Genomic DNA, 115,343 nt, shown 5'->3' with positions numbered 1-115,343 from the left:
TTAATCCTCATGTCAAACACCGGATCGTCAATGGTTTTCCCTTCGCCTTCTTTGGTATCTCCTAAGGTTTTAAAGTCGTCTGAATCTCCATAGGCAAAGGTGGTCGGTATTGGTCCACCATCAGGAACTTGTTGTGAATACAAGTGCCAACCTGGCTCTATAGTCGCAATAGAAATAAGCTTATATTCGGTCTTGGAGATTTTTTCAACTTTGGTTTCCCAGGTTACAGGATCTACAACTTGAGCGGATAGATTTAGAGATAATGCCAGCAGGCAATAAAGAAATATATTTTTAAAATTCATAGAGGACGAGTTCATTTTTGCAAAGGTAACAGTTGTGTTTCTGTTTCGCGTTAACAGTCGTCTAAATTATAAAAATCTTAAGACATAAAAGAAGAGAATTTGGGGTATAAAAAAACCGAACATTACGTTCGGCTTTGTGTTTATGATTTTACTTGGATTTGAATATCGTCGGAATGTTCCCATTTGGAGATCCCTCCTTTTAAATCGTATATTTTTTTGAAGCCAGCGGCCTTCATTTTTTGAGCACACTTTGCGCTACGTCCACCAGACTTACAATATAATATTACCGGCTTATTTTTATCTAACTTGGTAATATCATCATCAAAAGTAGGCGACATAAAATCAATATTCTGGGCATTAGCAATGTAACCGCCATCATATTCTTTTGGTGTTCGCACATCTATTAATTGTACTTCTTCAAGCTCTAAAATAGATTTCATTTCTTTAGCGGTAATCAACTTTACTTCACCGTCTTCTAAAGTGCTGTTAAAACAACTCGTAAAAAAAGAAAAGCTCAGTAAAAAACAACCTAATGCAATAACTCTATTCATACCCATGCCATTTAAAAATTAATCGTTGTGAACAACATCACCCTGCCATTCATTAAAACCACCTTCAAGGTTATAGGCGTTTTCAAAATCTAATTGGTTCATAATATTACAGGCTTGACCACTACGATTACCCGATCTGCAATAGACGTAATAATTCTTTGTTTTATCAAGTTCCTCAATTTCATCTACAAAACCTTGTCCTTTGTAAATGTCAATATGTATCGCGTTAGGAATCATGCCTTCATCAACTTCTGCCTGTGTTCTAACATCTAAAACTACAGCATTATCATCAGCTTTTAATTGTTCCGTCCATTCTTGTTGTGATAAATCAGCCATCTTATAAGTTTAATTTTTTAGTAAAATTAATATTTCATTATGAAATAAATGCAAAAATTCTCAAAGTGTTACAAAAGGACTCGTTTTTTTAACATATATCACCTCAAACTTAAGCGAAAACATCTTTATTCGCTTAGCTAAAGAAGAATTCACCACAAGCTAAAGATAGCCTTTACCAAAATGATTCACAACCACTTACCCTTCAAATCAACCCTATGCCCTACCCGATTATAAATTTGACACCTTTATTTTTAACAAAATATTAAAGCTACATCTCAAAATTAGCACTACATTTGTACATACAACAATTGTATATGAAAGAGTTGAATAAAATTTTAAAAACAGACGCAAAAATGCCTTTATCTAGAGCTTCTGTGATAAATATTTTTCAGACCGCATCTTGGATGAAGGACGACCTGTCCTTAACCCTTAAACCCTTTGACATCTCTATAGAACAATTTAACGTCTTGAGAATATTACGTGGGCAGAACGGTAAGGCTATTAATTTGCAAGACATACAAGAACGTATGGTGAGTAAAATGAGTAACACCACCCGTTTGGTTGATAAACTCATCAAGAAAAATTTTGTAGAGCGTAAAATATGCCCAACAAATCGCCGTAAAGTTGAAATAAGCATCACCGATTTAGGCTTGTCTACACTAAAAACCTTAGACCCTATTATAGATGACACCGAACACGTTATGATAAAAAATTTAACTCAAGAAGAGTTAATACGATTAAATAGCCTTTTATTAAAATTAAAAAACAAAACCCTATGAAAAACAGAAATTTACAACTTGGAATGCTAATTATTTTAGCCCTATCATTTATGTCTTACAACACTTTAAAAGACAAAACCGTCAACCTTAAAGAAAGTACCGTGATATGGAAAGGGTATAAAGTTGGTGGAGAGCATACAGGAACGGTCAATTTAAAAAGTGGCGTTCTAAGTTTTGACGGATCGACCTTAACCGGTGGAAATTTCACTATTGACATGACCAGCATCAACGCTACAGACTTAACAGGCGACTATAAAGAAAAATTAGATAACCACTTAAAATCTGATGATTTCTTTGGCGTAGAAGAATTTCCAACCGCAATGTTAGTCATCACCACTGTAAACGGAACAAATGGTAATTATACTGTTGAAGCCGATATTAACATTAAAGGACAAACAGAATCAATTTCTTTTCCTTTAACTTTAAGAGATAATACGGCAACAGCGACTTTAAAAATCGATAGAACAAAGCACAATATCACCTACAAATCCCCTACGCTTCTTGAAACTTTAAAAGACAAAGCCATTTATGACGACTTTGATTTAACTGTTACATTAAAGTTTTAAATTTAGAGACCCATGTTTTCAAGAACGGCACACGGTTTTGAAAATATTTCAGAAACAAAAACATTTTTTTCTTAAAGTGTTTGAAATCTGAATTTTGATTTCTATCTTTGATGCATAAATGAAAACAAATACAACTCATACTTGGTGGTGGAATTTCTCAAACTTACGTTCGTGAAGCACCCTTGTTATGTATAATTTATATAGAAAAAAAGGCTTGTCAATCACGACAAGCCTTTTTTTATTTTAACCCAACACTGAAATACATTCAGCAACAATGAAAACATTTAGTTTACACACCCATTATAAAAAGATCCTAGCAGACACCATTACACCTGTTAGTATTTATCTTAAAATTCGCGATAAGTTTCCCAACAGTATTTTACTAGAGAGTAGTGACTATCACGCCAATGACAACAATTTTTCATACATCTGTTGTAATCCAATAGCGTCTATTAAAGTGGAAGGTACAACCATTACCCAAACGTTTCCTGACGGAAGCGGTAAGAGTAATTCTATTGAAAGTGTAGGCGTCATTGAAGAAATCCATAAATTCACACAACGCTTTAAAGTTGACGGAAAGAAAGATTTCAAATTTATTAATAACGGTATTTTTGGTTACACGGCTTATGATGCTGTAAAGTACTTTGAAGATGTCCACATCTCTAAAAAGGACAATTCTGTTAGCATCCCTGAAATTTATTATGCGGTTTACCAGAACATTATTGCCATAGACCATCAAAAAAATGAGGCCTATATTTTTGCACATTGTTTTCATAGTGATAATAATATCGATGAGCTCTTACAGCTTATTCAAACTCGACAATATGCGTCTTACGATTTTAAAACAAAAGGTGAGATTACTTCAAATTTAACCGACGAAGACTACAAAGCGCATGTAGAATTAGCTAAAAAACATTGTGCTCGAGGTGATGTCTTTCAACTGGTATTATCGAAACAGTTTTCACAAGAATTCAGTGGAGATGAATTTAATGTCTATAGAGCCTTACGAAGTATAAACCCTTCCCCTTACTTGTTCTATTTTGACTATGGTAATTTTAAAATTTTTGGAAGTTCGCCAGAAGCCCAACTTGTGGTGAGTGACGGAAAAGCCGAAATACACCCAATCGCCGGAACTTTTAAGCGTACCGGAAATGATTTAAAAGATGCACAATTAGCTGAAGAACTCATCAAAGATGACAAAGAAAACAGTGAACATGTGATGTTAGTTGATTTGGCGCGTAACGACTTAAGTAGAAACGGAAGTGCTGTTACGGTTGAAAACTATAGAGAAGTGCAATTTTTCTCTCACGTTATCCATTTGGTAAGTAAGGTTACAGGCACCATTCATAATGCTACAGACACCATGCAAGTTGTTGCCGATACATTCCCTGCCGGGACCTTAAGCGGCGCTCCAAAACATAAGGCCATGCAGCTAATTGAAAAATATGAAAAAACAAGTAGAGGCTATTACGGTGGAGCTATAGGATTTATGGATTTTAACGGCAACTTTAATCACGCCATTATGATTAGAACCTTCTTGAGTCAAAACCATAAATTATTTTGGCAAGCTGGAGCCGGATTGGTCGCCAAATCTAATCCCGAAAGTGAACTACAAGAAGTCTACAATAAACTTGGCGCATTAACCAAAGCTATTGAACAAGCTGTTGAAATCTAAGTAGAGAATAAAAGTTGAATTAAATAAGATACCTGCTGAGCCAGGCCTTGCGATGAAAAAAATATTAGTTATAGATAATTACGATAGTTTCACTTATAATCTTGTGCATTACCTAGAAGATTTAAACTGTGAGGTGACTGTAAAACGAAATGATAAACTGACCCTTGAAGAAGTCGATGCCTTTGATAAAATTGTCTTATCTCCTGGCCCAGGAATTCCCGATGAAGCCGGATTATTAAAAGAGATTATAAAGACCTATGCTCCTACAAAAAGCATTTTAGGGGTTTGTCTGGGACAACAAGCCATCGGTGAAGTTTTTGGTGGTACGCTAGAAAATTTAAATAACGTCTACCACGGTGTAGCCACAACAATTACACTTAGTGTTACGGATGAGGCGCTTTTTAAGGGATTAAACACTTCCTTCGAGGTTGGCCGCTATCATTCTTGGGTGGTCAACCCCAATTTACCAGACTGTTTAGAAGCCACTTCTTTTGATAGTAATGGGCAAATTATGTCCTTACGCCATAAAGTATACGATGTAAAAGGCGTACAATACCATCCGGAATCGGTTTTAACACCAGATGGAAAACAAATATTAGAAAATTGGGTAAATCAATAATATATCTCTAAATACAAATTAAACGCCACCCTGATTGAGGGCCTATTATAATGAAACAACTATTAAACAGACTTATTAATCAAGAAAGCATCACGAGCAAAGAAGCCAAGCATGTTTTAGTTAATATTTCCGAAGGAAAATACAACCAAAGCCAGATTGCTTCCTTTTTAACCGTGTATATGATGCGAAGCATTACAACGGAAGAACTTCGCGGTTTTAGAGATGCCCTTTTAGCCTTATGCATTCCGGTGAAATTAGACCAAGAGAATACCATCGATTTGTGTGGTACAGGTGGTGATGGCAAGGATACCTTTAATATTTCTACCTTATCATCCTTTGTTACTGCAGGTGCTGGCGTTCATGTTACTAAACACGGTAATTACGGTGTGTCTTCAGCTTGCGGATCGTCTAACGTTATGGAATATCTTGGGATAAAATTCACCAATGATACCGATTTTTTACAGCGTTGTATTGATAAAGCTGGAATTTGTGTGCTTCACGCTCCCTTATTTCACCCTGCTATGAAAAATGTAGCGCCTATAAGACAAGAACTCGGTGTAAAAACCTTCTTTAACATGTTGGGACCTATGGTTAATCCGGCTTTTCCAAAAAGTCAAATGGTTGGGGTTTTTAATCTTGAATTGTTACGATTATACAGCTATTTGTATCAAGATTCGGATAAAAATTATGCCATTGTCCATGCCTTAGATGGTTATGACGAAATTTCTTTAACCGGAAAGACAAAAGTGGTTTCAAATACTTCGGAAGTCTTATTTGATCCTTGCTACTTGGGATTACCACAAATTCAACCTTCTGAAATTTTCGGTGGAAACAGCGTAAAAATGGCGGCTGAAATCTTTAAAAGCGTCATCAGAAACGAAGGTACGGAAGCCCAAACTAATGTGGTCTGTGCAAACGCCGGATTGGCCATTGCCACAGCAAAACAAATTTCGCATCAAGAAGGGTATGAACTCGCCAAAGCATCTTTAGCCAGTGGTAAAGCACAACAAAGTTTAGAGACCTTAATTGCCTTAAGTAAATGAATATCTTAGATAAAATTATACACGACAAGCGTAAGGAAGTAGAATTGCGTAAATCCTTAATTCCTACCAATCAGTTAGAACACTCTATTTTGTTTGAGCGCGCTACCATTTCCTTAGCGACACAGTTACGACAAAGTACGTCTGGTATTATTGCAGAACATAAGAGACGCTCGCCTTCTAAAGCCACCATTAATCAGAACTTAAATGTTCAGGATGTTGCTATAGGATATGAAAATGCCGGGGTTTGCGGCATGTCAGTTTTAACAGATGCTAAATATTTTGGCGGGTCTTTAGATGATCTACTACTTACCAGAGCAAGTTCTAACTTACCTTTACTTAGAAAAGAGTTTATTATTGATGAATATCAAATCTTAGAAGCTAAAGCTTATGGTGCCGATGTTATTTTACTCATCGCCGCTGTGCTCTCAAGCGAGGAGATTAAACGTTTTTCTGAATTTGCCAAAAGCTTAAATTTAGATGTTTTATTAGAAGTCCATAATGAAGAAGAATTGCAAAAATCATTAAGACCTTCTATAGATATGCTCGGCGTAAACAATAGAAACCTAAAAACTTTTGAGGTGAGTTTAGACACTTCAAAAACCTTAAGTTCATACATTCCTGATGATTTTGTAAAAGTTTCTGAGTCTGGAATCAGTTCCATTGAAGCCATTAAAGAATTGCAGCCCTTTGGTTATAAAGGCTTTTTAATTGGTGAAAACTTTATGAAAACAAATGCCCCTGGTGAAAATGCCGCTAAATTTATTAAAGACCTTACCGCTTTATAAATCCTAGCGGGTTGAAAATAATTAAAGAAACAAATAGATTCCTGCCATAGCAAGAAAAATAAAACTTATGAAATTAAAAGTCTGCGGAATGAAATATAAAGACAACCTAGAGGCTGTTGCACAACTGCAACCCGATTATCTAGGCTTTATATTTTATGAACCTTCTAAACGTTATTTTGAAGGTACAATTCCTCATGTGCCCGCTACGATAAAAAAAGTTGGGGTTTTTGTAAATGAAAGCATCGAGACGGTTTCTGAAACGGTAAAAAGGCATAATCTGCAAGCCGTTCAATTGCATGGTAATGAATCTCCAGAATTTTGTACCGCTCTAAAAACCGAACTGCAACAAAGCCTTGACAATACTTCTATTGAAATCATTAAAGTTTTTAGTATTAAGGACAATTTTAATTTTGAAGTTTTAGCACCGTTTGAAACCGTTTGTGATTATTTTTTATTTGACACCAAAGGACAACTTCCTGGAGGAAATGGCTATACCTTTAATTGGGATGTTTTAAACGATTACAACTCGAGCAAACCTTATTTCTTAAGTGGTGGAATAGGTGTCAATGAAGTTGAAAAAATAAAAGAATTTAAAAACAGTTCAGCTTCAAAATACTGTTATGCATTAGATGTAAACAGTAAATTTGAAATAGAACCAGGATTGAAGAATATTGATGAATTGGAAATGTTTAAAAACAAGACCATTGGCGCTTAGTTAAATATTAAACATGGGCAAAATCAGGACGTTCTAAAAACACATATCCTTTTAGCGATTTCCTTATTTTGATTGTGAGTTTTGAATCCTTTATTTACGGATACAAATTTTACGGAGCTTATAATATGCTTTGCTGTTTGCAGCATAACGAATGAAAAATTAAAAAAGAAACAGATTGCTACATCACGAAAGAAGGTGGAATTAGCAATGACGAATAACATAAAAACAATGAGTTACAATATCAACGAAAAAGGCTATTACGGTGAATTTGGTGGCGCATACATTCCAGAAATGCTCTATCCCAATGTAGAAGAATTACGTCAAAATTATCTCAAAATAATGGCAGAACCTTCATTCCAAGAGGAGTTCAATCAACTTTTAAAAGATTATGTTGGTCGTCCTTCTCCCCTTTATTTTGCCAAGCGCCTTTCAGAAAAATACAACACTAAAGTTTATTTAAAACGTGAGGACCTCAACCATACGGGAGCTCATAAAATAAATAATACCATTGGACAAATTCTAATGGCAAAACGCTTAGGTAAAAAACGAATTATTGCTGAAACTGGCGCAGGACAACACGGTGTTGCCACAGCAACGGTATGTGCTTTAACGGGGATTGAATGTGTGGTGTATATGGGAGAAATTGACATCGCCCGTCAAGCTCCAAACGTGGCACGAATGAAAATGCTTGGCGCTAAAGTGGTCCCAGCTGTTTCGGGGAGCCGTACGCTAAAGGATGCCACCAATGAAGCGATTAGAGATTGGATTAATAACCCTGTGGATACCCATTATATTATTGGTTCTGCTATTGGTCCTCACCCCTACCCGGATATGGTGACGCAATTTCAATCTATAATTTCTAAAGAAATAAAATGGCAACTGAAGGAAAAAGAAGGAAGAGAAAACCCTGATTATGTGGTGGCTTGTATTGGTGGAGGAAGTAACGCCGCTGGAACTTATCATCATTTTCTAGATCAAGAAGAGGTGGGTATTATTGCTGTAGAAGCTGCCGGAAAAGGCATTGATTCTGGAGAAAGTGCTGCAACTTCGGTTTTAGGAAAAGAAGGGATTATTCATGGTTGTAAAACCTTATTAATGCAAACAAAAGATGGTCAAATTACAGAACCTTATTCTATCTCTGCAGGCTTAGATTATCCTGGTGTAGGCCCCTTACATTCGCATTTGTACAAATCTGGTCGTGGTGAATTTTATTCGGCAACAGATGATGAAGCTATGGTTTCTGGTTTAGAACTCACAAAATTAGAAGGTATCATTCCGGCTATTGAAAGCTCTCATGCTTTAGCCATTTTTAAGCATAAAACCTTTAAACCCGACGATATTGTGGTGATAAGTTTATCGGGTCGTGGTGATAAAGACTTACAGAATTATATCGATTACTTCAACCTATAACAATCTGAAATGTCTTGCCTTTATCCTTTGTTCTAAGGGAAGAAGGCAAGACTTTATTTTTTTCGGAACAGTTTTATGCATTGGTATCACACCACATTAAGTGTCCCGAAACGTTTTTCAGCGTATTTCCAAAAACGCAGAGCAACAACAATCCTTTTAAAGGAATTAAGAATTTTAGTTTTGCTTTTGAAATTTTAAGCAATACATTTACACTTAGCAATATTTATATCTCTATTATATGTCTGATACGGTTTTAGAACTAAAAGATGCCACCATTTATCAAGGTGACAGCATGGTGCTTTCTAAGGTGAACTTTGAAATGAAAAAAGGTGACTTTGTTTATCTTATAGGTAAAACAGGAAGTGGTAAAAGTAGTTTTATGAAAACCCTTTATGGCGATTTACAACTTACCGAAGGCGAAGGATCTATTGTAGATTTCAACTTAAAAACTATGAAAGAGAAAGATATTCCCTTTCTAAGACGTAAGCTAGGTATTGTATTTCAGGATTTTAAATTGTTGCCCGACCGTACTATTCTAGGGAATTTAGAATTTGTCCTTAAAGCGACAGGTTGGAAAGATAAAGACCGTATAAAAGAACGTATTGAAAAGGTTTTAGATAAGGTCGCCATGAAAACGAAAGGTTTTAAGTACCCACACGAATTATCTGGTGGAGAACAACAACGTATTGCCATTGCCCGTGCCCTACTCAACGATCCGGAATTAATTTTGGCCGATGAGCCTACAGGGAACTTAGATCCACAAACTAGTGTTGAAGTTATGGAGGTGCTTCAAGATATTAACAGAAATGGAAACACCATCTTAATGGCCACTCATGATTACGCTTTGCTACTAAAATATCCTAGCAAAACCTTAAAGTGTGATGAAAATAAAGTTTTTGAAGTCGTACAACGTAAAAGCTAGACCTAGTTTTTATCAATAAGAATCTTCCTTTGGACGACCACGATATTTGGTGATCTATAAAGGATGGAATGGCTCTAATTAACTTCAAAATACATTCATGCTAAAAAACATCAATCTACCTTCCACATAAAAGGTAATGCTTGTTCATCCGTATAACGACATCAGTGTATTCCTTAATACATTTAAACATTGTATTTCAGAGTCATTTATAATTTAATTACTTTGTATATCATTAAAATACCCTATTAACTTTGAGCGTTCATGAAAGTCATTAGCTTCAGTACATTTGACAAACATTCTAGATTCTATTTAGATATTGAAAAGCAGCTTAAAGCTAATCGTCCTTCAGAAACGGTAAATTTTAAAATGTACAGCATCTATTTAAGTGGATTTTTGTATGCACTATTACGCTTAAAACATAGCAATTGGATTCCGGTTACATCTTGGTTTAATGCCTTAAAACATAGACAAAAATATCTAAACCTCCTGTCGACAACCAAGACCTACAAGGGTTTAAAATTTAAAGACTTTTGTAAATTTCACGTGGCTCTAAATAAAAGCACGTCACAACAAGACTTACAGCTTCAGGCCTTAGCCTATATCGATCTTATTGATCATATTTTTAATACTGAACAACCCGATTATCTCATATGCCTCGGGGATTCTAGAATGTCTATTGAAATCGCTATTGCCTTAGCGCAATTAAAGCAGATTAAAGTCTATTATATTGAACAAGGCCCCTTTAATACCACGTTTTTTGATCATAAGGGCGTTAACGCAAATATTAGTTTCCGTGAACAAGCCTTAAATTTAGAAAACACAAAAACTCCTAAAAAGACGGAAGTACAACAAGCACCTAAAAAATACCGCCGTTCTCCAATATATCGTGCTTTAGATATGGCGCTTATGTACAGCTTACAAAAGACCAAAATTTATCCGCCCGATGTAAAGTATACCGACTTAAACAGCTATAGAGCAAAACGAAAAAATCCAGATACAACACTGCATACAGAAAAACCGATGGTCTTGTTAATTCTACAGGTTCCGCTAGATGTTAACATGATTTATCACAGTCCACATTTTAAATCTCATACAGATATTGTTTCTAGTGTCTATGCTGCCTTACCCAAGAATACGGATTTGGTTATTAGAGAGCACCCGCTTTTTGTGGGTAAATATGAAGCGTCACTCTATCAATTGGTCAAGGATCATCACATTCGTATCGATAATATAAGCTCGTTAAAAGGCAGTATTGAAAGTTCTAAATTTGTAGTGGTTAATAATTCTACCGTAGGTCTTGAAGCCATTTTTTATGGTAAAACCGTTGTGGTCTTAGGCAATGCGTTCTATGATAATTCTGAAGTCTGCCTAAAACTAAAGGAAAAAACAGCTTTAGTAGAACTTTTAGAAAAGGCGATGAATCACAAGCCTGATCCCCTAAAAATTGATACTTTTAAAACGGCGTTGTATAATAGTGTATTATTGCAAGGCGGAATTACAGACCAACACCTAAAGTCTACAAAAACGATAGCACAACACCTTTTAAACGATAAGTAATATGCCCTTTTTTTCTGTTATTATTCCGCTATATAACAAAGCAAAATATATAGTAGCATGTTTAGAAAGTGTCTTAAATCAAAATTATAAAGACTTTGAAATTATCATTGTAAATGATGGCTCAACCGATGCTAGTGCAGCAGTGGTTGAAGGTTATTCTTCAGATAAAATAAAGCTCTACCATCAGCAAAATTCTGGAGTGAGCAGTGCTCGAAATCATGCTGTGGATAAGGCTGAAGGGGACTACCTCGCTTTTTTAGATGCTGATGATTTATGGAAACCTGAGCATTTACAATGTCTTAGGGAAAGCATAGAGGCCTTTCCTAATGCTGGACTTTATGGTAATAATTACGAAATTAATTACAATAATAGTGTGGTACAGCCCGCACAATTTAACTTTAATTACGCCACACAGCCTTGTATTGTTACCGATTTTTTTAAGGCAAGCATGAAGGACACAATCATTTGGACTTCAGCAGCGGCACTCTCTAAAAAAACATTTTTAGATTTTGGAGGATTTAACACCGCTTACACTACAGGGCAAGATTTAGATTTATGGATTCGCATAGCCTTAAAGCAGGCCATTGTTTTTCATCCGCAAATAACCATGTGCTATAATAGGTCTATAAGTGATAGTTTATCTAAAGGTGAATTAAATGGGGTACGTTTTCAATTTTTAAATGCGTACCAAACGGTTGAAGCCACCAACAAAAGTCTAAAACGCTATTTAGATTTAAAGCGTTATGGTTTGGCCTTAAGAACAAAAATAAACGGAGAAAGCACCTTGTCTAAGCAAACTCAAAATACCATAGATTTCAGTAATTTAACCAAGAAACAAAAGCTGTTATTACAAATGCCCACAGGCCTATTAAGGCTCCTCAATACGGTTAGACCTTACGTGGTAAATAATTCGATTTACTTAAGACTTTTTAAAGCTTAAAAAAGCATTGAATTCTCTAATATAATCTAACTCATCGTATTCTTTAGAAGCTAAGACTAAGCAGACGCATCCTGAAGAAAAATTATCAATCTCTCTCCAAATTCCTGGAACGAGCAACAAGCCTTTATGTGGCTTATTAAGGTTGATCGTTTTACTGCGCTCCCCATCCTTAATTAAAACATCAAAGCTTCCGGAAAGTGGAATAATTAATTGGTACAATTCCTTATGCGCATGGCCACCCCTAAACGCATCCGATGGCACATCGTACAAGTAATAGACGCGTTCAATTTTAAAAGGAATTGTGTCTTTTTCTATAACCGCTAATAAACCGCGTTCATCATGAACTCTTGGAACTTCAAGAATAGCTACATCGTTAATTGTGGTACCCATTAATTATCAATTAAATTTTGCCATTGTTTAGAGATGCTCTCTACCGAAAAAGAGCCGACACTCTTTTTAGTATTGGCCTTGCAGCGAAGATATAATTTTTCGTCATCAATAAAACGATTAAATGCATTTCCTAAAGCCTTAGCATTATAGTTTTCTACCAACAAGCCGTTAAATTCATGTTTAATAACGCCATCTTCATAATTTTTATACTTAACACTGACCACCGGAATTTCACAGGCTAGAGATTCTAAAACTGTCATAGGAAAACCCTCATAATGACTGGTTAATACGGTGAATTTAGATTGATAAATATAGGCGAAAGGATTCTTTGAAAACGGTAAAACCTCAATATGATCCTGAAGCCCTAAAGTGTGAATAAGCGTTTCTATTTTTTGCTTATCCTTCCCTTGTCCCATCAGTAAAAGTTTAATTCCTTTTTTTGAAAGTTGAGATTTACTGTAAGCTTCAACTAAAAGACTCACATTTTTTTGCTTCTCTTCAAAACGACCGTACCAAAAAATAAACGAATCTGAAGCGGTAATAGCTTGGGTTTTTAACTGATTTAAATATTCAAAATCCACGGGATTATAAATGGTTTGTACCTGCTTAAAATTATAGTACGCTTCAACCTTATTTTTAATATGATCAGAGACCGCAACTATTTTTTTACTTCTGCCATAACTCAGTTTCGTTAACCATTTAAACGGTGGAAAATAGCGGTTAATGGTATAATTATGCACCATATAAATTGTGGCTTTCGGGTATATCAATCCAGAAATAATATATTCTGAAAAAGCTTTGCATCTCACACGATGGTCAATAACAAGGTCTATCGCATTGTGATTTAAAAACTTTTTTAAAATGAGCAAGCGCTTAAAACGGCCCAAACGCGTATCATCTTGTTCCTTTATAGCACCTAAATTCAGGAGTTTTCCGCGGTACGGATATTTTATACTATTAAGTATGCTTACCACGAAAACCTCATACCCTAAATCAGTCAAAAAAACAGATTGCATTGCTGCCACTCTATCGGCACCACCTTCACTAAGTGAGCGCGAGACAATACAAATTCTTTTTTTATGATTACTTTGCATATCCATTATTTAAGTGGTAAAGATATTAAATGAAACCTCAATAAATGAAAGTTTTACTATTTGGTGAATTCAATAGAGCGCAATGGAATATAAAGCAAGGGCTTGAAGCTCTTGGGCACGAAGCCATACTTGTAAGCACTAGAGATGGCTTTAAAAAAGTCGATGTTGATGTTGAAATTGTTAATCCTTACACCTCTTTTTACAGAAAGAAATTTAGAAACTTAATTAATCGATTGTTCCATATAGATCTTACTGCGGTTTCTATTAAGCGCCAAATTAAATCGAAGAAACACCTTTTGTCTGATTACGACCTTGTTCAGTTTATCAACGAAGCACCGTTTGACTTTAAGCGAAGCGACCAATTAGACATTTTTAATTGGCTAAAAGCTTGGAATAAAAATGTGTTTTTACTTTCTGCAGGTTTAGACTACCCGAGTGTTCGTTATGCTTATGACAAAAAATTTAGATACTCTATTTTGACTCCTTATTTTGAAAATAAAGGTTCTAAAAAAGACTTCTCACCTGCTTTAAGTTACTTAACAGAAGGCCATATCAGTTTGCATCATGAGATTTTTAAGTCGATTAAAGGCGTTATTTCTAACGATTTGGATTATCATATTCCCTTAATCGGTCACACAAAATATTTAGGGATGATTCCGCATGCTATTAATTTGAGTCTTCTGCAGTACCAACCCCCTAAAATTGAAGATAAGATTGTCATCTTTCATGGGATCAATACTTTTAACTATTATAAAAAAGGCAATGATATTTTTGATGCGGCTTTAAAAATTATCACTGAAAAATATCCTGATAAAGTTGAAGTCATAGTGGCTAAAAACCTTCCTTATAAAGATTATATACGAAGCTTTGATAAAGCCCATATTTTACTCGATCAAGTATATGCATACGACCAAGGCTTTAATGCCTTAGAAGCCATGGCTAAAGGTAAAGTTGTGTTTACCGGGGCCGAGCAAGAGTGGTTAGATTATTTTAATATTGAAGAAGATACTGTGGCTATAAACGCCCTACCAGATGCCGAAGACATCGCCCAAAAATTAGAATGGCTTATTCAACATCCAGAAAAAATTACTGAGATCTCTAAACAATCTCGAGCGTTTGTTGCTCGACATCATGACCATATTTCTTGCGCAAAAGCTTACCTTAAAACTTGGCAGGAACAGATTAAGTAATCTATTAGGCCTTATTTTTAGTACTATAATAGTTTCGGACGACAAATACCACTAATAGTAAGTAAATGATATAGCGCACAAAATGAGCTAACACCACACCTTCCGTTCCATAAAAAGGAATAAATAGCTTAGACAGGCCAAAAAACAAGCCTAAGGAAATCACTTCAGTCAGCACAAAACTTTTAACCATACGCTTTGCTAAAAATTGATGCGATAAGATCAGTGAGGCCAATCTAAAGAAATCCCCTAACAATTGCCATTTAAACAAGGGCTCCATGCCGGTAAATTCAGGATAGATTAATTGGATAATCAGTCCTCTAAAGAGATACACCAAAACCATCCCTAAACCAAAAATAGGCAGAATGGTTTTATAGATATTAAGCACCTCATCTATAAAGTCCTGCTTGGTATGGATACTCGCAAATTTTGGCAATACATATAAGGTAAAAAGACCGGTGGCGAATACCATATAGTTCTTAGAAATAAACGTAACGGCCGTCCAATACCCGGCTTCATTAACATTGATTTCATCAGCGACTAAGGTTCTTATATTGAGTTCTACATAATTCAGAAAAAACGTAGAAATAAAAGACATCAGTGTAAAGGCCAATAATTTATTTTTATATACAAGGCTTAATGAAATGGACCTAAATTTCAGATAAGTGGTAAGGGTTTTTCCGAAAACAAAAATCAAGACCACTAATTGTATAATTGGAGCAATAGCAATAGCAATTAACACCCCATTTAAGTCTGACTTATATAATCCTATCACTAAGGCAAGCGTCCCTAAAAGGTAGCTTAACAATTCTATTTTTGCATACCTTTTATAATCCGATAAACCACTTACCACAGCATGAACCAAACGCCCCATAGCTATAAACGGCACAATCACTCCGAGTAAATAAAACAGATATACCTGATCTAAAGTCCCAAATAGATAGTCTGACAAATACGATGCGCAAAAAAATAATATTGCTGAAGACCCCAAAGTTCCTATCAGCCCAAAAACGATAACGGTAGAAAATATTTTATGAAGTTCTGACGGCCTGTCTCTAAATTCTGAAACATACTTTACCACGCCATTAAATGCCCCCAAAGTCGAGGTGCTCGTTAACATGGCAATTAGATTTCTTAACTGCCCTATGCTGGCAATACCGGCTTCTCCAACCATAACGGCCAGTAAGCGTTGTATAAATGCGGAGACCACTAATCTAATCCCGATTACCACAGCATTTAGCGAGGTAATTTTAAGAACGGTATTACTGCTAATGAATTTTGGAAGTTTCACGGAGCTTAATTTAAAAATCGTCTACACCTTCTTCACCAATAACTCCAAATAACGAGCTACTAAAGAGCAGTAAAATGATACCGAAATACATAATATAACTAAGACAATGCCCCATTACAGCTCCCTTGACACCAAAGGAATCGATAAGATAAATACTAGAAACATACTTGATAACAAATAGGAAAATCTCTAGAATTAAAAAATGGGTAAACATGCGTTTGGCTAAAAATTGATAGGCAATTACTAAAGAGAGTACGCGTGCAATATCTCCTAATATTTGGTATCCAAAAAGCTCTTCAACAGGTCTAAAATCTTCCGTAAACAAAATGGTAATTAATAACGATCGGCTTAAATAAATGATTAAGAGGAGCACCAAAAAGGCCGGCATTATGCTTTTATAAAAACTAAAAATCTCTCTTCTAAATTCCTTTTTAGTGTTGATTTCTGAGAATCGAGGAAGAATATAAAGTGCCATTAAGGAGTTAAAAAACATGAGATAGTAGTCCGATACCCGTGTCATCGCCGTCCAATAGCCTGCTGATTTAACGCCTACCTCAGTAATTAAATAATTTCTAATGGTAATCATTACAATTGGTAAAGCAATAGAGCCCACTAAAGCCATAAACATATAAGGGCTTAATTTTTTTATTACTGAAATGCTAATCTGGGTAATTTTAATACAGGCCATAAGACTGCGCCTAAACGCAATCCCTACAATAGTAATAAGGAGGTTTAGAGCCGGAGTAATAACAATGGCTAATAACGCACCATCAATATTTTCTTGACGTATTAAAAGTAAGGTTACTAATAACCCCAGTACCTGCCCTAGAATATTAATAAGCAACAGGTATTTGTGCTTAGAGAACCCATTCATAATAGAAAAGGTGAACATGTTTAGCGCATAAAAAGGCAAAACTATGGCTAAAGTCTTTATGATATAGGTATAATTATATTGCTCTGAAAAAATGAGATTATTAATGGACTCTGCGTTATAATAACAAAGAAGTGCTAAAATTGAAGATGAAAAGAATCCAATATAAAAAACAGTAGAAAGTACTTTGGTGAGCTCTACAGCATCATTTTTAACTTGACTTACATATTTAACCACCCCTTTATAAAGTCCGGAAATGGATAAAGATTGTAAAGCACTAAAGAAATTACGTAAGTTTCCAATTAACGCCATCCCGGGTGCACCGATATAGATGGCAATAAATTTAGAAATTAAAATTCCAGCAACAATTTTAAGGCTAATATTAGCCATATTTAAATTTGCTGCTTTAATTAAAACCTCAGTATTTATATAATTAAAAAACTTTTTCAATTAGTAGGTATTTAAAACGTCTATAACCTTTTTAATCTCTTTATCACTCATCACGGGGCTGATAGGCAAACTTATAACTCTTTTATGAATCTTTTCAGTTAATGGTAAAATATAATCTGAAAAAGTCGCTAATGCCTCCTGTTTATGAGGTGGAATTGGGTAATGAATTAGCCATTCAATATGATGAGTACTTAAATAGTTTGAAAAATCAGCTCTATCTTCAACTTCCACAACAAAGGCATAAAACACATGATTTTCCGAACCATCATAAAATGGCAGTTTAATTTTAGGGTTCTTTATCTGCTTTAAATAGGTTTTCGCTAGGGCTCTTCGTCTAGTGTTATCGGCATCTAATGCCTTTAACTTAATCCTTAAAAAAGCGGCTTGCATATCATCTAAGCGACTATTACAACCTATAATTTGATGCGTATATTTAACAAGGCTTCCATAATTACGCAATAACCTAAGGGCTTTTACCAATTCGGCATCGCTAGTGGTTATCGCTCCACCATCTCCTAAAGCTCCTAAATTTTTACTTGGATAAAAACTAAAAGCTGCTGCATCTGAAAGATTACCAGCTTTACGCCCATTACTTGTCGCTATGGCGCCATGAGCTTGAGCTGCATCTTCAATTAATAACAAATTATAAGTTTTTGCTATTGCTTGTAGCTTTTCAACATCGGCTAGCTGTCCGTATAAATGCACCATCACAATGGCCTTGACCTCTTTGTAAACCGATTGGTCTTTGGCAACAAGAATCGTGTAGGTTTCAGCATCAGGTTCTACGAGAACAGGCACTAATTCTGCATGCAACACCGATAAAATAGTTGCTATAAAAGTATTAGCTGGCACCATCACTTTATCGCCTTTTTTCAGCTTCCCTATTTCAATATAACCTTTTAAAATAAGGGTTAGGGCATCTAAACCATTCCCGGTACCTACACAGTATGTGGTACCACAGTAGGCGGCAAATTCATTTTCAAAATTACTAACGTTAGTGCCAAGCACAAAGTGGGCTTGCTCTAAAGATTTGCTAAATGACGCCTGAAATTCAGCCTTAAAGCGGTTATTAATTTTATGAATGTCTAAAAATTTTATCATATAAAAACGGCCTCCAAGTGCTTATAATTTTTAGTTGCTATTTTATAAAATCCTTGTGGTATGGATTGTGCTGAAAAGCCTTCTTTCCAATATAATAATCCTTCATTAATATGAGCTCCTGCATCGATATTAGAAGTTCCGAAATCAAAGTACTTTTTATCGGAATACACCTGCTCTAAAAGATATTGGTGTAAAACATCTAAACTTCCTAATTCATTCTTATCGGCATTCCCAGAAATATATTGGCTATGCGCTACATTCTCAGTTTCAAAAATAGTTGTTCCGGCTACAAGCTTATCATCTAAATAAACGTTAAACTGCCTAATATTATTAGGGAATCTAGATTTTAATAATGTAATTTCGTCTAAAGAGTGCACCGGTTTCACGCCATGTTTATGCCCTAAATTAGGGATTAAAATTTCATTCCAAAAGGCCTCAAAAGTCGGAGATTCTTCCACCCTTAAATTCGCTTTTTGTCCTCTCTTTATACCTTTCTTTCTACTCTTTGAATAGGCTTTATGACGCATATCTATAACCGAATGTAAATCGACACGACACAAACTCGCTTCAGACTTAAACAACACATACTGCAAAGGATTATTACTACTATTATGTAGATAAATACTAAGAAGTTCCTTTAACGTTAAACTCCCAATATTTTGATTATGTAAAAATTCTAAGAGGACTTTAAAGATAGCAATATATTCAGAGGTTTTTAGAGTTTTAGCATGAATAAGTCCACCATAAGTCAGTCCAAAATGCGTATAAACAGCATCGCCTTCCCGATGTGCAGGTAAGAGTGCCACCAAGGTCTCATTTTTATAAACCATCAATGAGAAGTCCTGAAAACGATCTTTATGGTAATCCATAAAATCGCGCTGAAATAAAAAGCTATCTTGATTGCTATGAAGCGCAAAATGATTCCAAAGCTCCTTCTTAGAAGTATGATACAAGAAAACGTTGTAGTAAGACATTAATCAAAAATAATTTTAATTTTCTATTAAGCTATTAATCAATTGGGAAAATTTCTTAGCTCCAGAAGCATTTAAGTGATCGGCATCATAAAAATCCGCTGCGCCAAACGTTTTGTCAGCCATAAAATTATAATACCTGCAATTTTTATACGTTTCTTCCATTTTAGTTCCTGCCTTAATAATAGTTTCTAATTGGGTCGTATTTAAATGATTTCTATAGCTTTTATGGGCTGGTAAGGTAACCAAAAGCACTTCAACACCCTTATTTTCACATAACTCCACTAACTGTTTTAAAAAAAGCGTATTCGCTTTTACTAAAGCCGAAGACCTTAGGGTATGTTTTTTTGCCGCATATACGCCTAAATCTTCTAGGGCTCCATTGGCGTGTTCGTTTTCAAAATAGCCCCAACCCGATTTAGTCACGCTGATCATGTCTTCATCATTCACATAATAGGCTTTAAGTCGTGATAGATTATTTTTTAGCTTCACACTTAAAACTTCACTCTTATATTTTAATTTATTAGATACCTTTAGATGATGGTAAAGCTGGTAATCTTTTAATCGCCATGCTTCTGCACCTTCACCCAATTGCTCGTGTAAGGTGGTGTAAGAAAGCCTCACCACCACCGTTTTTAATTCGGGGAGTCTATCGATATATGCTTTAAGCATTAAATAATCGAGATCTATAGTTTCTGAAATATGACCTAAATTAAAGGTTTTTTTAGTGAAGTATTCCGGATTCATCCCATACATACTGTGCGAACTTCCTAAGATTAACGTTTTAATAGCGTCTTTTTGCAAGGTGATTTCAGAATGTTTAAACCTATAATCATTAGGAATATGCCTCAAAGCAATTTCTAACATTGCAATAAGAATTAAGACAGGAACGACAAAGGCTAAAACTTGTTTTATAAATTTTTTCATCTCTAGAATTGAAAGTAGATAAACTGTTGCTCTTCTCCATTAAAGTAAAATATTAAGAAGACAATTGCATAATAAAACATGACTCTATAGGTCCGTTTTGAGGTCTTAAATATATTTTCAAGGGCATGGGCTTTATCGCGACCGAACCATTCTACCCCAAACGAAAACAAAATTAGAATAAACAGGGTTAACGCTTGCTTATTACTTGAAAACTGAGGCCATTGAAACAAGGATTGCGAAAACAAATGCTTTAAATAGCCAATAGCATGGGGTAACGAGTCTGCTCTAAAAAAGATACGCGCAAAAATTAAAAACAAGAATGTATGGAACATTCCGAAAAGTTCTTTTCTATTTGGAAAGAGCCGATTCTCAGCTACAACAGCGGCATATTTTGTGTTTTTGCCTCTAATAATGTAGGGTACAAAATGTAAGGCATTTATTAATCCATAAACTACAAATTTCCAATGGGCGCCATGCCATAAGCCAATAACCATAAAAATGGCAAAGGTGTTTCTTAATTGCATCCATTTACTACCACGACTTCCGCCAATAGGAATGTAAAAATAATCTTTAAACCATGTGGTTAAGGAGATATGCCAGCGTCTCCAAAATTCGGCGATGTTCCGTGCAAAATAAGGATAAGCAAAATTCTTTTTCAAATTAAAACCAAACAATCTAGAGACCCCAATGGCAATATCTGAATACCCTGAAAAATCGCAATAAATCTGTATAGAAAACAAGAAAGCGCCAAAAAATAAGGTGCTTCCGGAGTAATTGCTGTAATCTTCAAAAATAGCATTGACAAAAAATGCGCAATTATCAGCAATGACCATTTTTTTAAACAGTCCCCAAAGAATTTGTTTTAGACCATCGGTTGCTTTAGCATAATCAAAAATTCTTCGTTTTTGTATTTGTGGTAAAAAGTTTGAGGCCCGCTCAATAGGACCTGCAACTAATTGTGGAAAAAAGCATATAAACGACGCAAAAGCAACAATATCCTTGGTTGGTTTTATCTTCTCCCTATAGATATCTATGGAATAGCTCATGGTTTGGAAGGTGTAAAAACTAATTCCTATAGGTAAGATAATATGAAGATAATTGAGGTCTATAGCTTTACCAAAAAGCATGAAGGCATCATTAAAATTTTCAATAAAGAAATTGTAATATTTAAAGAAGCCCAAGATGCCTAAATTGAGTAGAACACTCAAGAGCATCAGGTATTTTTTATGTTGTTTCAATGAGGCTTTTTCAATCGCTAAGCCCATACAAAAATCAATACATGTGCTTAAGATTATTAATCCTAAAAAACGCCAATCCCACCATGCATAAAAGACATAACTCGCAATGAGCAATAATACATTCTGACTTTTTAAGGATTTAAAAACAAACCAGTATAATATAAATACAATTGGAAGAAAAATTGCAAAATCTATGGAGTTGAATAGCATTAATTTGTTTTAATAGAATAAATCGGTGTAAGATAAAATAGATTGCGTTATTATACTAATAAAAAAAGAGAGACACTTTTCAGTATCTCTCTTTTCAATATTATAAAACTTATAGATCTAAAACTTGTTACGCTTACGATCTGTTTCTTTTAAGTAGATTTTACGTAATCTTAAGTGATTAGGTGTAACTTCTACGTACTCATCTTTTTGGATGTATTCTAAAGCTTCTTCTAAAGAGAATTTAATTGCTGGTACAATCTTAGCTTTATCATCTGCTCCAGAACTACGTACATTACTCTGCTTTTTAGCTTTTGTAATGTTTACAGCCATATCATCTTGACGAGAGTTTTCACCAATTACTTGTCCTTCATAGATATTTTCACCTGGCTCTACAAAGAACTTACCTCTATCTTGTAATTTATCAATAGAATAAGGAATTGCAGTACCATTCTCCATAGAGATTAATGATCCTGAAATACGTCCAGGAATATCACCTTTCAATGGTTGGTATTCTTTAAAACGGTGTGCCATAATAGCCTCACCTGCAGTAGCCGTTAATAACTGGTTACGTAAACCAATGATACCACGAGAAGGAATCATAAACTCACAAACCATACGGTCTCCTTTTGTCGTCATACTTAATAACTCTCCTTTACGCATGGTTACAAACTCTACAGCTTTACCAGATACGTTTTCAGGAAGGTCAATGGTTAACTCTTCAATTGGTTCACATTTAACACCATCAATTTCTTTGATGATTACTTGTGGTTGTCCAATTTGTAATTCGTAACCTTCACGACGCATTGTTTCGATTAATACCGATAAGTGTAATACACCACGACCAAAAACCATAAACTTATCTGCCGTTTCAGTTTCGCTTAAACGTAAGGCTAAGTTTTTCTCTAATTCCTTTTCTAAACGATCTTTAATATGACGTGATGTTACATACTTTCCGTCTTTTCCGAAGAAAGGCGAATCGTTAATTGTAAATAACATACTCATTGTAGGCTCATCTATAGCAATAGATTTTAAACCTTCAGGGTTTTCAATATCAGCGATAGTATCTCCAATTTCAAATCCTTCCACACCTACAAGCGCACAGATATCACCTGTTTCAACACGTTCTACTTTTTTACGACCTAAACCTTCAAAAACAAAGACTTCTTTTACTTTCGTTTTGGTTATAGTTCCATCTCTTTTTACTAAAGAAATTTGTTGTCCCTCTACAATGTTTCCTCTTTGTACTCTACCAATAGCAATACGCCCAGTAAAGTTAGAGAAATCTAAAGAGGTGATTAACATTTGCGTTGATCCTTCTGGAAATACAGGTTGAGGAACATGCTCTATAACCATATCTAATAACGGCTCAATGTTCTCTGTTTCATTTTTCCAATCATCACTCATCCAGTTGTTCTTTGCAGAACCATAAACGGTTGGGAAATCTAATTGCCATTCTTCAGCACCTAGCTCAAACATTAGATCGAAAACTTTTTCGTGTACCTCATCTGGTGTACAGTTTTCTTTATCCACTTTGTTTACAACGACACAAGGTTTCAAACCTAAGTCAATCGCCTTTTGTAAAACGAAACGCGTTTGTGGCATAGGACCCTCAAAAGCATCGACTAATAACACAACACCATCGGCCATGTTTAAAACACGCTCTACTTCACCACCGAAATCGGCGTGACCAGGAGTATCAATAATATTAATCTTAGTGTCTTTATAAATAACGGAAACGTTTTTAGAAGTAATAGTAATCCCTCTTTCACGTTCTAAATCATTATTATCTAGAATTAAGTCGCCAGTATTTTCGTTTTCACGAAACAGTTGACAATGGTACATAATCTTATCAACCAATGTTGTTTTTCCGTGGTCGACGTGGGCAATAATTGCGATATTTTTAATCTTAGTCATAACTAGTGCTGATTTTAAGCGTGCAAATGTACATCATAATTTGCTCTTATCGTTAATAATATGTTATATTTTCGTTTTCAAGCGCTTTGAAGTCGTATCTTTCGTTAAATAACTGATTAACAGTCAAGGGCCTCTATCTTTCATCACCCCTTTTAAAGGCTCACATTGCGTCCTATTTTAAACTGTTGTTAACCCCTAAAACAAAACCAGATGCACACTTTAAATAAATACACCAAATACATCCCATACCTTTATTTTTTATCTGTTATAATCTATTGGTTTACAAAAACAAATCAAAATAACGGACTTTCTGCTTATCCTATTTTATTATTTGGCATTCCTTTTTTATGGCAATTACTAAAACCTAGCCGACAACTAAATTTTTCTTTAGGGATTACCTTTGTTTGCCTATCCTCTTATTTAATCGTGGCCTACTTAGTCGATGCGCTTCATATTATAAATTGGGCAGAATCCTCCCAAAAACTACTGCTCTATGGTGGACTTTTTGTGTTAATTAATTTTGTGATGTCTCTATGGATGATTCGTAATAGTCTCAGAAAAAAGTTTTAACCCTTTTTATGGTATTACTCCTAGTTAAACTTGTTAGGGCTTAAAGCTTATAAGCCCTGAAAAACAAAACATTAAAACCTAAAGATTCATATAGACGTATGGCGCTACAATATCCTTAATAGATTGTTTCAACTAAACATTCAAAAACGTATCTTTGTGCCCTAATAATTTTAAGTCTATAGCTTTGATCACTATTCCAAAATTAAAACATACCGATTCTAATAACTTCTTTTTACTTTGTGGACCTTGTGCCATTGAAGGCGAAGATATGGCCCTACGTATTGCTGAAAAAGTTGTTAGTATTACAAATAAACTTGACATTCCTTACGTTTTTAAAGGAAGCTTTAAAAAAGCGAACCGAAGTAGAATTGACAGTTTTACAGGAATTGGGGATGAAAAAGCCTTAAAAATTCTTAGAAAAGTTTCTGAAACTTTTGATGTTCCTACCGTTACCGACATCCATGAAGTTAGTGATGCGGCTAAAGCTGCAGAATATGTAGATGTCCTTCAGATTCCTGCATTTTTAGTGCGTCAAACGGATTTAGTCGTTGCCGCTGCAGAAACAGGTAAAGTGGTCAACTTAAAAAAAGGACAGTTTATGAGTCCTGAAGCAATGAAGCATGCCGTGCAAAAAGTAAAAGATGCAGGAAACGAGCAGGCTTGGATTACAGACCGCGGGACGATGTTTGGTTACCAGGATATGATAGTAGACTTTAGAGGTATCCCAACCATGCGCGAATTTGCCCCTACGGTTTTAGATGTTACACACTCTTTACAACAACCTAATCAAAGTATTGGAGTTACCGGTGGACGCCCAGATATGATAGAAACTATTGCTCGTGCGGGTGTGGTTAATAATGTAGATGGCTTATTTATTGAAACACATTTTGACCCTGCTAACGCGAAAAGTGATGGTGCAAACATGTTACATTTAGATAATTTAGAAAGCTTACTATCTAATTTAGTCGCCATTAGAAAAACAATTACTCAGCTTTAATATTCAGATTTCATCTTGAAAACTACTATAGACATAAGACCGGCAACCGCCAATGATGTTCCTGAAATCACCACGATTTTTAGAGACACCATTACCCATATTAATGCTGCAGATTATTCTGAAAAACAGATTATAGCATGGGCATCGGGTGCCGATAAAATTTCGGAATGGGAAAAACGTATTAAGAAATTTTATTTTATCGTGGCTGAACTTGAAGGCCATATCGTTGGATTTGCCTACTTAAAAAATGGCAACTACTTAGATGGCTTGTTTGTTCATAAAGATTACCAACGTCAAGGTATAGGTTCTAAATTATTACGAATTATGGAATCTCATGTTATTATGAACGATTTTGAAGTTTTAAAATCGGACATTAGTAAAACCGCACTTCCTTTCTTTGACAATAAATATTTTGACGTTATTAAAAAGCAAAAGAAGAGTTTAAAAGGAGTTGTCTTAGAAAACTACCTTGTAGAAAAACAACTGTAACTTGACTATTTATAGTCTTTGACAAAGGCTTTTACTCCCGCTTCCACATCTAAATCTAGGTAATTCACCATAGGAACAATTGGGCACGAATATTTTTCATCATACGCACAATAGGGATTATAAGCGGAATTAAAATCGATTTCCATCGTATCACCTTCCGGTATATTTAAATCTATATAACGTCCGCCTGGATACGTAGACTCGCCATTAGTATTATCTACAAACGGTAGAAACAAATACTGTTCAAATCCTTCGGTTTGCATTAACTCTTCTCCTTGATACACGTTAAGTTGAAATGACTTGCCTTGCAATTCAAAATTTATAACCCCAAAAACGCGTTCTTTAGATAAACGGTCTGTAGTGGTTTTCATTTGAAACCATTCTGTATTTGGGGTACGCTTTAAAGTGGCTTGCACCAAAAACGTAGAGTCGTAAGGAAAGAAATCTAAGCCTTCAAAGTTTTTCAGGTCCTTAGCTTTTAAGGGCGATTTAGACGCGTCTTTAAATTCAGCATTTTTTTTTCTCTGAAAAGGTGTTAAATCTGTTGCTATTATTTTTTTCTCATTACAGCTTACAAAACATACTATTGTAAGTAAAACAATTAAAAATCGCATATCTTTCAAGTTTAAAATTCAAAAATACAATATAAAAATGGCCTAATTATTTTAAGAGATATTTAATAACATACACTTTACATATCCCTCTAAAAAAAGTAATTTTAGACTCTATGAAAAATTCAGAATTAGATGTACTCATCATTGGTGCCGGCCCCATAGGAATTGCCTGTGCCTTAGAATGTAAAAAACAAAAGCTTAACTACGCGGTTTTAGAAAAAGGAGCTTTAACCAACTCTTTATTCCACTACCCTTTGAATATGACGTTTTTTTCGACCTCAGAAAAATTAGAAATAGATGCCATTCCATTTATAAGTAATAATCCTAAACCCACGCGTAACGAAGCTTTAGAATATTATAGACGCGTGGCCACCTCTAACGCTTTAGAAATTTATCTCTATGAAAAAGTTGAAGCCATAAAACAAACAGAATTGGGCTTTAACGTTCAGTCTACAAAATCTCTATATACCGCAAAAAAAGTTATAATTGCTACCGGATTTTACGATCTTCCAAACCTCTTAAATGTCCCTGGCGAAGACTTACCTAAAGTTGTTCATTATTATAAGGAAGCACATCCGTTTACGCTACAAGATGTGGCGGTGGTTGGCGCTAGTAACTCTTCAGTAGATGCAGCCTTAGAAATTTACAGAAAAGGAGGCCATGTTACTATGGTTATTAGAGGAGAAGCCATTGGAGAACGAGTAAAATATTGGGTAAAACCAGATATTGTAAATCGTATTGAAGAAGGAAGTATTAAAGCTTATTTTAATTCTGAGATTAAAGAAATAACACCCTCGCATCTTGTCATACAAACTCCTGAAGGTGACAAAACCATAGCCAATGATTATGTGGTGGCCTTAACCGGTTATCATCCTGATTTTACCTTTTTAAAAACTGTAGGCATCGAACTCTCTAAGGACGGTAAAAGCATCCCTAAATACCACCCTGAGACTATGGAAACAAACGTGAAGGGGCTGTATTTAGCAGGCGTGATCTGTGGTGGTAAAGAAACCCACAAATGGTTTATTGAAAATTCTAGAATACATGCCAAGATTATTGTAGAGCATCTTAAAAAACAGATTTAAAAGTGTTTATTTTAGTGGTGGTTTCACCTCACTGTATTTTATAACATGAGACAAAACTATTTGGGTTTTGGTTTCGCCATAAGTGATTAGTTGATCAATAAATGTCTCGAGGTGTTTTTGATTTTTTAAAACCACCTCCATCACAATATTTTCATTACCGGTAATGCGATAACAATTCACCACCTCATCATAGGTTTTCACCTTTTCTAAAAATGGTTTAAGCATTCCCATAAAAGCTCTTAAAGTAATTAGAGCTTTGAGTTGATACCCGACTTCAAAAGGAGATACAAATGTGGTATACCCTTGTATGACACCCGAATCTTCCATTTTTTTAATCCGTTCTGAGACCGCCGGAGAAGTAATCCCAACACGCCTCCCGATTTCAGCATTAGACATGCGCGCATTCTGCTGCAGACATTTTAAAATCTTCCAATTCAAGGTATCGATGCTCATTTTAATAAACTTTAACGATTTCTACATCATTATTAAAGCAAAAATACAATTTCACCTTAATATCTAAAGCACTGTTTCAGTATTAGTTCTTAAATTCGTAGTAATTGCTATTGAAGTTATGAGTTACAATTTACCTTCACCACTATCTCATTTGCCTATTTACGAAAAGGCCATGGATATTCTTGCGCTTTCTAGACGGATTTCTAATTATCTCAATCATGATTTAGCAGCTTTAAATTCCGATGGTAAGGAAGATGACCATATTTATTTTTCTGGCGATATTGTACAACAATCTACCCATCTTGCTCCGGAAATTATAAATGTAGAACGCGAAGCATGTTCTTATAAGAAAAACAAACATTTAGAGCGTTTAGATCGGCTCACCGCACGCTTGTACCGCAACTGCAGAAGATTAGAAAATGCCAATAGTAACGGCAAGGACTACTTACCGATTCTTCGTGGTGAATTAAAAAAATTTAAAACTATGCAGCGGCATTGGATGATGACCTTTTAAGGTCTTAACGCCCTTTTATAAGCTGTGCATTACTCATAAAGGCGTTCTGATAATTCTTAATTTTTGAATTCATCTCTTCAGCCATAATCACAAACTGACATTTAGCTAAGCTTTCTGATAAACGCAAAATGTGATTATAAGCATTATGACGCCCTAAATAATCTGCATCTTCAATCGCAAACATCTGAATTTCACCTAAATGAATACCATTTAAAAAATAAAGCTTACTTAAACGTCCAGGGGTCGCTATAATAATATCTTGACCGTAGTAAACCTCCTCTTTTTGTTTCTCTATGTCGTACTCATCATAAAGCGCATAAACTCTTAAATCTGTCGTTTGCGTAAAGCCTTCAAAAACCGCTTTTAAGGCTAAGGCTTCTTTCTTGTCTTTTACAATAACTAAAGCTCTCGGAGAATCTTCAAAAGCTGCTGCTTTTAATTTATGAATTATTGCAATTATTAATGCTGTTGTTTTTCCGCTGTCTTTCGGTGCGATAACATAAGCGTCTGCCCCACCTTTTAATACGGGTAATGCTTTTTTCTGAAAGGCATTAGAGGTTTCAAATCCTAAATTCTCTAAGGATTCTTTTAATAAAGGGTGTAGTTTTTTGAAAGACATCTGCGTATGTAATAATAAGGCTCTATTTTAGTATAGAACTGTAGGCGCCAAAGGTACAATTATTGACAAACTTTACAGTCTGCTTTGTCTTGTATTTCTCCTACAAGATGCCCATCGGCATTCATTTTAAATCCACAACAGTCCATAAAACCTTGAGCGATTTGTTTTCTAGCACGTTGAATCTGAGATTTAACCGTAGGCAAAGCCAAATGCAATTGTTGGGCCACCTCTTGCTGTTTAAGCCCTTTAATATCCGATAAAAATAGAGGGTCTCTATATTTCTTAGGTAAGTTGAGCAAAATACCTCGTAAGCAATCGTGCTCGGTATGCCCTTTTGGCCCGGGCTCTGATGCTATTTCTATATCGTCCGTGGGCAAAGTTAATTTGTGGACTTTGTAATAATCTAAAATGGTAAAGCGTGCAATTGAAAACAACCAAGCCTTCAACTTATCATCATCCTTTAGCGTGTGTAGTTTGGTGTGGACTTTAATAAAAGTATCTTGTAAAATATCATCCGCAGCTACGACGTCTTTTACTTTGCTTAAAATAAAACGTCGGATATCTTCTGAATAGTTTTCCCAAACACTTTTTGTCGTCATATTCTAAATGTAACAAAAATCAGTCCGAATACAAAACGTAAGCATTCGGACCAATTTATATTTAACAATTGCAATTTGTACATGTACAGTTTTCACATGTACAGTTTGAACAATTTCCTTTTGAGCAACCTTCACAGTTGCAGTTACAATCTATAGTTTTCATCATTTTACGTTTTAAGGTTCACTTAATAGACGATACAGAAGCAAAAAAGATGCAAAAGCAACAGATTATTTTTTCAAAAGATCTTAGGCAACCACTATAGTGGCGTTATGAACAATTTCGAAATTGCAAGAATTCGCTATAAAACAAAGGGCGTTAGCTTTTTCATGAAGTTGAAGTGCGATTTCTTTTTGGTCTGAATTTTTAATGGTCACCACGGGTTGTAATCGTACTGTTCTAAAGCTTCCACTTCCATTTGAAGCTACTTCTAAATCGCCTTCAGCCCTATCTGAGTAGTGTAACACTTCTATATGATGCTGAGCACAAACGTACAAGTAAGACATCATATGGCACGAGGTTAAAGCGGACAACAGCAAGTCTTCAGGATTATACAAAGCCTCATCTCCTCTAAAGGGTTTTGCTGCAGACACTTGTAATGGCTGTGTTTTATGAGCGATTGTCACCTCATGGTTTCGGCTAAATGTTCTAGGATTCTTGGTACTTTCTTCGGCCCCTAGTGTCCATTGCACTGCGGCTTTAAACGTATGCTTCATAGCTGTTCTTCATTTTGAATTAAAAAAAGCGTTCCATAAAGAAACGCTTTTACAATTATTTATGACTTTTATAATCGCTGATTTATAAGGTTGTTATAAAAACCGTCTTCCATTTCATGACTACATATTTCTTCGGTATTGCCCACCTACCTCAAATAAAGCTGAAGTAATTTGACCTAATGAACACACTTTACAAACTTCCATTAAGGCTTCAAAAATATTTTCATTATTAATGGCCTTACGTTGTAATTCGCTTAACAACGCGTCGGTTTGATGTGCGCTATGCAAGTTCTCTAAGGTTTTAATTTGAAACTGTTTTTCTTCCTCAGTCGCTCTAATCACCTCAGCGGGTTGCACCGTAGGAGAGCCTTTACTGCTTAAAAACGTATTAACACCAATAATTGGAAACTGTCCGTTGTGTTTTAAGGTTTCATAATAAAGACTTTCCTCTTGAATCTTACTGCGCTGGTACATGGTTTCCATGGCACCTAACACACCACCACGTTCTGTAATACGATCAAATTCTAGAAGTACAGCTTCTTCAACAAGATCCGTAAGCTCTTCGATAATAAAAGAGCCTTGAATTGGATTTTCATTTTTAGCTAAACCTAATTCTTTATTGATGATTAACTGAATAGCCATAGCTCTACGCACAGACTCTTCCGTTGGGGTTGTAATAGCTTCATCATAAGCATTGGTATGCAATGAGTTACAATTATCATAAATAGCATACAACGCTTGAAGCGACGTACGAATGTCATTAAAATCAATTTCTTGAGCATGCAAACTACGGCCTGAAGTCTGAATATGATATTTTAGCATTTGCGCTCTGGCATTAGCCCCATATTTATGCTTCATGGCTTTAGCCCAAATTTTACGAGCTACACGACCAATAACCGCATATTCCGGATCAATCCCGTTAGAAAAGAAAAAGGATAAGTTAGGTCCGAATTTATTAATATCCATCCCTCTACTTAAATAATACTCTACATAGGTAAATCCATTAGACAAGGTTAAGGCCAATTGCGTTATAGGATTTGCCCCTGCTTCTGCAATATGATACCCTGAAATCGATACCGAATAGAAATTACGAACATTATTTTCAATAAAGTACTCCTGAACATCCCCCATTAAACGCAATGCAAATTCCGTAGAAAAGATACAGGTATTTTGCGCCTGATCTTCTTTTAAAATATCGGCTTGCACAGTACCTCTAACTTGAGCAATGGTGGTCTTTTTAATTTCGGCATACACCTCAGCTGGGAGCACTTGATCTCCAGTAACCCCTAAAAGCATTAAGCCTAAGCCATTATTACCTTCTGGTAAAGCACCATTATATTTAGGACGTTCTTTATCCTTATAAATTTCTGCAATTTTAGCTTCTATTTCACGTTCTAAACCTTGTTCTTTTATGTATTTTTCACATTGCTGATCAATAGCTGCATTCATAAAAAAGCCTAATAGCATAGGGGCAGGACCATTGATGGTCATACTTACCGAGGTCATTACGTGAGCCAAATCAAAACCAGAGTATAATTTTTTAGCATCATCCAAACAACAAATAGACACCCCAGCATTTCCTATTTTACCATAAATATCAGGTCGTAAATCGGGATCATTACCGTAAAGCGTTACACTATCAAAAGCAGTAGACAAACGTTTAGCGGGTAAGCCCATACTTACATAGTGGAAACGTTTATTGGTACGTTCTGGTCCACCTTCTCCAGCAAACATCCTAGCCGGATCTTCTCCGGTTCTTTTAAATGGATATAAACCTGAGGTATATGGAAATTCTCCTGGTACATTTTCTTGTAAACACCATCTTAAAATATCACCCCAAGCCTGGTATTTTGGCAAGGCTACTTTTGGTATTTGACTGTGCGATAAAGAGGTGGTATGCGTTTCAATCTCAATCGTTTTTTCGCGAACTTTAAAACTATAAATTGGCGCTTTATAACGATTTACTTTTTCCTCCCAACCGGTAATAACTTCCCAGTTATAAGGATCAAGGTTAAGCTTTATGCGATCAAATTCAGCAATAAGCATTTTTACAAAATCCGCATTACCTGCCGCGCTAGAATTTAATGATTCTGCGGCGATACCCGATTTATCCAATTCTGGTGTTAACTCGCAAACCGAGGCAATCGTTTTATAAATACCGTATAATTTCTGAGCCACTTCTACTTGGGCTACCGCTGTTTTGTCGTAAGTACGGTTGCTTTCTGCAATTTCAGATAAATAACGTGTACGAGAAGGAGGAATTACAAAAATCTTCTCGCTCATTTCTTGTGAAATTTCAAACGTAGATTTTAATTCTGAATTGGCCTTTTCTACTAAGGTATCCATGATTGCTTTATAAAGCGTGTTCATCCCTGGATCGTTAAACTGAGAGGCAATAGTACCGTAAACGGGTAGATCTTCTTGCGGGATATCCCAAAGATTATTATTACGCATGTATTGTTTTTTAACATCGCGTAAGGCATCTAAAGATCCACGTTTATCAAATTTATTGATGGCTACCAAATCGGCAAAATCGAGCATATCAATTTTTTCAAGTTGTGTTGCAGCCCCAAATTCTGGTGTCATAACATATAAAGCCACATCTGAATGCTCAATAATCTCGGTGTCTGACTGTCCGATCCCTGAGGTTTCTAAAATAATTAAATCGTACTCCGCAGCTTTAAGTACCTCTACAGCTTCATTCACATATTTAGACAAGGCTAAGTTAGATTGACGTGTTGCTAAACTACGCATGTATACGCGCGGTGAATTAATAGCATTCATTCGGATTCGGTCCCCTAAAAGCGCGCCTCCTGTTTTTCGTTTTGATGGATCTACAGAAACTAAACCAACGGTTTTATCCGGAAAATCGATTAAGAAACGACGAACAAGTTCATCCACTAAAGACGATTTACCCGCACCACCAGTTCCTGTGATTCCTAATACCGGCGTTTTTGAATTTTTATTTTTCTCATGAATGGTTTCAAGGGCTGTTTTAGCCACGTCAGGAAAGTTCTCAGCGGAAGAAATTAATCTTGCAATAGCTTTAGAATCTTTTTGAGTTAAGGTATTCACTTCATCATGAAGCTCCTCCCCAATGGCGTAATCCGATAACTGAACCAAATCGTTAATCATTCCTTGTAAGCCCAAACTGCGCCCGTCATCTGGAGAATAGATTCTTGTGATTCCATAATCCATAAGTTCTTTAATTTCTTCTGGAAGGATAACACCACCGCCACCACCGAAGATTTTAATATGTCCAGCTCCTTTTTCCTTAAGCAAGTCGTACATATACTTAAAATATTCAGTATGCCCGCCTTGATAAGAGGTTAAGGCAATAGCATTGGCATCTTCTTGTATGGCCGTATTTACCACTTCTTCAACACTGCGATCATGACCTAAATGAATCACTTCTACGCCTGTAGATTGAATTATACGACGCATAATATTTATAGCAGCATCATGCCCATCAAAGAGGGATGCAGCGGTGACTATGCGGACTTTATATTTTGGTTTGTAAGGTGCAACTTGTTCCATTCGTAAAATTATAGCTTATATGAGGAACAAATTTAAGGAATATTCAAAAAAATTTAGCATCAATTAATAAATATCTAAAACTTATCAAAAAACGCTAAAGCATTCAATTTTAATTACTTTTATCTCTTCAACCAATATTAATTTTATGCAAAAAATTACCTTACTCATAAATTGTGAAGATCAGCCCAATATAATTGCAGGCATCACCACCTTTATGGCTTCTAATGGTGGAAACATTGTTTATATTGACCAATATGTTGATAGAGAGCAAAATATATTTTTTATGCGTCTAGAAAGTGAATTTACCTCTAATGATTTTTCCATAGAGGCATTTAAAACGGTATTTAAGGATGCCCTTGTTGATAAGTTTAGTTTGAAATGGCGGATGTATGCGGCTGAAAAAAAGCCCAAAATGGCGCTCTTTGTATCTAAATACGACCACTGTCTTTACGATATTTTAGGACGCTATAATTCCGGAGAGCTCTTCTTAGAAATTCCTTTTATTTTAAGTAATCATCTGGATTTAAAGCCAATTGCAGATAGTTTTAATATTCCTTTTTATCATGTTCCTGTTACCAAAAGCACCAAACAAGAATCAGAGGAGAAGCAATTAGAACTTTTAAAACAACACAAAATTGACTTTATTGTTTTAGCGCGATATATGCAAATTGTATCTAAGACGCTTATTGATAAGTACCCGAATAAAATTATAAACATTCACCATTCATTCTTACCTGCCTTTGTTGGTGCCAAGCCTTATCATTCTGCTTATAAGCGTGGGGTAAAAATTATTGGTTCAACAAGTCATTACATTACAGAAGAGCTTGATGCGGGTCCTATTATAGAACAAAATGTAGCCCAGATAAGCCACAATAATTCTATAAAAGATTTAATTGCCAAGGGACGTGATTTAGAAAAAATTGTACTTTCGAACGCCATAAAACTACATACCATGAGAAAAGTGATGGTATATAACAATAAAACGATTATTTTCTCTTAAAAAAAGTGACCCTTACCCCAAATTAGGGTCTATACTATTATGTTAAACTCCTATTAAGGTTTATTTTTCCTTTAGGAATGTTAAAACCTTATAAATTATATTTGACTACTTAAAAACAAACATTATGATCAAAAAGATTTTAGCCTTATTAATTGTTTTCAATTTCATGGCTTGCGCAGAATTACAACAAGTTGTAGATTCATTACCACAAGGAACAAGTGATGTTCTTGGAAATGCAGATATCGCTGCGGGATTAAGAGAAGCCTTAGATTTAGGTATTGAAAAACAAGTTTCTAAACTAACTGCTGAAGATGGTTTCTTTAAAAATGAATTAGTAAAAATTGTATTGCCAGAAGAATTACAAAAAGTAGACAGTGCGTTAAGAAAAGTAGGCTTAAGTAGCTTAGCTGACGAAGGTTTAAAGGTCTTAAACAGAGCTGCCGAAGATGCGGTATCTGAAGCGACTCCTATTTTCGTTAATGCTGTTAAGGATATTACTTTTGATGATGCTAAAGATATTTTATTAGGCGATGATAATGCGGCAACCACCTATTTAACCACTAAAACGAAAACAGAGCTTTACGCTAAATTTAAGCCTGTAATCAACAACTCGTTTAGTAAAGTTGGTGCGGATCAAATTTGGTCTAACCTTATTTCAAAATACAACAATCTTCCGCTTACAAATAATGTAAATCCTGATTTAACCGATTACGTAACTACAGAAGCTCTTGAAGGTGTCTATACTATGATTGCCGTTGAGGAATTAGAAATTAGAAATTCAGTAGCATCTCGTTCTACAGATTTATTAAAGAAGGTATTTGCCTTACAAGACTAATTACTGATTAGTCAAAAATTTTATATTTTTTAGATATAAAATTCAAAAGTTCTAGCTAAATTTTAGTAATTTAATATCCTAATTATTAAAATTTAGCCGTGAACTATTCAAACCGACTTCTAAAAAAAAGATCCAAGCTTAAAAAAAAGTACCGGCAACTTATTGAGGACGCATACAATTTTAGGCAAAGCGATCATGCTTTGAGTGACTTTTCAGAATACAAAGCCACAAAAGTACTTCACAAAATTAATAAGTTAGAATTTGTGGTTAGAGACCGCAGATCCCTTTTGTCATGACGACTTAGGTATTAAGCTACATTTAATCATTAGCTAACATTGTCGTAACCTCTACAAGGTATAAAGTTAGCATCTTTGCAAAGCAAAAGTTTGAGATTAGTTAAGTCTTGATTCAGTTAGTTTAGAGTAAAGTCGGTATTATAGTTAGGTATCGACTTTTTTTATGCCTTTTAATGAAGACTTTTAAAATAAGTATAGGCTTTTAAAAGGCGACTTCCATACCAAGAAAACATTTCGCCATCAACAATTTTTACGGATTTCTCCGGAAATTTTAATTGAAACGCTTCTACATCGCTCGCTTTAAAAGGAAAGGGCTCACTAGAGAGGAATATCACATCTGCTGCCTGTAAAGCCGGGTGCTCCAAGTCAATCTCCGGATAACGCCCTTCATGCTTAAACGCGTTACTAAAACCAGCCTCATTGAGCATAACATCAATAAAATTATCTGAAGCTGCCACCATCCAAGGTTTTTTCCAAATAAAATAAGTGGCTTTTGGTTGATCTTTAAATTGATATTGCAGTTGAAAGGCCTTACGTTCCACTTGAATATCTGCTATTAAATCTTCAGCAGAAGCTGCTACCGAAAAAAGCTCGCCATACATGGTAATTAGCGAAAAGGTATCTTCTAAATTATATATCTCACTAATATGAACCGGCGCAATAGCCTCGAGCTCTACAATCATCTCCTTGGTATTTTCTTCCTTATTACAAAGAATAATATCAGGATTGAGCGCTTTTATTTTATCGAAATGCACCCGTTTAGTGCCGCCAACCACAGGTTTTGAGATACAAAGGTGCTTAGGATGCACACAAAATTTAGTCACCCCTACAAGGCGCGCTTCTAAACCTAAGTCTACTAATAATTCCGTTTGAGACGGCACCAAAGAAACAATCCGTCTAGGTGTAGACTCTAGTTGAATTGTTCTTTGCAGCTGATCTTTATAGGTCATAAACTTAGGTTTAACACAACACTAAAGGCTGAATTAACGTGTCAATTCGGCTTGCATTTGCTTTTGAAGTTCCTCTGCCTTTTGAGCGGCAGCACTTGCAAAATTAACATCTTGAGACGCATAAATAATACCTCTTGAAGAATTAATAAGTAAACCTACCGTATCTGTAATTCCGTATTTACACACCTCTTGAAGGTTACCACCTTGAGCTCCTACTCCAGGCACTAATAAAAAGGCTTTAGGAATAATTTTTCTGATATCGGCTAAATACTCGGCTTTAGTAGCTCCAACAACGTACATTAAATTTTCAGAATTCTCCCATGATTTAGAGGTCTCTAGAACTTGCTTATACAATTCTACTCCATCAACATGCTTGGTCTGAAAATCAAAAGCCCCTCGGTTAGAGGTTAAGGCTAATAAAATGGTATGCTTATCTTTAAAAGCTAAAAAGGGCTCTACAGAATCTTTCCCCATATAAGGCGCAATGGTGACACTATCAAAGCCTAAATCTTCAAAAAAAGCTTTAGCATACATGGTACTAGTGTTTCCTATATCGCCACGTTTAGCATCTGCAATGGTATAGATCTCCGGATGCTCTTCGTTTAGGTAATTAATCGTTTTCTCTAAAGCTTCCCATCCCTTTATTCCATAAGCCTCATAAAAAGCCGTGTTAGGTTTATAGGCCACACATAAATGGTGTGTAGCATCAATGATAGCTTTATTAAAGGCGAAAATAGGATCTTCTTCCTCTAATAAATGTTTTGGGATTTTATTTAAATCGACATCGAGTCCAATACAAAGAAAAGACTGTTTTTTATGGATTTGCTCTACTAGTTGTTGTGTTGTCATAGTATAAAAAAAGCCTCTAAAAAAGAGGCTTCAATTTAAATGGTATCATCGTTAGCCTTTAATAACTCTGTATTTTCAGCTAACATTAATTCGTCTATTATTTTTTGGATATCACCGTTTATGATATTAGATAAATCGTAAAGGGTTAAACCAATTCTATGGTCTGTAACTCGGCCTTGCGGATAATTATAGGTTCTAATTTTTGCAGATCTATCACCAGAACTCACCATACTCTTACGTTTCTCTGAATCGGCAGCTTGTTGTTTTGCTAATTCTAAATCGTATAAACGCGAACGTAATACTTTGATGGCTTTTTCTAAGTTTTTATGTGATGATTTCTGATCCTGACAACTTACAATCATTCCCGTAGGTTCGTGGTGTAGTTTAATGGCAGAATACGTGGTATTTACGGATTGTCCTCCAGGACCTGTAGATGTAGTACGTTCTATACGCACTTCTGTCATGTCTAATTCATAGTCAAACTCCTCGGCTTCTGGCAATACCATTACGGTTGCTGCACTAGTATGCACACGCCCTTGAGTTTCTGTTTGTGGCACACGTTGTACACGGTGCACACCGGCTTCAAACTTTAAGGTTCCGTAAACATCTTCTCCTGAGACTTCAAAAATAATTTCTTTAAATCCACCAGAAGTTCCGTCACTCTGACTTACAACATCAACTTTCCAGCCTTTGTCGCTACAGTATTTGGTATACATACGGTATAAATCACCCGCAAAAATACTAGCTTCGTCTCCCCCGGTACCGGCTCTCACCTCTACTACAACATTCTTAGCATCGTCTGGATCTTTAGGAATCAGCATAAAACGAATCTCTTCTTCTAGCTTTTCAATAGTTTCCTTAGACTCTTCAAGTTGCATTTTTGCCATTTCAACCATTTCGGCATCAGAACCATCTGCAATAATTTCTTCTGCTTCAGATACATTTTCTAAGGCTTCACTGTAAATGGCACCTTTGTCTACGATAAGCTTAAGGTCTTTGTATTCTTTCATCAGCTTGGTATAACGCTGCTGATCTGATATAATATCGGGTTGAATAATAAGGTCATTCACCTCATCAAACCGTTGTTTTATAATCTGGATTTTCTCTAACATCTCTCTTCAAAAATTATCGTTCAAAAATACGATAAATTATGGATTTTGAAACCTTGGTTTTCAGTACATTTTAACTTTGAAAGAATAAATCACTAAAAAATTACGTTTAAGAAATGTTATGTATAAATTTTTAGCCATCCTCAGCTTTTATAAATCTTTTGCCACGTGGTCTTTTATTGTGACTATTTTCATTGCCCTTTTTACACCACAACTTATACCGGCTACCTGCATAAAATTCTTCTTAATCCTGTTTGCTTGGTATTACACTAGTGAAACTTCAGAAAAACGAAAATTAACATTGTATAAAAATCTAGGAATCTCCTCGCTAACACTCTTCTCCACCCTTTTTATTGTAGACCTGATTCTAACATTTTTATTCTTAACTTTATTCACCGAATTTGTTTAAACCCCACCGCTATTTTGATATTTGAATTGGATAACGTAGAACTTTATTTTAAAAGCCATCGTGTCTTAAATGGGATTTACTTAAAAGGTGAAACAGGGAAAGTTAGTGGTTTATTAGGGAGAAACGGAAGTGGAAAAAGTAGTCTTATGGATATTGCTTTTGGTATCTTAAAACCTAAATACATGCTTATCCGTTTAAATAACAAACCGCTACAACAACCGCTCTATAAGTTGAAAATTGCCAAGTATATGCCTCAGTATAACTTTATTCCAAGTTCTATGAAGGTGGCATTTGCATTTCAACTTTATCGGGTAGATTGGCAAGCATTCGTTACCTTATTTAATAATTTTGAACCCTACAAAGATTTAAGAGATTATCAGGTGGAGAAAGACGACTTATTGAAGTCTACTTAAGCTTAAAAACAGAAAGTAAAATTACACTACTCGACGAGCCCTTTTCACATTTGGCCCCACTTTATGTTGAAATGATTAAAGCTTTAATTTTAGAAGAGAAAAAGCATAAAATAATTATAATTTCAGATCACTTATACTCACATATTTTGGATATTTCTGATACCCTATATCTTCTAAAAAATGGAACCACAAAACTAATCAACCAGCTCACAGAACTTGAAGACTACGGATATTTATGATGAAGCTTCGCTTTTAATAAGGTTATCTAAATCTACAACAACCCCAACACCTAATATTTGTTTCCACTGTAATTTTGGCCCCACAATAACCTGCTCTTCGTTTGTTATTTCATTAGTTTCTACCTCAACCTTAATATCATCATCATATCTTAGATGTGAGCCCAATGTCGCTTTTACATACCTATTCACCTTCATATCAAAGTTAACTTCCCATTCAATATCAACGTTACCAAAACTATTGATATAATCGGTATAAAGCTTTAAAAGACTTGTGACATTGATGTTTTCAAAAAGATCTTGCTCATATTGGCTGGTCAGTAAAATCCCTAATTCTTGACGGAACTGTTTGCCTTCTCTTAAAATATTTCCTTCTAAATCGTAAATAGCCGGATCTACCCCAAAGGCTCCTTTATTAGCTAAATCGTCATCAAGAACAAAGGTTGTTTTTAATGTAAAAGGTGAAGCGTAGAATGACAAGCGATCAATAAAGCGACCATACTCCATACCTACACCAAAAAACATATAGCCTGGTGCTAAAAATTTGGAAATAGCCTCATCTCTATCTGGGTAATTAAACCCTTTTGCTAACTGGGTATTAAAACTAAACTTAGACGAATAAAACCAGTTGCTTTGTGGATCTTTCTCTAATCCAATATTAGAAATCACCTCAATAACATCTTCAGTTTTTCTTACATTATAGTCTTCTTGTTTATTTAATCCGTAGCGGATATTAAAATTAGAATTCCAATACCATTTTTCTTGTTTGTACTTCGCTTCTGCCTTTGCCGTTACAATTCCGGAAATAGAATTGGATCCCCCGGCATTCCAATTGGTAAAGGATACTTGGTTTAAACTTAGACCTATTTCTTTCTTTGTTTTCCACCCTAACGCAATAGGCTCTTCCTTTTTCTTTTGAAAGAATAAGGAATTAGGTTGTGCTGAAAGCAACGTAGAACATAATACAAATACACTAAATAAGAACCACGAATAATTTTTCATGTAAACAACATTAATAAGTAAAGGTCCCGTAAGTACTCTCTATTGTTAACTTCTTTTCGCTAGAAGCTTCAACTCTACCTATAATTTTTGCATCAACATTAAAAGATTTAGAAATCTCAATAATCGCATCTGCAACATCAGGCTTAACGTACAGTTCCATACGATGACCACAGTTAAAGACTTGGTACATTTCTTTCCAATCGGTTTTCGATTGTTCTTGAATGAGTTTAAATAACGGCGGAACTTCGAACATATTATCTTTTATAATATGAAGTTCATCAATAAAATGAAGAATCTTGGTCTGGGCACCACCACTACAGTGTACCATACCATGAACAGACGTGCTATCATAGGTATTTAAAATGGCTTTTATAATAGGCGCGTAAGTTCGTGTTGGTGATAATACTAATTTTCCGGCGTCAATAGGCGCATCTTCAACAGCATCGGTAAGTTGAGTGCCTCCAGAATACACTAAATCTTCTGGTACAGCGGCATCAAAACTTTCTGGATATTTTTCAGCTAAATATTTAGAGAAGACATCATGTCTTGCAGAGGTCAATCCATTACTCCCCATTCCACCATTATATTCGGTTTCGTAAGAAGCTTGTCCAAACGACTCTAAACCAACAATAACATCACCTGCAGCGATATTAGCATTATCAATAACATCCGATCGTTTAAGACGTGCCGTTACTGTAGAATCTACAATAATAGTTCTTACTAAATCTCCGACATCTGCCGTTTCACCACCTGTAGAATGAATGGTCACTCCAAAAGATTTTAAATCTTCTATTAACTCTTCTGTACCATTAATAATTGCAGAAATTACTTCTCCTGGAATAAGGTTTTTATTTCTACCAATTGTTGAAGACAACATAATATGATCTGTTGCTCCGACACAAAGTAAATCGTCAATATTCATAATTAAGGCATCTTGAGCAATACCTTTCCATACCGAAAGATCACCTGTTTCTTTCCAATACATGTAGGCTAAAGACGATTTTGTCCCCGCGCCATCAGCATGCATGATAAGGCAGTAATCTGAATCATTAGTTAAATAATCTGGAACTATTTTACAAAACGCTTTAGGAAACAAGCCTTTATCAATATTCTTTATCGCATTATGAACGTCCTCTTTAGATGCAGAGACTCCTCTTTGCGCATATCTTTTACTCACCGAATTACTCATTGTTGGTTTATTTGTGTTGGTGTTGCAAAAATAAGGATTGCGTTTAATTATAAGGAAAGATTCGGTTGGAATTATCTCAAACTGCTTTTTTCGTCTTAAACGTTGTTTTAGAATCCTAAAAGCAAGCCTATAAATCGCTTAGAAGAAAAGCATTTAAAACGGGCACAAAAAAAAAGATAAAATTCAATATTGAATTTTATCTTTTTTTATCTGCGGTAAAAGTTTACCGCAACACTTTAACGTCGCTTAGTGTCTAAGATCTAATGGTAAGTTCATTTGAACGCTTACCACCTCATCTGCACCAATGTTGTCTAAGTCATTTGAATCATCCTGTGATAGCACTAGGGTCGCGCCAGCAAGAATCACCAAACTTAGTAATAACTTTTTCATTGTACGGGGTATTGATTAATAGCCCTACAAATATACAAAACAAAATCATCGACAAAGTGCAGAAACACAACAATTTAGCATCATTCAAGCGTTTTTTCGACAACTCGATTAAACTTATCGACAAACGGTAAAATCAACTGAATTGCAATTACCATACATATGGATAAACACGTATTTCATCGTTCCATTTTTTCTAAATACGGTTGTCTGTTTTTTTTAAAGGCGTTTATTTAGTAAACAAAAGCTCTCTATACTTGGTTAGCGGCCAAACTTCATCATCAACTAAAATCTCTAACTTATCGCAATGGTATCTAATAACATCAAAATGCGGTTTTACAGTTTCGCAATAATCTTCCGCTTTTTGCTCTAGATCGTCATGTTTATTAGCCGTTTTACGGGCTTCAGTCATATCTGTTACCGCCGTATTTATGGCTTCAATATGTTCTGAGATCAACTCTATAAGTCCTAACTGAGCTTTAGCATAGGTTTTAAATTGATCGCCGTAAATACCTTTTAAACCTTGTACATTTTCAATTAAAGTATTTTGATACCTAATAGCCGTTGGAATAATATGATTTCTTGCCAGATCTCCAACCACACGACTTTCAATTTGAATATGATAGATATAATCTTCTAACTCAATTTCATAACGCGCCATAGACTCTACATCATTCATCACCCCTAAACTATCAAAAAGGGCGATGGTTGATTTTGCCTTCTTAATTTTAAGGGCTTGCGGCGTGGTCTTATTATTACTTAACCCACGTTTTTTAGCTTCCTTCTCCCAATCTTCACTATACCCATTACCTTCAAAAAGAATTGCTTTCGATGTTTTAATATATTCCCGAAGCACATTAAAAATGGCATCGTCTTTCTTCATACCCTTGTCCTCAATTAGCGCATCGACCTCCTCCTTAAAATCCATAAGTTGTTTCGCTACGACGGTGTTTAAAACCGTCATTGGCTTAGCACAATTGGCCGTAGACCCCACAGCTCTAAATTCAAATTTATTTCCTGTAAAGGCAAAAGAAGAGGTTCGGTTACGGTCTGTATTATCTAATAAAATTTCAGGTATCTTACCAACAACATTCAATTTTAAATCGGTTTTCTCCTTAGGCGATAATTTACCTTTGGTAACGGTTTCTAACTCGTTTAAAACCTTAGTTAACTGCGCCCCAATGAATACAGAAATAATGGCTGGCGGGGCCTCATTTGCTCCTAAGCGATGGTCGTTACTTGCCGAGGCAATAGCGGCTCTAATTAATTCTTCGTGCGTCTGAACTGCTTTTATGGTATTCACAAAAAAGGTTAAGAACTGAAGATTACTCATTGGTGTTTTGCCTGGCGACAATAAGTTAACACCTGTATTGGTACTAAGACTCCAGTTGTTGTGTTTCCCGGATCCGTTAACCCCAGCGAATGGTTTTTCGTGCATAAGCACGGTAAAATTATGACGCTTGGCTATTTTTTGCATAATATCCATTAAAAGGGAATTATGATCTACCGCCAAATTAGCTTCTTCAAAAATAGGCGCGAGCTCAAATTGATTAGGCGCAACCTCATTATGACGTGTTTTTACAGGAATTCCTAACAACATACTCTCATGCTCTAAATCGCGCATATAAGCCATCGCTCGTGCCGGAATCGACCCAAAATAATGATCATCTAACTGCTGCCCTTTTGCTGGTGAGTGTCCAAAAACCGTACGACCTGTAAGCTGAATATCGGGACGCGAAAGCGCCAAAGCAGAATCGATTAAAAAATACTCTTGCTCCCAGCCCAAAGAAGCATTTACTTTTTTTACATTTTTATCAAAATATTTACAAACTGCAACTGCGGCATTATCTACAGCTTGCAAGGCTCGTAATAACGGCGTTTTAAAATCTAAAGCTTCACCGGTATAAGAAACAAAGACTGTTGGTATACACAAGGTTTTATCATAAATAAAGGCCGGCGACGTTGGGTCCCAAGCTGTATATCCTCTGGCTTCAAACGTATTTCTTATCCCTCCGTTAGGAAAACTAGACGCATCAGGCTCTTGCTGTACCAATTGGTTACCTCCAAACTTTTCAATTGCTAAACCATCACCAATGGTTTCAAAAAAAGCGTCGTGTTTTTCGGCCGTTGCCCCTGTTAAAGGCTGAAACCAGTGCGTATAGTGTGTAGCCCCTTTAGATATAGCCCATTCCTTCATTCCTGTTGAAATATGATCTGCTACAATACGATCTATTTTAGTCCCTTTTTCAATGGCTTCAAGCACACTATTAAGGGCTGTTTTTGTTAAATATTGGCGCATAGACGCCTCATTAAACACATTCTCTCCAAAAATTTCTGAACGTCGTTTTTCCTCATTTATCTTTATTGGCTCTCTCTTTAGAGAGGCTTTTACTGCATGAAATCTAAGTGTTGACATATTATTATTATTTTGAGTTAAAAATACAAATTATTTAAAAATACCCAGCAAAAAATAGGGGTATTGACATTAATTAACACCCTTAAATCTTTAAGCCCCTATTTTTTTTGATGCTAATAAAAAAATAGTCATATTTGTAACATTACATAAACAATAACACAACACATATTAATTATGAGTAAATCCAAATTAGAGTATATATGGCTTGATGGTTATAAGCCAACTCAAAACATGAGAAGTAAAACCAAAGTTGAAGATGACTTCAGTGGTAAATTAGAAGATTGTCCAGTTTGGTCTTTTGATGGTTCATCAACACGCCAAGCTTCTGGTGGTGCTTCAGATTGTTTATTAAAACCTGTTGCTATATATCCAGATCCAGCCCGTAAAAATGGGTATTTGGTTATGACAGAAGTTTTAAATGCCGATGGTACGCCTCACGAATCTAATGGTAGAGCGACTATTGAAGATGAAGACAATGATTTCTGGTTTGGTTTTGAGCAAGAATACTTTATAATGGATACCCAAACACAATTACCTTTAGGTTTCCCTATTGGTGGTTATCCTGCTCCACAAGGAATGTATTACTGTTCTGTAGGTGGAAAACATACTCACGGTAGAGATTTAGTTGAAGAGCATGCTGATCTTTGTATTGCTGCTGGTTTAAACTTTGAAGGCATTAACCAAGAAGTTGCTTCTGGTCAATGGGAATTCCAATTATTTGCTAAAGGTGCTAAAAAAGCTGGTGACGAAATTTGGGTTGCCCGTTATTTATTAGACCGTTTAACTGAGCAATATGGTTACTATATTGAATACCACCCAAAACCATTAGGTAAGGACATGGACTGGAATGGTTCTGGTATGCACGCTAACTTCTCCAACTCTGTTTTAAGAACTTGTGGAAGCCAAGAGACTTACGAAAAAATATGTGAAGCATTTAGACCTGTTGTAAAAGAACACATCGCCGTTTACGGTGAGTTTAACGACCAACGTTTAACTGGTGAGCACGAAACGGCATCTATTGACGATTTCAGCTATGGTGTTTCTGATAGAGGTGCATCAATCCGTATCCCTATTATTACTGTTGAAAAAGGATGGAAAGGTTGGTTAGAAGACAGAAGACCTGCTTCTAATGGTGATCCATATAAAATTGCTGGTAGAATTATTAAAACCGTAAAAAGTGCTAATATTTCTTAAGCCAAGCGCATAACAATTTTAAAAGGTCGTTTAGATAATTTTCTAAACGACTTTTTTTGTATTTATACACCTCCTGTATATTAAAGAAGAATACGCCCCTAATAGTAGTCCTCCACCTTCAACTTAAGCCTACTGTAAAATGTTGTAAAAATCGAGCATACCGTTCATCGAACAGCCTCAAACCAAAAACAACACGCGCCATACTATTTCCTCTCTAAAACGAGCTAACTACCAAATCAGGAACATGAACTCCAATCCATTCAACAAATTAAACAATATACTGATTGTCAATTAACTAAAAACGTATCCACAGCAAAACATAGGCGACAAAAACAAGATTAATTTAACAACCGCAAAAAAGTTGCCTTTACAAAACAATTAAGTATTAAAAATTGCGCCTTAAGAAGTATACACCTCTACCTCAAAGTATTACCTTACGTCGATGAAATTTGTTTTTGGAGGGGAATTCTGTCATTTTATCGAGTATAAAGGACTGTCTTCGCTTTTTTTAGGGGATGATTAAGGACCTCACTAATATTGTAGTGTTATTAATCAAATCTTAATACTTATGAAAAATTTTACGAAGCACCTGCTTCCTATTCTATGTGGAGCAGCTACCTTTATGTCAACCCAAGTACATGCTTTTCAAGAGAGCTGTAATGCGGTTGAAGTTATTGAAACCACACAAGGGTTAAGCTCAGATGGTTCTGCAGTAGCAGCTAGCCGTTCTGATGTTAATGCGGCTTTAGGGATGCCAGACATGTCTAACGCAGCAGGTGGATTTTATTCTTTAGGAATTAACGGAAGCATCACGCTTGCTTTAGGAGGCGCTGTTTACGATAATGCCGGTACTGATATTATTATTTACGAAACTTCATTTTCTGGAGACACATGTGGACGTTCTGATGACGAGCATGCTTTTATTGAATTATCTGAATACGGAGATACTTGGGTATCTTACGGAAACGTTTGTCGTGATGGCCATATTGACATCCATGGTTTAGGCTTAGACTTTGTAACTCAAATAAGAATTACAGACATGAGCACAATCTCAGGAGACGGTTATGATTTAGATGGTATTAACCCTGTAAATGGATGTAAAGAAATACCAGCACGTTATTGCTACGGTGCTACCGTTTCTGACTATACACCAGGACCTAACAGTTCAGGAACAGCATTAGATGTTACAGAGCGTATGGATCCAAACCAAGCTTTAGGAACACCAGAAGATGATGATACTTTAAATTTCGTATCTTTAGGTTACGGTGGTGAAATTACCATTGGTTTTGATGGCGTGATCTACAATGAAGCTGGTCCAGATATCGAAGTTATTGAAACTTCATTTAACAATGCGTCTTTCTCAAGTTACCCAGAGTCAGCAGATATTTATGTCACTCAAAACGGAATTGATTTTTACTTAATCGGTTCAGTACTTACTGACGATGGTGGAAACTTAGATATTAGCAACGCACCTGTTGCCTTATCTTACATTACACAAGTAAAAGTTGTAGATACAACACCAAGCGATTCTATCTCTGAAGATGGTTTTGACTTAGACGGAATCATTGCTTTAACAGGATGTAACGAAGCTATCTCTCCAATTCCTGCAGGATGTTACCCAGTAGATTACATGAACTATGTAGAAGGTACAAGACGTAATGGTGGTGTTATTGATGCTATTAGAACTGAAACTCCAGAAAACGTATTAGGCGCTCCTGAAGGAACAGACGAATATGTATTTACAACACTTGGTTACGGTGGTGAAATCACTTTAACATTTGGTGGTGCAGTTTACAACCAACCAGGTCCTGATTTAGTTGTTGTTGAAACAACATTTCAAAACACATGGGGTTGTGAAACTTACGGAGAGTATGCTGACGTATATGTTTCTGCAGACGATATCAACTACCACTTTGCTGGTACAGTATGTAAATCTGACAACGCTATTGACATTTCAGATGCTGGTAATTTTGATTTCATCTACTATGTTAAAATTGTAAACAACAACGAATTATCAACAACTGATGACGCTTACGATCTTGATGGTGTTATTGCAATAGGAACTTGTGTACAGTTTAGCTACCAAGAATACGCAGAGCAATTATACGCTACATTAAGTACAGAAACTTTTACAGCTGATGAATTAGGAATTAGAACTTACCCTAACCCAACAAACACAGTTTCTTACCTTGAGTTTACACCAAAAACTACAGGAAACGTATTAGTAGAAGTATTTGATATTAACGGACGTCGTATGGACGAAGTTTTCAACGGTGAAGCTTACCCTGGACAAGTATACAAAGCTGAATTTAACGCTAAGAACTTAGCTTCTGGTCTTTACATCTATAAAGTAACAACTGGAAACACAAGCGTTACTAAGAAGTTTGTAGTCAACAAATAATTAGACTGATTTACAACCTAGCTTAAGCTAAAAAAAAGCCTCCTGAACAATGTTCAGGAGGCTTTTTACTTTATAAGCGATAGCTACCTTCTACATACTCAAAATTAACAACTAAATCACATCCATTAAAGGATTATAAAGCCCTAATAGATTTAACGTAGTGCAACATATATAAATACCAAATACGCACCAAATAACAGCATCCCTTTAAGGCGTCCCATTTCAAAACGCTTAGGGATTAACATTAGCGGAATTAAAATAGCCGCAAAGCCAATCATCCAAAAGATATTAGTTGATAAAATCTCTGGCGTATTAGGATTTACCTCTATAGGTTTTATCATAGCCGTTAGTCCTAAAACAGAAGCAATATTAAAAATATTAGATCCTATTAAATTTCCTAAAGAAATGGCTTTCTCCTTTTTAAGTGCTGAAATTACCGAGGCCGCTAACTCAGGCACACTCGTTCCTATAGCAATTACAGTCACTGAAATTGCATAATCACTAATCCCAATGGAAAGCGCCAATTGCTCTGCACCTTCTACTAACCACAACGATCCATAATACAAGCCTAATGCCCCGATAAGCAACCAGATTATAATTTTAAAATTAGAAACCACAGAAAGGGTTTCATCCACTTCCTCTAAGTTTGCTTTAGAAGATTTTCTTGAAGCTCTAATTAAAACCACTAAGAAAATAATTAATACAAGCATTAAACTAAAGCCTTCCCATCCAGAAAGCACCTGGTCATTCTTTAAAAAATAATATAGCGCGAATGATAGCAACATCATCATTGGCCAATTCAGCTTATAGAAATCCTTATCCACCGTTAAAGGCGAAATTATTGCGGTTATCCCCAATACCAAACCAATGTTAGCAATATTAGAACCAATAACATTACCTAAGGCAATGTCTGAAACGCCTTCTAAAGCCGCCTGTAAACTCACTAATAACTCTGGAGCCGAAGTCGCAAAAGACACCACCGTCATCCCTATAACAAGCTTTGAAATTTTCAATTTAAATGATAAGCCTACAGACGCTCTCACTAAAAATTCCCCACCAATTACTAATAACGCTAAACCGGCCAACACCAAAACTATACTCATCCTATATTATTTTATATCTTTATCAATACACGAAGATAATACTTCATTTTCACACTATGCAAAAACTAACCCTTCCTTAAATTAGTCTACTATTAATTTTTACAGCATCCAAATAGCGCCGTACAACAGCCCCCTTAAAACCAAACCATGACACAGAAAAGCCAAACTGAGCGGAATCAGTTTGGCTTTTATTCAATTAAAATTTTAAGCGTCCTTAATCAATAATTATCTTTTGAATAAAAGAACGATTTTCACTTGTCAACTTTAAAACGTAAACCCCTGCTGCAACTTTCAAATCCACATTATCAGACTGAAGCTCTAACGTTTTTAGAAGTCTACCATCTAAAGCATAAACCTTAATTTGAGCGGCTGTATCTAAACCTGAAACATAAATTTTCCCTGAACTTGGATTAGGATACACGCTCACTCCTAATAATTCATTATCTTCAACACTCAGAGCTTGTTCCCATGGCTCACCGACATTTGTTCCCCAGATATATTCAATTAAACCGGGTTGATCTATAAATGGATTTCTATTGAATTGCCAATTGTAAACAACATTGTTTCTGTTCATTTCAAAATCATCTGGCGGATCATTTCTATGCCAATCTAACAAGGTTGCTAAATCACCAAAATCCCCAACACTTCCTTCAGGAAATCCATTTACAATTTCTAAACCATTATAACGGACGGCCATATAAAACACACTTCTTGCAACATCACCTTTAAATTTACCTGCTGTTCCCGTTGGACCATTATACTCCCCATAAAACTTATTGTTTCTTGTACTATTTTCAGGACCATCTACAGCTCTTAAAGCATGCGCATCCGAGTTACCATGACGTAAAGAATCTGCCGTTGTTGTCCAATAGATATCAATTCCGTCTGCAATTTCATCATCCTCTATACTATCAAACCCACCACGAGATCTGGGAAAGGTATGCTCTCTATTCCATTTACCGGTGCTTAAAGAACTTGTTTGATAATCTAATTTTGCACGCCCTTGTTCTAAATACACCAACCAAACTTCATTACTGTTTAAAGGATTCTGATCGGCTTCTTTTAAGATATCAATCACATCCGTATAAGTTTGTGCCCTTACCACAGATGGATCTGCAATGATATCTTGTAAGGCCTGTCTTAACTCTGAAGCCGCCAGACCATCTAAACTATCATAATACCCTTCTGGCTGTGTACTTTCTACTACGCCATAAGTCGGCTCTAAAGGTGTTCCCCAAGGCGCTACGGTAAAATCATTATCAACGACTCTAATTTCTATATCACCATTATTAGCGATAATAGGTTCAACTAAATCTAGAAATCTAATTTTTAAAACCTCATCACCTTCATCCTCTGCATCATCCACAATGCTAATGCTTGTCGTCGCCGCATTTTCACCACTTAAAATAGTGATCGATGTATTTCCGGTATAATCAGCAGTATTAAAACCGATATTACTTAAGCTTATATTAAAATTCAAATCCGAACTCACATTGGTATCTGCGGTAAACGTAATTTCAAAAACAGCACCTTCATCAAGCTGTGTTTCTTCAACAGAAATTGCAATAGCATTTACATCAATTCCAGAACCATCATTCTCTCTTCTTGGCGTTGGGGTTACAGATTGAAAAGTGACATTCCCTAAATCATCTACAAAACGTTGAATTGATTTAGGATTCGCATTGGTACCACTATCATTATGCTGCGTGGTCTCCCCTAATTTATTTAACAAACCTGTAGCATCAGAATCGTTAGTACCGTATACCATAGCGTCGATTAAATTCACCTGTGTCGCAATGGTCTCTTCAGGAAAATCCGAAAGTGGAGCTTGATAAATTCCAACGGCATCGGCGCCATTCTGAATTACATTTTCAGACATCAAGGCTTGTGGGAAAGGCGTAATATTTGAACTTCCTATCACCAAAAGTCCATTTATATCCGTAGTAAGCCCATTTAAATCATAGGTAAAATAACTACGATCTCCACCGCTACTAGACCCGTTAAAAAAGACTAAAATATAACCATCTGTTGAAAAGTTTGGAGTTTCAGATTTTAACTCAATAAACTCATGCGTATCTATACTTGGAGAATCCGGATCGAGTTCATTAATTAATAAAATCTGAGACCAACTGAAACCCGATATGAGCATCAGCGCTAAAAACGTAATTTTTTTCATTTCTTAATTTTTGCACAAAGATAAGGTTATTATCATGCCGGAAGTTAACTCAGAATTAATTACAAAAAATCCCTAAAATAAAACATGAATTTTATCATGCCCATCGGAAAAGAAAAGATGAAAACCGCCAATTTCCGCCTTTTTAAGACAAAATTCCTCTTGAATTTTCATTTTACTAACAAAAAAGCTCTACAAATGTAACATATTAAAACCTTATTAATACTTTTTAGTATTAATATAAAACTAATTCATAGAGCAGTCACAAAATATTAAAACAAGATACATCCTTATAACTATAAATACAAAGTTAATTTCGCCGATTTTTATAAAATCACTTGGAACATAGTATGTTGAAAATATATATTGAGAATTCAATCGAAAAAAATAATACTAACCCTCTAAAACCAAACCATTATGATCACATTAATCTCATTCGTTATTGAAGTTATAATTTCAACCTTTTAAAATTGAAACGTCTTAATTTCTCAATTAAAACAACAGTAAAACTTAGTTCTAGAATAAGTTTTACTATTTTTACAATTAAAGCCTGAACCTTAAAACCTAATCGTCTTTGTTACCCTCATAACTTATGAAAACAGCATTCTTTAAATTCATAGCAAAAGTTAACAAAGCCCTTTTACCGAGCTACTCTAAACAGCAGTTAGACCTTAGCAAAGCCAACAAACTACAGATGGCTATTATTGCTTGGCGCGTTTACGTGACCAAAAATGCTATTGAATAGCAGCCTTGCATAAAGTTATGCAACATACCTTTTTTTTCTTAAGACCCTAGATTCCAAATCTCATAACAGATCCTTATTTACCATAGCTCTAAGGACATTTTACTAAAATCGCACAACTTTCTATTACAAGCTCACCGTTCTAAACCCACCTTTAAGATTTAAAATTAAAGGAAAGCTCTATTTATTACGTATAAGCGCCATACACTGTAACAATATTGCGCAACTCCTTTTTATAATTTGTAATGCTTTAACACCTAGGACCAGTATTAATCTAAAGCTTTTAGAAGTGTTTTACCTTATAAGGATCTCTAAATTTTTAGCACAAAAAAAGCTTCCAATATCTTGAAAGCTTTTTTAATATAGTGACCTCGACAGGATTCAAACCTGTAACCTCTTGAGCCGTAATCAAGTGCGCTATTCAGTTGCGCCACGAGGCCATTTTTTGTGGGTGCAAATATAACACTTTTATTTAATTACAACCAAATTTTTTTATTTATTTTTGAAATATGATTTCTAAAGATTTATTACAGCCCTTTCAATACCTCTTCGATACTGAATTAATTGAGAGTATTGCTCACGTTGCACTTTTAAAAAATTATCAAAAACTAGATATCATTATAGACATTGGTCAAGAATTAAATTTCATTCCTTTATTAATAAAAGGAAATATCAAAGTCTTAAGAGAAGATAATAATGGCGATGAATTGCTTTTATACGTCTTAGAATCTGGAGACACCTGCGCCATGTCTTTAACCTGTTGTATGGTTAAATCTGTAAGCAAAATAAGAGCTATCGCAGATGACGAGGTTACCGTTATTATGATTCCTATAGCCCAAATGAAATTATGGTTTAATACCAATGAGAGCTGGCGTCAGTTTATTCTTCAGAGTTACCAAATTCGTTTTGACGAGATGCTAGAGACTATAGATACCATTGCATTTATGAAAATGGATGAGCGTCTATTTAAATACCTCAAAGATCACGTAAAACTAACGGCCTCTACCACTCTAGAAATGACGCATCAAGAAATATCGGAAGATCTTAATACCTCTAGAGTTGTCATTTCGCGTTTATTAAAACAACTAGAGCGCGAAGAAAAAATAGAACTCGGACGCAATAAAATACGTGTTTTAGAATTTTAGTAACATTTATTGCACGGTCTAAAAAACAGTCCTTTATTTTTGCATCAAATTAAATTTATGGAATATATTTCTCAACCTTGGCCATGGTATATCTCTGGCCCTAGTATTGCAATTATCATGTTTTTGCTTCTTTATTTTGGAAGAACCTTTGGGATGTCTTCAAACCTTAGAACAATGTGTGCCATTGGTGGCGCAGGGAAACGTGTTGAGTTTTTTAAGTTCGATTGGAGAAATCAACTTTGGAATCTTGTTGTTGTTCTAGGCGCAGTTGTCGGTGGTTTTATAGCACAATACGGCTTAACAAGTCCTGAACCGATAGATCTTAGCGCAAGTACCATTAGCGATTTAGAGGCTTTAGGCTTTAATAACGCCGGAGCTAATCTTTTACCGCCTGAACTTTTTAGTTGGGATGCGGTTTTAAGCTTTAAAGGTTTAGCAATTCTTCTTATCGGTGGATTTCTTGTAGGCTTTGGAACACGCTATGCTGGTGGATGTACCTCAGGCCACGCTATTACAGGCTTAAGTAGCTTACAGCTGCCCTCTTTAATTGCTGTTATTGGCTTTTTTGTTGGCGGTTTAATTATGATTCACTTAATTTTTCCAATCTTATTTTAGTTATGACCAAGTATATAAAATTCTTTATTGTCGGTATTTTTTTCGGTATTGTTTTAGTGAAATCAGAAGCTGTATCTTGGTACCGTATTTATGAAATGTTTAAATTTCAATCTTTTCACATGTACGGAATTATTGGAACTGCCGTAGCTACCGGGATACTATTATTAGCCTTCTCTAAACGTAAAAATATACAAACCCTAGAAGGAAGCACCTTAAAAGTTCCTTTGAAAAATCGAGGCTTAAAGCGCTATATCTTTGGCGGTACTATTTTTGGATTGGGATGGGCCTTAAGTGGCGCTTGCCCTGGTCCTATGTATATCTTGGTTGGTACAGGCGCTTTTTCTATTTTAATTGTGATTTTTGGGGCTTTATTAGGTACCTACGTTTACGGGTTACTCATGAAAAAATTACCTCACTAAATGGAACTTATTGAAATTTTAGGATATACAGGTGCACTTATTGTAGGTTTAGTATTAGGGCTCATTGGAGGTGGAGGATCAATTTTAACGGTTCCTATCTTAGTGTATTTCTTAAATTTCAGCCCTATTGCAGCGACTGGCTATTCATTATTTGTGGTAGGAAGCACCTCTTTAGTGGGAACGTTACGAAATCTTAGAAAGCGAAATATTGATTTTAAAACGGCTCTTATCTTTGCTGTACCCTCTATAATTACGGTATTTATGGTAAGAAGCTTGGTAATCCCTAATTTGCCAGAAGTCTTATTTTCTATAGGTGGATTTTCACTAACTAATTCACTTTTTATCATGTTGCTGTTTGCTTTTATTATGCTATTAGCCGGTTGGTCTATGATAAAATCGAAGCAAGTTAATGACGATTTTGTTATTAAAACTTTTGATAACACCCATTATTTTGCCATTGGTACCCAGGCCATTGGCATTGGAGCCTTGGTAGGACTTGTGGGTGCTGGTGGTGGATTTTTAATTGTACCGGCCTTAGTATTACTGGTGAAATTACCGATTAAAAAAGCGATTAGCACCTCGTTATTTATTATTTCAATTCAATCGCTAGTTGGGTTTTTAGGCGATTTAAAGACCTTAAGTATCGACTGGAAGTTTCTTATTACTTTTACGACTATTTCTATAGTAGGAATTTTTATAGGACTTGCCCTATCGAAAAAAATAAGTGCTAAAAAATTAAAAAGAGGCTTTGGCTATTTTACCATATTTATGGCCACTTATATTGTATACAAAGAGCTCTTTTAAGGCCAATTGTATCATTTATTACGGTTCAAAAATTTGAACTTTATTACCTTTACATTAAATATCTTATTATTTATGAAAATAGAACAATTATATACCGGCTGTTTAGCACAAGGGGCTTACTATATAGAATCTGAAGGCGAAGTTGCCATTATAGATCCTCTTAGAGAAATACAGCAATACATTGATAAAGCGGATAGCAACAAGGCTAAAATTAAATATATTTTAGAAACGCATTTCCATGCTGATTTTGTGTCAGGACACGTAGATTTAGCACAAAAAACAGGCGCTACTATCGTTTTTGGGCCTGGTGCCACTACGGAATACGATATTCACTCCGCTAAGGATGGCGAGGTATTAAAATTAGGAAAAGTAAGCATAAAAGTATTGCATACTCCTGGACATACTTTAGAGTCTGCCACCTATTTATTAATTGATGAAAACGGAAAAGATCATGCTATTTTCTCTGGAGACACCTTATTTTTAGGCGATGTAGGACGCCCTGATCTGGCTATTAAATCGGACTTAACGAAGGAAGATTTAGCAGGCATGCTTTTCGATTCGTTACGTGAAAAAATTATGCCATTAGCCGATGATGTTATTGTATACCCGGCACATGGTGCTGGTTCGGCTTGTGGAAAAAACTTAAGCAAAGAAACTGTTGGTGTTTTAGGCGATCAAAAGAAAACCAACTACGCTTTACGTGCAGACATGACTAAAGCTGAATTTATAAAAGAAGTTCTTGATGGTATTGCCCCGCCTCCACAGTATTTTGCACAAAATGCGATGATGAACAAAATGGGTTATGATGCTTTTGAGTCTGTGTTAAAAACAGGAAACGTACCGCTTCAACCTGAAGAATTTGAACGTATCGCCAATACTGAATCGGCCTTAGTCTTAGATGTAAGAACACAAGCTGATTTTATAACCGGACATATTCCCAATTCAATATTCATAGGACTCAACGGACAATTTGCTCCGTGGGTTGGTGCTTTAATAAAAGACCTTAAACAACCTATTGTTTTAATTGTCCCTGAAGGAAAGTCTGAAGAAGCCGTGACGCGCTTATCTCGTGTAGGCTATGATAATACCTTAGGTTATTTAGAAGGCGGATTAAACGCTTGGAAAGGTGCCGGTAAGGACGTGTCTAGTTTAGAATCTATTTCTGCCGAAGACTTTGCCCAACGTGCTAAAGCTGATTCTCTTCATATCTTAGATGTGCGTAAAGATGGCGAATACCAATCAACGCATTTAGAGGACGCCACTCATTTTCCATTAGATCTTATTAACGATAATATGGATGCAATTAACAAGGACGATACCTACTACGTACATTGTGCTGGAGGTTACCGTTCTGTTATAGCCGCTTCAATTTTAAAAGCGCGAGGTTATAATAATTTGATTGATATTGCCGGTGGTTTTGGAGCCATTAAAAAGACCGACCTTAAAACAACTGATTTTGTTTGTCCGTCTACCTTATAAAATGATCCATTTTAAGCTATAAAAAAATCCCACTTTAAGTGGGATTTTTATTTATACTATTTCTGCACTGAGTCCGGCTTGTAATAGCTTAGAACATCGTGGTTTTAAATCTTCGTAAGATCCTGTCTTTACCGTACATTTTCCTTTATAATGCACTAAAAGCGCACATTGCTCGGCTTGTTCAGGGACATGGTCGCAAGCGTAAATAAGTGTATCTATAACATGATCAAAAGTATTGACCTCATCATTAAATAATACAATTTCATTCTGCTTTAATTCTACCTCTTCTAACAAGAGCTCCTCTGCGTATTTTTCTTTTGTCATAGCGTAAATGGATTTTAGCATTTACTCGGGTAACTACATCACAATCAACCCAATAAACTCAATTATTAACTTCTACTAATTTACAAATTTTAGGGAAACCCAAGGACCTTTTTGAAGAGTTTCGCTTAATTTTAACATGTTTTTATTGCATTCTGCCTCAATTAAAGGAATATCTTCTTCATAAAAACCACTTAGAAATAAAGTCCCATTAGGGTTTAAAGCTTTAGCATAGGCCGCGATATCCGCTAGTAATATGTTTCTGTTGATATTCGCAATAATGCTATCATAGTGCTTACCGTCTAAAAGTTTTACATCCCCCTCGTATACCGAAATATTTTCACATTGGTTACGTTCAACATTTTCAATACTATTTAAATAACACCAGTTATCAATATCGATAGCGTCTAATTTGGCAGCTCCTACTTTTTCAGCTAAAATGGCTAAAACACCCGTACCACAACCCATATCTAAAACTGATTTTCCTTTAAAATCATTTTTTAAAATATGCTGAATCATCATATGTGTAGTTTCATGATGTCCGGTTCCAAAACTCATTTTAGGTTCAATAACCAAATCGAATTTCGTGTCTGGCTTTTCATGAAACGGTGCACGTACTGATACCAAATCATCAACAACAATAGGATTAAAGTTCTTCTCCCATTCTTCATTCCAGTTGGTTTGGGCAATTTCTTCAAACGTATAGCTTATTTCAAACTCATCGGAATTAAGGATATAAATATTATCCATAATATTTGCCTCCCATTCTTCCTTTTGAATATAAGCAATAACGCCTTCTTCATTCTCTACAAAACTTTCAAAACCAGCATAACCTAATTCTGCAATTAAAATTTCTACCGCAGGTTGTAAAGGACTTACCTTAAATGTATAACCTATATATATTTCAGACATTATTCTTTTTTTTGCAAATTTACTAATCCTTGGCGGAGTTACGTCTATTTTTAGGCTAAATTAAAATGTAACCCCTAAGGCTGAACACAGCACTATGAACAACCCTATGCATCATATTCCAATTTTATAAGACTAAATAACGGATAATATAAAAACCCAAACCGCAAGCCAAAGTGGCGTCATTAGGATGAAATCAAGAGCTCTGAAGGACGTAAACTATAAAACGCTAAAAAGTCCTTAACACTCAGCAACAAACCAAAGCATTAAGGACTTTTTAATAAGAATTATTGTGATTCTGCTATTTAAAACGCATTAACAATTGCAAAGAAATCTTCAGCATTTAACGCTGCTCCTCCAATAAGACCACCATCTACATCTGGCTTACCAAAAATCTCTTTAGCATTAGCTGGTTTTACACTTCCTCCGTATAAAATAGAAACAGAATCTGCAACAGCACTTCCGTACTTATCTGCTAAGGTTTTTCTTATAAAAGCATGCATATCTTGTGCTTGCTCTGGGCTTGCCGTTTCACCTGTACCAATGGCCCAAACAGGCTCATAGGCTAAAACGATATCTTTAAAAGCATCAGCTTCTAAATGAAACAAAGCATTTTTAATTTGTCCTTCTACAACCGCTTCGTGGTTATCAGACTTTCGGTCTTGAAGCTCTTCACCAAAACAAAAGATTATTCTCATGTCGTTTGCTAAAGCCGCATCAACTTTTTTAGCTAATGTAGCATCTGTTTCATTGAAATAAGCACGACGCTCACTATGTCCTAAAATAACGGTTTTAACACCAACACTTTTCAACATTGCTGCACTAATCTCTCCTGTATATGCTCCATTTTCAGCAAAGTGCATGTTCTGAGCAATAACTTCAATAGTATTATCTTTTAAAGACTCAAAAGCTTGTTTTAAATTTGTAAAGGTCGGCGCAATCATAACTTCAGCATCTGAGGTTTTATTTTGCCTTAATAAATTAGTTATTAAGAGTTCCGATTGTGCTAAATCGTTATTCATTTTCCAGTTTCCGGCTACGATATGCTTTCTCATAATATATGTATATTGATTTTAAAAAAATTCTCTAACAAAAGTAATACTTTAAAGGGGAAGTTTTATTGACATTTCTCAGTAATTCGTTAGGATAATTTAACCCGCGGATCTAACCAAGCATAAATAATATCTACAAAAATATTAATGGTTATAAATAGGATTGCTATCACTAAGACGGCTCCCATAATTACCGGTAAATCTAGGGTATTTAAAGCGTTTACAATTTCTTTACCTAAGCCATTCCACCCAAAAATATATTCCACAAAAACGGCCCCAGCGAGCATTGAGGCAAACCAACTAGAAATGGCCGTTACTACAGGATTTAAAGCATTTTTAACGGCGTGATTTTTTATCACCTGAAATGCTGTTAACCCTTTAGCTCTCGCGGTTCTGATATAATCTTGATTTAAAACATCGAGTAAAGAATTCCGCATCAACTGTATCACTACAGCCAAAGGTCGTATACCCAATACCACAGCAGGAAGTATAAGATTTTTCCACTGTATTGTCATTTCTTCTCCAAAATCATCGAGCTCATACAAACTTCCTGTCATCTCTAAGCCTGTATATTTATGCCATACAAATCCAAACAGCCAAGCAAATAAAATGGCACTAAAAAAGGAAGGCACACTCATCCCCAAAGTACTTAAGACCTGTATGCTTTTATCTATCCAAGTGTTTTTATACAAGGCTGAAATAATTCCGAAGATAATCCCTAAACATATCGCTATGATAATTGCTGAAACCGCTAAAACAAAAGTATTAGGAAGCGTTTCTCCTATAACTTGAGTGACTTTTTTTCCTTGTTTTGTAAAGGACTCACGTAAATAAGGTGCTTTTAATACCGTGATGGTTTGTCTCATTTGAAACAATTCCGTTGCTGTATATTTATTGGGCGCCAAATAGGTATAATCCATTGGGTTTATTGCGTGAAACGACAGCGGAGATAAATCGTTTAAATAATATAAAAATTGGGTTCCTATTGGTTGGTCAAATCCGTATTTCTGTTTCACCGCTTGCACTTGAGCTTCAGTTTGATTTTGCCCGAGCATCATCTTAGCGGGATCACCCGGCAAAATGGTAAACAAAAAGAATATTACAGTAACCACCCCCAACAAAGTGATGCATGCGTAGCCAATTTTATGGAGGAGATAATTAATCAATAGAAAGCAATTATTTAGATATCATTTTGAAGTATTCATTTTAAAACCCACGTAAACCGTTATAGTTCTATATCGTCAAGATCATTCCAATGCGCTTTATTAACCACGGTTCCTTGGTGTAATACAATAACACCTGGATTAGCGCGTACAATGGTTTTTACGACTTTTTCATCACAGAGGTAAGTTTCAAAATCATAACCGTATTCTGCTTTTGCTTGCGCTTTATCTACAGCTCCAGACGAAGAGAGTCCGATAACCGTATAACCTTTCTTACTGGCTTTTTCTGTAAAGGCTTTCAACTTCATCATCCCTTCAGCTTCTCCTTTCTTCACGTTATACATAGTCACCATGATGAGTTTGTCTTTTCCTAAAAAATAATCGGTTAGATCTTCATCATCAGATTCAATAGAAAAATCTTGAATAGCAGGAACGTAACCTTCATCAATAGTTTCGGTTTCTACCCCAACAAATTCACCATCAACACTAGGATAACTCCCATTGGTAACAAACTCTTCCTCGTCCCCATTCACCTTAAAAGTCCAGGTGTATTCTAACACCGGTTTAGGCGCATTTTCTGGGGTTGCCATTTCTTCAGGTAAATTGTTTCCTATAGCATAAGCTCTAAAATCTATAGCCGGTAAGTGCATGAGCACGTGGTAACCAAACCATAATGAGGTTATAAAACTCAATAGAGCGATCACCGTTGTTGGAAGCTTAGAAAATAGAGGTTGAATGTATTTAACTCCAAAAAATAAGATAAGCACCAATACTAATAACACAAGGTCTTTAGTAAAGCTTTCCCATGGCGTTAATTTTAATGCATCTCCAAAACAGCCACAATCTTTTACTTTATCGAAATAGGCCGAATAAAAAGTTAGGAAGGTGAAAAACACAATCATTAACAGTAAACTCCACACGGTAAATTTAGACTTGTAGCCAATGAGCAAAAACACCCCCAACACCACTTCGAAAACCACAACAATTACGGATATTCCTAAAGCATAAGGGATTAAAAATTCTAAATTTAAGACATCAGCACCAAAGTACTCTACCAACTTATACGAAAACCCCAACGGATCATTGAGTTTAATGAATCCGGAAATGATAAATAATATTCCCGTGAATAGGCGACTAAGGTGGACTAAGTATTTCATAGTGTGATGTGTTATTCTTGACAATTCAAGAATTTCTTTTTAATAATATTAGTGTTGTACAGGACTCTATTTCAGAAAAATTAAGCTATTAATTGGCTTCATTCAAATGAATTAAAGCAAAAATAGAGTAGTTAATCATGTCTTGATAATTTGCATCAATACCTTCACTTACTAGGGTTTTCCCGGCATTATCCTCTATTTGCTTAACCCGTAAAAGTTTTTGCAAAATTAAATCGGTTAAAGAGCTAATACGCATATCTCTCCATGCCTCACCATAATCGTGATTTTTATCGAGCATTAATTGCTTTGTTAGTGCTATTTTCTCATCGTAAAGCTCAGTAGCTTCTTCGGTATTTAAATCGGGCTGTTCTACAACACCTTTTTCCAATTGAATAAGGGCCATAAGGCAGTAATTAATAATCCCAATAAATTCACTCACCTCACCTTCATCTACTTTTCTTACGTCATTTTCTTGTAAGCCTCGTATACGTTGCGCTTTAATAAAAATTTGATCGGTTAACGACGGTAACCTTAGAATGCGCCATGCACTTCCGTAATCGGACATTTTATTGACAAAAAGGGCGCGGCACTTAGCGATAACGGCATCGTATTGTTTTGAAGTATCTTGCATTTATTACATTAAAATTTCCGTAAATTTCGGACAAATAAATTAGAAGTTCAAGGTTTGCTCTTATTTTGTTTCTCGTAAAGGAATTCCGCCTTCAGACGGGATTTCTCATTGTCATCAGATTACAAAACAACGCCAGCAAAAACACCTTTAATCTCTAGATTTTAAACTTAGCATTTTTTAACCATATGACAATAAATTGTAAAGGTCAACTCATAGATTTAACAACACCAAAAGTGATGGGGATTCTTAACGTCACCCCGGATTCTTTTTTTGATGGTGGAAAATACAAAGCTCCCGATCAGCTATTAGCGCAGGTTGAACAGATGCTAAATGCTGGTGCCACTTTTATTGATCTCGGTGGTTATAGCTCGAGGCCTAATGCAGATTCTGTTTCTGAAGCCGAAGAATTAGCTCGTGTAATCCCAGTCATTCAATTGATTTTGGACCATTTCCCTGAAACCTTAATCTCTATTGACACGTTTAGAAGTACGGTTGCTAAAGAGAGTATTAGTGTTGGCGCGGCTTTAGTCAATGATATTTCAGCTGGAAAACTAGATAACACCATGCTGGCTACTGTAGGCGCCTTAGGCGTGCCTTATGTAATGATGCATATGAAAGGAGATCCTAAAACCATGCAACAACAAACGGAATATAGGGATTTAGTCAAGGATCTATTGAGCTATTTTGCCGAACGCATCGCTGCCGCACGCCAGGAAAACATCGTAGATCTTATTATTGATCCAGGCTTTGGTTTCGCAAAAACAAGAGCACAAAATTTTGAATTGCTCAATACATTAGAATTGCTTCAACTCACCGATTTACCCCTTTTAGCAGGCCTTTCTAGAAAATCAATGATTTACAAAACGTTAAACAACACTCCTCATACAGCCTTAAACGGCACTACGGCTTTACATATGGTCGCTTTGCAAAAAGGCGCTAAAATTTTACGCGCACACGATGTCAAAGAAGCGATGGAATGTATTACTTTATATCATAATCTTATATCTCAATAACGCTATGCGCCCTCTTATAATTCTTGTTTTATTATGCTGCTTTAGCTGTAATAACGAACGTACTTTACTATTACCTGAAATTGAAAACGCCGAGGTCACCGAAGTTCTAGACGTTTCCCCTGCTTATATTTTTTATGACAAAACCCTACCCGATTCCACGCTTTTAAATCGTAAGAATCTAATTAGCACAACCAATTGGTTAATTAATGTTGATAAGCGCTTAACACTAAACCAAGCCATCCCCAAGATTGTATTAATGCAAAATAAAAAGCGTAATGCTAAAATGCATAAAAACGAAGCTGCTAAAAACTATTTTACCTGTAACGATACAAGTATTGGGAATTTAAGTTTTTTGGAGTTTACGGATGTGTATTATGAATTTACAGAAGCCACTGATCCATCTACAACTATAGCCCTTATACCACAAGAAACAAATCAGGACAGCATCGTATCTAATTACCATCTGCAACTTCCCATACAAATTAATAACTCTAATAAATTTAAAATTGTAGACGAAGTAACTGAAATGATCAATGGAACACATTCTTATTCTGAAGAGAAAAGAGTCACTGAATTTTCAATACAGCTCTATTTTGATAAAAATCTAAGTTTTCAGGATTATATTTCCGTTAAATCTCAATTTCGAGGCATTGAATTAAATCAATTTAATATAAGTTCTACCGAATACGTGTATTAAATAAAACCGTTCACCCTATTTGTTAGGTTAGCCTTAAAATCCACACAAAGAACAATACAAGAAAATTCAGTTTAACAAGTATCATCCTCAAAAGATTTTGAAGATATCTGTTTTTTATAATCACTCTGAATGCCTATAACAATCCAAGATTTTTCTTCGTGACTAAACATAAATTGTTAAATTAGCAAAAAGACGACACTTTTGGAAAACTTACAACTTTGGGATTTTAGATTTATTGACTTTGTAGATGTCTTCCTTGTGGCCATATTACTTTACTACATCTACAAACTAGTAAAAGGCACGGTTGCTATTAATATTTTTATAGGAATTCTTGTTATTTATTTAGCTTGGCGTTTAACCGACTATCTAAATATGTACATGCTTTACAGCATATTTGATGGTTTTATGAAAGTGGGGATTATTGCCCTTATCGTGGTGTTTCAACCAGAAATAAGAAAATTTCTTTTAATGGTAGGCTCTACAAATTTAGGTGGAAAACGCAATTTATTTAAAAACTTTAAATTTCTTAAAAACGACGATTCTACATCAACCGACATTGATGCCATTATTAACGCCTGTACCAAAATGGGCGCTTCTAACACCGGTGCATTAATTGTTTTAGAACGCAATAATAATTTAGATTTTTTAACCAATACCGGAGACGAAATGAACATTTTAGTCTCGCAACCTATTATTGAAAGTATCTTTTTTAAAAATAGTCCCTTGCATGATGGGGCTATTATTATTGATAACAATGTAGTGAAAGCCACCCGTGTTATTCTTCCTGTTAATAACGAAAAAAATATTCCGGAACGTTTTGGATTACGTCATAGAGCAGCGATTGGTATCACCGAAAAAACAGATGCGGTTGCTCTTTGTGTTAGTGAAGAAACCGGACAAATTTCTTATATAAAAAATGGAGAGTTTGAGATGTTTAAAAACACCGATGAGCTTAGAGAAAAAATTAAAAATGATTTAGGCTAGTGAAGTGTAAAAACTGCCAATCCGAACTCCGAGTTGCCCAAAAATATTGTGGGGAATGTGGCGCAAAAGTTATTTATAACCGCTTACAACCGAAGGCGCTTGTTCAACAAGTTAATGCCCAATATCTTTCTATTGATAATAGGCTACTACTCACCTTTGTAAACTTATTCAGACAGCCTGAAGATGTTATTTTAGGCTATATTAATGGTACCCGAAAGAAATATATTGATGTTCTTCAATATTTTACCGTAGCCTTAACCCTTGCTGGAATTCAAGTTTTTTTAATGAATACTTTCTTTAAAGACTCCTTAGGATTTAGTACAGATTTAGCCAATGAATGGTCGCTAACGGCAGCTGATTTTAAGAATAACCAAAACCTGTTTACACCAGATTACTACACAAAATACCAAGGTCTGTTTTATATTATTACAGTTCCTTTTTATGCTTTAGGGACTTGGCTCACTTACTATATTATTAATGAGCGCCATTATAATTTTACAGAGCATATGGTGATCAGCTTATACTACTCGGCCCAAACCATCATTATCACAGCCCTTACCGGAATAATTTTAATGCTCTTTGGAGTTGATTACATTATCGTTACAAGCTGCTTATCCATTCCTTTTTACGTTTATCTATTTTACATTTTAAAACGACTTTTCAAATCTACTTTTTGGGAAACTTTTGCACGGTTTATGCTTGTTATGACCCTCTTTACAATTAGCCTATTGGCACTTGTAATGGTTGTAGCCCTTGCTGTAGCTGTAATTAAGTTAATGGCTTAAACGGATTACGCAAGTACACCGAAAATATTCCGTTATGACGAGACTCATACTCTAAGTGTCGTTATGTTGAAGTGCTATAAATTTTTCTTGAAATAAAATTTAAACGGCTTCAGCTTTTAAAAACTGTACTTCATATAGATTTTTATAGTAGCCTTGCTCTTTCTCTAATAAGGATTTGTGCGTCCCAATCTCCACAATTTCACCAGCATCCATAACAATAATTTTATCAGCTTGCTGTATTGTAGCCAAACGATGCGCAATAACAATAGAGGTTCTACCTTCGGTAATTTTATCCGTCGCGTCTTGTATTAACTGTTCAGAATAAGAATCTACAGAAGAGGTGGCTTCATCTAAAATTAAAATACTTGGATTGGTCACGTAGGCTCTTAAAAATGAAATTAATTGGCGTTGCCCAGAAGATAACATAACCCCACGTTCTTTTACATTATAATGATATCCCTTGGGTAAACTGGCAATAAAATCATGAATTCCTATGGCTTTAGCCGCATTCACTACATCTTCCTCGGTAATACTTTCGTTATTTAAGGTGATATTATTTAGTATCGTATCGGCAAATAAGAACACATCTTGCAAGACCACGGCAATCTGACTTCGTAATGACGTTAAGGTCATCGCTTTAATATCGGTATCATCAATTTTAATGGTCCCAGAATTGATATCATAAAAACGATTCAGCAAATTGATAATGGTAGATTTTCCGGCCCCTGTAGCACCAACAATAGCGACAGTTTCTCCGGCATTAACTTCAAAAGAAATCCCTTTAAGTACTTCTTCATCTTTTACATAAGCAAAACGCACATCATTAAAAGAAATCGTTCCGTTAAAATGTGTAGCTTCAATAGTTCCTGAATCATCAATATTAGAAGTTGTATCTAATACTTTAAAAACACGATCTGCAGCCACCATCCCCATTTGAAGGGTATTAAATTTATTTGCAATTTGGTTTAAAGGTCTAAACAACATAGGAATAAACATCGTAAACGAGATTAAATCTCCTAAGCTGGTTTCTGGCAGCGCTGAAATGGCATCAAAACCACCAACCAAAATGACCATGGCCATTGTTAAAGACGCTAAAAATTCTGCTATTGGAAAAAAGATAGAGTTATACCATACTGTTTTTAACCAGCCTTTTTTATGACGCTCGTTAATAGCTTTAAAGCGTTTATACTCGGTATCTTCACGCGTAAATAATTGCAGGATTTTCATGCCTGTTACACGTTCTTGCACAAAGGAATTTAAGTTAGAAACCTCAGTACGCACATCTTCAAAAGCAATTTTCATATACTTCTGAAAAATTTTAGTCGCAACCAATACGATAGGCATAGTGACAAAAACGATAAGACTCAACTTTAAATTTATAAAAGCCATGAAGCCTGCCACCACAAGCATCTTTAAAATATCGCTAAAAATCATAAAAAGCCCTTCCCCAAAGATATCGGCAATACGCTCCATATCTGTAACAGCTCTTGTTATTAACACCCCCACGGAAGACTTATCAAAATAGGTCATTTTAAATTTAAGCATATGCCTAAATAATTTCACGCGAATATCTTTTACCACAGACTGGCCTAACCAACTGGCATAATAGATAAATAAGAGTTGCGAGACCACTTCTAAAATGAGCAAGCCTAACATAATGCCCATATAAACCATAAAACCGTCATAGGCTTTATTCGCAATCTTAACATCAATGGCTTCTTTAAGAATATATGGACGTAAAGCTCCAAATAAAGCCAAGCCCACAACGCAAAATAAAGAAATTACAAATACAGAACGGTAAGGCTTAATGTACTGTAGTAATCTTGCAAACAATGAGGTATCAAAAATTTTTTTTTCTTTTTCTGCCATTTTTATGCGGAACTTAATGCTATGTATTCCCCTTGCTATTTTCGGAAAATATAATGTCTTTATTTATCTATTTTAATCGTTTCGGGATACACAATTTTCACCAAATATAGGCCCTGTGCCGGTACCGAAAATCCAGCTTCACTTCTATTTTTAGAGGCAATAATACGATGTAAATCTTCAAGGTTTAATTTTCCTAAGCCAATATTTACCATCGTCCCTACAATAGCTCTAACCATATTTCTTAAAAAGCGATCTGCCGTTATGGTGAACAGCAATTGCCCGTTGTGCTGCGTCCAAAACGCCTCTTTAATATCACAATGATACGTTTTTACATCTGTTTTTGTTTTAGAAAAACATTGAAAATCCTTATACTCAAATAATATTTTACAAGCGGCATTCATCGCTTCAACATCTAAAGGTTGGTGAACCAAATACGAATAATCGTAATCGAACACATTCTTTGTTGTTGAAATTTTATAGTGATACGTTCGGCTAGTCGCATAGAACCTAGCGTGCATTTCGGGCTTAACTTCAAAAATGGAAGCTACAGCAATATCCCTAGGTAAGAAAGAATTTAACTTATAGACCAAATCCTTAGATTCAAAATGCGCCTCGTAATCAAAATGGGCAAACATTTGTGAAGCATGTACTCCGGCATCGGTTCTCCCCGCCCCCATGATTGCTATTTTAGTTTTCAAAATAGTGGATAAAGCCTTTTCTAAAACCTCTTGTACAGAAATAGCATTAGGCTGATTCTGCCACCCATGATAAGCCCTACCATTATATGAAAGTTCAATGAAAAATCGCAATAGAAATCTTACTTTTGTTGAAGTGCAAAGTTACTGTTTTAGTTGCTAATGAAAACTTAAAATACAAAGTTATCCCTTTTGGCAATTTTCAGGACATTATACGCACAAAACCGCACTACTTAATTAATTCTCAGCTTAGATTTTCAACATGAAAAAAATACTCTTATTATCCGATACCCACAGTTATATTGACGATGCCATACTAAAACATGTTAAAGCTGCAGATGAAGTTTGGCACGCCGGTGATATTGGGGATTTAGAGGTTACGGATAAAATTAAAGCTTTAAAACCCTTACGTGCCGTTTATGGTAATATTGATGGTACGGAAGCACGCGCGGAATTCCCCCTTCATAATAGGTTTATGTGTGAAGGCATGGATATATGGATCACTCATATTGGGGGTTACCCTCCTAAATATAACGCCACCGTTAAAAAAGCCTTAGCTCAAAATCCGCCCGATATTTTTATTGTGGGCCATTCTCACATCTTAAAGGTTATGCCTGATAAAAAGTTAAATCTTCTTCATATGAACCCTGGTGCTGCTGGCAAACATGGGTTTCATAAAGTAAGAACAATGTTAAGGTTTAAAATTGAAGGTAAGACTATAAAAGACTTAGAAGTGATTGAATTTGACGCATAATGTTTAGGCAAGAGACCGTTATTTTTTAAACCTTTTTATGGCATATAAACCACTTAAAAAGGCAGTACCGAAGCCAACACTCATGGCATTCTCAATGGGAAAAGAAGCCAATTTATAAAGTAAAATACTTAATAACACCGCTCCTCCAAGGTGTATTAAAACTTGTTTTTTCATTCTGAAGTATTAAAATAGTTACTATTTATAGTCCCTAATCTTGAAAGAAATAAGAACAAAAAAAAACCCAAACGGCAGCGTTTGGGTTTTTCACACTAATACTACTAAGATTTTAGGTTCATCGTAATCTATCTACAGATTTTACAAGATCTTCATCCTTTTTAATAGCCTTGTTAGCCAAGACTAAACACACAATAGAAAAAATAGGAAGAAGCACCCCAATACCTTTCTCAGAAACGTTAATTTCTCCAGATAAGCTTAGAGACTGATATACAAAGACTCCTAGTAAAATAAAGTTTAATATGATATTCAGTCGTCCCAAAACAAATTGAGACTTCCTGTGTTTAAATCTAAATATTGAAATCAAAGATAATAAAGCTGAGGCTAAAAACAAGCCTAAGGTCCAATAATTATCTAAAGCATATACTTTTTCACCCTCGCTATTGGTCCACAAATGAAACACGAATATTAAGGCTGAAGAAATTACAGCGGCTAAAAATAAATATAAGGTTTGAATGCGTTGAATCATATCTTTTACTCTAAAACGAATGCAAAATTAGGAGTTTATTTTTTAAAAAGATAGAAATTGTTTTAAAATAAAATTGTATTATTGCAATAGAAAGAACTAACACACTGACGTGCATCTTTCTAATCTTCCAAATTAATCTCACTTTTTTTCTTTTTATTTCATTTAGAAAATATTGAATTAATAATATCATAATTATAATACATTATACAACATACGAATGTTTGAAATTTCACAGTTAAAAGCTAAAAAACTTCCTGAATTACAGGAGATAGCGAAAAAACTTAACGTACCAAAATACCGTACACAAAAAAAATTAGACTTGGTATATCAAATTTTAGATTTCCAAGCGGCCAACCCTAATGATGTAAAAGCAAAGGTGGCCACAGAAGCTCCAGAAAAAAAAGAAGAGCCTCTAACAAAACCTCCTCAAAAACGTACACGAATTTCTCAGAAGTCTAAAGCCGCACCAGCCACAAAAGACACTAACGAACAGAAATCTTTAGATTTAGAGGATAAAAAAGAAGAGCCTAAAGCAGAACCACAAGAACGCAAGCCTAGAACTCGAAAGCCTGTAGAGCGTAAGCCTCAAGCTCAAAAAACGCAAAGCGATAAAGCCGTTACTACAGAAGCTTCTACAAAAGACAGCAAGCCTGCACCAAAGTCTCAAGACCAAAAGAAACCAAATCCACGTAAAGACGATAAACGCCGTTCTCAGAACAATGATAACCGATCGTCTCGTGGTAAAGATGGTAATACACACAATAGCAATTCTAAAAATAATGGCAACAAAGATAGCAGAAACCGCTACCGTGAGCCAGATTATGAATTTGACGCGATCATTGAAAGTGAAGGTGTTTTAGACATCATGCAAGATGGTTATGGATTTTTAAGATCTTCGGATTACAACTACCTTTCTTCTCCTGATGATATTTATGTTTCACAATCTCAAATTAGATTGTTTGGATTAAAAACTGGAGATACGGTTCTTGGACACGTAAGACCACCTAAAGAAGGTGAAAAATATTTCCCATTAATAAAAGTGAGCAAAATTAACGGCCAAAACCCTAATGTGGTAAGAGATCGTGTAGCTTTTGAACACTTAACTCCATTATTCCCAGAAGAAAAATTTAATCTTGCCGACAAGCAAGCTACAATTTCTACGAGAATTATGGATTTGTTCTCTCCTATAGGAAAAGGACAACGTGGTATGATTGTATCACAACCAAAAACAGGAAAAACCATGCTTCTGAAAGATGTGGCCAATGCTATTGCAGCCAACCATCCTGAAGTTTACCAAATGATTTTATTAATTGATGAGCGTCCTGAAGAGGTAACGGATATGCAACGTAATGTACGTGGTGAAGTTATCGCCTCTACCTTTGATAAAGAGGCTCATGAGCATGTAAAAATTGCAAATATTGTTTTAGAAAAAGCAAAACGTTTGGTAGAATGTGGCCATGATGTGGTGATTCTTTTAGATTCTATTACACGTTTAGCAAGAGCTTATAACACCGTACAACCCGCTTCTGGAAAGATTCTTTCGGGTGGTGTAGATGCCAATGCTTTACACAAACCAAAACGTTTCTTTGGTGCGGCCCGTAATATTGAAAACGGAGGCTCATTAACCATTATTGCGACCGCATTAACGGAGACAGGATCTAAAATGGATGAAGTTATCTTTGAAGAATTTAAAGGTACAGGTAATATGGAATTACAGTTAGACCGTAAGATTTCTAACCGTCGTATTTTCCCAGCTATTGATTTAACGTCATCAAGTACACGACGTGATGATATCTTATTAGACGATAGCACCATTCAAAGAATGTGGGTAATGCGTAAGTACTTAGCCGACATGAACCCTGTTGAAGCTATGGAGTTTATTAACGATCGTTTTAAACAAACTAGAAATAACGAGGAATTTTTAATTTCTATGAACGGCTAAACCCGGCCAAACCGTATTGTATAATGTAAAAAAACCTTGAATAGTTTTATTCAAGGTTTTTTTATAGGCTTATTTTAAGGAATCCTTTGATACATTTTGTAGGCTTAACCTTATACACGCGGTTTAGGAAGCCCTCTATCGTATAAAACAATGCTTCCGGCTACAGCGACATTTAGACTAAATTCTGAAGTGAATTTCACTAAAAAATGGCTTTTTTCAATGGCTTGTCTCGGTAAACCATGATCTTCTGCCCCTAACAAATAAACGCAGCGTCTAGGATGCTGAAAGGTTTCTAAAGGAATCGCCTCATCCGTTAATTCTACTCCGACCAGCCGTGCGCCCTTAGGAAGGTTATTAAAAAAATCTTCAAATGTATCGTAATGAAAATACGGCATTGACTTTACGGCGTTATGCGTATCACAGGCTTGCTTAGCATACCGATTACCAATGGTAAAAATAAAACTAGCCCCAAGATTTTGAGCCGATCGCCAAAGCACCCCTAAGTTTTCGGGTGTTTTTCCATTTTGAATTCCAATACCAAAGAATTCATTTGTAAAATTATCATTCATAAATCAAAAGTATAAATTTCATTTTATCTTTTGTTTATAATCAGAAAGAGGTTGTGTAAATGACCACTTATAGTGATGCAATACACAACCTCCGAACTTAGAATTTAGTATATATTATGCTGTTGCAGCTAACTTAATGTTTTGTTTGTATTCTATTGGCGAACAGTTATACTGTGCTTTAAAAATCTTAGAGAAATAACTTCTACTAGAAAATCCTAAAGAATACACAATTTCCGAAATGTTTAAATCTGTATTTTTAATTAATTCTTCAGATTTCTTAACTCTTACATATCTAATGTAGTTGTTTAAGGTTTTACCGTGCATTAACTTAAAGCCTTCTTGAACTTTAGCAGGACTAATAGAAATTTTAGCCGCAAGCTCTGTAACACTTAAGTTGGTTTCTGGGAAATTGTTAATGTAATCTGATAATTCTTTGACCTGCTTTAACTCAAAGCTAGTTAAAGATCCGGTTGGGTTTTCAGCACTTTTTAAATCGATAGAATGCTGCTCTATTTCCATAGCTAAAATGACATTCACTAAGCCTTGTATTAATAAGGTTCTTACAACACCACTTTGCTTAATAGCTTTTAATTGATTAATGCTATCTGCAATTTTTAAATTATAAGATCCGGTATAACTGTAATCTTCTGTTCTGTTTTTAATGAAAATTTCTGACACCATTTGGTTAATAGGGTGTTCTCTAGAGCTTGTTTTAGACGTATTTACAGATATGATGGCAGAATTGACGTAAACGTCTTTATAGAAGCTTATATGGTTTTCATTGGTGGTTATATTCGCCGAAATCCCAGTCTGAAATGTTTCAACCGTTTTTGTTTTGTTTGAATTTATAAAAGAGTGTGATAACTTTCCTTCTTTACAATACAAGAAATTGGCGACAGCTCTTTGTGGACTTTTTATCGCAAATTTTACATCTTCTTTAAATTTAATATCAAATTCTACAAAGATGGTATCTCTTTCTAACTCTATACCTCTAATGAATCCTTTGCCTAATCCATTATCAATATATAATTCTCCTTCATTACGCTGAGATTTAAATGTTCCTCCTATGGCACCTTTTAAAGTTTGGAACATGGCTTGCAAATTGGTGGCTTTAATATCTATAGTTTTCATGAGTATTGGTTTTTGGTTAGACTGTTAATTAAATGATGTAAAGTAATTTTTAGTATAAGTAAGGGAGCTTATACCAATTGCTTCTTTAATTTTGGGTTCTTAGGACTTGCCTCTAAATTAGAAACCCCTTGCAATGTTGGCTTCGGAAATATTTTTCCGACTCTAGCAAATTGCTTTTGGATTAGTTGTGATGAAAATTTCATAAGTAATTCGTTTTAAGTTCGATTTTGTTTTGACAAAGTAACGAACAGAAGCAGCTTAACCTGTTATACAATTCCTCAGTTTTGTTACATGATTACGATTTATTGTTAAACAAAACTTAATTCTGAAAGATTTACGGCGCTTCTAAAAATAAAAAAACCTCATATAAACACATCGTTTACAAAAGGTTAACCCTAACTACGACATTTAAAAATGTCTAAAACCTAAATTTGGAGCGTATTAAAAATTTGGAATTTTTTTACTGATGGCAATTAAAATTACAACGGCAAAAACAAGGAGCAAATGGATTTTAGAATTTAGAGAAAACACAAAATATCCGAATGCCCATGTAATGACAAGCAATACCAGAAATATGTAAAGTAGGGTTTTCATTGCGGATAAAACATTTTTTATTAAAGTTATTAGCTTTAACAAAATATATAAATCTAAAAAAAGGAGGGTGCGATAAACTTAATATGATGAGAGAGCAAAATAACTACTCACAAAGTTCTTACAAGACGTGATAAAAGGTGTTATACAATTTTCATTTTTTCTTACATGATTTCAAGAAAACCAGCAATTTTACTTTATAAAGGGCAGATAAATAGTAAAAGTAGCTCCTACATTTGGTTCACCACTAGCCACAATGACACCGTGATGATTTTCAACAATCTTTTTACAGATGGCTAGGCCAATCCCTGTACCAGAATATTCAGATTTACCGTGTAATCTATTAAACAATTCAAAGATCTTAGAAGCATAAGCTTGCTCAAAGCCAATGCCGTTATCTTTAAACACTATTTTATGATGGTATTTAAATAAGGACTTCTTAAGTAGCTTAACATCGTTAGTGAGCACTTCTGAGTGTTGGATTTCAATCACTGGAGTTACTCCTTCCCTAGAATATTTAAGCGAATTACTAATTAAGTTAATAAACAGTTGTTGTATTTGAAAGGCTACCACATCTAACATGGGTAGGGTATCACTAATAATTTTAGCGTTTTTATCTTCTATACTATCCGAAAGTTCTTGTTGGGCGTGGTCTAAGAGCTCATTCATATCGGCAGTCTTAAAATCACTTTCAGAATTATTGGTACGCGAGTATTGCAGTAAATCTTCAATAAGCATTCGCATTCTTGATGAAGACGACTTTATTTTATCTATATAAAACTGTCCTTTTTCGGATAAATTCTCTCGTTCTTTAGCTTCTATACGCGAAATAAAGGTTTGAATTTTCCGAAGAGGTTCTTGTAAATCATGACTGGCCACATAGTTAAAAGCCGATAATTCCTTATTGTTACGTTCCAGTTCTAAATTACGCTCTTCAATAAGTTTGAAGTTATTAAATTCATCTGTAACATCTAAGGTTACCCCTAGTAATTGTTTGCCTTCAAATCCATTTTCTATCAGCTTCGCATGGGCTTTTAAGTGTCTAATTTCTCCATTAGGTTGCACCACTCTATAACTTACAAAGGGTAAGGCTTCATACTTAATCATACGGTTAACCTGTTGCCCTAAAATGTTACGATCTTCTTCATGGACGTATTCAAATAGATTTTCTAGATTAGGTTCAAAACTATTAGGCTCCGCCCCCAAAAGTTTATACAAGTTATCTGAAAAATGATAGGTGTTTTCGTCAATATTCCAAATCCAAGTACCACTTTTACTTACCACCTCAGCTTGTTCTGTAAGCTTCTTAAAGACGTTTAGGTCTTCATTGGTTTCTCTTAACACCGTTAAATCTCTATTAATTTTGGCATAAGCCACAAGGAGAAGCACTAGGGTTAAAATTAAAATACCGTATAAAAATAAGGGTGTAAGTCCTAAGGCCTGTTCACTCTTCTTTTGGTTTTTGAGAAGCAATTTATTCTCATAGACCAGCATCACAGAAATATCATTTCTAATGCGATCCATTTTTATTTTACCATCATGCAATAAAACTAGTAAGCCTTTACTTAAGATGAGCTTATCTTCTGCAATATCAAAAGACTTATCAAAAATTACAAAGCGTTTAGCAATGTCCTTCTTAAGTTGCTCAAAGTTTTTACGCTGAATTTTATTCTTAACAATTAAAGAATCTAATGTTAATAGACTGTGCTCAACTTTCTTTTCACTTTGAAAGTAAGGTTCTAAAAAGATAGAATCGTGAGTTAGTAAATAGCCTCTATGCCCCAGCTCAGCGTCCTTTAGGTTAGAGATTATTTTCTCTAACTCCACTCTTAATTTGTACGTTTTTTTAACGATTTCTGTAGACTCTGACAAAGCATCAATGTGTTGGTAGGTAAAACCACCAATACATAAAATAACAAAGAGTCCTACACCAAATACAATTTTTAAAAGACTACTAGGAGTTATGAACATAGATTATAAACGTAATAAAAAGTTTTCTTTATTTAAACCACTGGTATGATACTGCCAATTGGTGGTCACCACCTCTGAGAGCACTTTCTTTAATTTCTCAAAGTCATTAGGCTTTTTAATATAAATATTGGCACCTAGAACGAAGGTTTTTTCTACATCTTCTTCTGAAGAGGAGGTGGAATAAATAGCAATGACAATATCGTTAAATTTAGCATTGGCTTTAATGTCTTTTAAGCATTCTATCCCAGATTTCTTAGGCATATTTAGATCTAAAAAGAGCAAATCTGGAAGTAAATCTGTGGCTTCTAAATGCGTCATTAATTCTATCCCATCCTTATAGGTCGATACTCTATTTTTTATTTTTAATTCTTCAAAAGCTTCCGTAAAAAAGAATCTATCATCTTCATCATCGTCGGCTAAGGCTATATTGATGTATTCCTTATTCATAGTTTCAAACGTATTTCTTCTTAATTAGTCTATTCTGCTTTCTTTCCGCTTGGCTATAATACGTTGAAAGGCTGAAGGGGTGATTCCCGTAGTGTTTTTAAATTGCTTACTTAAGTGTGCGACACTTGAATAATTTAATTTATAAGCAATTTCTGTTAGTGACAGTTCCTCATTGATTAATAAGGTTTTGGTATATTCTATTTTTTGTAAAATGACATAATTCTCAATGGACGTATAGGTCACCTCTGAAAACAGATTAGACAGATAACTGTAACTTTGATCTAGTTTCTCGGCGAGAAACACAGAAGTTTTCACATTTATATCGTTCTCTTCATTAAACACCATATCAGTAATAGCGTCTTTAATTTTCTGAACCATAATTTTCTTGGCATCCTCAATGACATAAATACCATAATCTTGAATACTTTTATTAAAAACTTCTAGCTGTTGATCAGTGATTTGTTCTAAGATCTCCACTTCTCCAAAAGCGGTTTGTTGGTATTTAAAATTGCAAGCGTTTAACTTTTCTTCTAAAAGCACGTTGCAAATTTTAGTAAAATCAAATTTTAAAAATAATTTCATTCTTTAATTTATAACATTGCGTCACTAAATGCTTGAACGCTCCTAATTCAAATTTAATATTAAATTTCGCATTAATCACTATGTTATTTTAATCAATTAATAAAATGAACTTAAATTTTTAGCAATATGTTCTACTACATCGTTGTAATATTCCTAGATCCTCTAAATTTAAATTAACTTTTGTAAGCTTTTTTACCACTTATAAAAAGCAAAAAAAGCCTTTAGCTTAAGGCTAAAAACTTTAAAAAGCTTGTGTTATGGCGTGCAAAAAGCCGATTGAAACAATCGGCTTTTATCATAATTATTGGTAAACGGTTATATCTTAAAACTCTGAATAACTAAATTTTTGTCCACCTACAGAGGCATCTGCCATAGCGCCTGCTTTAGATTTCGCAAAGATTACAACACCATCATCATAGTTTGCTTTTTTACTTGCACCTTTATCTACAATAACTGCCTTAGCTTCGGCTGAAAATTCGAAATTTTCATTTTTAAATTCATCTAAAGCCGCTTCATTTTCAAAAAAGATAACTTGAGTATACGCTTCTCCTCCAGCTTGCATCCCTACATCTAATTTTTTCATTGATGCCATTCCGGTAGCCACTCCATTTTCATATAATACTCCGTTACCCGATGCTGCCCCGACGATTAAGGCACCTTCACCTACATTAGGAAAAATGACATATCCCGAAGATTCTTTGAAGAATTTTTCTAATCCTTTATCGGCACTCTTTAAAATCATCTTTGCTTTTTTTGCGTCTTTCATTACGCGCATATCATCTTTGTTCTGAGCGAATGTAAATACCGTGGCACACATTATCATCATCGTCACTATTGTTTTTCTAATTCTCATAATTTTCATTTTATAGATTATACATTGATTAAGTGAACTATTAGAGTTCAACCGTTGTGCAGTTACTCCGTTTTCACAATGTAAAATTATGATTACAAACACATTAGATTTGACGCATTTCATTCAATCTTTGATGCGAATACTGATAAGAAAATGTTAATACCATAGCGTTAAGCCATATAAATATCTGAAAATCAAAATCTAAAAAACGTTTTATTTAAACCCTATTGCTGCTTTAAAACACGAGCGGATTCGCCTCAAACTTTTTTAATACGGCAAGTAGATCTGTTAATGAAAGCGCTATAGAATAGGTGCCGGTATAGGAAGGACAGATAACACAATCGTCAAAATAAAACTCCACATAGGTGTCATTGAGCACAAAATTATCTTTACTGAGTAAAAAATCATCCAATGAAATCTCCCAACAATCGTAGTACATATTACTGGCTAGAATTTCCTTTCTAATGGTTTTATTAATAAGACGTACCAGCTCGACTTCAGAATCTTGTAAAAAGAAATCTTTAAAGCTCATGAAGACCCCGCGTTCAAAATCAAAATTAAAAGCTTCAAAAGCATAGGTAGGATACACACTTCCGGAATAAAAATTCTCCTTGTAAAACAATACACTTACTAGCTGATTATTAACTTCATAAATTTTATAATCTATAAAGCGTTCTTCTCTAAATTTTGAAGCTTCAATACTATCGCACAATGCTCTATGTTGTAAAATATCAGTTTCTGTTTGTGCGATATTAGCATAATAGGTTTGAATAAATTGATTAAAATTTTGACTCCTCGGATACAATTGTTCACTTAAAACAGGGTAAGTAAAATTAATGGTATAATCCTTTTGCTTTATGTATTCCATTTTACTAATAATAAAAGCCTCAAGATCATGACTTTCATCCTCTTTTTCAATAAGTTCTTTTTGCTTAAGTTCAATAGTGAACGTTTTATCTAAAACTTTCATATCCTTATCCTCAAATGCTGTGGTATCCACTTTTAAAGAGTCCGATATTTCCTGAAGCGCTTCGTGAATAGCCGGTTTAGAAGTAGGGTCATTTTTACAGGAAAATAACATTATGGCGACACTAAGAATATAAAAGTATTTCATAATTTTACGGTATTAACTCTAAGAACACAACAGTTAGGCTATTTCAACTACTGTTCACACACCACCTAACAAATTCATATTAAAATAAATACAACAGACAGTATACTCTAAATTTAGAGTTTTTCTAGGGTTTTAATTATGAGGAATATCAGTAATCTTAGACTGTAGAAAAGTGGCATTACACTAATCGTTCTTAAACCCTAACAAGCGCAAAGCATTTAGCACCACCACTATGGTAGAACCCTCGTGTAAAGCCACAGCAACACCAATACTAGTCCACCCAAAAATCGTTACCGGCACCAACAGAATAACCACACCAAGACTTATAAAAATATTCTGATTGATAATTTTCTTAGAAGCCCGACTTAACCCAATTACAAAGGGTAAATTTTCAATTTTATCAGACATTAGAGCGACATCTGCCGTTTCTAAAGCCACATCACTTCCTGCAGCTCCCATAGCAATACTTACAGTACTTAACGCCATAGCCGGTGCATCATTAACACCATCGCCTACCATGGCAATTTTTTTATCACGTTCTATCAATTTTTTAATTGATGCCACTTTATCTTCTGGCAATAAATTGCCTTTGACTTCAGTAAGTCCAATTTGTTTAGCAATGGTATTGCCCACATTTTGATGGTCTCCTGTAAGCATTATCATGTGTTTAATACCTATCGCTTTTAAACGTTTTAAGGTTGAAGCCGCCGTTTTCCGTGGCACATCCATAACACTAATTAAACCAATTATTTGATTTTGAAGTGCCACCAACATAACGGTGTGCCCACCATGAAGCAACCCCTCCATTTCAGCTTTTACAGCATCACTCACGTCGATTCCTGAGGTTTCCATCAGTTTTAAATTACCAATATAAACGTCTTGACTTTCAAAAATTGCCGAAACTCCTTTTCCTTGGATCGCTTTCATTTGCGATGCTTTATCGGTAATTTCTAAATTAAACTTCACCTTTAAATCTACAGCAATGGCCTTCGCCAAGGGATGGTTACTAAGACTTTCTACCTCTAATACCACTTGCGCTAAAGTTTCTATACTATAATTTTGAAAAGGAATGAGGTGAGTTAACTTGGGTTTCCCTTCTGTTAAGGTTCCGGTTTTATCAAAAGCAATAGTTGAAATCACCCCTAAATCTTCAAGCGCCTTTCCGCCTTTAACCAATACGCCTTTTTGCGCCGCTCTCGCAATACCGCTTAAAACCGCACTAGGTGTAGAGATGGCAAGAGCACAGGGACTAGCTGCTACTAAAACGGCAATTGCTCTATAGAGACTCTCATTAAAACTTTCAGGCAGAACTAAAAACGCAAAACACAATATAAATACGACGGAAATAACTATGGGGACATACCATTTTTCAAATTTCTTAGTCCGGCGTTGGGTTGGCGATTTCTGAGTTTCCACCTCACTAACCATTTTCACCAAACGCGATACGGTAGAATCTGCACTTAACTTAAGGACTAAAATCTCAAGACTTTCATCACCATTAATGGTTCCGGCAAACACCACATGTTTACGATCTAAATCTTCAAAAGCGGGTAAAGCCTCAACATTTGTGAAACTCGTCTTATCTATAGGCATACTTTCTCCCGTAATCGGAGCCTGATTAACACTACTCGCCCCCTTTATCACCACACCATCTGCCGCAATTTTGGTATGGGGCTTTACCACAATAACATCTTTTAAATTTAAAGTCTCAATAGGCCGTTCTTTTAAATGACCGTTCTCTTTAACAATCGCTGTTTTTGGGGTCAGATTCCCTAAAGCTTGAATGGATTTCTTGGCCTTATTCATGGCATAATGCTCTAAAGCATGTCCTAAACTAAATAGAAAAAGCAATAAAGCGCCTTCTGCCCAACTCCCAATATAAGCCGCTCCAACAGCCGCTGCAATCATTAAAAAATCAATATCAAATTCGCCTTTAGGAAGTTTTTTTATAGCCTCTACACTAATAAAGAAACCACCAAAAATATAGGCTAGAATATAAGCCACCCCAAATACCACAAAATCTAACGTCGTCCATTTTTCTAAAATAAAACCGATGATTAAAAACACGCCGCCTAGAATTGCAAAATACAATTCTGTTTTTTTTCCGAAAATTTGAAGCGCTGCAGGTGTTTTATGTGTTTTGGTGCTCATGGATAATAAAGCGTTTAGGTTTCAGCGTCATAACGCCCCGATTTTTAAGCTATCTATTGATCTTATTAGCTCTTATAAAAATAAACTTTTATACGTAGAATCTGTTGTTTTTTATGAGCTAATCTTCTGAGAATACAGTGCTTTAAAAGTTGTGTAGCCGTATAGCCTTGGGCTTGTAAATCCTAGCTATAACTTTTACACCGCATTGCTATATTCAAAAGAAAAAAGGATCACTTCTCAATTTTAATACAACCATGAAAGTGTCTTAGTTGTTTTGATGGGCGTCTAGTTTGTTTTTTAAAGTTCTAACCTCATCTTGTAATTGCTCAACTTGTTTTAGGAGATTGTGTATGGCATCTATGCCTTCTAAATTAATATCTAAATCGTAATGCAAGCGCATCATTTTTTCGATGGTATGGAGTTGGTTGGTATGTAAGTAATGCTCTTCTTCGGTAATGGTAAATTCTATTAAGCCATACTCATTTAAGGCCGTTATAAACTTTAAAGGCACATCGTAATAGATACAAAATTGGCGAATTGAAATTAACTTGGTGCTGTTCATAATTATCGCATTTTTGAAAGTTCTGTAAATAATTCTTTTTCTTTAGCGCTCAGGTTCTCGGGGAGTTTCAGCTTATAGGTCACAAATAAATCACCAAATTGGTCTTCCTTTTTATATTTAGGAAAGCCTTTTCCTTTTAGTTTTACTTTAGTACCACTTTGGGTTTCGGGCTTCACCTTCAACTTCACTTTTCCATCAAAAGTAGGCACCGTAATTTCACCGCCAAGCAAGGCTGTATACAAATCTAGATCAACGGTAAGATATAAATGTGCCCCATCTCTTCGGAATTGCGAATTATTAAGCACAGAAAATTCTATATACAAATCGCCATTAGGCCCGCCATTAACACCCGGCCCGCCGTGACCTTTAATTTTAATAACCTGACCGTTCTCTACCCCAGCGGGAATGGTAATTCTTATATTTTTATTATTTACCGTTAATGTTCGCTTATGGGGTTTATACACATCTTGAAGGTTCAGTTGAAGCTGGGCATTAAAATCTTGTCCTCTAAAACGCACCTGCTGACTTCCACCTTGAGACGAGGCCCCACCAAACATATTCCCAAAGAAATCTGAAAAATCTTCTTCAGTATAACTTCCATAAGCCTGCGAGTCTTGGGTACTTCGGTGTTGCTTTTGCTGTTGTTTAGCCGCTTCGTAAGCTTCAGCATTTTGCCAATGTTCTCCATATTCATCATATTTTTTACGATTAGCAGGATCACTCAACACTTCATTAGCTTCATTAATCGCTTTAAATTTTTGCTCAGCCTCCTTATCATTAGGATTTAAATCAGGATGAAATTTTCGCGCAAGTTTACGGTAGGCTTTTTTAATAGCACTCTCTGAAGCATTTTTTGATACGCCTAAGACCTTATAATAATCTATATATGCCATTATTTTAGGTTATGATTTTTTAGATACTGTTTTAAAATTTGCTTAAGTCCATTGAGATAGTCTTGCATAATAGCTCTCGTAATATTTGGATACGAGTAAGAAACAAAGGGGCTTGGAGATTCCTCTAAGGATCTGTAAAGCTCCGGATAATTAACTTCAATATTGGTGGTTAACTGAACAATTTGGGTCTGTATATCTTGTAAGGTTTTCATAACTGCGGTTTAATTATACTTCCATATAAACTTTGGTTTATCTTTATCTAAAACACTTTTAGTGAGCTTAAATACAGTAAAACATAATTGGTTTACTACATCTATAAAATCTGTGCTGTGGTCTTCTAATACCGCAAGTTCCGTTCTAAAAGCCTCCTCATCTAGAGCTATAGAACTATCTAAAAGATCTATAATATGTGTCATGTGTGTTTGCGTGCGCAGCAATAAGCGCTTCGCTTGGATACGAACATTACGTAAATCACCCTGAAGCACAATTAAATCGTCTAAATTTTCTTGCAGTAATAATTTTATAAAATAAGTTTCAATAAGACGCTCTAGAAATTCGATTTCCTGTTCTTTAAACTCAATGGTATGCTTCCATTTCTCTATTAAAATATATAAATCTTGCCATGAGGCTTGCTCTATATATCTTCCTTTAGGTCGTGTTCTAAAACTAATCAAAACGTTATAATTTAAAATTCACAATCTAAAGATAACACTTAACTCTAATATTATCAATGATATATATCACAACATTTAGTTTTAAGAACGTATAATACCATCCTCCATTTCAATAATACGATCAGTTTTCTTAGCAAAATCCTCATCATGGGTTACAATCAACAACGATAAGCCTTGCTCTGTACATAGCGTTTTAAAAATATTGAATACATTTTGAGCATTATGGCTATCTAAATTTCCTGTCGGTTCATCTCCTAAAATAAGAGTCGGGTTATTGATTAAGGCTCGGGCAATAGCGACACGCTGTTTTTCGCCACCTGAAACTTGAGAAGCCTTTTTATTAGCCAAATGTTCAATATTGAGCATTTTTAATTTTTCTAAAGCATTTAATTCTATCTGTGGAAGGGTGAATTCGCCGAGTTTTTTAGCCGGAAGCATCACATTTTCTAAAACTGTAAATTCTGAGAGCAAATAATGAAACTGAAAAACAAACCCAATATGTTTATTTCTTAAATAAGCCAAATGCTCCTGATTTTGTTTGGGGACTAATTGGCCGTTGAGATACAATTGACCTTCATAATCGGTATCCATGGTAGAAAGAATATAGAGTAAGGTCGATTTTCCACACCCCGATTTCCCCATTATAGATACAAATTCGCCTTTTTTAATTTGAAAACTAATAGCCTTTAACACATGAAAGTCCACGGGTTTTCTAAAATATTTGTCTATATGTTTAGCTTCTAAAACAATGTCCATACTACTGCCCTCTTATAATTTTTATCGGATCTATATGTTTAGCTTTTAATGCTGGGAAATATCCCGCAAGAAAGGTTGAGAACATAGCAAACAAAAAGCCAATTATAAAGTACAACGGATCCTGATTTATAGGATAAGTGCTTATAGTTGGTAAGGCTTCGGTATTAAAAGGTACATGATCTATAAGGGTTGTAAGTCCCCAACCAATTAACAAACCTAAAACTCCGCCCACTAAGCCTATAATCATAGCTTGACTTATAAAAATGAGCTGTACATCTCTACCCGAAAATCCGGTTGCTTTTAAGATGGCGATATCATTCATTTTCTCATAAATAAGCATATTTAGAATATTATAAATCCCAAAACCCGCAACGATCAATAGGGTAATGGAAACAGCATAAGTAATTAGATTCCGGATGGTGGTCCCCGTTTCAAACTGTGCATTTGCCGTTTTAATATCAATCGCTTTAAGTTGAAACTCTTTTTCAATATGTTGCGCTAAAGGGATGGCCTTTTCAATATCATATAATTTCACATTAATATCTGTAATATAATTATTAGGTTCGCCTAAAACACGTTGCACCGTTTTTAAGGTTGTAAAACTTTGTACCGCATCTAAATCGGCAATACCACTTTGGTACAGTCCAACAATTTTTAGAGAAAACACACTGCCATTTACAGGACTTACCTGCACGCGGTCTCCCACCTTTAAAGCCATTTTTTCAGCAATCCCGATACCGAGTAAAACGCCATTTTCTGTTTGGTTTAAGGCGTCGGCAGATCCCGCAACGATATAGTCAGCCATATTAAAAAATTCAGCTTCTTCAAGCGGGTTGACTCCAATAAGGGTACCTCCAATATCTATAGATCCGGCCATATAAAATATTTGCGATTTCACCTGAGGAAGCGCCCTTCTCACCTGCTCATGATGGTTTAAATATTTTATAATAGGAAAAGCGTTGTGGATTTTTTTCTGAGTTAATTTGGGTCTAATGGACCGCACCACATTAAGACTTTGGCTAAACTCTTCATATAGTGCAATAGGCTGTACTTTTGAAGGCTCTATTTCATTATAAATATGAATATGCGGGGTTTGATTCAGCATTAAATTATCGAGCATGGTATTTAATCCCGTCATAAAACAGACTAAAGTAATATAGGAGCCAATACCAAAAGTAACGCCTAAAGCCGCAATAAAGGTTTGCTTCGCTTTGGTTAACAAATGGGTTTTAGCGATGCTTAATATGATACTCCAATTGTTCATGGCTCGGGTTTATAGACCGTAGTCCTTTTTGTGAGTCCAGATAAAATTTCAACCGCTTCTAAATTTTGCATTCCCGTTTTCACCTCCACAATCCCTGCATCGGTTTCTACCGTGTTGTCTGCTCGTAAATACGCTTTAGGTATGGTAAGGACGTTCTTTTTCTGGGTTATGATAATATTAGCCTCTCCTGAAAGACCTGGATATAAAATTTTTGGAGGTTGGTCAAAAACAGCTTCTACAATAAAAGTTTGATTACGTTCATCTTTTTTGGGGTAAATTTTAGACACCTTCCCCTTAAAAACTCTGTCCACATAGGCTTCTAAGGTAATCAGCACATCTTGTTGTGGGGCAATCTGAACAATATCAACCTCATCCACTAATAATTGAATTATGAATTGATTCACACTCCCAATAGCGGCAATCGGCGCTGCGGTGGTCACAATTTCTCCAGGTTCTTTAAATAGGGCATACACTTTGCCATTCATCTTACTCTTTACCAAAAAATCATTCGTCGTAACCACTGTTGCATTGTAATGGATCTGCGCTTGCTTTAGGGCCACCTGCAAGGCATTCTTTTTACTATTATAATTATTTCCCATGCGTTTCAAACTGCTTAAAGCAAGCCCATAGCGCAACTTTTTATTATCATAATCTTGTTGGGAGCCGATGTGTTTTTCCCAAAGATTTTTTTGTCTAAAAAAACTTACAGAGTCATTTTTGTATTGCAATTGTGCCATGGCAATATCTTCTTCAAGACTGGATAACACGGCTGCATTTCCGCTGTAATTATCCTTAGCCAGTTCAAGCGCATATTGCGCGTTGTCGTTATTTAATTTTGAAGTTTTATTGGTGATCTGAATTAAGGGCTGGTTTTTAATCACCACATCCCCTTCTTCCACTAAAACCTGATCTAAAATTCCAGAGACCACCGCATAAACTTGATACATGCTATCGGGCTGAACCATTGCCGAGGCATAAACGGACGCTGTTAATGTTTGTAACTTGGGTTGAATATTATCGCGCTGATTTGTACAGGCTACGATAAAAAAAAGACTACAACTGTAGAGTAATACCTTCATAGTTTATACGTTAATTTAGTTTGCAGGGCAATGTATTCGTTCAGGTTTATAGTATCTATAGCACCAATCAATCGCCCTTGATGCACTACAGGAAATAAGGTTTGTTTATGCGCATAAATCAGTGGGTAAACCACGCTAAGATCATCTAAAGCATTGACGGTTTTAAATTCAGGATCCATCACCGCTTCAACCAATACATTTTTTGCGGAATGCTCTATAATTTTTCCGTGGTTTAATAGCCCTTTAATGTGCCCAGATTCAACAACAATAAAATTAATTTCAGTGCCCGAAATAATCGTATTGACCACTAGATCTATAGAATCCTTGGGCTTGAACGTGGTTATATTAAGGAGCATAGCTTCCTCTACGGTATGCCCTTTAAGTAAGGTGGTATGTTGAACATTTAGGTTTTCGGTATAAGCGCTAAAAAATATAAATAGCGCTATAAAAATCAATACCGGATGATACAATAAGCCTAATAATAAAAACGCAATTGCAATGACCTGACCAAGACTCGTGGCAATCTGTGTTGCCTTAGCGGGTTTTAATCTTAAGTCTAGTAAGGCTCTTAACAACCGCCCTCCATCTAATGGAAACGCAGGCAACATATTAACAAGCACTAAACCTGCATTAATGAGGAATATAAAAAATAGAAAATTTTGAAATGAAAAACTTGCAAACACCTCGTAAGCATCTGTAAAACTCTGACGGTATAAGCTGTGTATTGGAATGGTAAAATACAAAAGGAGCGCCAAAACCAAATTAACGAACGGGCCTGCTAGTACAATTAAAATTTCATGTTTTGGGGGGATTTCGCGTGGGTTCCAATGGGCAATACCACCAATAGGAAGCAAGGTGATTTTTGTTGTTCTCACTCCAAAGCGTTTAGCCATAAACGCGTGCCCCAATTCATGTAAAATAACACCGATAAAAATAGCCAGAACAAGGGCGATATTAAAAAGCACACTTGATGCATAACCTCCGCGTTGAAGCTCATGGACTACAATCCAGATAATGAGGAGAAAAAAAGTCCAATGCACCTTGAGTTGCGCTCCTAAAACACGACCGATATTTAAGTTTACATTCATGCTTAGCAGATTTATATTTTTTTCAGCTCCATATCTAATTTAGCCAGAAGACTTAATTCCGATTTATTAACCCCAGAAAAGGCATAGGCAATAGCCGTTGCTGTTTCCATAATGAGTTTTCTTACGGGTTCTGTAAACAAATGGCCTTGCGCTCTTTTATAGCTTACAAAGTCTTCAAAACAGGTTTGGGCCTCAAAATTTTCAACTTCATTAAGCCAATCAAATACAATTTCTATTTGATAAGCGGCATCCGTACCAAAGGTATCTTCAATAGCATCGACTTCCAACCAGTGGGATTTAACAGCCGTTTTTAATTTTGTAAATTCTATTGGGTTCACCTCTCCATCAACAGCAGCAATGGCATAAAAGAGCTTTCCTAAATTGCGATAAAACGATATAGTCATTTTCTTTGTCATAGCTTCTCTAGTTTAATAACACTAAATGTAACAGAACCAACTGATATAAAGAATGATATAAGTCAGTTCCCTTAAGATTTAAATATCATCCCCAAAACCTCCTTAAAACCTCAGCTTTCGATTTCACCTTATAGTATTAAGGACACTAAACACCTATTAATCATTACTTAACCGTGAAGATCAATTGATTTAAAATTTCCTTCTATTTGTGTGAACACTGATATTTATCATACTTTATTTACCGCCTTTGCGCTACCTTCATAAGGTTATTTAAGTATAACGTTGATTGTTGGATTGTTATCATCCAATTGCTATTAATCAGGAAAACATCCAACATATCTTGTTGGGTGTTTTTTTTACGCGCCTTTGTAGCTTGTATTTCGTTACGGACAATTTAATGCTTTGACGTTTTGCTGAAGATTTTGAAAATATCCCGACTGACATATATCATATATTTATGATAATCAATTCATTATATTTATACAGCTACTAATTTAAAACCTTGTATGATGTTATCAATCTTATTTCCTACCGATTTTTCAGACAATGCAATGAATGCTATTTCATATGCTTTAGAATATTTTAAATATCAAAAAGCGGTGTTCTATTTTATGCATGCCTATCAGAATGAATTTTATGATCATGATGATCTAACATCTCGTGAGTTTTTTGATGACGTTCTACAACGCGTCAAAACGCAGTCTGAAGCCGATTTAGCGCAACTCCTAAAAAAAGTGAATGCAATGTCGCCAAATCCTCATTTTACTTACCATACCATTTCTGCTAATAATACGCTTGTAGAAGAAGCTAATCGTATTGCCGATTCTAAAAATATCGATCTCATTGTTATGGGCACTAAAGGTAAATCGGATGCACGCAATATCTTATTTGGAAGTCAGACATTTCAGGTTTTAAAATATGTACAATGTCCGGTATTAGCCATCCCATCCAATTACAACAATACGCAGCCCAAACGAATTTTATTCCCTACAAACTATATGATGCCTTATAAGCGACGAGAGCTTAAATTGCTATCTGTATTTGCCAAATCTTACCGCAGCAGTATAGACGTTTTATATGTCTCTAAACATCAAAAACTATCCTTACGCCAAGAAGACAATAAGGCCTTTATCGCAGATACATTGGCCGACAATGCTGTTAATTTTATTATCGAAGACGGTAAAAGCATTGCTGAGACCATTACCACCTATATAAAAACCCATAACATTGATATTATCACTATGGTTAATACCCAGCATTCATTTTTAGAAGACATGTTATTTCCTTCTCAAATAGACAAGGTGAGTTTAGGCTTAGATATTCCGCTTTTAGCCATGCAAAATACAGCACGTTGTTAACCCATAAAACATAAGATCATGAGACAGATTCTTTTACCCACCGATTTTTCAAAAAATGCTTGGAACGCGATCACTTACGCTATACAATTATTTAAAGATGAAGCCTGTACGTTTCACATTTTGAATGTGTACACGCCTATTATTTACCATTTAGAATATGTTGTTGGTTACCCTGAACAATTTGGTTTAGTTGATGCCGTAAGAGATACCTCTAAACGTCACTTAGAAGAAACCTTAACTAAAATAAGAACGACGTTAAACCTTTATGAAGGACATGAATTTAAAACCTATTCTAAGTTTGATACCGTACACGCCGGCATAAAAACAGCTGTTGAAGATTTAAATATTGATCTCATTATTATGGGAACCAAAGGCGCCACAGGGGCTAAAGAAGTACTTTTTGGCTCTAATACCGTTCATCTCTTTAATGCGATTAATTGTCCTATTTTGGCCATTCCTTCTCAATTTACGTTTGAAGCGCCTCACGAGTTATTATTTCCAACGGATTTAGAGCTTAATTATGAAGCTGTACCACTTCAGGTTTTAAAACATATCGTTGAAAAAAACCATGCCCGATTAAATATAATGCACGTCTCTACGGGTTATGAGCTTACCGAGAAACAAGAACAGAACAAAGCCACTTTAGCCGCGCAATTTAAAAATCTGGCGTATTTATATCACGATATACAACATAATGAAATTCCCAAAGCTATTAACGAATTTCAGGTTAAACATAAAATCGATCTCCTTGTAATGATTAATAACAAGCATTCGTTTTTTGAAAATTTATTTTTCAAAAAGACCTTACATCAAATTGGATTCCATTTAAACGTTCCCTTTTTAGTATTGCCATCTGCGTTATAAGTTGGCCTGATCAACCCTTTTAATTCCTAGAAATCATGACTACAAATATTATTTTCCCAACAGATTTTTCGGATAATGCATGGAATGCTGTTGTCTATGCTTTAAAACTATTTACAGAAGTGCATTGTAAGTTTTATTTTTTACACAGCACGGCTCAAAATTCATCTAGAACCTCTAAATCCTGTTTAGAAGAACTTGCAGATTTAAAAGACATGGCAGAAAATTCTGACACGAATGCCAACCATAATTTCGAGATTATTTTAAGTAAAGCGCCTTTAGAAGACGCCCTGAATAGGGCCATTGAAAATTATTGTGCCGATTTTATCATTATGGGCACCAAAGGCGCCAACACCACCACGAGAAAACTCTTTGGGAGTGTCACTCAAAAAATGATTAATGCCATTGACCAGTGCCCAATATTAATTATCCCTGAAGATTTTGAATTTGAGTCGCCTTTACAAATCGCCTTTCCTACCGATTTTAATAGAGTTTATGGGGCGGAACTAAAGCCGTTAATACAACTCGCAGAAATCCATAATTCTAAAATACGTATTGTTCATATCAATACGGAAAAACAGTTAAGTCCGCAGCAAGAACATCACCTCAGCCTTTTAGAACATCAATTGCTTAATTATCCCTGCAGTTTTCATTGGATGCCTGATTATGCGAGTAAAACAGAAGAAATAAACAGCTTTATTGAAACTTTAGGCATTCAAATTTTAGTGCTCTTCAAAAACGAACATTCTATGCTTTCAAAGTTAACTCGAGAACCTGTAGTGACAAAAATTGGAGATCGCCCGGTGGTTCCCGTTTTAATTATTAAGCACTTAAAATGACATATATCAGCGAGTTATAGATAATAATTCATTATTTTTATAGAAAACAAGTTCAACTCCCTCACCAATGCGACATAAAATTCTAGTGCCGACAGATTTTTCTCAAAATGCTATAAAAGCATTTCGCTACGCTATTGAGTTGTTTAAACATGAACGCACGGACTTTTACCTCCTTAATGTTTTTTCTATTCAAGGAAATATTATAGAAGGGCTTATAAACTCAGAACCTGGAGGAGAATGGTACGAAACCCGAAAATTAGAATCGTCCAATGGTTTAGCCGAATTTTACGGCAGAATTGTACTAACCGAAGACAAGAACCCGAAACACAATTTTAAAACCATATCGGTATTTAACAACACCCTAGACGCCATTAAAGACGTTGTAGAGCAGAAAGATATTGAAATGATTGTGATGGGCACTCGTGGTGAAAATTATTCGGATACCAATGTGTTTGGAAGTACAGCGACCTACGTGATGGAGAAAATAAGAAACTGCCCCGTCATTGTTGTGCCACTACATGCCAAAACGGTGATGCCAAAAGAAATTGTTTTTCCCACCGATTTTAAAACCTTTTTTAAAAGTCGAGAATTACGTGTTCTTATTCAAATTGCAAAAAAATCATTAGCAACTATTGCTGTATTACACCTTTCTAAATCGGCAACACTAGATAAAAACCAGAGTAAAAACAAAGCCTTATTAGAAGACATTTTAGAAGACACGTCTTACACTTTTCATTTTTTAGAAAACCATAAGTTAGAAACGGCTTTAAATGTTTTTGTTGAAAGTAGAACCAGTGATATGGTGGCTTTTATTAATAAAAAGCACAGTTTTTTTGGAAGCATCTTAACACGACCTTTAGTCAAAACCATTTCATTTCATTCTAAAGTACCTATACTCGTGATGCACGATTACAGGTATTAAATCAAGTTAACTTAGGGCTTTAAACGGCCTTAACAGCTATAGCATACCACGCTTAAAAAGTGTACAAAATCGTTTTTTAAGTCTAACCCTTTATTCCTTGAACCATGAGTACTTCAGAGCTTCATATTATTAAATCTTCAGGTGAAAAAGCGCTATTTTCAGTCGACAAATTACGAAACTCTTTGGCCCACACTGGTGCGGACACTACCCTTATAGAAACCATTATTGCTCAGGTTAATGAAGAACTCTACCCCAATATTTCAACTCGAGAAATCTACAACAGAGCCTTTGCACTTCTTAAAAAGAACAAAAGTCATTTGGCTTCAAAATACAAATTAAAGAAAGCCATTTACGAACTTGGGCCCACCGGTTTTCCGTTTGAACGTTTTGTAAGTGCCATTTTAGATTTTTCTGGCTACAGCACTAAAATTGGTCAGATTTTAAAAGGAAAATGCGTTTCGCACGAGGTGGATATTACAGCGACTAAAAATGATGAAACTACGGTGATTGAGTGTAAATTCCACAGTGAACAAGGCCCTAAATGCAATGTAAAAATTCCGCTTTACATCCATTCTAGATTTCAAGATATAAAAGCCAATTGGCCTAAGATAGCACCTCATAAAAGTCGGTTAATGAAAGGTTGGGTGGTTACCAATACGCGGTTTACCAAAGATGCTTTGCAATATGGTAAATGCTGCGGCCTGTATTTATTAAGTTGGGATTACCCCTCAAATAATGGCTTAAAAGATAGAATTGATCGTTTAGGCTTATACCCTATCACGGTTTCTACACTATTAAGCCAAAGAGAAAAACAATTTTTACTTAGCAGAACTATTGTACTCTGTAAAGATTTAATTAACGACAAATTTTACTTGGACCATTTAGGAATCTCAGAGCCACGTAAATCCAAAATTTTAAACGAAATAACCCACTTATGTCTTTAATACTTTATCATTATGGAAAATTATGTACAAATCAGTTTTTTAGGCGCAGCAGGTGTCGTAACAGGATCTAAATTCCTCATTGAAACCTCCGAACACAATATCCTCATTGATTGCGGGATGTTTCAAGGCTTGAAAGCCCTACGCGAACGCAATTGGAAACCCCTTCCTATTGATGTTGCCGCCATTGATGTGGTGATTTTAACCCACGGGCATTTAGACCACGTCGGGTATTTACCGCGATTGGTGCAACAAGGATTTAAAGGAAAAATTAAAGGGACGGCGCCCACCTTAGCTATTGCAGAAATCATTTTAAAAGACAGTGCTAAAATCCATGAAGAAGAGGCTAAAAAAGCGAATAAAGAGCAGTACAGCAAGCATCAGCCGGCCATTCCGTTTTATACCGTAAAAGAAGCCGAGCATACCATTAAACAATTTGAGGTTGAAATAGAAGCTACCTGGCTGCGCCTTACAGATCATATTTCGTATCGTTTTCAGTACAACGGACATATTATTGGGTCTACATTTATAGAAATAGACATCAATGCCAAACGTTTTGTATTCTCGGGAGATGTTGGAAGAGGAGACGATTATTTACTCAACGATCCAAAACACCCGGAATGGGCCGACTTCCTCTTTATGGAAAGTACCTATGGTAATAAATTGCACCCTAAAGACAATGTGGAAGATTTAATAACGGCTATTATTTTAGAAACCTTAGAAAAAAAGGGTAACCTCATCATTCCTAGTTTTGCCGTAGAACGTTTACAAACCCTGATGTACATTCTATGGAAACTCTATAAAGCACGTAAAATCCCTAACATTCCAATTTTTATTGACAGTCCCATGGGCAATAATGTTTTAGACGTGTTTAGACGTTTTCCAAAATGGCATAAACTCGCCATGACGGACTATGAAGCCATGTGCAACCATATGCACATTATTCAATCGTATAAGGAAACTTGGGAGACCATTGACAACCCACGCTCTAAAATTATCATTGCCGGTAGCGGGATGGTTACCGGTGGTAGAGTGCTCACCTATTTACAGCAACTTATAGACCAGGCGCGCACCACGGTGTTGTTAGTGGGCTACCAAGCTGAAGGCACCAGAGGCCGACAACTTTTAGAAGGCGCGCATGAAATTCGTTTTTTTGGGAAGTATTACCCCGTAAAAGCGACTATAAAATCTATCGATAGCCTTTCGGCCCATGCAGACCAAGACGATTTACTACAATGGGTTAAAGGGATTAAAAATATTCCTGAAGAGGTGTTTCTAATACATGGAGAACCCACAGCATTAGATGCGCTAAGGGTAAAACTTAAAGCCGAATATAACTGGAACGTTAGCATCCCAAAACTTGAAGAAAGCCTCCGTATTAGGATTTAAAAAAGCTTTCAAAACTGATAATTATCATTCTATTTCAAGGGGTTAAAGACTATCTTAGAAGTGTTAGATAAGGACCTTTAATTTAAAAAGGACACTGTTATTCTATTTCAGCAAAGCGCTTGCTCCTATGGCTTTTGGCTGTAGAAACAGATTAAGAATACAACCTGACTAAGAAATTAGAATGGAAACATCTTAATCAGATTTAAACCGCTTTTCGCTTAGACCTAACACCACCTTAGATAACCTATTTATATTGAGTTGGTTTTATACAAACCTGGATAACAGGATGTTTTTTGAGGGGATTACATCCTGTATATCCAATTAAAACACAAGATGATGAAAAAGACAGCAAAAGACTTACAGTATGTAAAATGGCTCAGTGCAGAAGATATGCATTTGGCCTCAAAAGGATGGTTATCCGAATTAAATTTTATAAAAGACGAACATCGTTTTTTTGAAGATGTGATTACCACATTTACTTCGGAATTGGTGGCTTATGGCGATTTTTCAGATAGTTTAGAAATTATTGATGCCATTAATCAGTCTGAAAAACAAAGTCAGACTTTATTACACGCCATTAAAACCCACGAAAGCAAACTCAGCATTATGGTTGATGGAATTGACCAAATTGAAGAAGAAAAGGCTTATGCCCAAGAGCATCGTGACCTTATTGTGGCCATGACAGCTTATTTAAGCGACTATAAATCCCTGAAGTTGCAATTATTTGAAATTATAAAATGTATAAAAAAAGACAATAAAAACGAGCATTTGATAGATAGACCTTAAGAGGAATCCCTATAGAGTTAGCCTTCAGGTTTCTTTTAGTCCGTTACAGAAATTGCGCACTAACAAGTGCTCTTTTAGGGCGGTGTTTTAATCCTAGGGATGCGGTAAGACATATTGCCTTTTTCATTATAAAACCGTGTATAAACTCTTATACACGGTTTTTATTGTTGTTATTTGGAGGTTGATTTTTATTCAAACTTCCATCTTAGAATATCTGAATCTTTCCCTGTAATTATAGCCTTAGGCGTTCACGTAGATTTCGGAAGTCTAAAATCCCGAAGTGTATTCAAATTATTCCATTATCTTTATTTTCTATCCTGAAAAGGATTTGGCTGAATTGCTATCACTAGGCATAAGTATGTTTGTCGTTCATTCGCGCTTAAGGAAGGTTAGGCAAGCCTAATGTTGCTGCTAAAAATAGGTTTAGAGACACCTAAAATGCAAGTTCAATTTTCACCTTTAGACCTTTAGTACGTTTAGGGATAAGACTATAAAATAGTATGACAATAAAACCTACAACCCCTTACTATTATGCCAGTATCATACTCTATGGCATGGCCTTAACCCAAAATGCCTTCCTATTAAATAACGAAGACGGACAATACGGCTATTTAACCTTAATCTTTGGCTTTTACGCGGTTTTGGATACCGGTATCTCTTGGTTGGCCAACGTATTAATTCTATTGTCATGGGCTTATAGAGATCGAAAAGCTGCTTTATACTTTAGCGTAATCGCCTTAGGTTTAGGGATTTCATTTTTGGCCGTGGATAACATAGTGATGGGCACGCATAACCAGTACGGAAAAATAACCGGCTATGATACGGGGTATTACCTTTGGGTTTTGAGCTTCTTGGTGATGACTATCGGACAGATTGTAAATTATAAAAAACAATTGATCAACACTGTTACCCCTAAACCATCTTAAGCCTTGCTTCACTCCAAAAAATTAACCCATCAAATCCATACCTACAATCCATTATAACTATTGAAACTATGAAATATACAGCCCTCTTAACGCTACTCATTTTAGTCTTGGCTTGTAAAGCGGAAAAGGATCAGGATTTTTTCGAAATAACTCTTAGTGAAAATGCGGTTGTGGGTATTGCACCCGATTCTATTCAAATTGAAGAACTCAAACAAGCCTATGGAGAAGATGATTTCTATACCGTTATGGACGACATCATGAGGTATAATGGGCAAACGCTTGAAGTCATTGACCGTTTAAACATCAATTCTATTCACACGGACAAAAGGCGGGTTAAGATTATAACTCCTATTGCCAGCATTAAAATAGATAACGACACCTCTCAAGTAAAATGGCGCTATATCTATTTTAACGGAAAAGAAATTCTTGAAAACGAGGTCTTTGAAATAATCGACCTTAAAAAATTTTATGACTAACACTCAAGGCTAGAACTCCTAGGGTTGGATTTGACACCTTATGTCTTGTTTACTTGGTAATTCCTCTTAAATCGGCCATTTATTATAAATTCAGGATTACACCCCTCCACAACCTGTAACCAAAAAGTTTATTCTCTTTTTAACGCAACCAAAATCAAATTTCAACATCTAAGTAATAAATGAAACGATGAAAAACCTTATTTGTATCCTAGTGTTAACTTTTGCGCTGAGTTCTTGTAGTACTACTGATGATGAAACCGCTATTAGCAATTCAGATTTGGTAGGATCATGGCAATGGACACAAACTGCTGGAGGCCTCTTTTATTCTGAAGAAACTCCTGAAACCACCGGAAAAGAATTAGAGCTCAGCTTAACCGATGCTAATAATTTTTCAATCGCTGAAAATGGAACTGAAATCGCTAATGGCACTTACGCCTTAAGCCTTGAAACCTCTATTTATAGTGGAGAGACTGCACGTTTTATAACTTTAGAAACCATAGACCAACAAGATGTAGGATTTGTAAAAAACGGAATTATAAAAATAAGCAACAATAATCAACTTAAAATAGCTGACAACAACTACGATGGCTTTTCAAGTTCATTTATAAAAATGGAGTAGAAAAAGCCCACGCTCCTATTTAAAACCATCTTCGTTTTAGTTCAAAGCAATACGAAAGCCTAAGGCTAGCATCTAAAGTGAAGCCTTCTCCTATCTTAAGCGAGACCATGTAAAACCAGGTCGTAACACAGCGCAACCAATTGTTTTAACAAAAAACGAGGTTCTAGGGCCATCACTACATAAAGGCCTGCACAAAAAATCCTTCAAAATTTTCTATTTGTATTATAATGTCTAAATTACCCGCTGAATTAAAATATAACGCTTAGCCTATACTTGTCATTTACGAAATACAAGCACCAAAGCGCGAAAACTATAGAGGATGGAAAACCAATATGACGGCGTCATTGCTTTTGCTATTGTGGTCTTAGTACTAATCATCTTATGGGTTATTCCCATTTGGTTTGGTTTAAAATGGGCAAAAATTAAAGGTGTTTCTAAACTCTGGATGCTTTTTGGCATTCACCCCATGACCGGTTGGATTGCCTATTTAGTGTTAAGGTTTGGTATAGACCCTAAAAAACAATGCGAAAAGTGTAAAGAATCCATTAAACTGCGAGCGCAAATTTGTCGTTATTGTGGTAACCAAATGAGCCAAGAGGCCATAAATCGCGCTATAGAATATTACAATACCCGTAAAAAATAACACTCTTTGTTTTCTCCATTTAAGCCTACCTCTTCTATGAAATCCTTAACCTTTGTATTCCGTATCGTACTAGTGCTTTTCTTGGCCCAATCTTGCAAGTCTAGCGCCCTTAAAACCAAAAATCTAAGGCCTCGTGAAACGGACATTATGGTTTATCAAAACAGATCTGAAACGGTGGTACGGGAGGTTTCCGAAACTGTAAAAATTGATCGTAAACCCTTTTCTATCCGCTTCTTTAATAAGCTTTCCGATTCGCCCAACGGCATATTCCATGCCGCACGAATTGCAGCCTTTTCTCATGACTCTTTGGTAAATACCGTAAAATTTGGAATGTCTGAACAAGACTTTTCATTTTTAACTCCGAGTTCTGGAATTGCCTCTAGTAGAAGCGGACGCTATGACTACCTATTTTTGGACCAAAAAGGACATCACTATTTATTTAAAGATGCCACTAGCCAAAGATTAAATCGTATTGCAGATTCTAGCCGCACCCCAAAACTAGAATTCGAAATAAGCAGCTTATACTACAAGGACCAGAAAATAAATATAGAAGCGACCCACTTAAACCAACTGTATTTGGTTTGCTTTATAGACCGTAACCTCAACGGCATCATTGAAGAAGGCGAATTGCACAAACTTACCCTTGATCTAAAATAAAGTTAGGCTCTTGCCATAAATTTTCAAAACATCTTAGTTTCATCACTCTAAATAACACGATAACTTGTTATTTTTAAAAGGAATCCCTGATTTTTTCTGTAAAACAAAAATCCTAGGGATTTTTTTAATTAAAAGTTTATTTTTATGAAAAATATGGGATAGGATATATCCTGTTGTTGTAAACCATTTATGCGAACGACAATACACACTACTAAAAAACTTGAAAAGTTGATTAAGAAATTAATTTCAACTGACGAAAAAACTGAATGTGGAATACTTGGAAAATGGAACGCAACCGTATTTTATGTTGACAGAAAAAAATGCTGGTTAATCACAAACGGAAAAACAAAATATAACGTAATATTGACTGACATTAAATCAACGGATTTAAAAAATATTGAGCAAATTTTCAAAGAGGCTTTATACGCGCAATTGACTTACGATGGAATAATAACCGACTTTGACTATTTAAATTCTATAATCGGAAAAATTGACTTTTTGCCAACTGACAATGACCGAAAAACAACTGGATTTCAAAATGCAAATTTACAGTCACTAGATTGGTGGAAAGCGGAATATGGAGAATTAAAAAATATGCCAATAAAGGACTTGACAAATCGACTAAATAATATTCCAATTCATATTGGAGAGAGTAAAAAAATGTCTGATTTTACAAAAGCACTAAACGAAATGAGAAAAATAATAAATGAATAAAAAAACGGTGTACAACAATGTATAACCGCAATTACGGCGGATTCGACTACGTCCGAATCCACTCGGAATAGCTAAGGTCTGTACCAACCCGAAAATTAACGCATATTAACCCGTAACTGACGGTTATACGAGACCGTTGTAAAATTTACACCCAACAAAAACTGATAGAAAAATATAATGACTAATGGTAAACTTACCCCTACTCATTTTCTTCAATTTTAACAGAAATGACATTTACAATTTTGTAATCAATGCAATGGAAAACCAAATATTAATTGATGCTCTTACTTATAAATTCCAATTGAGTTATACAGGTGAGCAATTGTTAATAGAAGATGAAATTGGGTTTGATGCAGATAGCATGCTATTAATTTTTAATAAAATTGAATAAAAATCTAATTTTTACACCCTATCCAATTTTTATATGAATGTGGATTATAGAACCCATCAGAACCTGAGGAAATTATTGAAGCCTTAAAAACCATGTCTAATTAAACAGGGCGCGCTTTGTAGCCTTTCTAATTTTATTAAATACTTTATTAGCTTTGTATTTTTTAATGCAATCTATAAAGCATTTTTTCATTGACTTTTATAGTGACTACTTTTAAAACAATCATTTTTATATTTACATCGCTATACCAACTATTTACAGTATTCTAAATTAAATCTGCAAATCATAGAAGTTTGAACTCTCACCAAAGAATTAAAAAGACCATACACTAACAGCTTTTACCTCTAAAAATCCGACATTCTAAAAAAGATCAAGCTTTGAATAAAAAACCTAAAATAAAATTAAAACTAAGTACCACCGATAAAATGCTAGAATTAATCAGTTGGGTTTTACTTTTTGGTTTGTGGGTGTTGGCCCTCACACAGTATTCAGAATTACCTGAAACCATTGTAACGCATTACAACCTCAAAGGAGAAGCTGATGCTTATGGTAACAAAAAGACCCTATTTTTCCTTCCCGTTTTAGCCACGTTAATAGGTGTTGGTTTAACGCTTTTAACAAAACATCCGCATGCTTATAACAATTATCCGGTTGACATAACACCGAGTAATGCTGAGTTTCAATATAAAAATGCAAATCGGATGCTGCGTTATTTAAAACTAGCCGTGCTCCTTATTTTTGGCGCATTAACCTACCAAACACTAAAAAATGACCCTATAGACGATCTGGGCCTTTGGTTTATACCCCTTACATTAATCCTAATTTTTATACCGATTATCAATTTTAACGTGAAGGCAAAGAAGCCATAAATCGCGGGCTATAACCCAGGGTCGTGATTTGTCATAGTTTACCCCTTCCTTGTATCGACATGATAAAGGAAACAAATGCAAAACGGAATACACTACAAGCCAAATTTAAAAAAGCAATTAATGGATGAGAAGCCAGTGCATAACACCATGCAATGATAGGTTCCGTCTTAGCGACTTAACGAGAAAGTCTTAAAGGATTTTCATAACAAGTCATTATTCACTAAATTAGTTGTTTACCACGTATTCCCCCTTTACCAAACGTTCTGAACGATAAGCGATTAGCCCCTGAACAACCTTTAAAACATAAATATAAGGATGATTGAAGCTGAAATAAAAAAAGCATTAAAAAAATTAGATGAAGAGTTTCCGATCAACCCGAATGGTGTTGGTGCGTTAGTGACAACAATTAGAAGAATGAAGGCGGAAGAAGAGGTGGGTTTACCTTTAATATGGCGAAAAGGCTCTGCCATATCCGTAAAAACAGGAAAACGGGCTAATAGAATGACTGAACCTGAATGGAACAAGTTTTATTCCGATTTATGTGAAAATCTAAAACGAGATTATTCCTCATTACACGATAGCCTCTTTCCTTCAAATCAATAACAGTGACAACAATCTAGCTATGGCATTGCTTAAATTTTGCCTCCTATAAAATTCTATTGGCATTCCCACTCCAAAAGTCCTTTTTTCGCTACCTTGGCTTTCTAATCGTGCAACGAACCTTTTACCAAACACGGCAACAATTACGCAATGAAGCATCCCCTAAGACTCCTCGCTCTACTCTTTATTTTTTTGTTTAATTCTTGTGGATACCAACAAACAGAGGAGGATAAACACCCCGAAATCCCTGTTTTTCCTGAGCATACCAATAGTAAAATCGCCATATCGAAATTTCCGTATACCTTAACCAATATTAAATACAACCAAAACCATATTTTTGCGAATGATGAAAATGGGGATTGGATCATTTTAGATCGAAAATTCAATGTCATAAAACAACTCGGTAAACCTTCAGGCTATACGCATAGTTATATGAGTAATGACGGAACGCTTTACACGATAAAGCCTCACGATCAACCCGAATTAAATGTAGTCTACCAGAGGTCTATGCAAAACGATTTCAAAAAAGAACCTCTAAAACCTTTAATCCTAAAAATTAGAGGACGGATTAGCATAAAAGATTCGTTACAATCCGTTTATAAACATGAAACGAAAGCACATATAGATAGTTTAACGGCTGTTATTTATAAAAAAGAAGAAAAAAGCCTAGCCGAAAGCCTTAAAGCATTACACACAAATTTGGTTTCAATTTTTCCATTAACCCATGAAGTCAGTGTTTTAAAATACAAAAACAAAACAGTGGCGCTCTGTACTGCGTACGATCACAGTGATGCATTTAAAGCAATTTTAGAACAAACACAACTTAAGGCATTAAAACCGATATGGCATTTAGAGAAAAGTCCAAAATCCTTTGGTAAGGTTGTTTTAGGGAATTCATTTTCTGGTAATCATTACGTAGGCGGTTATACTCCTTATGGCTATAATTACGTAGAACTTTCATTACATGATGAGACCACACGGTTTAAAGCAAAAAATGCAAACAACGGAAATGGGGTTCATATTTTGTATGAAAGCAAAGACACGATTATTGTAAAAGATGTTCAAAAATTATATCACATTACCTTAAACCATAACTCTAAATCGTTATGACTGCTAGCCTCCTAAGTCTCCTATTTATTATCGTTTTATGTGGCCATTTCGTAGGCCTTATCCTAGGGTATAAAAGGCGAAAAACAACTTTGACACTAGCCTATGTGAATGCTATTTTTGTGGTCCTTACCTTTATTTTTTGGGTGATTACTAGCTGGAGTAACAACCATTATAATATTGACATTTACGAAGGATTGTTAATCTGTTTTGAAGCTTGTATTTTAAGCTCTTCGTTGTATTCCATTAAAGGTTTTGGCTACAAAACCTATGTAAAAATCATAAACAGCATAGGCTTTGGAATACATGTATTGGCCCTCATGGCTATGCTGTATTATATAAGGCTATTTCAATTTGATCAACTTTTTTAATACGAAAATAGATTCCACATGATGCTTTTTAATAGGAACTTATGGATTGTCTTATGCTTATGCTTTCAAATTAATAGCTATGCCCAATCTGAAAAAGGCATGAGAATTATACCGCTAAAACCGGAAAGAATCCTAGGACATCTTTTAAAGATTTAACTCTAGAACCCGCCTATCTCTTTATACAATCCGACCCCATAGATCAGAATTCGCCACAGATCCAACTTCAATTACATATTGTAAAAAACGACACCAAATACACGATGGTTCTATGGTATTATGAGGCGTCTGTAGATGCTATAAAAACAAACTTCCCAAAAGCTTATCTCAACTATTCATTTTCTTTGAAAGTGGACAAGCAGGACGTCCAGTTGGTTGTTAAAACATTAGACTTTGAAAACAGCATGTTTATAGATTTAAGGCAAACCGCAGTTATAGGAAACCTTAAAATGACCTACGAGGCCTGTGTGAGTGAAAGCTCAATTGCTATTAATGGTCAAGAGGAAGCATCGTTTAACACCTATACGCTGTCACTCGCTGACGAGGATTCCCAGAAAACCTTTTCTTTACCTCCATTCCTATACAGAACGGAAAAACAACATGGATAACATGGAAGACTTACAAGATCTTTATTTTGGCGACTTCTGAAGACGCCTTAAAATTAAATGTCTTTAAAACCGATTTGTAAACCCTACGGATGGGCAAGCTTATTTAAAATAAATAGCAGTGTAATACAGCATAAAAATGACACGACTCCTTTTACATATTTTGCAAAACAAAAATCCAAATGATTATTCAACTAAAAGCATTACATTTATAAATAAATCATAAGCAATTGGTTATGTGCTATGGTTACCACACATTTGAGAATGACGCAAAAACAACGTAAAATATTCTACCCAGTAATTTTCTTTCTAGGAGCAATTTTAATTATTTGGGAAATTAATATTTACAGAGAAACCATTATCAATTTGATGATTCCAATCGGAATTATAATGGTTGTTGGAATAATTGCATTTATTCTCGATTTTAAGAATTATAAGAGCACTTATGAATATAGTGGGGACTTTACCTCTATTCCGCAATGCATTATGTAATCGGATTTGGATTTATTACTTGCTCAATCTTTATGTTATCGAATTATTATTTCGCTGACCAAAATACAAGAACTGAATCGTATGAGATTATTCGGACTTCCTCACTAGCTTCTGGAGGAAAATATAGAATTGACGTCCGAACACCAACGTTTAGAATTAATTATAATGGAAAAATAAAAGAATTAGTCTTTTCATCTGAATTTTATGAAAAAAGGAACTTCTACAATAATGTGGAATTGGATATTCGACAAGGACTTTTTGGATTTGACATTTTAGAAAACAAAAAACTGAATTGAAAGCAACGGAGTTTTTAAAAATAAAGACAAATTATATCGGAATTGGAATTAGGTCAATTCTTTTTTTCGGAATTCTGTTACTTTTGATTTTGATTGAGATACTTACTTTTTTCCTAATGTTTGGTTCGGGAGCTGGTGCAAGTCGAATTTCGGAATTATGGTACGTTGATTTAATTTTTAATTATTTACCGATTTTACTCGTTGGTGGATTTTTGGTTTATAGAATAATAAAAGAGTATCGTAAACAAGAATATGTGAAATTCAAAACGAATTTAATTACACTTTTGATTTTGATTTTTCTATTCTCAATTAGGCATCAACTCGAACGACTGATTTTCTGAATGGAAAAATAAAAACGTGTGGTAACACCGTGTATAATTAATTGCTTTTTAAGTGCTTACTTGCGAAAATTCCTGCGGAATTTTCACGGGTTCGTAAAAGTTTGCTAAATTAGTTGCTTAACCACGCAACTAACCGTACACAAAACCGTTAACCATAATGCAAAACCACCTTCATAAAAATTGAACCATAAATTTTATAATAAGACTAAAAGAGCGCAAAATAACATCTTAATTGCGATAGCGTTTTGTGCTCTTATCCTTATCGTATTATCAGTCATTATATCCTTCTCTTCAGGACTATACCTCATTGGAATTTTAACCTTTGCAATAAGCCTTTCTATAATTGCACCTTTCTTCGATATGCCTTCCTTAAAGAAAAGTGGAAAACTCATTTATTATTCATCTTTATTCATTGCCGAGACACCTAAAAACGGATTTATCAAAATTCACGGCGGAACATTATTTGATTACTATTTTGTAATTGACAAAACAATGAATGGCAAACAAAGAACCGATTTTATCATCCAACAGTATTTGGATGGACTATTGCGCCTTATTGAAACGTACGAAAAGGACCCCACCATGACCATTAGAGGAACAAGCTATATCCTAAACAAAAGAACAGCAGAAAAAATGGGGTTTGAAGTTGTGGAAACTGACGTTTTGCAAAAAATAATCCTAATGTATAATTACTTCAATATTCTGATTTCAACTTCAATCGCTAAAAATAAATTAGCCTTTCCGAAATTAAATAATATCAAAACGTTTGAAGCTAATGTGAGTCAATTACTTAAACGAAAAGAATATATTGAGACCTTAAACAAGGCCTTAAAAAATACTAGGACTAACAATGCATACAGTTAACTAACGGATTCAATTAGAAACTGCATACCAAAAGATTCAGGCAAACCTCAAATGAAAATTCAGTAAGGTTTATTTAATTCCAAGTAATCTGTTAAAGGCTTTTAATTCACACTGGTAGAATTGCATCCATTTTTGTTTAAATGATCTTAACAAATTTTTCATAGTTTAAGGTATTTACGTTTAATTGTAAGACGTTAAAATATTGAATTTGTTACAGATATGTGATTAATGACAAATAGGAATCAAATTGAATCTAGCATTTAGCATGCTTCAAAATTCCGCCCTTATCCTGTATTGCTTTTATTTTAGAATACCCCGTTACTAAATATGGGCTAAATTACACAACAACCCCTATACAAACACCTTAGCAAGATTCTTCAAAAAAACGCTTATAAATAAGGTTTGTAACGTTTATGACTAAAAGCCAACAAATACTATTAGAATCTGTTTAGACCTGATTCTTTATTCAGACTCAAGCTCAAAAAAACGTAAATAATCAAAACCTTTATGACGAAAAAAAACAAATTAGCTCGTGAAATTGCAATTGGAACCGCGGTTGGCGTTGCCACTGGAAACCTAGGCTTATGGCTCAGTGTAGGAATAGCCCTTGGAGTTGGAATTGGAACCACACTTGATAAAAAAAATAATTCAGAAGAAAATGATAAATCTTAATCGCGTTTCAAATAACTGGAGCTAACAAGGTCTAAAACTAATGACGAGGTTCAAGCCTACTGCCAACAATTCTTACAGAATTTTACGGGTTTAAACGGGCTTGAGCAGGTTTGTTACCTTAGTTGTAGCACCACCCAATAAACCCAATACCAAAGCTTGGCACTAAGATAAAACCACAGGGAGCTAGGAATATTTCTCTACCACTAAATCTCCCCAATCTGCTATAGATTGAATTAAAGGAATCAAAGTTTTTCCGAAATCTGTGAGAGAATATTCCACTTTTAAAGGTGGTTTTGATGTATACACCTTTCTTTTTAGTAAACCATCTTCTTCTAAAGCTTTTAGCTGTAAGCTTAATGTTCTTTCGGTAACGGCTGGCATGGCTTTTCTCAATTCGTTATATCTCAATTTTTCATTCATCAAATGAAAGAGAATAACAGTTTTCCACTTCCCCCCTATTAATCCCATGGTTAAACTTGCACAGCAAGGATATTCTTTTCCTTTAAATTTGAGCATTTGTGGTGGTTCTGATTCCATATAATTTATACTATCATTTTTGACCGTTATTGCAAAGGTACAAAACTATACTTATTTTTGCTACTATAATAAATATAGTATAATAAAACAGCTAAAAAATGAACTTAAAAGAAACACTTAACTGGAGGTACACCACTAAGGAATTTGACCCAAGTAAAACAATATCGGATTCCGATATGAATGAAGTTAAAAACCTATTGAGAATGAGTCCATCTAGCGTAAACCTACAACCTTGGCATTTCATTATAGCCGAATCAAAAGAAGGTAAAGAAAGAATTGCAAAAGGAACGCAAGGTTTTTTTAATTTTAATGAACCCAAAGTTTTAAACGCTTCTGCAGTGGTCGTTTTTTGTTCAAAAATTGATGCTGATGAAAAGTATTATCAACATATTGCCAATACAGAAGATGAAAGCGGAAGATTTCCGAATAAAGATATTAAAAATAGATTTTTAGGGGCAGTAAAAGCCTTTTCAGAAATTCATAAATTTGATTTGAAAGACTTGAATCATTGGATGGAAAAACAAGTTTACTTAAACCTTGGAAGTTTCTTATTAGGTGTGGCAAGTCTGGGAATCGATGCGACACCAATGGAAGGCATTGATGTAAAAGCCTTAGATGAAGAATTTGGATTAAGAGAAAAAGGTTATACGTCTTTAGTCGCTGTTTCTTTAGGTTACAGAGCAACTTCTGATTTTAATTCTACTGACAAAACACCAAAATCTAGATTAGCCGAAAGTGAAATACTCACCATAATCTAAACATAGAAATACTAAAAAAGTATTCCATATTTCTCATTTTGAAAATAGTGAACACTTCCAACCCTCAAACATAAGAAAATAGAAAAACAGCACATACAGTATCTGATCTTATAAAACACATAACGATCAAACTGGTTTTAAGCTGCGAAATAAAATTTGTAAAAAGTTTTTCTTCACCATCGCATAGTTAGAGATAAACTATAAGGCTATTTTGATGAAAAGGAATTTTAATCATCAGAATGTATAAGCAGAACTTATACGGGTGAAACTAGGTCATTTTTGGCCACAACTAGAAGTTGAATCCTTAAGAAAATGTATAATAATAGCGGTTTAGGTCCAAACTTATACCGCTTTTTGCTTTGATGAAGTATTTTTTTTAAAACGAAAGTTGTCGTATACTATACACACCACGCCAACATAAAAGCGCTCTAGATAACTTAGACATACCCTAAGACAAGATCATTCAACCCGAAATGGACAAGCTTATCTGATCTATACCTTCTAAAATTAAAAATGTTAACCTGAGCTTCAACACAAAAACAAATACAGCTCAAAATCGACATAAGCACTCCTTATGCCAAGATTAGCCCAGACATAGAATTCCTATCTCCATAAGCGTATAATGCTCCTAATCGCCATAAAAAAACGTCATATTCATCTCATAGTCCTGCTATGGGAATAAATCCTAAATGGAAACTTCTTTACAAAGATTTAAAAACGAATCTTTAAGTCTTCAAGCATTTTCTACATGAATTGATAAAACGTTTATACTGTGATTACGAATTAATCTTTTAAAGTTTGTACTTTAATCACCATCGCTTTTTCAAAAGCTTGTCTTTTTAATTTTTGAGTTTTGGGATCACGATACGAATACTACACCTACCAAGCTTTAGAAAGCGCTGCTTTTTGTTCAGACTTTTTTTAGTGAAGACCATTTAGAGACGTCAACACCACCTGTGTATATTTTAGGTTCTGTGTAGGTTAATTTCATCGGGTAATCGTGTACTGTATCGTGTACTGCACGCAAAAATACGGAAAACGAAGACATAAAAAAACGGATTGTGAGACACAATCCGTTGATTTTAATGGCTTTCGCCTTGTAGCGGGAACTGGACTCGAACCAGTGACCTTCGGGTTATGAGTTTGATATTTTTTTTCAAAAATAACCCCTGTAGCCTTTCCGCTATAAAATCGTGTACTGTATTGTGTACTCTGATTTATATTTAATTATACTCTCAAATATACATTAATTGTAATACATTCTTACATTTTTAATACTTTTTAAAAATCTGTATTATATTATTTTATTTAAGCTTAAAATGAACTCTAAAACCTTGCTTTATGGTTTTCAAGACTCAATATTTAGAATATATTTTAAAACAATGCTTAATTCAACTTATGGAGGTGTAATGATTTTTACCATACACGTATCTTAGAACGAAATCATTACTACATATTTTTAAATGATTTGAAATTAAAATGAGCCAACAACTAGAAGTCGCTTGATGTAACAATTAAACTATGTTGAATACAGAAAAATTCTGTTACTAACTTTACACATTTCGACAAACAAAAATCCAAAGGATTATTTAAATAAAAACATTACATTTATAAATAAATTATAGACAATAGGTTATATCCTTTTGTTGCCAGTAATTAAAGAAAACCTGCATAGTCTATCAAAAACCGAAAATAAATGAATTTGAACGAAATAGATTTTTACGAATTATGCCTTGACGAAGGCGGAATTTTTTACAATGAAATCTATGGACTTGAAAAGGATGTTTTTAATCAATGGGTTAGAGATAATTTGCAAGAAATCAATACAATAGAATCTTATAATGATGTAGTTCCAAGTAATGAAATGTTAAATGGAATTACTGACCTTGGATATGAACATATTCACTATCAATGTCACTATTCGGCAAAAGCTTCAACAATTGCAGATTGTAATTTTACATATTATACAGGCTTTGTATCTCGTAATACATTCCCTTACCCGATTATTACGCATAGTTTTAATACTGTAGATGGAAACATAATTGACCTAGCCAGAATTGAGGATGCTGAAGACCCATTTAACGAAGAGAATGATAGTTTACCACACACATATTATGGAATTGAAATTCCAAGAGATTTTGTCTTAAATTATGAACAAGAAACTATAGAAGAAAAATCAATGAAACCATTACTTTACGAATGGTTTTTACATAATAACTAAATTCAAGTATAGAATATGGCTAGTTTAAAACACCCAAATGGAGTATATAAATGGAATGATTTAACAGGTTGTGCTTTTCATCCAAACGGAGTTCAAGCTTACAATAATTTAACTGGTAGTGCTTTCCATTCTAATGGAGTTCAAGCCTATAATAATTTGACTGGAAGTGCCTTTCATTCTAATGGAGTTCAGGCTTATAACAATTTGACTGGTAGCGCCTTTCATTCCAATGGTGTACAAGCATATAATAATTTGACTGGAAATTCATATACTTCAAAAGGCATACTAAAGAAAACTAAAACATTTTCATTTAGCCTTGGAGAAGGAATTGAACTTCAAATTTTTCCGATTAAAATATCAGTTTATGGAAGAAAAGTGAATAAATAACTACTGGCAACAACGTGTATAATTCATTGCTAATACTTGCCTACTTACGAAAATCCTCGCGGATTTTCTATTCGGTTTGTATTTGCTAATTTAGTTGCTCAAACACGCAACGAAATCATACACAAAACCGTTAGGTTTCATGCGAAAAAACCAATCTCCTCCAATAAAATCAGCTAAATGAAAATAAAGAAAATTGAAATTCAAAATTTCAGATTATTAGAAAATATAGATTGTAATCTTGAAGATAACATGACGTTAATAGTCGGAAAGAATAACACTGGAAAAACTTCTTTTTTTGAAGCACTAAAACTAGCTACATCTACTGATAGCAAATTTGTTTTTGAGGATTTTTCTCAAAGCTCTTATGTTATTTTCAAATCTATTTATAGTAAATATTTAGAATCTAGAAAAGACGGAATTACAGAAGAAGATAAAGAAAAAATAGAGTTAGAACTAATAGCCGAAATCCCTAAAATTAAAGTCAATTTTGAAATTCAGTACAATAAAGAAAATAATGAATCATTAGTTGAACTTAGTGAATTTATAACTGACTTAGAAGATTCTAGAAATGATGCTACAATTTGTATTTCTTTTGAGCCGAAAAATACTTTAAAGATATTTCAATCATTCGATAAGAGAGAAGATACAACGATAGAATTAATAGAATATCTACATAAAAATATATACTTCTTATACGAAACTGTTTGTTACGCAATAGATAAAGAATCTGAATATCATAGAAAAATTGAAGATAGCTTTAAAACTAAAATTCAAAAAATAGTACTTTTTGAAAGCATAAAAGCAATGAGAGTTTTAGATGACATAAAAGGCGATTCTAACAATGCATTATCTCTAGGTTTTTCAAATTACTATAGTCATAGAGATAAAACAGACAATAAAGATGTTGAAGAATTAGAAGATGCTCTTAAAGTAGTTGCTTCTGATTTAAAAGAAAGATATAAGAAAGTATTAGAAAATATAATGCTTGAATTAAAGAAGTTTGGAGCTAATACACCTGTTTCAATACCTCCTATAGAAATTGATTCTATATTTGATTCTGAAAAAGTATTAAAAAACAATATCCAATATTTATATAAACAAAATGAAATAAACTTACCTGAGAGCTATAACGGACTAGGTTACAGTAATCTAATTTATATGATTTTAGAATTAGCTAGTTTCATTGAGAAATTTAAAAACTCTAAAGAGGAAAAGCTTTCAAATTTTCTTGTTGTACTTATTGAAGAACCAGAAGCTCATATGCATCCGCAAATGCAACAAGTATTTATTAGTCAAGTAGCGGAACTTGTAAAAGAAGCCAGAAATAAATATAATATTCAGATACAGGTTATAATTACAACGCATTCTTCACATATACTTTCAGAATCAGGGATTGAAACAGAAAGAGGGTTTAATAGAATTAGATATTTCAATAGATTAAAAACAGCATCTGGAGGATATAAAATAACTAATCAAGATTTTAATAATTTAAAAATTAAAGATGATGCACGAACTTTTAGATTTTTAAGGCAATATCTAACACTTCATAAATCTGATTTATTTTTTGCAGATAAAGTCATATTAGTTGAAGGAACAACTGAACGTATGCTTTTACCTCAAATGATTAAAAAAAGTGCTAAATCATTATGTAATGAATATGTTTCTATACTTGAAGTTGGCGGAGCGTATGCTCATTCTTTTAGAGAAATGTTAGAGTTTATTAATGTAAGAACCTTGATAATTACTGATATTGATTCAAGTAATAAAAAAGATGGCAAATGTCCTGTTTCTAAAGGTGAATACACAACTAATTACACTTTAATAAACTGGTTACCAAATAAAACTACTATATCTGATTTAGTAAATTGTAAAGTTGAAGATAAGATACAAGAGAACATTCGTGTGGCTTATCAAACAAATGAAAACAGTTATAACGCAAGAAGTTTTGAAGATGCTTTTATAAATGCAAATAAAGATTTCTTTTTAACCGAACATCCTATTGATAAAAGAAAAAAAATAAAGGATGAATTTTCTTATTTAAGAAAAAAGAAAATAGATATTTCTAAAGAAATACCAACTAAATTTAATTCAAAACAAAAAACAGAGTTTACATTCGATATTATGTCTTTTAATGAAAAGGAATATGGAGAATGGAAAGTTCCAGCATATATAAATGAAGGTTTAATTTGGTTAGCTGAAAACGATTAGAATGGTAGCTATAGAACAAATTAAAAAACATATAGAAGAAAACAAAAGTTTTGTCCTTGAAGCTGGTGCAGGTTCAGGAAAAACGTATACTCTAATTCAAACCATAAATTACGTTTTAGAAACTAAGGGAGAAAGTATCAAACTAAACAACCAAAGAATTGTTTGTATTACTTATACCAATGTTGCAAAAAATGAAATTATTGAAAGACTTGAAAATAATCCTTTAGTCATTGTTTCCACAATTCACGAATTTTTGTGGGATTGCATCAAAAGGTTCAATAAACAACTAATTATTGAATTAGATGTTTTAAACGAGTTTATGATTGCTAATAGTAAAAAACCTGAAAAATATAAAACTGGATTAAAAGATAGGATTAAAACAGATGTGAAATATGACGATAGTGGTTATAGAGATTTTGAACAAGGAAGTCTCCATCACGATGATGTAATAACTTTATCATTACAGATGTTTAGAAACTATACTGCTTTAACTCAAATCTTAGGTCAAAAATATCCTTATATTTTTATAGACGAGTATCAAGATACAGCTAGTGAAACTGTTGATGCTATTGTAAATTATCTACTTGAAAGAAATAAATCAAAACTATTAGTTGGTTTCTACGGAGATTCTTATCAAAAAATCTATGATGAAGGAGTTGGCTCATTGCAAACTTATATTGATTCAAACAAACTTGAACTCGTAACAAAAGATGATAATTATCGTTCTTCTGAAAATGTGGTCAATCTTTTAAATAACATACGAGATAATATAACTCAGATTATTCCTGAAAGTAAAAAAAGTATTGAAGGAATTGTTCAGTTTATTAATTGTATAAATGCACCAATACAACCAAAAGAAGGTAAAAGGGCTTATTACGAAAGAATTGCACCTAAAAAAAATACAGACTATGACAAAGTCGTTTCAAGTTTAGAAAAAAATGGTTGGGATTTTTCAGAGTTTGGGGATGATAAAATTTTAATAATAGCAAATAGTAAAGTTGCTGAAAGAGCAGGTTTTGGAAAGCTATACAAAACGTATTCTAAAAGGTTTTATGACCCTAAAGCAGAATTATTAAATAGAGAAAATCATTTTGCTTCATACTTCTTTGGTTCTAAAGATAAAAAAACTTCTAAAGAACGAGAAACGGGAATAGAACATTTAGCTTCATTTTGGGAACAGAAAAACTATAACAGAGTTATAAAGTACTTAAAACAACAGGGTATTTTTAGTTCTCTAACTAAACATTCTGATAAAAAAGAAATAGAAAATAAATTAGAGGAGTTAACTAAATTAAGAACGACTGGAACAGTTCAAGATGTTTTTGATTTTTGCCAAACAAACCAATTATCGTTATTTTCTAGGAACTTACAACGGTTTCTAGAAAAAATAAAAATAGATATAGAAAGTATTACAGATGATGAGGAAAAGAAGAGAGCAACTAAAAATAAAGCATTCTACGAATCATTAATGCATATTAATTATAATGAGATAATTTGTGCTTTTAAACATATTCAAGAACAAACTTCATATTCAACAAAACACGGAACAAAAGGAGAAGAATATAGAAATGTTTTAGTTGTAATTGATGATGCCAGTTGGCCTCAAAAATATAATTTTCAATACTTTTTTGATGGTAGTGAAACAAACTCAGATAGAGAATTAAGAACAAAAAATTTATTTTATGTTTCTTGTTCAAGAGCTAAAGAGAATTTAGTCGTTTTAGCTCTTTCTCAAATGGGAGAATCAGCAATGAATAAAATAACTGAATGGTTTGGTGTTGTAAACGTAGAAACACAATAAAAAAGCACAAAAACCTAACAATGTATATAAAAAATAGGGCTTTTGTGTTAACTCCAAAGTTCTGTGTTTATTTACAAAGTCCGCTAAATATAAAATTTGGCATTTAAACGAAAAATAAAAGCAAAATATTTATATTTAGCTAAGTCTTAAACCCGAAAGTAAGTGCTTATTAACTGCCCTACTTTTCATATACTAACCGTTGGGCTTAATTTAAAAAACCAAGTTTCAAGCTAATGAAAAATACCAATAGATATGACTTATCTGATAGATTAATTCACTTTTTTAGAGAAGTAGATACAGAAAGTAAAGATTATGTTACTTTTCCTGAAAATTGGGGATTTGACCATTTAGCTGAAGAAAATATATATAACCCTTTCTTTCTACTACGAGCTGCAATTCGTCATAATAAAATTTTTGCAACTTGGTCTATAAGAAATAATTATCGGACTATTTATGGAAATAGACCAGCAATTTGTTTTACTGAAATGCCATTAGCAGCTTTTCTTGAAACATCTTACAAAAGAGAAAAACTAGGTCAAGCAATTAGTTCTTATGGTTTATCTTTTTTAAAATCAGAATTATTTAAACTTGGAGCAAGACCTGTGATTTATGGGTTAAGTTCCAATGACTTAAATGTTAAAAACACTAAAAAAAACGAAAGGATAATTGACCAAAGTGTTTTACCAATGCTTGAACAATACAGATATGTAACATATAATCCATCGTCCACAAGAAAAATTGATTGGACACACGAAAGAGAGTGGAGGTATCCATACAATGAAAGTATCGTTGAGTTTGAAAAAGAATTGGAGGAATTTGGAATCGTTTCTGAAGTTGAGGATTTTCCTGGATTAGAAATACTAGAACAAGGAATTTCAGATATTGGAGTAATCGTAAAAACAAAATCGGAAGCTGAATTAATTTTGTGTGATATTCTAGCAATATTTGATAGAAATAACTATTCTCCATTTAGATTTATTTTTTACACCGAACAAATCGAAAAAATAAAATCAATTTTAGAGCCTAGTCAAGAAGAAAAAGAGATAATTAAAAGTACAATTGATTTATCAATATATATAACGCCAAATAAAAAACGAGATGATAAAATATATAAACAGTTTACTTCATTAGTAAAAGAAGTCGAAAATAATTACCAAAAACCTGAACAAGGGGAACTTGGAGGTTGTTGGCTATGGATTTACGATAGTCTTAGTGATTTGGCAAGAGCATTGATTAATAATGAAAGAGTGGAATTAAATAAAGAAGGAAAATATCTTTGTTTTCCTTATGAGTTTTCTGACTCCAGAAGTCTGTCTCAAAGAGAAGATATGACCAAAAAATTGGCAGAAAAAATTAAAAACACTTTTGGAGTTGATTGTGGATATTATTCAGTTTTGAACTCTGACAATTATAATGAATTACCTTTTTATTGTAGTCAAGATTATGATAAATATGAAGATAGACTAATTAACAAATTAAAAAACTAAGCCCAACAAAGTACTGTGGTAAAAAGCAAGTAAAAATGCATTAACTTTTCACTAAAATACTTCTATATGAATCGTCATATATTAAACCAGATTTTACGATAGCAAAAGCCTGTTTTAGAAGCTTATTACACACAGCTATTAAAGCCAGTTTTTTACTCTTCCCTTTTGCTACAATTCGTTCATAAATATCT

120 protein-coding genes, 1 tRNA gene and 1 pseudogene (1 of these 122 running past the window's edge) are annotated in these 115,343 nt (G+C 34.8%); 64 read left to right on the top strand and 58 right to left on the bottom strand.

Annotation, left to right across the window (positions count from 1 at the left end; all coding sequences use genetic code 11):
• From DFQ08_RS05350 to DFQ08_RS05340, 3 genes are all read right to left on the bottom strand, one after another.
• Window positions 1-302: the start of a protein-disulfide reductase DsbD family protein gene (locus DFQ08_RS05350; protein ID WP_245935380.1), read on the bottom strand. The gene continues 2,098 nt to the left of window position 1, outside the view; 302 of the gene's 2,400 nt are visible here — the first part of the coding sequence; it begins with the start codon at window positions 300-302; the stop codon falls past the left edge of the window.
• A 140-nt stretch (window positions 303-442) separates the two neighbouring features.
• The gene (locus DFQ08_RS05345; RefSeq protein WP_114309672.1) at window positions 443-853 is read right to left on the bottom strand and encodes a rhodanese-like domain-containing protein; all 411 of its coding nucleotides are present in this window, start codon (window positions 851-853) and stop codon (window positions 443-445) included.
• 18 nt (window positions 854-871) lie between these two features.
• Complete coding sequence (locus DFQ08_RS05340) at window positions 872-1,189, bottom strand: rhodanese-like domain-containing protein (RefSeq protein WP_114308790.1); 318 nt, start codon at window positions 1,187-1,189, stop codon at window positions 872-874.
• 353 nt (window positions 1,190-1,542) lie between these two features.
• Between DFQ08_RS05340 and DFQ08_RS05335 the strand changes: the two genes are divergently transcribed.
• From DFQ08_RS05335 to DFQ08_RS05285, 11 genes are all read left to right on the top strand, one after another.
• Window positions 1,543-1,968: a MarR family transcriptional regulator gene (locus tag DFQ08_RS05335; protein WP_245935379.1), complete on the top strand. Its 426-nt coding sequence runs from the start codon at window positions 1,543-1,545 to the stop codon at window positions 1,966-1,968.
• Window positions 1,965-2,534: a YceI family protein gene (locus tag DFQ08_RS05330; protein WP_114308788.1), complete on the top strand. Its 570-nt coding sequence runs from the start codon at window positions 1,965-1,967 to the stop codon at window positions 2,532-2,534. The genes DFQ08_RS05335 and DFQ08_RS05330 overlap by 4 nt, the downstream gene beginning before the upstream one ends.
• A gap of 274 nt (window positions 2,535-2,808) precedes the next feature.
• Window positions 2,809-4,209 (top strand): anthranilate synthase component I family protein, encoded by a 1,401-nt coding sequence (locus DFQ08_RS05325; RefSeq protein WP_114308787.1) that lies wholly within the window; start codon window positions 2,809-2,811, stop codon window positions 4,207-4,209.
• 52 nt (window positions 4,210-4,261) lie between these two features.
• Complete coding sequence (locus tag DFQ08_RS05320; RefSeq protein WP_114308786.1) at window positions 4,262-4,828, top strand: anthranilate synthase component II; 567 nt, start codon at window positions 4,262-4,264, stop codon at window positions 4,826-4,828.
• Between the two features lie 50 nt (window positions 4,829-4,878).
• Window positions 4,879-5,871 carry an anthranilate phosphoribosyltransferase gene (trpD, locus tag DFQ08_RS05315; protein WP_114308785.1) on the top strand — a complete coding sequence of 331 codons (993 nt, stop codon included), beginning with the start codon at window positions 4,879-4,881 and terminating at the stop codon, window positions 5,869-5,871.
• On the top strand, window positions 5,868-6,656 hold the full coding sequence (gene trpC, locus DFQ08_RS05310) for an indole-3-glycerol phosphate synthase TrpC (RefSeq protein ID WP_114308784.1): 789 nt from the start codon (window positions 5,868-5,870) through the stop codon (window positions 6,654-6,656). Before trpD ends, trpC begins: the two co-directional genes overlap by 4 nt.
• 67 nt (window positions 6,657-6,723) lie before the next feature.
• Entirely contained in the window at window positions 6,724-7,371 is a 648-nt protein-coding gene (locus DFQ08_RS05305) for a phosphoribosylanthranilate isomerase (protein ID WP_114308783.1), read from the top strand.
• A gap of 228 nt (window positions 7,372-7,599) precedes the next feature.
• On the top strand, window positions 7,600-8,781 hold the full coding sequence (gene trpB, locus DFQ08_RS05300) for a tryptophan synthase subunit beta (RefSeq protein ID WP_114309671.1): 1,182 nt from the start codon (window positions 7,600-7,602) through the stop codon (window positions 8,779-8,781).
• A gap of 238 nt (window positions 8,782-9,019) precedes the next feature.
• Window positions 9,020-9,703: a cell division ATP-binding protein FtsE gene (locus tag DFQ08_RS05295; protein WP_114308782.1), complete on the top strand. Its 684-nt coding sequence runs from the start codon at window positions 9,020-9,022 to the stop codon at window positions 9,701-9,703.
• Between the two features lie 261 nt (window positions 9,704-9,964).
• The gene (locus DFQ08_RS05290) at window positions 9,965-11,260 is read left to right on the top strand and encodes a capsular polysaccharide export protein, LipB/KpsS family (RefSeq protein WP_114308781.1); all 1,296 of its coding nucleotides are present in this window, start codon (window positions 9,965-9,967) and stop codon (window positions 11,258-11,260) included.
• Between the two features lies 1 nt (window position 11,261).
• Window positions 11,262-12,200: a glycosyltransferase family 2 protein gene (locus DFQ08_RS05285; RefSeq protein WP_114308780.1), complete on the top strand. Its 939-nt coding sequence runs from the start codon at window positions 11,262-11,264 to the stop codon at window positions 12,198-12,200.
• On the opposite strand, the gene DFQ08_RS05280 is transcribed toward DFQ08_RS05285, so the two are convergent.
• Complete coding sequence (locus DFQ08_RS05280) at window positions 12,180-12,590, bottom strand: sugar 3,4-ketoisomerase (protein ID WP_114308779.1); 411 nt, start codon at window positions 12,588-12,590, stop codon at window positions 12,180-12,182. The two genes, DFQ08_RS05285 and DFQ08_RS05280, sit on opposite strands and share 21 nt — an antisense overlap.
• Entirely contained in the window at window positions 12,590-13,684 is a 1,095-nt protein-coding gene (locus tag DFQ08_RS05275; protein ID WP_181858364.1) for a glycosyltransferase, read from the bottom strand. The genes DFQ08_RS05280 and DFQ08_RS05275 overlap by 1 nt, the downstream gene beginning before the upstream one ends.
• A 44-nt stretch (window positions 13,685-13,728) precedes the next feature.
• Here DFQ08_RS05275 and DFQ08_RS05270 point away from each other — a divergent pair, with 44 nt between their 5' ends.
• Window positions 13,729-14,874, top strand: a complete 1,146-nt coding sequence (locus tag DFQ08_RS05270; protein WP_114308777.1) for a glycosyltransferase — start codon at window positions 13,729-13,731, stop codon at window positions 14,872-14,874.
• 4 nt (window positions 14,875-14,878) lie between these two features.
• On the opposite strand, the gene DFQ08_RS05265 is transcribed toward DFQ08_RS05270, so the two are convergent.
• The 7 genes from DFQ08_RS05265 to typA all read right to left on the bottom strand — a co-directional run bounded on the left by DFQ08_RS05265 (window position 14,879) and on the right by typA (window position 23,844).
• Complete coding sequence (locus tag DFQ08_RS05265; RefSeq protein WP_114308776.1) at window positions 14,879-16,162, bottom strand: O-antigen translocase; 1,284 nt, start codon at window positions 16,160-16,162, stop codon at window positions 14,879-14,881.
• Between the two features lie 10 nt (window positions 16,163-16,172).
• Entirely contained in the window at window positions 16,173-17,483 is a 1,311-nt protein-coding gene (locus DFQ08_RS05260; protein ID WP_114308775.1) for an O-antigen translocase, read from the bottom strand.
• Entirely contained in the window at window positions 17,484-18,584 is a 1,101-nt protein-coding gene (locus DFQ08_RS05255) for a DegT/DnrJ/EryC1/StrS family aminotransferase (RefSeq protein ID WP_114308774.1), read from the bottom strand. It lies immediately after the preceding gene.
• On the bottom strand, window positions 18,581-19,558 hold the full coding sequence (locus DFQ08_RS05250) for a GNAT family protein (RefSeq protein ID WP_181858363.1): 978 nt from the start codon (window positions 19,556-19,558) through the stop codon (window positions 18,581-18,583). The genes DFQ08_RS05255 and DFQ08_RS05250 overlap by 4 nt, the downstream gene beginning before the upstream one ends.
• A 15-nt stretch (window positions 19,559-19,573) precedes the next feature.
• Window positions 19,574-20,482 carry a DUF1574 family protein gene (locus DFQ08_RS05245; protein ID WP_114308773.1) on the bottom strand — a complete coding sequence of 303 codons (909 nt, stop codon included), beginning with the start codon at window positions 20,480-20,482 and terminating at the stop codon, window positions 19,574-19,576.
• A 2-nt stretch (window positions 20,483-20,484) separates the two neighbouring features.
• Window positions 20,485-21,930 (bottom strand): MBOAT family O-acyltransferase, encoded by a 1,446-nt coding sequence (locus DFQ08_RS05240; protein ID WP_114308772.1) that lies wholly within the window; start codon window positions 21,928-21,930, stop codon window positions 20,485-20,487.
• 117 nt (window positions 21,931-22,047) lie between these two features.
• Window positions 22,048-23,844, bottom strand: a complete 1,797-nt coding sequence (gene typA / locus DFQ08_RS05235; RefSeq protein WP_114308771.1) for a translational GTPase TypA — start codon at window positions 23,842-23,844, stop codon at window positions 22,048-22,050.
• Between the two features lie 210 nt (window positions 23,845-24,054).
• On the opposite strand from typA, the gene DFQ08_RS05230 reads away from it, so the two are divergent.
• The 3 genes from DFQ08_RS05230 to DFQ08_RS05220 all read left to right on the top strand — a co-directional run bounded on the left by DFQ08_RS05230 (window position 24,055) and on the right by DFQ08_RS05220 (window position 25,900).
• The gene (locus tag DFQ08_RS05230) at window positions 24,055-24,414 is read left to right on the top strand and encodes a hypothetical protein (protein ID WP_114308770.1); all 360 of its coding nucleotides are present in this window, start codon (window positions 24,055-24,057) and stop codon (window positions 24,412-24,414) included.
• 178 nt (window positions 24,415-24,592) lie between these two features.
• Complete coding sequence (gene kdsA / locus DFQ08_RS05225; protein WP_114309669.1) at window positions 24,593-25,411, top strand: 3-deoxy-8-phosphooctulonate synthase; 819 nt, start codon at window positions 24,593-24,595, stop codon at window positions 25,409-25,411.
• Window positions 25,412-25,426: 15 nt separating this feature from the next.
• On the top strand, window positions 25,427-25,900 hold the full coding sequence (locus DFQ08_RS05220) for a GNAT family N-acetyltransferase (RefSeq protein ID WP_181858362.1): 474 nt from the start codon (window positions 25,427-25,429) through the stop codon (window positions 25,898-25,900).
• Between the two features lie 5 nt (window positions 25,901-25,905).
• Here DFQ08_RS05220 and DFQ08_RS05215 read toward each other — a convergent pair whose 3' ends face one another.
• On the bottom strand, window positions 25,906-26,514 hold the full coding sequence (locus tag DFQ08_RS05215; protein ID WP_114308768.1) for a DUF1684 domain-containing protein: 609 nt from the start codon (window positions 26,512-26,514) through the stop codon (window positions 25,906-25,908).
• 113 nt (window positions 26,515-26,627) lie between these two features.
• Between DFQ08_RS05215 and DFQ08_RS05210 the strand changes: the two genes are divergently transcribed.
• Complete coding sequence (locus tag DFQ08_RS05210; protein ID WP_114308767.1) at window positions 26,628-27,599, top strand: YpdA family putative bacillithiol disulfide reductase; 972 nt, start codon at window positions 26,628-26,630, stop codon at window positions 27,597-27,599.
• Between the two features lie 6 nt (window positions 27,600-27,605).
• Here DFQ08_RS05210 and DFQ08_RS05205 read toward each other — a convergent pair whose 3' ends face one another.
• On the bottom strand, window positions 27,606-28,052 hold the full coding sequence (locus tag DFQ08_RS05205; protein ID WP_114308766.1) for an Lrp/AsnC family transcriptional regulator: 447 nt from the start codon (window positions 28,050-28,052) through the stop codon (window positions 27,606-27,608).
• 118 nt (window positions 28,053-28,170) lie between these two features.
• Between DFQ08_RS05205 and DFQ08_RS05200 the strand changes: the two genes are divergently transcribed.
• Window positions 28,171-28,566: a hypothetical protein gene (locus tag DFQ08_RS05200; protein ID WP_114308765.1), complete on the top strand. Its 396-nt coding sequence runs from the start codon at window positions 28,171-28,173 to the stop codon at window positions 28,564-28,566.
• 4 nt (window positions 28,567-28,570) lie between these two features.
• Here the strand turns inward: DFQ08_RS05200 and DFQ08_RS05195 are convergent, their stop codons facing one another.
• The 4 genes from DFQ08_RS05195 to DFQ08_RS05175 form a co-directional block, all read right to left on the bottom strand.
• On the bottom strand, window positions 28,571-29,185 hold the full coding sequence (locus DFQ08_RS05195; protein WP_114308764.1) for a DEAD/DEAH box helicase: 615 nt from the start codon (window positions 29,183-29,185) through the stop codon (window positions 28,571-28,573).
• Between the two features lie 59 nt (window positions 29,186-29,244).
• Window positions 29,245-29,784 carry a sigma-70 family RNA polymerase sigma factor gene (locus tag DFQ08_RS05190; protein WP_114308763.1) on the bottom strand — a complete coding sequence of 180 codons (540 nt, stop codon included), beginning with the start codon at window positions 29,782-29,784 and terminating at the stop codon, window positions 29,245-29,247.
• Between the two features lie 246 nt (window positions 29,785-30,030).
• Window positions 30,031-30,498, bottom strand: coding sequence for an OsmC family protein (locus DFQ08_RS05180; protein ID WP_114308761.1), 468 nt, complete (start codon window positions 30,496-30,498; stop codon window positions 30,031-30,033).
• Window positions 30,499-30,618: 120 nt separating this feature from the next.
• Entirely contained in the window at window positions 30,619-34,035 is a 3,417-nt protein-coding gene (locus DFQ08_RS05175; protein WP_114308760.1) for a methylmalonyl-CoA mutase family protein, read from the bottom strand.
• Window positions 34,036-34,180: 145 nt separating this feature from the next.
• Between DFQ08_RS05175 and purU the strand changes: the two genes are divergently transcribed.
• The 3 genes from purU to DFQ08_RS05160 all read left to right on the top strand — a co-directional run bounded on the left by purU (window position 34,181) and on the right by DFQ08_RS05160 (window position 36,166).
• Window positions 34,181-35,035 (top strand): formyltetrahydrofolate deformylase, encoded by an 855-nt coding sequence (gene purU, locus DFQ08_RS05170; RefSeq protein WP_114308759.1) that lies wholly within the window; start codon window positions 34,181-34,183, stop codon window positions 35,033-35,035.
• A 124-nt stretch (window positions 35,036-35,159) separates the two neighbouring features.
• Complete coding sequence (locus DFQ08_RS05165) at window positions 35,160-35,870, top strand: DUF4197 domain-containing protein (RefSeq protein WP_114308758.1); 711 nt, start codon at window positions 35,160-35,162, stop codon at window positions 35,868-35,870.
• A gap of 98 nt (window positions 35,871-35,968) precedes the next feature.
• A complete protein-coding gene (locus DFQ08_RS05160) occupies window positions 35,969-36,166 on the top strand; it encodes a Lacal_2735 family protein (protein WP_114308757.1) in 198 nt (65 codons plus the stop codon).
• A gap of 170 nt (window positions 36,167-36,336) precedes the next feature.
• On the opposite strand, the gene DFQ08_RS05155 is transcribed toward DFQ08_RS05160, so the two are convergent.
• From DFQ08_RS05155 to prfA, 3 genes are read right to left on the bottom strand one after another with little or no spacing between them, the layout of a single operon-like run.
• Entirely contained in the window at window positions 36,337-37,116 is a 780-nt protein-coding gene (locus tag DFQ08_RS05155) for an ABC transporter substrate-binding protein (RefSeq protein WP_114308756.1), read from the bottom strand.
• Between the two features lie 33 nt (window positions 37,117-37,149).
• Entirely contained in the window at window positions 37,150-37,965 is an 816-nt protein-coding gene (gene pyrF, locus DFQ08_RS05150; protein WP_114308755.1) for an orotidine-5'-phosphate decarboxylase, read from the bottom strand.
• Between the two features lie 35 nt (window positions 37,966-38,000).
• Entirely contained in the window at window positions 38,001-39,077 is a 1,077-nt protein-coding gene (gene prfA / locus DFQ08_RS05145; protein ID WP_114308754.1) for a peptide chain release factor 1, read from the bottom strand.
• Between the two features lie 420 nt (window positions 39,078-39,497).
• On the opposite strand from prfA, the gene DFQ08_RS16315 reads away from it, so the two are divergent.
• Complete coding sequence (locus DFQ08_RS16315; RefSeq protein ID WP_245935378.1) at window positions 39,498-39,896, top strand: ATP-binding cassette domain-containing protein; 399 nt, start codon at window positions 39,498-39,500, stop codon at window positions 39,894-39,896.
• A gap of 233 nt (window positions 39,897-40,129) precedes the next feature.
• Here the strand turns inward: DFQ08_RS16315 and DFQ08_RS05130 are convergent, their stop codons facing one another.
• The 3 genes from DFQ08_RS05130 to DFQ08_RS05120 all read right to left on the bottom strand — a co-directional run bounded on the left by DFQ08_RS05130 (window position 40,130) and on the right by DFQ08_RS05120 (window position 45,126).
• Complete coding sequence (locus DFQ08_RS05130; protein WP_114308752.1) at window positions 40,130-41,134, bottom strand: DUF3078 domain-containing protein; 1,005 nt, start codon at window positions 41,132-41,134, stop codon at window positions 40,130-40,132.
• Window positions 41,135-41,144: 10 nt separating this feature from the next.
• Window positions 41,145-42,323 (bottom strand): AIR synthase related protein, encoded by a 1,179-nt coding sequence (locus DFQ08_RS05125; RefSeq protein WP_114308751.1) that lies wholly within the window; start codon window positions 42,321-42,323, stop codon window positions 41,145-41,147.
• Window positions 42,324-42,939: 616 nt separating this feature from the next.
• On the bottom strand, window positions 42,940-45,126 hold the full coding sequence (locus DFQ08_RS05120) for a glutamine synthetase III family protein (protein WP_114308750.1): 2,187 nt from the start codon (window positions 45,124-45,126) through the stop codon (window positions 42,940-42,942).
• A gap of 174 nt (window positions 45,127-45,300) precedes the next feature.
• On the opposite strand from DFQ08_RS05120, the gene DFQ08_RS05115 reads away from it, so the two are divergent.
• On the top strand, window positions 45,301-46,320 hold the full coding sequence (locus DFQ08_RS05115; RefSeq protein ID WP_114308749.1) for a glutamine synthetase beta-grasp domain-containing protein: 1,020 nt from the start codon (window positions 45,301-45,303) through the stop codon (window positions 46,318-46,320).
• A gap of 568 nt (window positions 46,321-46,888) precedes the next feature.
• Complete coding sequence (locus DFQ08_RS05110; RefSeq protein WP_114308748.1) at window positions 46,889-48,721, top strand: T9SS type A sorting domain-containing protein; 1,833 nt, start codon at window positions 46,889-46,891, stop codon at window positions 48,719-48,721.
• A gap of 152 nt (window positions 48,722-48,873) precedes the next feature.
• Here DFQ08_RS05110 and DFQ08_RS05105 read toward each other — a convergent pair whose 3' ends face one another.
• Entirely contained in the window at window positions 48,874-49,824 is a 951-nt protein-coding gene (locus DFQ08_RS05105; protein ID WP_114308747.1) for a calcium/sodium antiporter, read from the bottom strand.
• Between the two features lie 214 nt (window positions 49,825-50,038).
• Complete coding sequence (locus DFQ08_RS05100) at window positions 50,039-52,000, bottom strand: endonuclease (RefSeq protein WP_114308746.1); 1,962 nt, start codon at window positions 51,998-52,000, stop codon at window positions 50,039-50,041.
• Window positions 52,001-52,589: 589 nt separating this feature from the next.
• Here DFQ08_RS05100 and DFQ08_RS05095 point away from each other — a divergent pair.
• Window positions 52,590-52,742 carry an SsrA-binding protein gene (locus tag DFQ08_RS05095; protein ID WP_114308745.1) on the top strand — a complete coding sequence of 51 codons (153 nt, stop codon included), beginning with the start codon at window positions 52,590-52,592 and terminating at the stop codon, window positions 52,740-52,742.
• A 363-nt stretch (window positions 52,743-53,105) separates the two neighbouring features.
• Here the strand turns inward: DFQ08_RS05095 and DFQ08_RS05090 are convergent.
• A tRNA-Arg gene (locus DFQ08_RS05090) sits at window positions 53,106-53,179 on the bottom strand.
• Window positions 53,180-53,248: 69 nt separating this feature from the next.
• Between DFQ08_RS05090 and DFQ08_RS05085 the strand changes: the two genes are divergently transcribed.
• From DFQ08_RS05085 to DFQ08_RS05065, 5 genes are all read left to right on the top strand, one after another.
• A complete protein-coding gene (locus tag DFQ08_RS05085; RefSeq protein WP_114308744.1) occupies window positions 53,249-53,884 on the top strand; it encodes a Crp/Fnr family transcriptional regulator in 636 nt (211 codons plus the stop codon).
• A gap of 57 nt (window positions 53,885-53,941) precedes the next feature.
• A complete protein-coding gene (locus tag DFQ08_RS05080; protein ID WP_114308743.1) occupies window positions 53,942-54,499 on the top strand; it encodes a YeeE/YedE family protein in 558 nt (185 codons plus the stop codon).
• A gap of 2 nt (window positions 54,500-54,501) precedes the next feature.
• Window positions 54,502-54,918, top strand: coding sequence for a DUF6691 family protein (locus tag DFQ08_RS05075; protein ID WP_114308742.1), 417 nt, complete (start codon window positions 54,502-54,504; stop codon window positions 54,916-54,918).
• Window positions 54,919-55,722, top strand: coding sequence for a sulfite exporter TauE/SafE family protein (locus tag DFQ08_RS05070; RefSeq protein ID WP_114308741.1), 804 nt, complete (start codon window positions 54,919-54,921; stop codon window positions 55,720-55,722).
• Between the two features lie 72 nt (window positions 55,723-55,794).
• A complete protein-coding gene (locus DFQ08_RS05065; protein WP_114308740.1) occupies window positions 55,795-57,201 on the top strand; it encodes an MBL fold metallo-hydrolase in 1,407 nt (468 codons plus the stop codon).
• A 51-nt stretch (window positions 57,202-57,252) separates the two neighbouring features.
• On the opposite strand, the gene DFQ08_RS05060 is transcribed toward DFQ08_RS05065, so the two are convergent.
• The 6 genes from DFQ08_RS05060 to DFQ08_RS05035 form a co-directional block, all read right to left on the bottom strand.
• Window positions 57,253-57,525, bottom strand: coding sequence for an ATP-dependent Clp protease adaptor ClpS (locus DFQ08_RS05060; protein ID WP_114308739.1), 273 nt, complete (start codon window positions 57,523-57,525; stop codon window positions 57,253-57,255).
• Window positions 57,526-57,600: 75 nt separating this feature from the next.
• Window positions 57,601-58,434: a 50S ribosomal protein L11 methyltransferase gene (gene prmA, locus DFQ08_RS05055; RefSeq protein ID WP_114308738.1), complete on the bottom strand. Its 834-nt coding sequence runs from the start codon at window positions 58,432-58,434 to the stop codon at window positions 57,601-57,603.
• 302 nt (window positions 58,435-58,736) lie between these two features.
• Window positions 58,737-59,486 (bottom strand): triose-phosphate isomerase, encoded by a 750-nt coding sequence (gene tpiA, locus DFQ08_RS05050; RefSeq protein WP_114308737.1) that lies wholly within the window; start codon window positions 59,484-59,486, stop codon window positions 58,737-58,739.
• A gap of 86 nt (window positions 59,487-59,572) precedes the next feature.
• The gene (locus DFQ08_RS05045) at window positions 59,573-60,649 is read right to left on the bottom strand and encodes an ABC transporter permease (RefSeq protein WP_114308736.1); all 1,077 of its coding nucleotides are present in this window, start codon (window positions 60,647-60,649) and stop codon (window positions 59,573-59,575) included.
• A 59-nt stretch (window positions 60,650-60,708) separates the two neighbouring features.
• Entirely contained in the window at window positions 60,709-61,803 is a 1,095-nt protein-coding gene (locus tag DFQ08_RS05040) for a BT_3928 family protein (RefSeq protein ID WP_114308735.1), read from the bottom strand.
• 88 nt (window positions 61,804-61,891) lie between these two features.
• On the bottom strand, window positions 61,892-62,434 hold the full coding sequence (locus DFQ08_RS05035; RefSeq protein WP_114308734.1) for a DUF1599 domain-containing protein: 543 nt from the start codon (window positions 62,432-62,434) through the stop codon (window positions 61,892-61,894).
• A 185-nt stretch (window positions 62,435-62,619) separates the two neighbouring features.
• Between DFQ08_RS05035 and folP the strand changes: the two genes are divergently transcribed.
• The 4 genes from folP (at window position 62,620) to DFQ08_RS05015 (ending at window position 65,913) form a co-directional block, all read left to right on the top strand.
• The gene (gene folP / locus DFQ08_RS05030) at window positions 62,620-63,447 is read left to right on the top strand and encodes a dihydropteroate synthase (protein WP_114308733.1); all 828 of its coding nucleotides are present in this window, start codon (window positions 62,620-62,622) and stop codon (window positions 63,445-63,447) included.
• Window positions 63,448-63,451: 4 nt separating this feature from the next.
• The gene (locus tag DFQ08_RS05025) at window positions 63,452-64,144 is read left to right on the top strand and encodes a hypothetical protein (protein WP_114308732.1); all 693 of its coding nucleotides are present in this window, start codon (window positions 63,452-63,454) and stop codon (window positions 64,142-64,144) included.
• 201 nt (window positions 64,145-64,345) lie between these two features.
• On the top strand, window positions 64,346-65,128 hold the full coding sequence (gene cdaA / locus DFQ08_RS05020; RefSeq protein WP_114308731.1) for a diadenylate cyclase CdaA: 783 nt from the start codon (window positions 64,346-64,348) through the stop codon (window positions 65,126-65,128).
• A complete protein-coding gene (locus DFQ08_RS05015) occupies window positions 65,128-65,913 on the top strand; it encodes a DUF3667 domain-containing protein (RefSeq protein ID WP_114308730.1) in 786 nt (261 codons plus the stop codon). Before cdaA ends, DFQ08_RS05015 begins: the two co-directional genes overlap by 1 nt.
• Window positions 65,914-66,012: 99 nt before the next feature.
• On the opposite strand, the gene DFQ08_RS05010 is transcribed toward DFQ08_RS05015, so the two are convergent.
• Together DFQ08_RS05010 and truA are read right to left on the bottom strand one after the other, a co-directional pair.
• Window positions 66,013-67,782 (bottom strand): ABC transporter ATP-binding protein, encoded by a 1,770-nt coding sequence (locus tag DFQ08_RS05010; RefSeq protein ID WP_114308729.1) that lies wholly within the window; start codon window positions 67,780-67,782, stop codon window positions 66,013-66,015.
• Window positions 67,783-67,841: 59 nt separating this feature from the next.
• The gene (gene truA, locus DFQ08_RS05005; RefSeq protein ID WP_114308728.1) at window positions 67,842-68,591 is read right to left on the bottom strand and encodes a tRNA pseudouridine(38-40) synthase TruA; all 750 of its coding nucleotides are present in this window, start codon (window positions 68,589-68,591) and stop codon (window positions 67,842-67,844) included.
• A gap of 148 nt (window positions 68,592-68,739) precedes the next feature.
• On the opposite strand from truA, the gene DFQ08_RS05000 reads away from it, so the two are divergent.
• Complete coding sequence (locus tag DFQ08_RS05000) at window positions 68,740-69,231, top strand: metallophosphoesterase family protein (protein WP_114308727.1); 492 nt, start codon at window positions 68,740-68,742, stop codon at window positions 69,229-69,231.
• Between the two features lie 18 nt (window positions 69,232-69,249).
• On the opposite strand, the gene DFQ08_RS16110 is transcribed toward DFQ08_RS05000, so the two are convergent.
• Window positions 69,250-69,405: a hypothetical protein gene (locus tag DFQ08_RS16110; RefSeq protein WP_181858361.1), complete on the bottom strand. Its 156-nt coding sequence runs from the start codon at window positions 69,403-69,405 to the stop codon at window positions 69,250-69,252.
• Window positions 69,406-69,523: 118 nt separating this feature from the next.
• Window positions 69,524-69,934 carry a DUF4293 domain-containing protein gene (locus DFQ08_RS04995; protein ID WP_114308726.1) on the bottom strand — a complete coding sequence of 137 codons (411 nt, stop codon included), beginning with the start codon at window positions 69,932-69,934 and terminating at the stop codon, window positions 69,524-69,526.
• A 217-nt stretch (window positions 69,935-70,151) separates the two neighbouring features.
• Here DFQ08_RS04995 and rho point away from each other — a divergent pair, with 217 nt between their 5' ends.
• Window positions 70,152-71,876 carry a transcription termination factor Rho gene (rho, locus tag DFQ08_RS04990; protein ID WP_114308725.1) on the top strand — a complete coding sequence of 575 codons (1,725 nt, stop codon included), beginning with the start codon at window positions 70,152-70,154 and terminating at the stop codon, window positions 71,874-71,876.
• Between the two features lie 110 nt (window positions 71,877-71,986).
• Here the strand turns inward: rho and DFQ08_RS04985 are convergent, their stop codons facing one another.
• From DFQ08_RS04985 to DFQ08_RS04900, 19 genes are all read right to left on the bottom strand, one after another.
• Window positions 71,987-72,445 carry an RNA methyltransferase gene (locus DFQ08_RS04985; protein WP_114308724.1) on the bottom strand — a complete coding sequence of 153 codons (459 nt, stop codon included), beginning with the start codon at window positions 72,443-72,445 and terminating at the stop codon, window positions 71,987-71,989.
• 114 nt (window positions 72,446-72,559) lie between these two features.
• Entirely contained in the window at window positions 72,560-73,576 is a 1,017-nt protein-coding gene (locus DFQ08_RS04980) for a helix-turn-helix domain-containing protein (protein WP_114308723.1), read from the bottom strand.
• Between the two features lie 68 nt (window positions 73,577-73,644).
• Window positions 73,645-73,779: a hypothetical protein gene (locus DFQ08_RS16375; protein ID WP_262508876.1), complete on the bottom strand. Its 135-nt coding sequence runs from the start codon at window positions 73,777-73,779 to the stop codon at window positions 73,645-73,647.
• Between the two features lie 238 nt (window positions 73,780-74,017).
• Window positions 74,018-74,170 carry a lmo0937 family membrane protein gene (locus DFQ08_RS04975; RefSeq protein WP_114308722.1) on the bottom strand — a complete coding sequence of 51 codons (153 nt, stop codon included), beginning with the start codon at window positions 74,168-74,170 and terminating at the stop codon, window positions 74,018-74,020.
• A 189-nt stretch (window positions 74,171-74,359) separates the two neighbouring features.
• Entirely contained in the window at window positions 74,360-76,138 is a 1,779-nt protein-coding gene (locus DFQ08_RS04970; RefSeq protein ID WP_114308721.1) for a CHASE3 domain-containing protein, read from the bottom strand.
• Window positions 76,139-76,141: 3 nt separating this feature from the next.
• Entirely contained in the window at window positions 76,142-76,585 is a 444-nt protein-coding gene (locus DFQ08_RS04965; protein WP_114308720.1) for a response regulator, read from the bottom strand.
• A 24-nt stretch (window positions 76,586-76,609) separates the two neighbouring features.
• Window positions 76,610-77,167: a helix-turn-helix domain-containing protein gene (locus DFQ08_RS04960; protein WP_114308719.1), complete on the bottom strand. Its 558-nt coding sequence runs from the start codon at window positions 77,165-77,167 to the stop codon at window positions 76,610-76,612.
• A 322-nt stretch (window positions 77,168-77,489) separates the two neighbouring features.
• Window positions 77,490-78,020: a lipid-binding SYLF domain-containing protein gene (locus tag DFQ08_RS04955; protein WP_114309668.1), complete on the bottom strand. Its 531-nt coding sequence runs from the start codon at window positions 78,018-78,020 to the stop codon at window positions 77,490-77,492.
• 235 nt (window positions 78,021-78,255) lie between these two features.
• Window positions 78,256-79,134, bottom strand: coding sequence for a DUF3298 domain-containing protein (locus DFQ08_RS04950; protein WP_147269446.1), 879 nt, complete (start codon window positions 79,132-79,134; stop codon window positions 78,256-78,258).
• Between the two features lie 183 nt (window positions 79,135-79,317).
• Window positions 79,318-81,285, bottom strand: a complete 1,968-nt coding sequence (locus DFQ08_RS04945) for a heavy metal translocating P-type ATPase (RefSeq protein WP_114308717.1) — start codon at window positions 81,283-81,285, stop codon at window positions 79,318-79,320.
• Window positions 81,286-81,550: 265 nt separating this feature from the next.
• The gene (locus DFQ08_RS04940; RefSeq protein ID WP_114308716.1) at window positions 81,551-81,847 is read right to left on the bottom strand and encodes a chaperone modulator CbpM; all 297 of its coding nucleotides are present in this window, start codon (window positions 81,845-81,847) and stop codon (window positions 81,551-81,553) included.
• Window positions 81,848-81,849: 2 nt separating this feature from the next.
• Window positions 81,850-82,740, bottom strand: coding sequence for a DnaJ C-terminal domain-containing protein (locus tag DFQ08_RS04935; protein ID WP_114308715.1), 891 nt, complete (start codon window positions 82,738-82,740; stop codon window positions 81,850-81,852).
• Window positions 82,740-82,952 (bottom strand): hypothetical protein, encoded by a 213-nt coding sequence (locus DFQ08_RS04930; RefSeq protein WP_114308714.1) that lies wholly within the window; start codon window positions 82,950-82,952, stop codon window positions 82,740-82,742. Before DFQ08_RS04930 ends, DFQ08_RS04935 begins: the two co-directional genes overlap by 1 nt.
• A 9-nt stretch (window positions 82,953-82,961) precedes the next feature.
• Window positions 82,962-83,414, bottom strand: coding sequence for a hypothetical protein (locus DFQ08_RS04925; protein WP_114308713.1), 453 nt, complete (start codon window positions 83,412-83,414; stop codon window positions 82,962-82,964).
• Between the two features lie 81 nt (window positions 83,415-83,495).
• Window positions 83,496-84,170, bottom strand: a complete 675-nt coding sequence (locus DFQ08_RS04920; RefSeq protein ID WP_114308712.1) for an ABC transporter ATP-binding protein — start codon at window positions 84,168-84,170, stop codon at window positions 83,496-83,498.
• A gap of 1 nt (window position 84,171) precedes the next feature.
• Window positions 84,172-85,434 (bottom strand): ABC transporter permease, encoded by a 1,263-nt coding sequence (locus tag DFQ08_RS04915; protein ID WP_114308711.1) that lies wholly within the window; start codon window positions 85,432-85,434, stop codon window positions 84,172-84,174.
• Window positions 85,431-86,513: an efflux RND transporter periplasmic adaptor subunit gene (locus DFQ08_RS04910; protein ID WP_114308710.1), complete on the bottom strand. Its 1,083-nt coding sequence runs from the start codon at window positions 86,511-86,513 to the stop codon at window positions 85,431-85,433. The genes DFQ08_RS04915 and DFQ08_RS04910 overlap by 4 nt, the downstream gene beginning before the upstream one ends.
• Window positions 86,510-87,601 (bottom strand): site-2 protease family protein, encoded by a 1,092-nt coding sequence (locus tag DFQ08_RS04905; RefSeq protein ID WP_114308709.1) that lies wholly within the window; start codon window positions 87,599-87,601, stop codon window positions 86,510-86,512. The genes DFQ08_RS04910 and DFQ08_RS04905 overlap by 4 nt, the downstream gene beginning before the upstream one ends.
• An 11-nt stretch (window positions 87,602-87,612) precedes the next feature.
• The gene (locus DFQ08_RS04900) at window positions 87,613-88,017 is read right to left on the bottom strand and encodes a hypothetical protein (RefSeq protein WP_114308708.1); all 405 of its coding nucleotides are present in this window, start codon (window positions 88,015-88,017) and stop codon (window positions 87,613-87,615) included.
• 506 nt (window positions 88,018-88,523) lie between these two features.
• On the opposite strand from DFQ08_RS04900, the gene DFQ08_RS04895 reads away from it, so the two are divergent.
• From DFQ08_RS04895 to DFQ08_RS16105, 23 genes are all read left to right on the top strand, one after another.
• Complete coding sequence (locus tag DFQ08_RS04895; RefSeq protein ID WP_245935377.1) at window positions 88,524-89,375, top strand: universal stress protein; 852 nt, start codon at window positions 88,524-88,526, stop codon at window positions 89,373-89,375.
• An 18-nt stretch (window positions 89,376-89,393) separates the two neighbouring features.
• Window positions 89,394-90,239 carry a universal stress protein gene (locus tag DFQ08_RS04890; protein ID WP_114308707.1) on the top strand — a complete coding sequence of 282 codons (846 nt, stop codon included), beginning with the start codon at window positions 89,394-89,396 and terminating at the stop codon, window positions 90,237-90,239.
• A 35-nt stretch (window positions 90,240-90,274) separates the two neighbouring features.
• The gene (locus DFQ08_RS04885) at window positions 90,275-91,075 is read left to right on the top strand and encodes a universal stress protein (protein WP_114308706.1); all 801 of its coding nucleotides are present in this window, start codon (window positions 90,275-90,277) and stop codon (window positions 91,073-91,075) included.
• Window positions 91,076-91,142: 67 nt separating this feature from the next.
• Window positions 91,143-91,997, top strand: a complete 855-nt coding sequence (locus DFQ08_RS04880; RefSeq protein ID WP_114308705.1) for a universal stress protein — start codon at window positions 91,143-91,145, stop codon at window positions 91,995-91,997.
• 104 nt (window positions 91,998-92,101) lie between these two features.
• The gene (locus tag DFQ08_RS04875; RefSeq protein WP_114308704.1) at window positions 92,102-92,941 is read left to right on the top strand and encodes a restriction endonuclease; all 840 of its coding nucleotides are present in this window, start codon (window positions 92,102-92,104) and stop codon (window positions 92,939-92,941) included.
• Between the two features lie 12 nt (window positions 92,942-92,953).
• Window positions 92,954-94,327 (top strand): MBL fold metallo-hydrolase RNA specificity domain-containing protein, encoded by a 1,374-nt coding sequence (locus DFQ08_RS04870; protein ID WP_114308703.1) that lies wholly within the window; start codon window positions 92,954-92,956, stop codon window positions 94,325-94,327.
• 333 nt (window positions 94,328-94,660) lie between these two features.
• Window positions 94,661-95,113: a hypothetical protein gene (locus tag DFQ08_RS04865; RefSeq protein WP_147269445.1), complete on the top strand. Its 453-nt coding sequence runs from the start codon at window positions 94,661-94,663 to the stop codon at window positions 95,111-95,113.
• Window positions 95,114-95,613: 500 nt separating this feature from the next.
• The gene (locus DFQ08_RS04860) at window positions 95,614-96,039 is read left to right on the top strand and encodes a hypothetical protein (protein WP_114308701.1); all 426 of its coding nucleotides are present in this window, start codon (window positions 95,614-95,616) and stop codon (window positions 96,037-96,039) included.
• Window positions 96,040-96,107: 68 nt separating this feature from the next.
• On the top strand, window positions 96,108-96,515 hold the full coding sequence (locus DFQ08_RS04855; RefSeq protein ID WP_114308700.1) for a hypothetical protein: 408 nt from the start codon (window positions 96,108-96,110) through the stop codon (window positions 96,513-96,515).
• A gap of 187 nt (window positions 96,516-96,702) precedes the next feature.
• Window positions 96,703-97,134 (top strand): hypothetical protein, encoded by a 432-nt coding sequence (locus DFQ08_RS04850; RefSeq protein WP_114308699.1) that lies wholly within the window; start codon window positions 96,703-96,705, stop codon window positions 97,132-97,134.
• Window positions 97,135-97,453: 319 nt separating this feature from the next.
• Window positions 97,454-97,777 (top strand): hypothetical protein, encoded by a 324-nt coding sequence (locus DFQ08_RS04845; RefSeq protein WP_114308698.1) that lies wholly within the window; start codon window positions 97,454-97,456, stop codon window positions 97,775-97,777.
• A gap of 36 nt (window positions 97,778-97,813) precedes the next feature.
• Entirely contained in the window at window positions 97,814-98,434 is a 621-nt protein-coding gene (locus DFQ08_RS04840; protein ID WP_114308697.1) for a hypothetical protein, read from the top strand.
• A gap of 189 nt (window positions 98,435-98,623) precedes the next feature.
• Window positions 98,624-99,148, top strand: a complete 525-nt coding sequence (locus tag DFQ08_RS04835) for a DUF6933 domain-containing protein (protein ID WP_114308696.1) — start codon at window positions 98,624-98,626, stop codon at window positions 99,146-99,148.
• Between the two features lie 184 nt (window positions 99,149-99,332).
• Window positions 99,333-99,539, top strand: coding sequence for a hypothetical protein (locus tag DFQ08_RS16030; protein ID WP_147269444.1), 207 nt, complete (start codon window positions 99,333-99,335; stop codon window positions 99,537-99,539).
• A gap of 377 nt (window positions 99,540-99,916) precedes the next feature.
• The gene (locus tag DFQ08_RS04830; protein WP_114308695.1) at window positions 99,917-100,408 is read left to right on the top strand and encodes a DUF1648 domain-containing protein; all 492 of its coding nucleotides are present in this window, start codon (window positions 99,917-99,919) and stop codon (window positions 100,406-100,408) included.
• A 315-nt stretch (window positions 100,409-100,723) separates the two neighbouring features.
• Entirely contained in the window at window positions 100,724-101,011 is a 288-nt protein-coding gene (locus DFQ08_RS04825; RefSeq protein ID WP_114308694.1) for a hypothetical protein, read from the top strand.
• A 147-nt stretch (window positions 101,012-101,158) separates the two neighbouring features.
• Window positions 101,159-102,118 carry a hypothetical protein gene (locus DFQ08_RS04820; RefSeq protein WP_147269443.1) on the top strand — a complete coding sequence of 320 codons (960 nt, stop codon included), beginning with the start codon at window positions 101,159-101,161 and terminating at the stop codon, window positions 102,116-102,118.
• 89 nt (window positions 102,119-102,207) lie between these two features.
• Window positions 102,208-102,486, top strand: a complete 279-nt coding sequence (locus DFQ08_RS04815) for a hypothetical protein (protein WP_147269442.1) — start codon at window positions 102,208-102,210, stop codon at window positions 102,484-102,486.
• Between the two features lie 260 nt (window positions 102,487-102,746).
• Complete coding sequence (locus tag DFQ08_RS04810; protein ID WP_114308691.1) at window positions 102,747-103,091, top strand: hypothetical protein; 345 nt, start codon at window positions 102,747-102,749, stop codon at window positions 103,089-103,091.
• A 261-nt stretch (window positions 103,092-103,352) separates the two neighbouring features.
• Window positions 103,353-103,580 (top strand): hypothetical protein, encoded by a 228-nt coding sequence (locus DFQ08_RS04805; RefSeq protein ID WP_114308690.1) that lies wholly within the window; start codon window positions 103,353-103,355, stop codon window positions 103,578-103,580.
• Window positions 103,568-103,876, top strand: a complete 309-nt coding sequence (locus tag DFQ08_RS04800) for a hypothetical protein (RefSeq protein WP_114308689.1) — start codon at window positions 103,568-103,570, stop codon at window positions 103,874-103,876. Before DFQ08_RS04805 ends, DFQ08_RS04800 begins: the two co-directional genes overlap by 13 nt.
• A 521-nt stretch (window positions 103,877-104,397) precedes the next feature.
• On the top strand, window positions 104,398-105,081 hold the full coding sequence (locus tag DFQ08_RS04790; RefSeq protein ID WP_114308687.1) for a hypothetical protein: 684 nt from the start codon (window positions 104,398-104,400) through the stop codon (window positions 105,079-105,081).
• A gap of 507 nt (window positions 105,082-105,588) precedes the next feature.
• Window positions 105,589-105,753, top strand: a complete 165-nt coding sequence (locus tag DFQ08_RS16105; RefSeq protein WP_181858360.1) for a hypothetical protein — start codon at window positions 105,589-105,591, stop codon at window positions 105,751-105,753.
• 183 nt (window positions 105,754-105,936) lie between these two features.
• Here DFQ08_RS16105 and DFQ08_RS04785 read toward each other — a convergent pair whose 3' ends face one another.
• On the bottom strand, window positions 105,937-106,269 hold the full coding sequence (locus DFQ08_RS04785) for a winged helix-turn-helix transcriptional regulator (protein WP_114309666.1): 333 nt from the start codon (window positions 106,267-106,269) through the stop codon (window positions 105,937-105,939).
• A gap of 119 nt (window positions 106,270-106,388) precedes the next feature.
• Between DFQ08_RS04785 and nfsB the strand changes: the two genes are divergently transcribed.
• From nfsB to DFQ08_RS04755, 6 genes are all read left to right on the top strand, one after another.
• Window positions 106,389-107,048: an oxygen-insensitive NAD(P)H nitroreductase gene (gene nfsB / locus DFQ08_RS04780; RefSeq protein WP_114308686.1), complete on the top strand. Its 660-nt coding sequence runs from the start codon at window positions 106,389-106,391 to the stop codon at window positions 107,046-107,048.
• A gap of 1,696 nt (window positions 107,049-108,744) precedes the next feature.
• The gene (locus DFQ08_RS04775) at window positions 108,745-109,269 is read left to right on the top strand and encodes a hypothetical protein (RefSeq protein WP_114308685.1); all 525 of its coding nucleotides are present in this window, start codon (window positions 108,745-108,747) and stop codon (window positions 109,267-109,269) included.
• A 15-nt stretch (window positions 109,270-109,284) separates the two neighbouring features.
• The gene (locus DFQ08_RS04770) at window positions 109,285-109,656 is read left to right on the top strand and encodes a hypothetical protein (protein ID WP_114308684.1); all 372 of its coding nucleotides are present in this window, start codon (window positions 109,285-109,287) and stop codon (window positions 109,654-109,656) included.
• A gap of 177 nt (window positions 109,657-109,833) precedes the next feature.
• Window positions 109,834-111,864 (top strand): ATP-dependent nuclease, encoded by a 2,031-nt coding sequence (locus tag DFQ08_RS04765; protein ID WP_114308683.1) that lies wholly within the window; start codon window positions 109,834-109,836, stop codon window positions 111,862-111,864.
• Window position 111,865: 1 nt separating this feature from the next.
• On the top strand, window positions 111,866-113,665 hold the full coding sequence (locus DFQ08_RS04760) for a UvrD-helicase domain-containing protein (protein WP_114308682.1): 1,800 nt from the start codon (window positions 111,866-111,868) through the stop codon (window positions 113,663-113,665).
• A gap of 233 nt (window positions 113,666-113,898) precedes the next feature.
• The gene (locus DFQ08_RS04755; RefSeq protein WP_114308681.1) at window positions 113,899-115,152 is read left to right on the top strand and encodes a DUF4427 domain-containing protein; all 1,254 of its coding nucleotides are present in this window, start codon (window positions 113,899-113,901) and stop codon (window positions 115,150-115,152) included.
• Between the two features lie 40 nt (window positions 115,153-115,192).
• On the opposite strand, the pseudogene DFQ08_RS16310 reads toward DFQ08_RS04755, so the two are convergent.
• Window positions 115,193-115,343 (bottom strand): annotated as a pseudogene (locus DFQ08_RS16310) (IS110 family transposase); the annotation flags it as partial.

Source organism: Winogradskyella arenosi (assembly GCF_003337305.1).
Taxonomy (GTDB): Bacteria; Bacteroidota; Bacteroidia; order Flavobacteriales; family Flavobacteriaceae; genus Winogradskyella; species Winogradskyella arenosi.
Note: the sequence above shows the minus strand (reverse complement) of the source record. Positions and strands in the feature narration are given on the sequence as shown.

What these genes read in the sequence shown, in the direction of transcription:
- DFQ08_RS05345 (WP_114309672.1), bottom strand. Translation starts at nt 853, where the DNA reads ATGAATAGAGTTATTGCATTAGGTTGTTTTTTACTGAGCTTTTCTTTT.
- DFQ08_RS05340 (WP_114308790.1), bottom strand. Translation starts at nt 1,189, where the DNA reads ATGGCTGATTTATCACAACAAGAATGGACGGAACAATTAAAAGCTGAT.
- DFQ08_RS05335 (WP_245935379.1), top strand. Translation starts at nt 1,543, where the DNA reads ATGCCTTTATCTAGAGCTTCTGTGATAAATATTTTTCAGACCGCATCT.
- DFQ08_RS05330 (WP_114308788.1), top strand. Translation starts at nt 1,965, where the DNA reads ATGAAAAACAGAAATTTACAACTTGGAATGCTAATTATTTTAGCCCTA.
- DFQ08_RS05325 (WP_114308787.1), top strand. Translation starts at nt 2,809, where the DNA reads ATGAAAACATTTAGTTTACACACCCATTATAAAAAGATCCTAGCAGAC.
- DFQ08_RS05320 (WP_114308786.1), top strand. Translation starts at nt 4,262, where the DNA reads ATGAAAAAAATATTAGTTATAGATAATTACGATAGTTTCACTTATAAT.
- trpD (WP_114308785.1), top strand. Translation starts at nt 4,879, where the DNA reads ATGAAACAACTATTAAACAGACTTATTAATCAAGAAAGCATCACGAGC.
- trpC (WP_114308784.1), top strand. Translation starts at nt 5,868, where the DNA reads ATGAATATCTTAGATAAAATTATACACGACAAGCGTAAGGAAGTAGAA.
- DFQ08_RS05305 (WP_114308783.1), top strand. Translation starts at nt 6,724, where the DNA reads ATGAAATTAAAAGTCTGCGGAATGAAATATAAAGACAACCTAGAGGCT.
- trpB (WP_114309671.1), top strand. Translation starts at nt 7,600, where the DNA reads ATGAGTTACAATATCAACGAAAAAGGCTATTACGGTGAATTTGGTGGC.
- DFQ08_RS05295 (WP_114308782.1), top strand. Translation starts at nt 9,020, where the DNA reads ATGTCTGATACGGTTTTAGAACTAAAAGATGCCACCATTTATCAAGGT.
- DFQ08_RS05290 (WP_114308781.1), top strand. Translation starts at nt 9,965, where the DNA reads ATGAAAGTCATTAGCTTCAGTACATTTGACAAACATTCTAGATTCTAT.
- DFQ08_RS05285 (WP_114308780.1), top strand. Translation starts at nt 11,262, where the DNA reads ATGCCCTTTTTTTCTGTTATTATTCCGCTATATAACAAAGCAAAATAT.
- DFQ08_RS05280 (WP_114308779.1), bottom strand. Translation starts at nt 12,590, where the DNA reads ATGGGTACCACAATTAACGATGTAGCTATTCTTGAAGTTCCAAGAGTT.
- DFQ08_RS05275 (WP_181858364.1), bottom strand. Translation starts at nt 13,684, where the DNA reads ATGCAAAGTAATCATAAAAAAAGAATTTGTATTGTCTCGCGCTCACTT.
- DFQ08_RS05270 (WP_114308777.1), top strand. Translation starts at nt 13,729, where the DNA reads ATGAAAGTTTTACTATTTGGTGAATTCAATAGAGCGCAATGGAATATA.
- DFQ08_RS05255 (WP_114308774.1), bottom strand. Translation starts at nt 18,584, where the DNA reads ATGATAAAATTTTTAGACATTCATAAAATTAATAACCGCTTTAAGGCT.
- DFQ08_RS05250 (WP_181858363.1), bottom strand. Translation starts at nt 19,558, where the DNA reads ATGTCTTACTACAACGTTTTCTTGTATCATACTTCTAAGAAGGAGCTT.
- DFQ08_RS05245 (WP_114308773.1), bottom strand. Translation starts at nt 20,482, where the DNA reads ATGAAAAAATTTATAAAACAAGTTTTAGCCTTTGTCGTTCCTGTCTTA.
- DFQ08_RS05240 (WP_114308772.1), bottom strand. Translation starts at nt 21,930, where the DNA reads ATGCTATTCAACTCCATAGATTTTGCAATTTTTCTTCCAATTGTATTT.
- typA (WP_114308771.1), bottom strand. Translation starts at nt 23,844, where the DNA reads ATGACTAAGATTAAAAATATCGCAATTATTGCCCACGTCGACCACGGA.
- DFQ08_RS05230 (WP_114308770.1), top strand. Translation starts at nt 24,055, where the DNA reads ATGCACACTTTAAATAAATACACCAAATACATCCCATACCTTTATTTT.
- DFQ08_RS05215 (WP_114308768.1), bottom strand. Translation starts at nt 26,514, where the DNA reads ATGCGATTTTTAATTGTTTTACTTACAATAGTATGTTTTGTAAGCTGT.
- DFQ08_RS05210 (WP_114308767.1), top strand. Translation starts at nt 26,628, where the DNA reads ATGAAAAATTCAGAATTAGATGTACTCATCATTGGTGCCGGCCCCATA.
- DFQ08_RS05205 (WP_114308766.1), bottom strand. Translation starts at nt 28,052, where the DNA reads ATGAGCATCGATACCTTGAATTGGAAGATTTTAAAATGTCTGCAGCAG.
- DFQ08_RS05200 (WP_114308765.1), top strand. Translation starts at nt 28,171, where the DNA reads ATGAGTTACAATTTACCTTCACCACTATCTCATTTGCCTATTTACGAA.
- DFQ08_RS05195 (WP_114308764.1), bottom strand. Translation starts at nt 29,185, where the DNA reads ATGTCTTTCAAAAAACTACACCCTTTATTAAAAGAATCCTTAGAGAAT.
- DFQ08_RS05190 (WP_114308763.1), bottom strand. Translation starts at nt 29,784, where the DNA reads ATGACGACAAAAAGTGTTTGGGAAAACTATTCAGAAGATATCCGACGT.
- DFQ08_RS05180 (WP_114308761.1), bottom strand. Translation starts at nt 30,498, where the DNA reads ATGAAGCATACGTTTAAAGCCGCAGTGCAATGGACACTAGGGGCCGAA.
- DFQ08_RS05175 (WP_114308760.1), bottom strand. Translation starts at nt 34,035, where the DNA reads ATGGAACAAGTTGCACCTTACAAACCAAAATATAAAGTCCGCATAGTC.
- purU (WP_114308759.1), top strand. Translation starts at nt 34,181, where the DNA reads ATGCAAAAAATTACCTTACTCATAAATTGTGAAGATCAGCCCAATATA.
- DFQ08_RS05165 (WP_114308758.1), top strand. Translation starts at nt 35,160, where the DNA reads ATGATCAAAAAGATTTTAGCCTTATTAATTGTTTTCAATTTCATGGCT.
- DFQ08_RS05155 (WP_114308756.1), bottom strand. Translation starts at nt 37,116, where the DNA reads ATGACCTATAAAGATCAGCTGCAAAGAACAATTCAACTAGAGTCTACA.
- pyrF (WP_114308755.1), bottom strand. Translation starts at nt 37,965, where the DNA reads ATGACAACACAACAACTAGTAGAGCAAATCCATAAAAAACAGTCTTTT.
- prfA (WP_114308754.1), bottom strand. Translation starts at nt 39,077, where the DNA reads ATGTTAGAGAAAATCCAGATTATAAAACAACGGTTTGATGAGGTGAAT.
- DFQ08_RS05130 (WP_114308752.1), bottom strand. Translation starts at nt 41,134, where the DNA reads ATGAAAAATTATTCGTGGTTCTTATTTAGTGTATTTGTATTATGTTCT.
- DFQ08_RS05125 (WP_114308751.1), bottom strand. Translation starts at nt 42,323, where the DNA reads ATGAGTAATTCGGTGAGTAAAAGATATGCGCAAAGAGGAGTCTCTGCA.
- DFQ08_RS05120 (WP_114308750.1), bottom strand. Translation starts at nt 45,126, where the DNA reads ATGTCAACACTTAGATTTCATGCAGTAAAAGCCTCTCTAAAGAGAGAG.
- DFQ08_RS05115 (WP_114308749.1), top strand. Translation starts at nt 45,301, where the DNA reads ATGAGTAAATCCAAATTAGAGTATATATGGCTTGATGGTTATAAGCCA.
- DFQ08_RS05110 (WP_114308748.1), top strand. Translation starts at nt 46,889, where the DNA reads ATGAAAAATTTTACGAAGCACCTGCTTCCTATTCTATGTGGAGCAGCT.
- DFQ08_RS05105 (WP_114308747.1), bottom strand. Translation starts at nt 49,824, where the DNA reads ATGAGTATAGTTTTGGTGTTGGCCGGTTTAGCGTTATTAGTAATTGGT.
- DFQ08_RS05100 (WP_114308746.1), bottom strand. Translation starts at nt 52,000, where the DNA reads ATGAAAAAAATTACGTTTTTAGCGCTGATGCTCATATCGGGTTTCAGT.
- DFQ08_RS05095 (WP_114308745.1), top strand. Translation starts at nt 52,590, where the DNA reads ATGAAAACAGCATTCTTTAAATTCATAGCAAAAGTTAACAAAGCCCTT.
- DFQ08_RS05085 (WP_114308744.1), top strand. Translation starts at nt 53,249, where the DNA reads ATGATTTCTAAAGATTTATTACAGCCCTTTCAATACCTCTTCGATACT.
- DFQ08_RS05080 (WP_114308743.1), top strand. Translation starts at nt 53,942, where the DNA reads ATGGAATATATTTCTCAACCTTGGCCATGGTATATCTCTGGCCCTAGT.
- DFQ08_RS05075 (WP_114308742.1), top strand. Translation starts at nt 54,502, where the DNA reads ATGACCAAGTATATAAAATTCTTTATTGTCGGTATTTTTTTCGGTATT.
- DFQ08_RS05070 (WP_114308741.1), top strand. Translation starts at nt 54,919, where the DNA reads ATGGAACTTATTGAAATTTTAGGATATACAGGTGCACTTATTGTAGGT.
- DFQ08_RS05065 (WP_114308740.1), top strand. Translation starts at nt 55,795, where the DNA reads ATGAAAATAGAACAATTATATACCGGCTGTTTAGCACAAGGGGCTTAC.
- DFQ08_RS05060 (WP_114308739.1), bottom strand. Translation starts at nt 57,525, where the DNA reads ATGACAAAAGAAAAATACGCAGAGGAGCTCTTGTTAGAAGAGGTAGAA.
- prmA (WP_114308738.1), bottom strand. Translation starts at nt 58,434, where the DNA reads ATGTCTGAAATATATATAGGTTATACATTTAAGGTAAGTCCTTTACAA.
- tpiA (WP_114308737.1), bottom strand. Translation starts at nt 59,486, where the DNA reads ATGAGAAAGCATATCGTAGCCGGAAACTGGAAAATGAATAACGATTTA.
- DFQ08_RS05040 (WP_114308735.1), bottom strand. Translation starts at nt 61,803, where the DNA reads ATGAAATACTTAGTCCACCTTAGTCGCCTATTCACGGGAATATTATTT.
- DFQ08_RS05035 (WP_114308734.1), bottom strand. Translation starts at nt 62,434, where the DNA reads ATGCAAGATACTTCAAAACAATACGATGCCGTTATCGCTAAGTGCCGC.
- folP (WP_114308733.1), top strand. Translation starts at nt 62,620, where the DNA reads ATGACAATAAATTGTAAAGGTCAACTCATAGATTTAACAACACCAAAA.
- DFQ08_RS05025 (WP_114308732.1), top strand. Translation starts at nt 63,452, where the DNA reads ATGCGCCCTCTTATAATTCTTGTTTTATTATGCTGCTTTAGCTGTAAT.
- DFQ08_RS05010 (WP_114308729.1), bottom strand. Translation starts at nt 67,782, where the DNA reads ATGGCAGAAAAAGAAAAAAAAATTTTTGATACCTCATTGTTTGCAAGA.
- DFQ08_RS05000 (WP_114308727.1), top strand. Translation starts at nt 68,740, where the DNA reads ATGAAAAAAATACTCTTATTATCCGATACCCACAGTTATATTGACGAT.
- DFQ08_RS16110 (WP_181858361.1), bottom strand. Translation starts at nt 69,405, where the DNA reads ATGAAAAAACAAGTTTTAATACACCTTGGAGGAGCGGTGTTATTAAGT.
- DFQ08_RS04995 (WP_114308726.1), bottom strand. Translation starts at nt 69,934, where the DNA reads ATGATTCAACGCATTCAAACCTTATATTTATTTTTAGCCGCTGTAATT.
- rho (WP_114308725.1), top strand. Translation starts at nt 70,152, where the DNA reads ATGTTTGAAATTTCACAGTTAAAAGCTAAAAAACTTCCTGAATTACAG.
- DFQ08_RS04985 (WP_114308724.1), bottom strand. Translation starts at nt 72,445, where the DNA reads ATGAATGATAATTTTACAAATGAATTCTTTGGTATTGGAATTCAAAAT.
- DFQ08_RS04980 (WP_114308723.1), bottom strand. Translation starts at nt 73,576, where the DNA reads ATGAAAACTATAGATATTAAAGCCACCAATTTGCAAGCCATGTTCCAA.
- DFQ08_RS16375 (WP_262508876.1), bottom strand. Translation starts at nt 73,779, where the DNA reads ATGAAATTTTCATCACAACTAATCCAAAAGCAATTTGCTAGAGTCGGA.
- DFQ08_RS04975 (WP_114308722.1), bottom strand. Translation starts at nt 74,170, where the DNA reads ATGAAAACCCTACTTTACATATTTCTGGTATTGCTTGTCATTACATGG.
- DFQ08_RS04970 (WP_114308721.1), bottom strand. Translation starts at nt 76,138, where the DNA reads ATGTTCATAACTCCTAGTAGTCTTTTAAAAATTGTATTTGGTGTAGGA.
- DFQ08_RS04965 (WP_114308720.1), bottom strand. Translation starts at nt 76,585, where the DNA reads ATGAATAAGGAATACATCAATATAGCCTTAGCCGACGATGATGAAGAT.
- DFQ08_RS04960 (WP_114308719.1), bottom strand. Translation starts at nt 77,167, where the DNA reads ATGAAATTATTTTTAAAATTTGATTTTACTAAAATTTGCAACGTGCTT.
- DFQ08_RS04955 (WP_114309668.1), bottom strand. Translation starts at nt 78,020, where the DNA reads ATGAGAATTAGAAAAACAATAGTGACGATGATGATAATGTGTGCCACG.
- DFQ08_RS04950 (WP_147269446.1), bottom strand. Translation starts at nt 79,134, where the DNA reads ATGAAATACTTTTATATTCTTAGTGTCGCCATAATGTTATTTTCCTGT.
- DFQ08_RS04945 (WP_114308717.1), bottom strand. Translation starts at nt 81,285, where the DNA reads ATGAGCACCAAAACACATAAAACACCTGCAGCGCTTCAAATTTTCGGA.
- DFQ08_RS04940 (WP_114308716.1), bottom strand. Translation starts at nt 81,847, where the DNA reads ATGAACAGCACCAAGTTAATTTCAATTCGCCAATTTTGTATCTATTAC.
- DFQ08_RS04935 (WP_114308715.1), bottom strand. Translation starts at nt 82,740, where the DNA reads ATGGCATATATAGATTATTATAAGGTCTTAGGCGTATCAAAAAATGCT.
- DFQ08_RS04930 (WP_114308714.1), bottom strand. Translation starts at nt 82,952, where the DNA reads ATGAAAACCTTACAAGATATACAGACCCAAATTGTTCAGTTAACCACC.
- DFQ08_RS04920 (WP_114308712.1), bottom strand. Translation starts at nt 84,170, where the DNA reads ATGGACATTGTTTTAGAAGCTAAACATATAGACAAATATTTTAGAAAA.
- DFQ08_RS04915 (WP_114308711.1), bottom strand. Translation starts at nt 85,434, where the DNA reads ATGAACAATTGGAGTATCATATTAAGCATCGCTAAAACCCATTTGTTA.
- DFQ08_RS04910 (WP_114308710.1), bottom strand. Translation starts at nt 86,513, where the DNA reads ATGAAGGTATTACTCTACAGTTGTAGTCTTTTTTTTATCGTAGCCTGT.
- DFQ08_RS04905 (WP_114308709.1), bottom strand. Translation starts at nt 87,601, where the DNA reads ATGAATGTAAACTTAAATATCGGTCGTGTTTTAGGAGCGCAACTCAAG.
- DFQ08_RS04900 (WP_114308708.1), bottom strand. Translation starts at nt 88,017, where the DNA reads ATGACAAAGAAAATGACTATATCGTTTTATCGCAATTTAGGAAAGCTC.
- DFQ08_RS04895 (WP_245935377.1), top strand. Translation starts at nt 88,524, where the DNA reads ATGATGTTATCAATCTTATTTCCTACCGATTTTTCAGACAATGCAATG.
- DFQ08_RS04890 (WP_114308707.1), top strand. Translation starts at nt 89,394, where the DNA reads ATGAGACAGATTCTTTTACCCACCGATTTTTCAAAAAATGCTTGGAAC.
- DFQ08_RS04885 (WP_114308706.1), top strand. Translation starts at nt 90,275, where the DNA reads ATGACTACAAATATTATTTTCCCAACAGATTTTTCGGATAATGCATGG.
- DFQ08_RS04880 (WP_114308705.1), top strand. Translation starts at nt 91,143, where the DNA reads ATGCGACATAAAATTCTAGTGCCGACAGATTTTTCTCAAAATGCTATA.
- DFQ08_RS04875 (WP_114308704.1), top strand. Translation starts at nt 92,102, where the DNA reads ATGAGTACTTCAGAGCTTCATATTATTAAATCTTCAGGTGAAAAAGCG.
- DFQ08_RS04870 (WP_114308703.1), top strand. Translation starts at nt 92,954, where the DNA reads ATGGAAAATTATGTACAAATCAGTTTTTTAGGCGCAGCAGGTGTCGTA.
- DFQ08_RS04865 (WP_147269445.1), top strand. Translation starts at nt 94,661, where the DNA reads ATGATGAAAAAGACAGCAAAAGACTTACAGTATGTAAAATGGCTCAGT.
- DFQ08_RS04860 (WP_114308701.1), top strand. Translation starts at nt 95,614, where the DNA reads ATGACAATAAAACCTACAACCCCTTACTATTATGCCAGTATCATACTC.
- DFQ08_RS04855 (WP_114308700.1), top strand. Translation starts at nt 96,108, where the DNA reads ATGAAATATACAGCCCTCTTAACGCTACTCATTTTAGTCTTGGCTTGT.
- DFQ08_RS04850 (WP_114308699.1), top strand. Translation starts at nt 96,703, where the DNA reads ATGAAAAACCTTATTTGTATCCTAGTGTTAACTTTTGCGCTGAGTTCT.
- DFQ08_RS04845 (WP_114308698.1), top strand. Translation starts at nt 97,454, where the DNA reads ATGGAAAACCAATATGACGGCGTCATTGCTTTTGCTATTGTGGTCTTA.
- DFQ08_RS04840 (WP_114308697.1), top strand. Translation starts at nt 97,814, where the DNA reads ATGAAATCCTTAACCTTTGTATTCCGTATCGTACTAGTGCTTTTCTTG.
- DFQ08_RS04835 (WP_114308696.1), top strand. Translation starts at nt 98,624, where the DNA reads ATGCGAACGACAATACACACTACTAAAAAACTTGAAAAGTTGATTAAG.
- DFQ08_RS16030 (WP_147269444.1), top strand. Translation starts at nt 99,333, where the DNA reads ATGGTAAACTTACCCCTACTCATTTTCTTCAATTTTAACAGAAATGAC.
- DFQ08_RS04825 (WP_114308694.1), top strand. Translation starts at nt 100,724, where the DNA reads ATGATTGAAGCTGAAATAAAAAAAGCATTAAAAAAATTAGATGAAGAG.
- DFQ08_RS04820 (WP_147269443.1), top strand. Translation starts at nt 101,159, where the DNA reads ATGAAGCATCCCCTAAGACTCCTCGCTCTACTCTTTATTTTTTTGTTT.
- DFQ08_RS04810 (WP_114308691.1), top strand. Translation starts at nt 102,747, where the DNA reads ATGGTTCTATGGTATTATGAGGCGTCTGTAGATGCTATAAAAACAAAC.
- DFQ08_RS04805 (WP_114308690.1), top strand. Translation starts at nt 103,353, where the DNA reads ATGACGCAAAAACAACGTAAAATATTCTACCCAGTAATTTTCTTTCTA.
- DFQ08_RS04800 (WP_114308689.1), top strand. Translation starts at nt 103,568, where the DNA reads ATGCATTATGTAATCGGATTTGGATTTATTACTTGCTCAATCTTTATG.
- DFQ08_RS16105 (WP_181858360.1), top strand. Translation starts at nt 105,589, where the DNA reads ATGACGAAAAAAAACAAATTAGCTCGTGAAATTGCAATTGGAACCGCG.
- DFQ08_RS04785 (WP_114309666.1), bottom strand. Translation starts at nt 106,269, where the DNA reads ATGCTCAAATTTAAAGGAAAAGAATATCCTTGCTGTGCAAGTTTAACC.
- nfsB (WP_114308686.1), top strand. Translation starts at nt 106,389, where the DNA reads ATGAACTTAAAAGAAACACTTAACTGGAGGTACACCACTAAGGAATTT.
- DFQ08_RS04775 (WP_114308685.1), top strand. Translation starts at nt 108,745, where the DNA reads ATGAATTTGAACGAAATAGATTTTTACGAATTATGCCTTGACGAAGGC.
- DFQ08_RS04770 (WP_114308684.1), top strand. Translation starts at nt 109,285, where the DNA reads ATGGCTAGTTTAAAACACCCAAATGGAGTATATAAATGGAATGATTTA.
- DFQ08_RS04765 (WP_114308683.1), top strand. Translation starts at nt 109,834, where the DNA reads ATGAAAATAAAGAAAATTGAAATTCAAAATTTCAGATTATTAGAAAAT.
- DFQ08_RS04760 (WP_114308682.1), top strand. Translation starts at nt 111,866, where the DNA reads ATGGTAGCTATAGAACAAATTAAAAAACATATAGAAGAAAACAAAAGT.
- DFQ08_RS04755 (WP_114308681.1), top strand. Translation starts at nt 113,899, where the DNA reads ATGAAAAATACCAATAGATATGACTTATCTGATAGATTAATTCACTTT.